Here is a 115,343-nt window from a genome sequence, read left to right as displayed (position 1 = left end):
TTCCATACGCGTGCGGCAAATGGAACATAGTTGCCGGGCAGGTGCGCCAGCCTGTTAAAGGTTTGCCAGCCCACGGGCAGGAGGAAGAGCAGGGTGAAGCAAAGCGCTCCTGTGAGGGCGAAGATGCCTATATTCTTCCATTTCCTATCCAGGAGCAAATACAACGTGTAGGCAGGTATCCAGCCTACGAGGCTATAGCGGCTAAGCATGCACAGCGAGGCCGTAATGCCAATCCACCAGGGATTGCCGGAGACCAGCGATAGCACTAACAGCACATAGTAAGCGATCACCACGCCTTCTTCAGACACGCTGATGATACCGGGTGTATTATCCGCCAGGATCCACCAGAACAAAAGGAAAGCAAGCACTCCCGTAATGAAGGAAAGGTAACGATGGACCTCTGGTCTATAAAGAAAAAGGAAGACGGCAAAAGAGAACAGCAGTCCTGCCATGGTGATCCAGCGAATGTCCAATCCTATTGCAATGGCGGGCACATAGGGCAACCACATGGCTGGCAGATAAATAGGCTGTATGCCATTCCAGATCCACGGGATGGTGTCGTATACATTTTTATGGTGCCCTGCGACGAAGCGTTCTCCCATCACTTTGATGATGGGCAACATATCGGCATTGTTGATATCGATGGGAATCTCTTCGAACCAATACCGGCACCAGGAATACATGGCAAGTGCGATCAGACCGATGAGGATGAGCCGATAGTGCGTGGTATGGGCGAGAAGGTGCCTCTTGGGAGGGTGGGGAATCTTTACAACGGGAAAGGACAGCAGCAGCAGGGGGATGGCTATCCCGGCCAGGAAATACAGGATGGAAAGAAAAGGAACCCAACCGGTGAATTTGAGCAGCCAGGTGGAGGACAGGGTTTCGACCGTAAAGGCGATCAGGATTATAAGCAGTAAGTATTTGCGTGGGGCCATTGGTTGCAAAATAAATATTTTATATTTACGCCATGAAGAAACTATTGGAAGGAAAAATTGCCATTGTCACCGGCGCCAGCCGGGGTATCGGAGAAGCTATCGCCGTCAAGTTAGCCGAAGAAGGTGCGCAGGTGGCTTTTACCTTTTTAAGCAGCGAGGAGAAAGCGAAGGGCCTGGAAGATAAGCTGAAGGGTTTAGGCGTAAAGGCAAAGGCTTACAAAAGCAATGCAGGCGTATTTGCGGAATGCGAGTCCCTGGTGAATGACGTCATAAAGGAATTCGGGGCGGTGGATATCTGCGTAAACAACGCGGGGATCTCAAAAGACAACTTATTACTGCGTCTGAGTCCTGAGCAATGGGACGATGTGATGGATATCAACCTGAAAAGCGTATTCAATATGACCAAGCAGGTGATCCGGCCCATGATGAAGGCACGAAAGGGGTCCATCATCAACATGAGCTCTATCGTAGGCATAAGAGGAAATGCGGGTCAAAGCAGCTATGCGGCTTCCAAGGCGGGAATTATCGGCTTTACCAAGTCGGTGGCCCTTGAACTGGGCAGCCGCAATATCCGCTGTAACGCCATTGCCCCCGGCTTTGTGGAGACTGACATGACGCATTATCTGAAAGAAGGGGAAGGCGCAAAAGCTTTTCTGGAGAAGATCCCGCTGGGCCGATTTGGCAGTGCGGAAGAGATCGCCAATACAACTTTGTTCCTTGCCAGCGATATGAGCTCTTATATCACGGGGCAGGTCATCAGCGCTTGCGGGGGGCTGAATATTTAGCACTCTCGTATGGGCCATCAGGCTCATATTCTCCATTTGATCAATTTGTTAAAACCTGTCGCGGCCTATGAGGTTACGTCGATAACTTGTATATTTGTCGGGCTTGATTACGAAAAAGATCATATCGGTATTTTTGCTATTGGTACTGAGCATACAGCTGTTACCATTAAAGCAAACCATTGCCTGGCTCTTAGGGGGCCAGGCTACGGAAGAACTTGTCCATGCAGACGCTGACGGCAAGGTCAGTCGTGCCGGAGATGACCTGAATAAAGATTTTTTGCCCGTTTATCATCCTACCCTCATTCAATCCATATTAATCAGCGGACACAAGCCTGTCCCTCACCAGTGCGAAGGCCTGGAAGGCAGACATGCAGATGATATTCTTACCCCCCCTCCCAATTGCTAAGCTGTCCGATCTCCTTTTAATCCTTCGTTTTATATTTTTCCATCCGGCCTGCTAATAATGGCAGGTAAACATTTGGTGTCATTGCTTGCCCGGAAGTAACTTCCGTGTAAGGAGCTTTTGTCTGCCCATATGAAGGAGAAAATTATTATTGACTCATCCTTCAAATGAAAAAACATGAATCAAAACAAAAACCTCTTTCAAAATGCAGCTTCGGATATTCCGGCTGCTGTAGTAGTATTTCTTGTGGCCCTGCCTTTGTGCTTGGGCATTGCCCTGGGTTCCGGCGCCCCTTTATTTTCCGGCGTCATTGCCGGGATCGTAGGCGGGCTTGTCATTGGTGCGCTGAGCGGCTCTTCTCTCAGTGTCAGTGGTCCCGCGGCCGGGTTGACCGCGGTAGTGGCCGTTGCCATCGGAAAAATGCCGGTATTTGAGGCCTTTCTGCTGTCCGTGGTGATCGCCGGCATTATACAAGTGATCTTTGGCTTTATACGGGCCGGGGTGATCGGGGACTATGTTCCCAACTCCGTTATCCGGGGGATGCTGGCCGCTATCGGCATTATCCTTATTCTGAAACAGGTGCCGCACCTGACGGGATTCGACAAGAACTTTAACGGGGACGAGGCCTTTATACAGATCGACAGGAGAAATACGTTTTCCGAAGTGATCTATTCCCTGAACTATCTTTCTCCTGGTGCACTGATCATCGGGCTGGTGTCGTTGATCCTCATTTGGATATGGGATACGAAGTTCTTCAAGCGCCAGAAATTGTTCAAGTTCGTCCCTGGTCCGCTGGTGGTGGTGATCGTCGGCGTATTGTTGAATAGCTTTCTATCCAGGTTGGGCGGCACCTTTGCGCTGGAGGCAAATCATATGGTGAATCTCCCGGTGACAACGGGACTGACCTCTGCGAGTGAGCTGTTACGTTTTCCCCAATGGCAGCATCTTGGCAATAGCCAGGTGTGGGTCACCGGCGTTACTATCGCGTTGGTAGCCAGCCTGGAGACCCTTTTAAGCATCGAGGCGGTGGACAAGCTGGACCCCTACAACCGGCGCACGCCCGCTAACCGGGAGCTGAAGGCGCAGGGTGTCGGCAACATGGTTTCAGGGCTTCTGGGGGGCCTCCCTATCACCTCCGTGATCGTTCGCAGCTCGGCCAACGTCAATGCGGGAGGCAAGACCAGGCTTTCAACCATGCTCCATGGTTCGCTGCTGCTGCTAAGTGTGCTGTTCATTCCGGGTCTGCTGAACCTGATCCCACTGAGCGCGCTGGCTGCTATCCTGATCGCCACTGGTTACAAACTGGCGAAACCAGCCCTCTTCAGAGAGTTCCACCGGAAAGGGCTGGATCAACTGGTGCCTTTCGTCGTGACTATTATAGCTATCCTGCTGACCGACCTGCTGATCGGTATCCTCATCGGAATGGGCGTATCCCTCTTTTTCCTGGTAAGGAGCAACTTCCATTCGGCGGTGATGATCGTACATGACGAAAATAAATACCTGGTGCGATTCAGAAAGGACGTATCCTTCCTGAACAAACCCATCGTGAAAGAAAAGCTGGAGAAAGTGCCGGCAAATTCATTTGTCCTCATCGATATCACCCGGGCGGACTTTATTGACAAGGATATAATAGACACCATCAATGAGTTCATGCATCACGCCCACCTGAAGAATATCAAGGTAGAGATCAAAAAGAGCACTTTCAAGTCGCTGCATCAGCTGGTGATAGGAGGGGAAGAGCTGGATGAGCAGGCGGCCTGATTGTTCACAGGCGCTGGCCCCTTCCGGCAACGGACTTTTGGTCCGCTAAAAAGATTATTTTTACAATATGAACGAAAATTCACAAATAGACCATCATATGACACCGATAGAGAAATTATTACTTGAGAATAAAGCCTGGGCTTCGGAAGTAAAGGCGGACGATCCAGGATATTTTGAAAGATTGTCTCATTTACAAACGCCTCAGTTCCTATGGATCGGATGCAGCGACAGCAGGGTGCCGGCCGATAAGATCACAGGTACGCAGCCGGGAGAGATCTTCGTACATCGCAACATTGCCAATATGGTAGTTCATACGGATGTGAACCTGCTCAGCGTGCTGGACTATGCCGTAAACCATTTGAAAGTACAGCATGTCATCGTCTGCGGCCATTACGGATGCGGTGGAGTAAAAGCGGCTATGACCAAGACCGATTATCAGCATGTGCTCAATATGTGGCTCCGGAATATCAAGGATGTCTACAGGATAAATGCTGCGGAGCTGGATGCCATTGAGGACGAGGAGCGGCGGACGGACAGGCTGACGGAACTCAATGTTAAAGAGCAGGTAAACCACCTCGCGGAGACCTCGATCATCCAGCGCGCCTGGAAGAAAGAACAGCGGCCTCAGCTGCATGGATGGGTGTATGGGCTGAAGGATGGGATCATCAAGCCTGTCTTCGAGATGAATGCGAAATCGCATATTGACCCGATCTATCAGTATGACGGACTATAGTCATGTCTATTTCTTTTTGAATTGTCGGATAGCGTTCATGGTGAATGGGCTGAGCACGAGGCGTCCGCTGATGGCGGCTCTTTCGGGCAGCAGGCGGTCCCAGTGTTCAGTACCTTTCCAGAACATTTCTTTCATCATGGTCATTGCCTCGGGGTTGGAATGGAGGAGGTTGTTGGAGATACGGTGGATCGCCTCGTCCATCTCTGCTATGCCGGCATGAAGTTCGGCATAAAGCCCTTTTCTGCGGGCCCATTCGGCGCTACGCCACATGGTAGCATCGATAGAGAGACTGCTGAAGCCGGCCAGCCCTATTTTTCTTTCCACGGCCGGGCCAACGACAAAAGGTCCGATGCCGACGGCCAGCTCGCTGAGCTTTACGTCGGCGCCTTCGACGGCAATGGCATAGTCGGCGGCGGCCGCCACACCGACGGCCCCCCCGACGCATTTACCCTGGATGCGGGCAATGATGAATTTCGGGCATTTGCGCATGGCATTGATCAGGTTGGCAAACCCGTTGAAGAACTGGAAGCCTTGTTCGGCATTTTCAATTGCTACCAGCTCGTCGAAAGAGGCGCCGGCGCAAAATGCCTTTTCTCCGCCGGAACGTAGGATAATGACGCGGGTGTCCTTGTCATTGCCGGCTCCATGAACGGCATGGGTCAGCTCTTCCAGTAAGCGCCCCGGCAGGGAATTGCTTTGAGGATGGAAGAATTCAATAGTAGTCAGGCCCTGGTGGTGCTCTGTCTTTACGTAACCTTGTTGAATATTATACGTTGTCATGATGATTTCTTTTGAACCATAGTAAGAATAGTGGCGATTGCAACGCTGTCACCTGTCTGGTCATAGACATCCACGTACCATTTAACGATGCCCCGCGGCAGATCAGTCTCTTCTCTTTTCTCCTGTTCGATCTTCTCCTTACAGGTGAGGCGCACGCCAATTGTCGTGCCGGCATAAACGGGCTTAAGGAAGCGGCATTCTTCCAGGCCATAATTCAGCATAACCGGTCCCTTGCCTGCATCCACGAAAAGACCTGCGGCAGCGCTGAGCACAAAATAGCCGTGCGCTACGGGCTTTTCGAATAATGTGCCTTCCAGGGAAGTGTGGTCGGTATGGGCATAGAAATGGTCCCAACTGAGGTTGGCAAAGTTCGTAATATCCGCCTCGGTGACGGTGCGTTTGTGCGTTATCACAGTATCACCTATTTGCAGCTCTTCGAAATATTTCCGGAAAGGATGTTTGTCTTCCGTATGCTGGCGGGCATGAGGCTGCCAGGAATGTGTAAGGCTGGTGATCATGGACGGTGATCCCTGGACGGCTACCCTTTGCATATAATGTTTCACCCCGCGAAGGCCTCCCATCTCTTCTCCGCCGCCCGCGCGACCGGGGCCTCCGTGTACCAGTAAGGGAAGGGGACTTCCATGCCCGGTGCTTTCCTTTGCGCATTCGTTGTTCAGGATAAGTATTCTCCCGTGATGGGTGGCGGCGCCCAGCACATATTCCCGGGCTTGTCGCGGGTCGGCCGTGACGATGGTGCTGCAAAGCGAGCCTTTCCCTTTTTTGGATAATTCGATGGCTTCGTTCGCGCCATTGTAGGGCATAATGGTGCTTACGGGACCAAATGCTTCGATGGTATGGGGTTCTTCGCTGGTGAAAGGTTTTTCGTTCAGCAGCAATAATGGACTGAGGAAGGCGCCTTTCACGCTGTCGGCATCGATAACGGATACGTTGTCCAATGAGCCATACAAGATCTGTGAGGAAGCCAGTAGTCTCTTTACCTGTCCCCGGACCTCCTCGCGCTGCACATTGCCTGCCAGGGCACCCATACGAACTTTTTCATTTTCCGGGTTGCCGATGGTGGTTTGGGTAAGGGCTTTTGCCAGGGCCTTCCAGGCATCTTCCATTTTAGCAGCAGGGACAAAGATCCTTCGGACGGCAGTGCATTTTTGACCGGCCTTTACCGTCATTTCTTTTCTTAATTCCTTAATGAAAATGTCCCACTCCGGCATGGAAGGGTCAACGTCCTCTCCCAGGATCAGGCAATTCAGGGAGTCCGCCTCCATATTGAAAGGAGTATTCTCCCGCAGGATGGCAGGGTGGGCTTTGAGCTGCTGTCCGGTGGATGCCGACCCGGTGAAGGTCACCACGTCCTGGTCCGTCACGTGATCCAACAGGTCTCCGGCGCTGCCGCAGATGAGCTGTAATGCGCCGGGGGGAAGAATGCCGGAAGCGACGATCTCCCGGACCACGGCTTCTGTCAGATAAGAGGTAACGGAGGCGGGTTTAACAACGGCAGGAATGCCTGCCAAAAGGTTGACCGCTATTTTTTCCAGCATACCCCAGACGGGGAAGTTGAATGCGTTGATATGGATGGCCACACCTTCTTTGGGGACCAGGATGTGTTGGCCCATAAAGGTATTTGCTTTTCCCAGGCTCATCCCATCCCCGTCGAGACAGAAAGATTCGTTGGGAAACTTGCGCCGGAGCGAGGCATACGAGAAAAGGTTGCCAATGCCGCCTTCAAGGTCAATCCAGCTGTCGGCGCGGGTGGCGCCAGTGAGATAGCTGATCCTGTAAAGGGGCTCGACTCTTTCTTTAAGGTAGAGGGCAAGGGCCCTGAGCATGCGGCCTCTTTCAGGGAAGGTCATTTTGCGTAGCGCAGGGTTACCAGCGTACCGGGCATAGGCAAGTATGGCCTTGAAGTCGAGACCTTTGGTACTGGCATGTGCTATCGTTTCGCCGGTGACCGCGTTATACAGGGCCTGTCCCTCTCCGTCGCCGGTGATCCATTCTCCAGTTATGTAATTTCCAAGCTTTGGCATGCTAACGATCGTTTGTATGCCTGCAAATGTATAGAAACTTTTGTGACAGACTGGCACCTGAAAAGATTGGTGCGCCATTTGGAACAGACTTTCCATGGAAAATAATTATTCTTTCATCGATCATGCGGGTCCAACGGATCATGATCTGTTGGATGTCTATTCCAAAACGATCACCGGCGTAGTAGGTCAGGTAGCGGAGGCTGTCGTGCATATCCAGGTACAGAAACCCGTCAGAGACCGGAGGGGAGGGCAGCAGAAACTGGCACCCGGCTCGGGTTCGGGATTTGTCATTTCTTCGGATGGCTTCATCGTCACCAATCATCACGTGATAGAGGACGCCCGTGAAATAAAGGTTGCGCTCGCGGATGGCAGGACGGTGAATGCCGAGCTGAAGGGGACCGATCCTTCGACAGATATAGCGGTGTTGAAGATCTATGAGACGGGCCTGAAGGCATTGAGCTTTGCCAATTCCGAGGCCTTACAGCCCGGGCAGATCGCCATTGCCATCGGTAATCCGCTGGGGCTGCAGCATACGGTAACGGCGGGGGTGGTTAGCGCCCTGGGACGAACCTTGCGGGCCAATAATGGACGTTTGATCGACGACATTATACAAACCGACGCTTCCCTTAACCCGGGTAATTCAGGAGGTCCGTTGGTGAATTCTTTAGGTCAGGTGATCGGGGTGAACACGGCGACGATCATCTCGGCTCAGGGGCTTTGTTTTGCCGTGTCTTCCAACCTGGCTGCTTTTGTGGCAGGGAAGCTGATCATGACCGGCAAGGTAAAGCGTGCCTATCTGGGAATAGCAGGCCAGGTAGTCAATCTCACCGGAAGGATGATTGCGGCTAACCGGCTGGAAAAGAAGACCGGGGTTTATATTTCCGAGGTAGTCCCGGACCAGCCTACGTATAACAACGAGCTGCGGGCGGGGGATATCATAGTGGTTTTCAATGGCAAGGCGGTCGGGACAGTGGACGAGCTGCACAAAGAACTAGGAGAAGGCGTGATCGGGCGGTCTACCCGTATGGAAGTGCTGCGCAATGGCCATAAGGCGCTGGTGAACGTGATCCCTGGCGAGATGAAATAAACCGAAAGCGATGCAATGGGCTATTTAGGCCCTCCTGCGTTGATCAATGGCGTCCGAGAGGGAATCGAATATTTCATCGATGTTTCCTTCTCCTTTGATATAGACCACTTTATCATATTTTTTATAGTGGTCTGCCACGGCAGCCGTCTTTTTCTCGTATTCGGCAAGACGGGCCAGAATAACGTCTTCCTTGGTGTCGTCCGAGCGACCGGAAGTAAGTCCGCGGTTGAGCAGGCGCTTTACCAGCTCTGATTCGCTTACCTGGAGAGCCAGAACGACGGCGATGGAAGTGCCTTTCTGGGTCAGCAGTTTGTCCAGCGCTTCCGCCTGGGCAGTGGTGCGGGGGAAGCCATCGAACAGGAAGCCATTGGCCTGGGGATTATTGTCAAGGGCAGAGCTGATCATTTCGATGACCACCTCGTCGGGAACGAGCTGTCCCTTGTCCATGAAGCTCTTAGCTGCCAGTCCCAGCGGCGTGAGGCCTGCGATTTCGCTACGCAGGAGGTCGCCCGTGCTGAGGTGCTTCAGTCCATATTTGGAAATAAGCCGTTCTGACTGGGTGCCTTTTCCGCTACCGGGCGGTCCGAATAGAATTAAATTGAACATATGTACTACTTACCCTTGTGAGTGGACAAATATAAGGCAGGAATCCAAGAAAATGAAATGTTAAGAGCTGTCCGGCTGTCTATTTGCCGACAATCTGCCCGAACATAGGCTTCGTAGATTTGTTGTATAAAAATAAAGCATGAAATACCTGATAAGAAATATCACCTTTATAGTGCTGGCCCTGCTGCTGCAGCAATGCACTTATTCCCAGTCTTCCACTCCAGCGAAATTGAATACTATGGATACTTCGAAAAAAACAACCAACCCGGCTTATTCACGCACTGACAAGACGCCTGTAAATGTTACGGACGAGCAGTGGAAGAAGATCTTACCGGCAGATGTCTATGAGGTGGCAAGGAAAAAGGGTACTGAACGGGCCTGGACCAGCCCGTTGGAGAATCTCCATGACGTAGGCACTTATTACTGCGCCGTCTGTGGTAATGCTCTTTTCCAAAGCGATACGAAATTCGACAGTGGCTGTGGATGGCCGAGCTTTTACCAGCCCATCAGCAAGAGCAGCATCATCTATGCGTCGGACCATTCTTACGGCATGGACCGCACGGAAGTGATGTGCGGAAGGTGCAAGTCGCATTTAGGGCATGTGTTCAACGATGGCCCTCCCCCCACCCATCTGCGCTACTGCATCAACGGAGTAGTATTGGATTTTGAAAAAGCAAAGGAGGCGGAGAAAAAATACAACGCAGACAAGCAATAAGGACCTGCGACAACCATTCCCATCATCCATTCCTAACTTTATCCAAAAATCGGAAATAATGGCAACGCAACGCATAGGCTGGATCGGATTGGGGAACATGGGCATTCCCATGGTACGCAATCTCCTGAAAGCAGGATTTCCCGTATCTGTATATAATCGCACGATTTCCAAGGCTGACCCGCTGGTGGCGGAAGGGGCCTCCCTGGCTTCCAGTCCCCGGGAGCTTTGGGGTAAGGCGGATGTCCTTATCACTATGGTGGCGGATGATGCGGCGCTCCAGGCTGTATATAAAAATGACGGGGGATTGCTGGAGAACGCGCCCGCCGGAAAGATCGTTATCGATATGAGCACCGTCTCTCCAGCCACGACAAGAGAATTGGCAGGTCAGTTGGCGGAAAAAGGGGTGGAATACCTGGATGCTCCTGTTTCGGGTAGTGTAAAACCGGCAGAGCAGGGACAACTGGTATTCATGGTAGGCGGTAAGCGAACAGTGTATGAATCAGTGTTGCCTGTCTTTGAAAAGCTGGGTAAGAAATCATTTCTACTGGGTGAACAAGGGGCAGGCCATAGCGCCAAGCTGGCAATTAACCTGCTATTGGCTTTTAATGTGCAAGGCCTGGCGGAATCGGTGCTTTTTGCCCGTGAAAATGGCATTGCCCCCAAAGATATGCTGGCCGTGATCAACGAAAGTGCGCTTAGCAATGTCCTGATCCGCCTGAAAACCGCCAATATTGAGAATAATCATTACGAAGCAGCTTTTGCCCTTAAACTTATGGCCAAGGACCTGCGGCTGGCCCGGGAGCAAGGACTTCATACACCAGGCGGGCTGGCCCTGGAAGACAGCTTCAGGGAAGCTACACATGAATGGGGAGAACAGGACATGATGGCTATTCTCCCTTTTTTGAGCGCTTCAGACGAGGAGCAACCCGTGTTCTAGGTCTTTGCTTTTACTTTTAATAATACCACCCCATGTGCCGGAATACGTGGCGTAAAGGCTTTTTGAATGGAAGTAAGGTCTTGCTGGCGCCAAAGGTCCCGCACCTTTAATTGGGCGGGTAGGCCCAGGCTGGAATAGGGGATCGTGGGTTTGGCGGGTTGGGCCCCCTGATTAAAGATGCCCACTGCCTTGCTGCCGTCTTTCAGTTCCTTTACCCAGACCTGGATGTTGTCTTTATCCCAGACTTTTTTAGCGGGTCTTGCCAGGGCGTCCTGGTCTACGGCCAGAACTTCGTCGTTGGTGAGCAGTCCCAGGGTGAAGTTATCCAGACGGCTCATGTCGCAGCCGATAAGCAGTGGCGCTGACAGGAGGGACCAGAGACTGATATGGGTGTATTGTTCGTCAGGGGTCAGGCGTGCGTTATGGAGGCTTGGTCCCCAGCCTACCCTGCCGACCACCAGCATGTCCGGGTCGTTGAAGTTTCCCGGAGCTGTATATGGAGCTGCCTTCTCCTGGCTGAAGCCGATGCCAGCCATGCTGCCCCAGGTGTCAGTGATGTCGCCGGTGGTACGCCATGAGTTAGCTCCTATTTCGCCTCCCCATTTCCAAACATCTCCCATCCCGTATTGACAGAGGCTGTAAAGAATGTCCCTCCCCGTTTTGTCGAGGGCCTTGCGCATGATGATATAGGGTTTTTTCATTTCATCGAGAGAGGGAGCTTGGGGGGCTATTTCCCCATACGAGCACCAATCGTATTTAAGGTAATCGATCCCCCAACGGGCATAAGTAGCCGCATCCTGGTCTTCATGCTGATAGCTACCCAGGTAGCCTCCGCAGGTCCTGGGGCCGGGGGAGGAATAAATGCCGATCTTTAGTCCGAGACCATGGACATGATCGCAAAGCGCTTTCATGTCCTGGAATTTGTTATTGGTAAGGATCTCACCCTTGTCATCTCTCTTTTCTTCCCACCCGTCGTCTATATTAATATAGGACCAGCCATGGTCGGCCAGTTTTTCCGACATGGCAGCGGCGGAGGCTTTTACTTTCTCATCGCTGACGCTGAGACCCCAGCAATTCCAGCTATTCCAGCCAAGGGCAGGGGTGAGCCCAATCTTGTCGCCGCAAATAATGGTAAACCGGCGGGTGGCCGTTCCGGCATGATTCTTCACTGTCAGCTGGACGGGGTAGCTGCCTTTTTTTGCTATCGAGCCTGTAATGATGCCGGAGCTTTTATCAAGGGAGAGCGTGGATGGGAGGCCGGTGGCCGAGTAGGCTGCGGGCTTTTCTCCTGTAGCGGGGATCTTATAAAGGAAGGGGGCGTCTGGCCGTACCCCGTATATTTCCGGGCCATTGATCCGGGGTGCTGCGCCTGGTGAAGGCGTAAGGATATAAGGAACTTCTTCGGCGGCCGTCACGATCTTTTTGCTCCTGCCTTCTTCAAAGCTGTATTCCACGCGATAAGGACCTTGTTGGGGTAAGGAGGTTTTGACGGTATACTCAAAGGGGCGGTCCTGGGCGAAGTCCGTACCAATGGTTTGTTTGTAGACAGCCGTTCCCGAAAATGGATCGACTACGCGGATATTCAGGCGGCCTGTGAAGTCAAATTTTTCGCTGGAGGACCGCAAGACGATCTTTTTACTGAATTGTCTGGCGTCGGCGGCGGAGAAGTGGAATTCATCGGTGCTCATATCCAGTGATATATAGTCTGTGACGTCCATGACGCTGATGCCATATTTCCCGTCGTACATGCCCCCATCGCCATCATGATCCCAAACACGGATGGCGATGACATTGTCCTTGTCCCAATGGATCCGCCCATCTGTAAGCGGGATGGTATAGGAACGTTGCTGCTGCCAGTCGCCGGACTGGATGGTTCCACCTTTTCCCGCATTTCTGCCTATAAGGAACCCGTTGAGGTAAAATTCGTCCCCATCGTCGATCTTGCCCAGGTCGAAGCGTATTTTTTCCTTTAAGAAGGCTTTATCTTTTATCGAGGATGGGATAACAATATGCAGCCTGTACCATGCGAACCCGTCATAACCTTTATATCCCTGATTTTCCCAGGATGCGCCTGTATGGATGGTGGACCAGGCGGAATCATTGAGGCCAGGGACAGCCCAGCCGGGTTGATCGCCTGTTTTGAACTTCCAGGGGCCATTGATAGAAAGGTCCTGGGCGGAAAGGGAAGAGAATATGGAAAGGGTCAAGAAAAAAGCTACTAATTTCAACATATTGCAGGTTTAAGCCTTGAAATTACAAAAGAGCCTGTAAATTTGCAGTCCCTGCAAGGGAATTAGCCAACTTAGCTCAGCTGGTAGAGCATTTCATTCGTAATGAAAGGGTCGTCGGTTCGATTCCGATAGTTGGCTCATCGTTTTTTGTCATGCGTAATGCCTCTTTCGGTAGTTTTCTCATAGCAGCGCTGCTGGCCTGCTACCTGATCAACTGCTTTTCCCCCCTGAGGCTGGAATACGATAGTATCCATTATTTTGCCTTAAAGGATTGCCTGGAGCACTCCTGTCCTCCCGGTTTCCAGGCCGCTGACGATCCACGTCCTTACGGTTATCCTGCGTTATTGTGGCTCTTGTCCCGGATGTGTTTGTTGTACCCTTTTACCATTGCATTGGTCAACCTGGTTTATCTGGCAGGTGCGCTGTATTTCACGGGCAAATTGTTTCAGCACGAAAAGGGACCAGCTACCAGTCGTAAGCTGGAAACAGGCGTGGTGGTGCTGCTGCTGGGATATCCCTTTATTAAATACTTCGCTTATCCATTGTCGGAAATGCAATATCTGTTCTTTGCCTGCGGAAGTCTGTTTTTTTTTCGATTGTATACGGACCGGGGAATGCGGGCGGGTTCATTGGTCGTTGCATTCCTGTTTGCAGGTGCGGCCATCTTTACCCGGGCAGTGGGGATTGCGCTTGTTCCGGCGTTGCTGGCGGGGCTTGGATGGCATCATAGGGAAGTGCTGGTAAGGCATTGGAAGGTTGCTGGTCTATTGGGGTTGGTGACGTTAGCAGGCTTATTTGCCGGGTTGAGAGATCTGAATGGCATGCTTTATTTAAATAGTGTGCGGCGTACGGGCCCAGGATGGAAAGTCTTGTTGGGAAAGCATTTGGCGGAGTGGGGAGAGCTGTTGCTGAATGTCCCCGCCGGCAAATTCGCGACTATCGGGCGATGGATATTTATTGCGGCGGGATTGCTCTTAATGGCTGTAGTGTTCTATTGTCTTATGCGCCGGAAAAAGAAAGTGCCTGTGACCGTGAGCGTGTACATGGTGCTTTATAGCGTGTTGATATTTAGCTGGCCATTTTTTGACGTTCGTTTCTGGATACCGGTGGCGCCGCTGGTCGTCATGATATTGCTGCAGGGGCTACCGGTCAGGACGCTGTTGATCCGAGCGATGGTAGCACTGTATGTTGTCGCAGGGCTTGGGGCTCTAGTGTATTCCACTTACACGGCCTTCGATAAACGGGCGCTGGCGCGTAACCAGGCAGGAGGAAGATACCGGAACGAATATGAAACCCATTTTTTTGGCAAACCTTTGCAGGATACCGTCGTTCCTGTGGACCCGTACGTATTGCATGTATTGGAGACCTGTAAATGATTATGATTATCTTTACGCGCCGGAATTCACAAAATAACAAGTCATGCAGCTATCACATTTAGCCGAAACGCTTATTGGTTCTGAAATTGTCAAGCTGGGCGGAGACATCCGCGAGAAGATCAGACAGGGGGAGAAGATCTATAATTTTACGGTAGGAGATTTTGATCCAGCCATCTTCCCGATCCCTAAGGGTTTGGAGGATGGCATTATTGACGCTTACCGCCACCATTTTACCAATTATCCTTTAGCGGAGGGTAACCTGGACCTTCGTCAGTCCATTGCTGCTTTTTTGAAAGAGAGGGAGGGGCTGACCTATGGATTGGACGAGATCCTTGTTGCAAGCGGAGGGCGCCCGCTGATCTATGCGTTATTCCGGACGCTGATAGACGAAGGCGACAAGGTGGTCTACGCTGTACCGTCCTGGAATAATAATCATTATACGCATCTTAACTGGGGGGAGCATGTGGTGATCGAGGCGCATGCTGAAAATAATTTCATGCCTACGGCGGAAGCGATCCGGCCGCATGTCAAAGATGCCACGCTTATCTGTCTTTGCTCGCCACAGAATCCGACGGGGACCACCATTTCCCGTAAGGATCTTTCGGCCATCTGCGAGCTGGTGATGGAAGAGAATACCCGCCGCAAGGAGGGGGAAAAGAAGTTATTCCTTTTGTATGACCAGATGTATTGGCAGCTGACATATGGAGAGATCCGTCATTATGATCCGGTCTCACTTTATCCGGCTATGCGGCAGTATACGATCTATATCGATGCTATCAGTAAGGTCTTTGCAGCGACAGGGGTGCGTGTCGGCTGGTCTTTCGGTCCTGCGGAGATCATCGGTAAAATGAAAGCCATTCTCACGCATATCGGTGCATGGGCGCCTATGGCGGAGCAAAAGGCTACGGCAGCCTTCCTGCTGGAAAAAAATAAGATCGATGAATATCTGCAAACATTTCGTTCAGCTGTATCCGATAGGTTGCAACGCATTCATGCCGGTCTTCAGCAATTAAAGAAGGAGGGATTCCGCGTGGATGTGCTGGCGCCGGAGGCGGCTATTTATCTGACCATCAAGATGGATCTGGCCGGTCTGCATACAAAGAATGGAAAAACGTTGAAGGAGCAAACAGATGTTACTTCTTATCTGTTGAATGAAGCCAAGCTGGCGGTTGTACCATTCTCCGCATTCGGAGCTTCCAAAAGCTCTCCCTGGTACCGGCTGAGTGTAGGAACCTGTCGTGTGGAGGAAATAGGAGAAATGATCGACAAATTACGTGAGGCTATGAAGCAACTGTCATCTGACCTTTAAGCGTAAATTTTCGTCATTAGTTCTTATTACAAATGAAGATGAAGGGTTTTAATTCCTTTTCACGGATGATCTTTTGCATGGCGTCCCGCTTATACAATGTCTTGTGCTTGTTGATATCGAATACTTCATGGGCAACGCAAAAGCTATCGATGGTTTCAAAGTGGAATAAAAGTTCATTGAGCTGTTCCAGTTCCTGCTCCATGGACTGTTCGTTCATTTGTTCATCTTTCACCAAAACAAGCAAATCTCTGTTACAAGTTTTCATTACTTTATTAGATTTTAATAACCAGACGTACCTTATTTATAACCAGCCATACCACTCGTCACGCCACAACCGCATTTCTTACTGCTTCCACCGATTCCTCTTCCTGCGTTGCAGCTAATTATTACAATGCTACTAAATAATAATAAGAGAATCAATATCGGCCTCGAAGTTTTGCTTGATTTCATGGCTTTAGTCTTACTAATTTAACTATTTTGTTAAGAAAAAAGTATCCCGTTTGGCAACTCTCTTAAAAATTAACAATCCTATTGCACGAAAACCCAGGATACTTGTTGCCCCCCTCGACTGGGGTTTAGGGCACGCAACCAGATGTATACCAATCATTAAAGAATTAATAAATTTCAAATGTGAGGTGTGGATCGCGGCTATGGGCGACCAAAAAGAGCTCTTAAAAAAAGAATTTCCCTTCCTATCGTTTGTAGAACTGCCTGGCTATCACATAAGATATGGCAAAAACCGTGCCTTTACGTTCCTTCGGCTGATAGGTTCCATACCTAAAATATTGACCCGGGTCAAGGAGGAAGGTCGCTGGCTGCGGCAATTCAGGGATCAAACGGAATTAGATGCAGTGATCTCTGATAATCGATATGGTTTATGGGGAAAAGGGATCTATTCCGTGTTTATTACGCATCAGCTGGGCCTCAGAACCTCCCTTGGCTCATGGGTGGACCGGTGGGCACAAAGACTGCATTACCGGCTTATAGAGCGGTTTTCCATCTGCTGGGTTCCTGACTGGGAGCGGGGGTCGGGGTTAGCCGGAAAGCTTTCGCATCCCCCTCGGATGCCGGCGGTTCCGGCCCGGTATATTGGAATATTGACACGGATGGAGGGGCTTGCTCAGGCAGAAGGAAGTTGGGTAGACCTGTTGGTCCTTCTTTCGGGTCCGGAACCGCAGCGTACCATCCTTGAAAAGAAGGTTCTGGGTCAATTGGGTGCTTTTTCGGGCAAGGTGGTGCTGGTACGCGGTCTACCGGGGGGAGGCGGGCCATTGGAGGTTGATTTACGGGAGGTGGAGGTACATGACCACCTGCCTGCGCGGGCGTTGAATGAAATCTTGCTGCGCACGAAGCTGGTGGTGGCCAGGGCTGGTTATAGCACGGTGATGGACCTGGTGCGTTTGGGGAAGAAAGCGATCCTTATACCCACGCCGGGGCAAACGGAGCAGGAATACCTGGGCAAATATTTGTCGGATAAAAAGATTGCTTTTTGCACGAAGCAAGCGGAGTTCTCACTTGCGAATGCACTGGTGGAAGTGGAGAAATTTCCATTTGTCCCGGTGGAGGAAGAAAGGAATTCATTACAGGGCGCCATAGCAGCATTGCTGGAAAAGATCAATCCTTCTCCCCTATCGATTTAGGATAATCGAAGAACCAAAATGTCGGACCGCTGCTGAGGAATCCTTTCCAGCTCTCTGCCGGGCTGGTGACTGCGAATATGCTGCAAGTGGGCATATTATCCAGGCGAACGGAACTTAGAATATTTGCAAAGGCAGTGATCCCGGGGTTATGTGAAAAGAGGGCTATGGAATCATACCGGTCGTCGATGCTGGCCACTACTTCTTTGAAATCCTGTACCTGGGCATGATATAATTGCTGGATAATGACGAGCTCTTTTTCTTTTCTTCCGAATTCATGCATAAAGATCCCGGCGGTTTGGCGGGCTCTTTTGGCGGGACTGGAAACAAAAAGATCTGTTTTAACGCCAGCTTTGATCAATCTTCCCGCCATTACGGGGGCATCACGCTTGCCCCGATCGTTCAGAGGTCGATCGATATCATTCAGGTCGGCATTATCCCAGCTGCTTTTTGCGTGTCGTATGATCAATAGGGTTTTCATGGCGGAAGTTTGGCTATATAAATCTACTCATTTTAGCCCGGACTTCATAGCCATATTTTTCCGCCCCTACCTGTAGCACACTGAAAGTCAACTAGATATCAAAAGCCTGGGAGTTGATAAAGTTAATAAGGGAGACTGTATTCTTCAGCTTCAGCTTCTTGAGAATATTGTGCCGGTGGACCTCCACTGTTTTCAGCGAGATGTTCAGATCGGATGCTATTTCCTTGGATGACAGTCCTTCTTTCAGGGCTCGGACGATCTGCATTTCCCTATCGGAAAGATTATTGATATCCGGGTTCACCTGATCTCCATTGAGCATCTGTTCGGAGAGGATATTCTTCACTTCCTGGCAGATGTAAACCTGGTTATTGCTGACTTCAGAGATGGCTTCCAGCATTTCCTGCCGAGGGGAATTTTTGGTGACGTACCCTTTTGCCCCCAGTCGAAGCATTTTTTTTGCATAGGCAGGTTGGCTGTGCATGGAAACTCCGATGATTTTAGAGCCGGGGGAATATTTCCGGATCATTTTCAGCACGTCGAAGCCGCTCATAGGCGCCATATTAATATCCAGCAAGACCACATCGGGTCTTTTGTCCCTGGCTAATTCTATGGCGCGTTCTCCGTCTCCGCATTCCGCCACTACATCAAAATTTTCATTTTTTCCTAACAAAAAACTCCATGTCTCCCTGATGAGAGTGTGATCGTCTACGATCATGATAGAAACTTTCTTCATAACGCCTGCGTTTTTCAGAAGTAGAAATAACAAAGAGCACTAATTAGAGCATAAACCAGGCGAGAGGTTGTTAAGTGGGAAGGGGGGTACTATAAAACCAGTATGTAATTATAAGTATTTTATCCGATATCGTCAATTTTTTTATGGGGCACCTTAATAGCCCCGGACGTTCTTGCCTTCCATGTAGTTCATGAATGCCTTATTAACCACTCTATTACCGCCTGCTGTGGGGTAATTGCCCGTGAAATACCAATCACCGGTGTTCGTGGGGCAGGACTTATGCAGGGATTCGATCGTCTGATAGATGACCTGTATGGGAGTGTTGATCTCGGGTGGCGTTATGAGCTGTGCTATTTTGTTGGAGATCTCTTCCGTAGTGAAAGGTTTGTACACCTGCTGAACAATGTTCTCCAGGTGCAACTGTCCTGTCCGTTGTAATTCCTTGCATTTCTCGTAGAGTTCCTGCAGGCAGCTTTCTTTCCCTTTTTCCTTCATCAGCTCCACTGCTGCGCGGAATGCAATGAAGTCGCCCAATTTGCTCATGTCGATGCCGTAGCAGTCGGGGTAACGGATCTGCGGGGCGGAGGATACAATGATGATCTTTTTGGGTTCCAGCCGAGTGAGCATTCGTACAATGCTTTCCTTCAGTGTGGTACCGCGCACGATAGAGTCATCTATCACCACGAGGGTGTCTTCGTTCTTGCGGACTGTGCCATAAGTAACATCATATACGTGCTGAACCATTTCGTTCCGGCTGACGTCTTCCGTGATAAAGGTGCGCATTTTCACATCCTTTATCGCCACTTTCTCCACGCGTATCTTTCGGCTGAGCATTTCCACCAGCTTATCTTCATTGATGTCTTTTCCCCAGGAAAGTATCCGTTGGATCTTTACGCCTTCAAGATAATCGTCCATTCCTTTCCACAGACCGTAGAAAGCCACTTCTGCCGTATTTGGAATGAAAGAGAAGATCGTATTTTTCAGGTCGTGGTTGATGGCATTCAGGATCTGTTCGCTAAGGTTATAGCCCAGGGCGATCCTTTCGCGGTAGATCTTTTCATCGCTGCCCCTGGAGAAGTAGATGCGTTCGAAACTGCAGGCCCTGCGTTCTTTAGGTTCCAATATGGTCTCTACTGATACCTTACCGTCTGCTTTTACGATGAGGCCTTTCCCCGGCATCAGCTCCATTACCTCATTTTCGCCGACATTGAATACGGTGCGTATTGCGGCCCTTTCCGAAGCGGCAACTACTACGTCCTCGCTGACGTAATAATAGGCCGGCCTGATGCCGTTGGCATCCCGGAAGACAAAGCTATCTCCGTTGCCTATGAGACCACCCACGGTGAATCCTCCGTCGAAAAGTGATACCGCCTTGCGCAGAAGGCCGGCAACGTCCAGGTTTTCAGTAGATGTTTCGTCGGCCTTGACCTGGAAATGATGGATCACTTCCATCATAGCGGCCAGGTCGCTTTGTTTTTGGAAATCACCGGGATCAACGCCAATGAGCGCAAAAAGTTCATCGGTATTTACGAGGTTGAAGTTGCCGGCAAGGGCGAGGTTTCTGGCAGGAATAGTATTTCGTTTGATAAACGGGTGGCAGAAGTCGGTGCTGTTCTTGCCCTGCGTACCGTAGCGCAGGTGGCCCAGGAGCACTTCTCCCAGGAAGGAGATGTGACCTTTCATGAGACCGGGGTGTTTTTTGATATCGGGCTGGTACTGTTCCAGCTCTTTTACTTCCCCCATTATTTTCGAAAAGATGTCTGCGATCGGCTGGTTATTACTACTTCTGATCCTGTGAAGGAAAGGGTATCCGGGTTCAGTGTTAAGCTTGACAGCGGCTACTCCTGCTCCGTCCTGACCTCTATTGTGTTGTTTTTCCATCAGGAGGTACAGCTTGTTAAGGCCGTACAGAACTGTGCCGTATTGCTGCAGGTAATAGGAGAACGGCTTTCGTAATCGGATGAATGCCAACCCGCATTCATGTTTTATTTCATCACTCATGGGTCCGCTGAAAATAAGTCGCAAAGGTACCGAAATTCAGCGAAATGCGACCTAAATATAGGTCGCATTCGTGTTAATAAAGTTTACCAGGGACGCTGAGTTCTTGAGTTTCAACTTTTTAAGAATATTATGCCGGTGAACTTCCACTGTTTTCAGGGAAATATTGAGGCTGGTGGCTATCTCTTTAGAGGAAAGGCCTTCTTTGATGAAGTTGATGATCTGCATTTCCCTTTCCGTCAGTGCATTGATATTGGGTGAGTCTTCTTTTTCATCCAGCAGCTGTTCCGAAATAATGTTCTTTATTTCGTCGCAAATGTATTTATTGCCATGGTTGACTTCCAATATGGCCTTGATCATTTCTTCCTTGGAGGAGTTCTTGGTGACATATCCGCGTGCGCCCATCTGCAGCATTTTCTTGGCATATGCCGGTTGGGAGTGCATGGATACGCCAATGACCTTGGAGCCGGGAGAGATCTTGCGGATCCGTTGGGTAGCCTCAAGGCCGGAGAAAGGGGTCATGTTTATATCCATCAGCACGACATGAGGGCGTTTTGCTTTTGCCAATTCCACGGCTTCCTGTGCATCCCCACATTCGGCGATCACCTGGAATCGGGAATCACTGTTCAGGATATAGCTCCAGGTCTCTCTTATCAGTTTGTGGTCATCGGCAATTAAGATATTGATCTTGCTCATATAGGATTGTTTTAAAAGTTAATTACAGGCACTTGAACTCTCAGTTTACAACCTTCACCCGGTGCGGACATAATCGTTACCATACCCCCGAAAAGATCGGCCCTGCTCATGATATTGGAAAGGCCGAGCCCTTTTTTTCCTTTTACTTTTTTCGGATCAAATCCTTTTCCATCATCTGTTATATTGAGTTCAATCCTGTTCTCTGTCTCTTCCAGCAGCAGTTCGATGATCAGGTTCTTTGCGCCGGAATGTTTCAATACATTATTCACCTGTTCCTGGATGATGCGGAACAGCATGAGCTTCTCTTTATCACTGATCTTCTCATCAAATTTACCTACTGGGTAGAACTCTACGTGTATAGCACGGGTAGTGCGGACACTTTCGACCAGATCCGAGATTGAATCAATGAGTCCCAGATCTCCGATGCTGGCGGGCACCAGGGACCTGGAGATATTCCGGATCTCGTGGATGGCCTCGTGAATGTTGTCAGCGCTGCGACTGATGAGACTCAGTCTTTCCTTATGGTCGTTCTTAGCCAGCTCCAGGTATAGCTTCGTTGTAGAAAGGATCTGGTTTATGTTGTCATGCAGTTCTTTTCCTATTTCGGCCCTTTCTTTTTCCTGGGCATCCACCATGGCCTGGGCAATTATCTTTTGTTTATTCAGCTCCTGCTTTAACAATCTTTTTTCCATCTCTCTTTTGCCTGTGATGTCCTGCATGGACCCTACCATGCGGATGACCCTACCGTCTTTTCCGAAGACCAGGAAGCCTTTGTCGGAGATCAGGGCATAGCGGTCGTCTGCCTTTCTAAAACGGTATTCTTCCAGCCAAAGGCCTTTGTCCTTTCGGCGAATGAAGCGGTCGATGTTCTTTATAACCTTGCTGCGGTCGTCCGGGTGAACGTGCATTTCCCAAAATTTCTTCGTGCGGACCTTAGGCCCGGGCTTGTGACCAAAAAGATGGTAAAATCCTTCTCCCCAGAAATATAGTCCGGTGTGCAGGTCGCGGTCCCAGATGGCGTCATTGGAAGCTTTTGTCGCCAGCATATATCTTTCATTGCTGATGCTGAGCTCTTCCTCTGCCCGTTTGCTCTCGATAATGGTCGTCACCAGATTTGCGGCTCTTTCCACGAGGTCCAGCTCCAGTGTGGTGGGAGATTTGGCCGTGGTGTAATATACGGCGAATGCGGCCATTACGTCACCCATGACGTTGAGGACGGGAAAGGACCAGCAGGCGCGGAGGCCGAATTTCAAGGCGAGCTCGCGTGCTGCAGTCCAGAGCGGATCCCGCTCGATGTCGGAAACGATGACCTTTTCTTTCCGGAACATTGCTGTGCCGCAGCTACCGGCTTCGGGTCCGATGGGCAAGCCGTCTATGGCATGTGCATAAATGGCCGGAAGGCCCGGGGCCGAGAGGTGTCTGACACGCATGCCGTCCTCGTCGAGGGTCAGCACGGAGCAATACATGCCCGGGAATATTTTTTCGATGCCTTTGAGAAAATTATTGAGGATGGTGCGGAGGGGCGCTTTTTTATTGGAGTTCTGTTCCAGCACTTTTCTTTCCAGCGCCAGCATCGTCTCTTGTTTTTTACGGACCGTAACATCTTTGAAATAGGCGAACAGCCCCTGTTCGGAGGGGTAAACGCTCATTTCCAGCCAGCGATCGGAGCGATCATTGTATTGTTCCAATGTCACCGTCATTTTCTTTTTGAAGGCCTTTTGAAAAGATTGATAAGTATCCGCGTCCACCAGCTCGGGTAATTTTTCCCGGATAGGCTGCCCTACCATTTCCGCTGCTGAGAGGCGGGTGATCCTTTCGGCCTCATGATTCCAGAGAGTCACTCTAAAGTTTCTGTCCAGTACAAAAAATCCGTCAGTAATACTGTCGAGGATATTGGTTATCTGTTCCGAGTACTCTCGTAGCTGTGCTTCTGCCAGCTGTCTTTCCTGCTGCGCCAGCTTATTTTCTGTAATGTCCTTGCTGACCACCATTATCCCGGTGGCCCTTCCTTCCTCATCCCTTATATACCGAATAGAGCTAATAAGATACGATTTTTTTCCGGTTGCAGAAATATTGATCGTTTCTCCGTCCCAAAAACCTCTTGCCCGGAAGCTTTTTTCGACATCGTCCTCCGTAATATGCGAATATTCATAATGGATCAGCGAGCGAAATGATTGACCTACAGCCTGCTGCGCAGGAATGCCATAGAACTTCTCGGCGGCTTTGTTCCAATAAATGATCTTTTCCGTGAGGTCGGTGGCAACTATGATGTCGGAAACATATTTGGCCAAACTGTCCTGAAGATCTATCTGTCTGGCGGACGGCAGAGGTTCCGTGGCATGCTCCATTGTGTCACCGGGTAATTGGGACCCGTATGTATCGTTTTGAGGAGTGTTCATGGCGTGGAAATATGGAAGGCCGGCGACGGCTCGGGTATGGACAAGCACGAAGCCCTCGATAAAGGGTTTTTCGATAAAATAAGGTTGTAAGAATTGCTCTCTCGTAGGCACGGAATTCTTAGCACTACTTAGCATGGTAATTTAAATATTGTCGATGTCACAGCTCTAAGGTTCTAGTATAATAGTCAAATTACTAAAGATGCATGTATAGAATGCTCTGGCAGACGCTATTTCCCTTGTTACTAAGGGTTAATACCTAAGTTAATTACCTGTTGTTGACGCGGTTCCCAGCCATTTGGATAAGTTGCTGCAACTTCTGTACTCTTCATCGATCATTATGTAAAGGGAGGGAAGGTTGAAAGCGAACCATTTTTCCAGGGCTACAGACCTTTTTTGTTCCAATGCTCTTTCGGCGATCTTTTGGTAGTCGTCTTTCAGGTTTTCGATGTGTGGTTTCGACCTGGAGACTATCAGGATGATGCGAGCACCTTTTTTCCCACTGTCATCTGTGAAGACGGCAGGTTGGGAATATTCGCCAGGTTTGAGGTTGGACTTTTTGAACTGGTCAATTGTGGATTGCGATACCGTCTTTTCTACGCCGTATTGGGCGGCAGCCTCGCGAAAACTGATCGTCCCTGCTATCAGCAGTTGGCGGACCGAATCCAGGAGGGTGGTGGTGCTGGCAATCGCTGCGTCGGTGACCGGGAGCGTCTTGGGGTAGATGGCCAACTGCCGAAGCTCTACGTTCGCCTCATAAAAACGAGGGTTTGACGCATAGGTTCTCTCAAAATAGCCCTTTACTTCGGCGGGTGAAACGGTGATACCCTCTATGATACCGTTATACATTGCCTGGGCCAGACGCTGCTGGCGGACAGGCTGGAAGAAATCTTGTTTCAGTTGTTGGATGGTGGTTGGGGGAAGCCCTTTGAAGGCTTTAAGCCGCTGGTCGATCTCGGCCTCCACCTCCTCATCTCTTATGGGCAGAGAATCCCTTTCCGCCTGCAGAACCAGTACTTTCTGGAAGAGCATATTATCCAGGATCGAGCATTTATCCACTTCTTTTACTTCCTGGCCATTATTGTTTCGGATTATGTCCTGGGCGGCAATGTCAAGTTCTGATCTTAGGATAACCTTATCGCCCACTATGCCGATGATCTTTTCGGCTATCATTTTTTGCTGGGCGGAACATACAGATGCAGCTCCCAGCAGCATGCTGGAAAGGAGAAGGGATGAACCTGTCATATAAATAGGAGTTTTGGGCCGTGTCAGTTACCAGCGGTCGCCCCTGTCTGCCATTTGGATAAATTGCTACAGGTCTTGTAGTCCCCATCGATCATTATATAAAAGGTGGGAATTTTTGTGCCGAACCATTTTTCCAATGCGGCTGATTTTTTTTCGTCCAAAGCTCTTTGAGCGACCCTGTTGTAGTCATCTTTCAGATTTTCGGTGTGAGGCTCCGATTTGGATACCATCAGCACGATGCGAACGCCTTTTTTCCCTCTTTCATCTGTGAAGGAAGTGGGTTTAGAATATTCGCCTGGCTTAAGATTGGAGTTTTTAAGCAAGAGGACCATATCTTTATCCATTTCTGAAATAGTAAGGAAGGTAGAACCATCTTTGCCCATGACCTGACCTGCCGTAGATTTGGAAATGTCGTCCGTGCTCCATTTGGGATTGTCGGCACTGAACCTGGCAATTGCTTCTCCGAATCCCATCGTGCCTGCCACAAGGAGATTGCGTACTGAATCCAGCATGGTGGAGACTTCAGCGATCTCGGGTTCCGTGATTGGTGGAATTTTTAAAATATGCCTTACGATGGCGTCGTCACCACTACGGCTTACCATTTGGATTATGTGATACCCAAATTTGCTTTTGATGACAGGCGACACCTGGCCTTCTTTAAGCCTAAAGGCGGTAGCGAAGAACACGGGGTCCCACATCTTGCTGTCTGAGCGGCTCAGTGCGATCTCTCCACCTTTTTCCTTACTGCCTGGATCATCGGAATACAGTCGTGCAAGAACATCGAATTTTTTCTGACCACTTTCCACCTGCCGTTTGTATTCATTCAACTCGTCGATGGAGAGTCTCTCGATGTCTCTGCTGGCCTTGGGATAGAGCACCAACTGGCTTAACTGCATTTCAGACTCGTAGAACCGCAGGTTGTTCTTCTTCATCTTCTCAAAATATTCTTTTACTTCCTGTGGGGTGATCTTGATGTCTTCGACGATCTTGTTACGCATAGCTGTGGCCAGGCGCTGCTCCCGGATGGGGATGAGGAAGTCTTGCTTAGCCTGGTAAACGGTGCGCTGAGCAATTTGCTCGAAAGCTTCCTTTCCTCCATACATGTTGATAAAATAGCGGATACGCTGTTCGACCTCGGCTTCTACTTCCTCTTCGCTGACCGGAAGAGAGTCTTTTTCTGCCTGGAGCACCAAAGCTTTCTGGATGAGCATATTATCCAGGATCGAGCATTCGTCCACCCCTTTTACTTCCTGACCGTTGTTATTACGTATCATGTCCTGGATAGCGATGCCGAGCTCTGATTTTAGGATGATCTTATCTCCCACTATACCAACGATCTTATCTGCTACCACTTTTTGCTGAGCAAAAGCGCCTGCTGCGGTTAAAAAAAAGAGCGCGGGTAAGAGAAGGGATTTCTTAATCATACAAATATTATAAAAGGGTGCATATTAAGATGCGACCTTAAAATTAACAGGTTAATAAGGTTAAATACCCCCTGACGGGGGTATTTAACAAATAATTAGAGTGTTCTTTTAACTTCTTCCTCTTCGTAAGCTTCTACGATATCTCCGACGCGGACATCACTGTAGTTCTTGATGGTCAAGCCGCATTCCATGCTGGAAGCCACTTCTTTAACGTCGTCCTTGAAGCGTTTGAGGGAGGCCAGTTCGGCTGTTGCGCCTTCGCCTGTGGGGTAGATGACGATGCCGTCCCTGACCAGCCGGACCTTTGCATTCCGGTATATTTTGCCTTCCAGAACATAGCAACCTGCAACGGTGGCTTTATCGAATTTGAAGACATTGCGGACTTCCACGTTGGCCACCACTTTCTCCTGGATCTTGGGTTCCAGCATCCCTTCCATTGCGCTCTTCACTTCTTCGATGGCATTGTAGATGATGGAGTAGGTCTTGATTTCCACGCCTTCGTTCTCTGCCAGGCGGGAAGCCTGTGAGGAAGGACGAACGTTGAAGCCTACGATAACGGCGTCGGAAGCTGTCGCCAGCAATACGTCGCTCTCCGTGATGGCGCCTACGGCCTTGTGAACGACGCGTACCGCGATCTCCTCGGTAGAAAGTTTCTGCAAAGAGTCGCTCAGGGCTTCCACGGAACCATCCACGTCACCTTTTATGATGAGGTTCAGCTCCTTGAAATTACCCAGGGCCAGACGGCGACCAATTTCGTCCAGGGTGATATGTTTCTTGGTACGGATACCTTGTTCGCGCAGGATCTGGGCGCGTTTGTTCGCCACTTCCTTAGCTTCGCTCTCGTCTGCATATACCTTGAATTTTTCGCCGGCCTGGGGCGCTCCATTGAGGCCCAGCAGCAGTACGGGTGTAGTCGGCGGAGCGTCTTCCACCCGTTTGTTACGTTCGTTGAACATTGCTTTTACGCGGCCAAAGTATTGTCCGGAGACCACCAGATCGCCGTTGCGCAATGTGCCATTCTGCACAAGCACAGTAGCCACGTAGCCACGTCCTTTGTCGAGGGAGGCTTCGATAACGCTACCCATGGCTTCACGGTCAGGGTTGGCTTTCAAATCCAGCAATTCGGCCTCCAGGCCTATTTTTTCCAGCAGGAGGTCTACATTCAGTCCTTTCTTTGCCGATATTTCCTGGGACTGGAATTTTCCACCCCAATCTTCTACGAGGATATTCATGCCGGCCAGCTGTTCCTTGATCTTTTCGGGATTGGCGCCGTCCTTATCTATTTTATTGATAGCGAATATCATAGGAAGTCCTGCTGCCTGGGCGTGTGAGATGGCCTCTTTCGTTTGCGGCATGACGGCGTCGTCAGCTGCCACCACGATTACGGCGACATCAGCGGCTTTGGCACCACGAGCGCGCATGGCGGTAAAGGCTTCGTGACCGGGTGTATCCAGGAAAGTTATCTTTTTCCCGGTGGCGGTCGTCACCTGATAGGCGCCGATGTGCTGGGTGATACCCCCGGCTTCGCCGGCAACGACATTGGCACTGCGTATATAGTCCAGCAATGAGGTCTTACCATGGTCGACGTGACCCATGATGGTGACGACGGGTGAGCGGGGCAGCATACTTTCCGGATCGTCCTCTTCTTCCTCCTCTTCCATTTCCGCTGCGTCGTCTATACCGATGAATTCTACCGTATAACCAAATTCTCCGGCTACCAGCTCGATCACATCGGCTTCCAGACGCTGGTTGATGGATACCATCATGCCCAGGCTCATACATTTCCCGATCACTTCGGCATAACTGACATCCATGAGATTAGCCAGCTCGCTGACACTGATGAATTCTGTCACCTGGAGCCTGCTATCCATCATTTCGTCGCCGCCGGCCTGTTCGGCCATTTCATCACGTTTGGCGCGCCGATATTTAGCTTTGAGGCTTTTCCCCCGACCGCCGGCTCCTGCGAGCTTGGCCTGGGTCTGCCGTATCTTCTCCTGAATCTCTTTTTTATCGATCTCCTTTACTTCACGGGGGGTGTGACGAGGATCGGGCCGGCGATTGCCGCCGCCACCCTGGCTGCCTCCGCGGCCACCGCCCGGATTGCGCTGGATCGGAATGCGTGCCTGTCCGGGAGGGCGTTGGTTGCCGCCTCCGCCTTGCTGGGGTGGTCTTCCGCCTCCGCCACCCTGGTTTCCTCCGCCATGGGGAGGTCTTCCGCCGCCACCGCCACTATCCTTTTTCTCGATGGGAATTCGCTTCCTCTTCCTCTTTTCTTCAGAGGGGGGCTTGGGCCGGGTGTCACTATTCACAGGGAGATCTATTTTTCCCAATATTTTGGGGCCTTCCAGCTTTTCAGCCTTGATATTTTCGATGACGGGAGGGACATCCGGCTCTTCCGATGCTGTCGCCTGAGCGGGGGTCGCTTCGGGGGCCTGTACGATTTCTACAGGGGCCTTTTCGACCATTTCGGGCGTTTCGTGAGGGGCTTCCTCCGGGCTTGTTTCCACTATCTCTTTTTCCTTTGGCGCTTCCTTTTCCACGATGACAGCAGCAGGAGGTGTTACCTCCTCTATTTCTTCGCGGGAGGACTCGACGCCATTTTCCCCACCTGTCTTCTTTGCAGGCTTTTTGGGGCGGGTGGAGGAGTCGATATTTGAAAGGTCGATCTTGTCCACCACCTTGGGGCCTTCCAGCCTGGGAGCTTCGATCTCAACGATCTCAGCCTCAGGGGTTGCGACGGGTTTTTGCCGGACTGGCTCTTCCTGTTTTTCTTCCACGACGGGAGGCACAACCACAACGGGTTCTGCCAGGACAGGAGTCTCCTCCTTTGCGGGCTTTTTGACGATCTCTTTCTTAAAAAGCACCGTCTCTTCTTCTTTCTTCTTTTTAGCTTCCAGGCTCCCTTTGGGCAGGTCGATCTGATCGCTCTTGATCTTAGCGACTTTATCCGATTGGAATTCCTGCTGTAGGCTGCGATACATGTCCTCGGTCAGTTTTGACGTTGGTTTCAGATCGTCCCTGCTAAACCCTTTACCCGCCAGAAATTCTACCAGGGTGTCTTTCCCGATGTTGAATTCCTTGGCGGCGGCCATTAAGCGTAATGTCGGTGTCTCTGCCATATTTATCTCCCTGAAACCCTTCTAGATCCGGAGCTTCAGGTTGTCCCAATTTTTAATTATTCAATAATTTGTGGACTTAAGCCCGCAAATGTTCTGCAAAATATACAATATACTAATAACGCCGCTGTTTTTCACTGCTTTTAGATGCCGGGTCAGGGAGAGGGGGCTGCCAAGGGGTTGATTGCCGTAAGCAATTAGCCCTTTTCGAATTCTTCCTTCAGCACCTTTCTTACATCATCTATGGTCTGTTTTTCCAGGTCTGTCCTTCTTTCCAGCTCTTCAGCGGTCAGGTCGAGCACACTGCGGGCGGTGTCACAGCCGATGCGTTTCAGCTCATCGATCACCCAGGTCTCGATCTCATCGCTGAATTCTTCCAGGTCGATGTCAAATTCCTCCGGTTCTCCTTCATTATCACGGAATACGTCGATGGTATATCCGGTCAATTCCTGAGCCAGCTTGATATTGACCCCTTTCCGGCCGATGGCCAGGGAAACCTGGTCAGGTTTAAGATAGACATTTGCGTGCGACTTTTCGCTGTCCAGCTCCATATTGGTAATTTTGGACGGCGTCAGTGAACGCTGGATCAGCAGCTGGACGTTTGCAGTCCAGTTGATGACGTCGATATTCTCATTTTTCAGCTCGCGTACGATTCCATGAATACGACTGCCTTTCATACCTACACAGGCGCCTACGGGATCGATACGGTCGTCATAAGACTCCACCGCCACTTTGGCTCTTTCTCCGGGTTCACGGACGATCTTTTTGATGACGATCAGTCCGTCGAAGATCTCAGGAACTTCAATTTCCAATAATTTGGACAGGAACAGGGGACTGGTCCTGGACAGGATGATCACCGGGGAGTTGTTTTTCAGCTCGACCTTTTTCACTACGGCCCGGATGTTCTCTCCTTTTTTGAAGTAATCCTGCGGTATTTGTTCCGACTTGGGGAGGATCAGCTCGCTGCCTTCCTCATCCAGCAGTAATATTTCCTTTTTCCAGACCTGGTAAACTTCTGCACTGACAATCTCTCCCACCCTTTCGTTGTATTTCTTTACCAGCACATTCTTCTTCAGGTCGCCTATGCGGCTGGCCAGGGTTTGCTTGGCGGCCAGGATAGCGCGACGGCCGAAATCCAGGATCTCCACTTCTTCATACAGCTCTTCCCCTACTTCATAGTCGGGTTCGATCTTAGTGGCCTCGGAGTATGCGATCTCTGCCAACGGGTCGTTGACCTCGCCGTCGTCCACGATGGTACGTCGGCGCATGATCTCCAGATCGCCTTTTTCCGCGTTCACGATCACGTCAAAATTTTCGTCGCTGCCGTATTTTTTGCGCAACAAAGTTTTGAACACGTCTTCTACCACCTTCATCATGGTGGGCCTGTCTATGTTTTCGGCTTCTTTGAAGTCCTGGAAGGCTTCGATCAAATTGATGCTGGCCATAACGCTTGATTTTTTTGTATCACGGGTATCCTGTTCTTGCAGATGGGGTCTGCTGGACAGGGCCCGTTAAAAGACTACTTGAATTTTTGTTGTTTTTATGTTATCGAATAAAAAAGTATGGTTGATCACCTCTTTCTTTTTATTTTTTCCCTTTATTTCTTCCACGATGACGCCGTCTTCGCTGACCTCCAGCAGGCGGCCTTCTTTTTTTGATCCGTCCTGGAGCACCAGCTCTACCTGCCGGCCGACATTCTTTTTATACTGGCGGAGGAGCTTCAGCGGTTCGTCCAGTCCCGGGGAGGATACTTCCAGTGAGAAGTCGCCATCGGGAAAGAGACCGGACTCTTCCAGCTTTTTATAAAGGGCACGGTTATAACGAACGCAGGTCTCAATGGAAATCCCTTTGTCTCCGTCAAGGTATACCTTTACGTTATTTGTGGGTTTGATCCTGATATCTACCAGGAAATATTCCGGCTGGTCGGCCAACAGGGCCTGCACCATGCTTTCCACCGCCTTGATCGTTTCGTTCGCCATAATGTCAATCGATCCGCTGTTGTATAAATTGAAGAAGGGAACGCTTCCGTTCCCTTCTGATGCTTCGTTTAACTATGCAAATGTACGATTAAATACAATTCTACCAAAACGTGCAAGGAAAGGTTAAAGAAAAAATTATAAGGCTGGGGCGGAGAATGCGGCGAGAAGTATGGTAGGCAGAGAGCTGTGGATGCAATATGATCAGGGCGTTCGTCTTACAGTCTGTATTTTTATAGTACTTTTAAAAAAAAGAACAAGCATGAGCCAGAACCAGCCGGATAATTTAGGTTCGTTTATTTCAGAGAACAAGGCGGTGCTGAAAGAGTACCTGGAAACGCGGATGGAGATCTACCGGCTCCAGAGCCTTCGGATCTTTTCCAAGTCGGCGGGCTATTTTGCATGGATCATGGTGTCGGCATTACTGGCTTTCCTGATCCTGGTTTTCGGCGGATTGATGCTGGGATACTGGTTTTCCAGCTTACTGGGGAGCTTTGTGAAAGGATTCGGGCTCGTGACGCTGCTGCTGTTGGTGGTGTTCGTCCTGCTGGCGTTGCTGCGGAAATCGTTGTTCGTAGATCCTGTCGTTCAAAGTATTATTCAGCGGTCGAGAGAAGAGGTGGAGGATGAGGAGGAGGGGTGATCATTGGGAGCTGCAAGCTGCGAGCTACGAGCTACGAGCTGCAAGGGGAGTTTGACGAAGCGGGGAAAGGATTAAACATGAATAAAATAGTTAATATGCCATCAAAAACATCCCGCACATTGGACACATTGGAAGCGGACATCCGGAAGCTAAGAAAAAAGGCCCGTCAGCTGGAAGGGAAACTGGACGATAATTTCACATATTTCCAACAACATTCCGGAACATTATTTGTGCGTTCTCTGTTACCAAGAAGAATGGAGGGGGAAAGTGTCACGGGAAATCCGATCATTGATCCTTTCCTTCAGAACGAGCGCCTGCAAAAAGTGCTGGCCAGGTTAGCCGATATGCTGGCTGAAAAGCTGGGAGACGGTCTTAACTGGGTGATTAACAGGGTGTTTAAAAAATAGTTTATGAATTCTTTACCGGAAATATTCTTTTTTGCGATTGTAATCTATATACTGTACCGATTTGTGTTCAATTTCGTCGTGCCCATCGCCCGGACAACGCGGCAGGTGAAGCAGCAATTCAGGAATATGCACGAGATGCATCAGCAGCAACAGGAGCATTTTCAGGATGCTTATGGGCCGTATACCGGGCAAAGCGGATCGTTCAACGGGCAGACAGGCGGGGGACAGGGTCCTGCTTCCACCACGCGGCCCGGGCACACCAGTACCCATAAAGGGGGGGAGTACATTGATTTTGAGGAGATCAAGTAGACGGGTGAAGAGACCGGGGTTTGAAGATTAAATGGTTGAGGAATAGATACAAATAAGCCATGACCAGGAAAACCGGGAAATAATATACTGGCTGCCAACTATATAGATGAGACAAGGTCACGGGCACCGTCAATCAATCGGATGTGGCCAATACTGTGTCTACCATTGGAAGTCCATGATCGATATCCCGGGCCTTAAGAAGAGCCCTTTCAATCCTGCTTTTTCGGCTCCTTCCACATTGATAAGCGCATCATCCACAAAGAGGGTTTCCTCGCCTTTCAGTTCATTTTCCCTGAGTATATATTGAAAAGATTCCACTTCGGGCTTGCGAAGGCGCAATATATGGGAGTAATAGGTCCGCTCGAAATGGTCGTCCAGCTCACCGGCGCCCGGAAACGTATTCCTATAGATCTTTTGCAGGTGGTCCAGATGCATCGCATTCGTATTACTAAAAAGAAAGATGCGATATCTCTTTCGTAATTCTTTCAGGAGCTGGATCCGCTCCGGCGGGAAATCCAGCAGCAGGGCATTCCAGGCCCCGACGATGGCTTCATCGGTTGCCGTTATGCCTGTCTGGCTTCTAATATTGTCGATAAATTGCTGATCGCTGATGGCGCCCACTTCGTAATCCTTAAAAAAGGAGGCGGCATGCCCGTGGCCGAAATATTCTTTGATCGGCCTGGTGCCCAGGGCTATGAAAGCGTCTTCGGTGAGCTGGTTGTCCAGGTTGATGATGACACCACCCAGGTCGAAAATAATGTTCTTTATACCTATCATGAGAAGAAATGGCACGGGGAATGGCCCCGTGCCGGGCTAAGTTACTACTTTGTCCAATTTACGCTTACAGATTTTGTGTCGCGCGAATTTCCGCCCACCATAATGTCGAACTCCCCCGATTCCCAATCATATTTCAAATCGCTGTTATAGAATTTCAGGTCATCCGTGGAGATCGTGAAAGTAACGGTCTTCGTCTCGCCGGCTTTCAGGGAGATCTTTTGAAATCCCTTCAGCTCTTTTACGGGCCGGGTGATGCTGCCTACCAGGTCGTGGATGTAGAGCTGGACCACTTCTTTTCCGTCTACGGAGCCGTCATTGGTCACGTTGACGCTGGCCTTCAACTGCTGGGCTCCTTTTAAATTCTTACTGCTCAGCGTCAGGTCGCCATACGTGAAATGCGTATAGCTGAGGCCATAACCAAAGGGGTATACGGGATCATTGGATACGTCGAGGTAATTGGAACGGAATTTCTGGAACCAGGCGCCCTGTGCCAGGGGGCGGCCTGTGTTCTTATGATTATAATACAGGGGCACCTGTCCGACGGACTGGGGCCAGGTGGTGCTTAGCTTGCCGGAAGGGTTTACGTCACCGAACAGGACGTCGGCGATGGCATGGCCCGCTTCGCTGCCGCCGAACCAGACGTTGAGGATGGCGGGGGTATTGTCATTTTCCCATTTGATCGCCAGAGGGCGACCGGTGAACAGGACCAGCACAACGGGTTTGCCTGTTTTGAGCAAGGCGTCCAGCAGGCGTTTTTGGGCTCCGGGAATCTCTATATTGCTGCGGCTGCTGGATTCGCCGGACATTTCCGCGGATTCGCCCAGCGCGGCTACGATCACATCGGCCTGACCGGCGGCCTGCACAGCTTCCTGTATGCTCTCCGCCGCGGGGCGCGGATCCCGGTGGAGCGCTTTGCCGAACATGCCGGCCCTTACTTCGAATGCGCTGTCCTCATCCAGATTGGACCCCTGGGCATAGATGATCTTTGCCTGGCTGCCGGCGGCTTCCTTCAAACCCTGTAATAAAGAGATGGCCTTGGTAAAGTCTGCCGCCACGCTCCAGGTGCCGGGCATATTCTCTTTATTATCCGCCAGGGGGCCTACCAGCGCGATGGTGCCGCCTTTTTTCAGGGGCAGTATATTCCCCTGGTTCTTCAGCAGCACGAAACAGTCGGCCGCGATCCGGCGGGAGGCCTGCCTGTTGGCATCGGTGAAGATCTCATGCGCGGCCCTTTGCTCATCACAGTACTTGTATGGGTCTTTGAACAGGCCCAGCTTGTATTTTGCCTCCAGGATCCTTCTGCAGGCCGTGTTGATCTGCGCCAGGGTGACCTTTCCTTCGGAGAGGGATTTTTTGAGCGTCGTCAGAAAGCCTTCGCTTACCATGTCCATATCGATGCCGGCCTTGAGCGCCAGGGCGGAGACGGTCTGCAGATCGCCCAGGCCATGCTCGATCATTTCCGGGATGCCCGTGTAGTCTGTTACGTCGAAGCCTCTAAAGCCCCATCGTCCCCGCAGCACATCTGTCTGGAGGAATTTATTGGCCGTGGCGGGGACCCCATCCACTTCATTGAAAGAGGCCATGATACTGCCTACGCCGGCATCCACGGCGGCTTTGTAGGGGGGCAGGTATTCATTGAACATCCGCACGCGGCTCATGTCGGTGGTGTTGTAATCGCGGCCGGCTTCCGCGGCGCCATATAATGCGTAGTGTTTTACACAGGCCATGATGTCCGTCCGGCCGGAGAGATCGCGCTGGTAGCCTTGCACCATTGCTTTTGCGATCATGGAGCCGAGATAGGGGTCTTCTCCATTGCCTTCGGCGATCCGTCCCCAGCGTGGGTCGCGTGCGATGTCCACCATGGGTGAGAAGGTCCAGCAAATGCCATCGGCGCTGGCTTCTGTCGCGGCGATCCTGGCGCTTTTTTCAACGGCATCCATGTCCCAGCTGCAGCTGAGGCCCAGCGGGATGGGAAATACTGTTTCGTAGCCGTGGATAACGTCCATTCCGAAGAGAAGGGGTATTTTCAGGCGGCTTTGCTCTACCGCAATCTTTTGCACGTCTTTGATCTTTGCGACACTCTTGATGTTGAAAAGGCCGCCGACTTTTCCTTCCTTGATCTTGCCGGCGATGTTGGAGTTGCCCGCCTGGCCTGTCGTGATGTCGCCGGCGCCGGGGAGGTTGAGCTGGCCCAGTTTTTCGTCGAGGGTCATTTTAGACATGAGGGTGGTGACGAATGCGTTCATCGCGGGGTCGGTGGGGCGCTGGGTTGGGGGGTGGAGGGTGTCGATGGAGGAAGGTCGGGTGATGTGTGCTGCTGTCGTCGCGGATCGGGCTGGTGCTGGTATCCGGGCAGCGAACAGGAAAAACGAAGGCGTGGCCAAGATCAGGATGATCATTCTTACAGTATGCATATGCGCGGTATTAGATCTGTTAAAAGTATTCATTAATATTTCTTTTAGTCGGCTTTGATCACGTGGGTTCGGGCGGATACGCCATTCTCGTTCACCGCCTCGATGGAAAAATAATACGCCTTATCCTTATCCATCAACTTATCATAGTATTCATTGGCGTCCTGCACCATGATACAATTGTATAGTTTGTCGGGCGCAGTGCCCGTGTAGATATTGTATGCATATGCATTGTCCACGGGCGACCATTTTATCCATGCGCTGCGCTTGTCCTTCTCCGTGCGCAGGACGATGAGCTGTTTCACCGTATCAGGGGGAGCGCCGGCGCCTTTGCCGAAGACGCGAAGGCCGCTGATGGCAAATTTGCCGGTTGGCATATGGATGTTCTCCAGCCGGATGTAGCGGGTGGTCACGGGCGTCTGCAGCGCTACATACTCATGGGGAATATCGCTATGGTTCCCGCCTTTGTCTATGAGCAGGGTCCATTTGTTTCCATCGGCGCTGTGATACAGCCTGTATTGATGATAGATATTCGTTTGTTTGCCCAGGAACTCCGCGTCCTGATCGGCGTAGTTGATCTGTACGGCATGGACAGTAGAGGGACCTCCCAGGTCTGTCTGGATCCACTCTCCCTTATTCCCCGTCGCTGCGCTCCAGTAGGTCTTTATGTCTTCGTCGACGGCATCGTTGGCGGGATGTCCGGCGGCGAGGGTAGAGGATACCAGCACGGGTTTCTTATAATTCAGCAGCATCCAGCCAGTGAACGCGCCGGAGGGGAGATAATGGGGATAGTCGCCGAAAGCGGCATCCATATACATCACGCCGTCCTTATCGAAGCCCGCAGGCCAGAGTCCCAGTCTTCTTTCGAAGCTGTTCTTCACCGCGATGGTGATGGTGGAGATATGCCAGTACCGGTGATCATTATCCATGAAGGTGCTGCCGTGTCCCGCCCCGCGTGCGAAACCGCCGGGATGGAACGAGAAGGGGTCGGACTGGGGCTGATCGAAGGGCCCCAGAGGGCTATCGCCCACCACTACGCCATCCGCATAGCCAGAGAATTCGGTGCCGGGCGCTCCATATTGCAGATAATATTTTCCCCCATGCTTAGTCATCCAGGAGCCTTCGATGAAGGGGTCGAGAAAGGTATTGTCATAATATTCGCCGAAGCGCTGCCATCCGAAGCGGTCGGGATGCAGCAGGGTCGTCTCCTTTCGGGTGCCGATGGGCTGGAAGGTCTTGCGGTCGAGCTCGATGCCATAAAGGGGATACGCATTGCTGCTGCCGTTGTACATGTACAGTTTGCCGTCGTCATCCGTGAAGAAGGCGGGATCCCAGCCGCCGATGTCGAAGGAGTCTACCAATGGCTTCCACTGGTCGGCTTTGGGGTCGGTGGACATCCAGATGGTGAAGTTCCGTGTATAGGTGGATCCGAAAACGATCATGGTATCTCCGATGACGCCTATGGCAGGAGCGCATAATTCGTCGTAGCCTTGATTCCAGGGGCGGAGGAATTTGCGGGGGATGAATTTCCAGTCCGCCAGATCGCTGCTCCACCAGTAGCCCCATTGGTTGGTACTGAAGAGATAGTAGTCGCCTTTATAATTGACGATGACGGGGTCGGCTGTCGCACGATGGCGCCCCCATTCGCTGAAGTTGGGAATGGGCGTAAAGCCGTAGTCGATGTTGATGGGGTTGCAGTAAGTGGACTGCTGGGGCGAGGATGTATATTGGCGGGGTGGAGATATGTATTGGCTGAGTGGAGATGTGTATTGGCGGGGTGAGGATGGGGATTGGCGGGGTGAGGATGGGGATTGGCGGAGTGAGCCGTGGTGTTGTTGGGACCAAGCTTGGGGTCCCTGGAGGAGCCCAATGAATAACCAGGCGAGGATGAGCATGGGCCATTTGAATGTCGACGGTAAGGAGAACTTTTTGCCTCCCCTGTCATATTTTATATCACAGAGACTTACTATCTCCGGGAGCGGAGGGGCCTTCAGGTGCGGTATGTAGCGGTGGCTCACACTATCGCAACCTATGGTCTCAATTTTGAGACGACGGTCCGGCGTCTGCGCAGCCAGGCCTTCCAAAGAGGACAGCATCCATGCGGCGCCGGCCATGGCGGTGGTTTGCAGGAATTGCTGGCGGGAGATGTCTTGCATGGCTATTGTTTTATGTAAGGGCTTTGGAAGCCTAATTTCTTCAACCCGTTCTGTATGTCCGGAATATGCATGAACAGGCGCCAGATCAGGCCGCTGCGATAGTTCTCGATCATCACGACGATGGGTCCCTGGTCTATGGCGAGATGGGTCTTTGCATACCAATCCTTCGACTGGCTGAAACCATCGGCAAAACCATAAGGCCCCCAGATCCTGTCGCCGAGGTCCTCATAAAAATGCTTCAGGGCCTGCATACTGTATTCGGGCGTAAAAGGAAAGGAGGAAAGGGCTGCCGTCGGCTGTATGACTCCCATATCCTCTTGCGGGCAATGGGCAACGTAGCCTTTATAGCTATCGCCTGCAGTCAGTCCCCAGCAATTGGCCCCATAGCCTTTGTATTTTTTCGGATTATCGATGCAATAGGCGCGATTGATCAGGGTGTGATTCCTGGTCTGTTCCGCATAGTCGATGCCTTTATCGTCCCGCAGGCCATTGGGATCGATGCCCATGAAAGTATACTGTTCGAAGAACAGGGGGCCGCCGCCTTCGAAATTACCCAGGGGGAGCTTGATACCGTAATAAGATTTCCCATTGGCCCAGGACTGACTCTCTACCCAGCAATGCTCATATAGCTCTTTGGAAATGGGATGTGTTGGCGAGGAAGCCGAAACGATGTAAGTGATCAGGGCTTCGTCCCATCCATATACGGGGAAATTCATGTCGAAGCCGTTAGCGGGGCTCCAGTGCCAGTAGAGTAATTTATCCTCGCCCTTGCTATGCCAGTTCCAGTTGGCGGCGGTCCACATCTGTGTCACCCTGTTGCGGAAATATTTTTCCAGGGGCGTATTGCCGTTGAAATATTCTTTTGCGCAGAGGAAGCCCATGAGGAGGTAGGAGGTCTCTACGATGTCTGCGCCGTCATCCAGCCGTCCAAAGGGAATGGTCCTGCCGGTGGCGCCATTCATGAAATGGGGATAGATGCCGTGGTAGCAGTCGGCTTTGATGAGAAAGTCGGCGATCTTTACCAGGCGGCGGAGAGCCGTGTCCCGTCCTATCCATTTTCTTTGTACGGCTACGATAGTGGAAAGAATGCCGAAGCCGGTGCCACCGATGGCGCAGGCTTCCTCTCCGAAAGTATGTCGGCTGAAGTTCGGCTCGTCATAGGCTTCGTTGATATAGTCCCAGTAGTATTCTGCTTTTACGGTGTTGTCTCTTTCTCTTGCCAGGCCGCTGACAGGATGGGCGTAGTGCCAGAAATAGCGGAAGGTCTGGCGTTGGATCACGTCCAGCAGGGCGGAGTCGGAGAGCCCTTTTATAACGCCGACGGGGGGGATGCCGTTGGGGCCGCGGCGAGTCGTGGGCTGCGAGCGGTGAGCTGCTAGCGACGAGCTGTGAGATACCAGCTGCGAGCTGTGAGCTGCGAGCTGCGAGCTTTGAGCCGTGAGCGGGAAGCTTTGAGCGGTGAGCGGGAAGCTTGCTGATAGCAGGAGAATGAAAGATATTGAGTGACGCATGGTATAATTATTTTAACCAGGGGCTTTGAAATCCCAATCTGCGAAGGCCTGTCTGGATCTCGGGGCAGCTCATAAAGAGGCGCCACAGGAGACCGGAACGGTAGTTCTCGATCATGACGATCTCCGGGCCCTGGTCGATGGCGAGGTATTCTGTGGCATACCAGTTTTTTTCTTCGCTGAAGGCGTCGGTGAACCCGTACTGGCCCCAGACTTTGTCCCCTACCTTGTTGTAGAAATATTTTAGTGCCTGCATGGAATATTCCGGTGTATAGGGGAAGGAGGACAGCGCTGCGGAAGGGGTGATCACGGCCAGGTCGTTATCGGGTGAATGGGCATCATACCCCTCGTAGTTGTCACTGGCCGTCAGTCCCCAGCAGTCGGGGCCATAGCCTTTAAAATGATTGGGATTACGAACACAGTGTTCCCGGTTGATCAACGTGTGATTCTTATTTTGCTCCCAGTAGTCGGCATATTGATCTTTCAGTCCCCTTGGATCGAGGCCCAGGAAAGAATAGTGCGCGAAGAATAAGGGGCCGCCATAAGGGAAGCCTAAGGGAAGGGTGATGCCGTAATACGAGCGTCCATTATAGAAGTGGTTGCTTTCCGCCCAGCAGTGATGGTATACTTTCGGGTCGATGGCGTACCGGGGGGAAGATGCTGCCAGGATGTAGGTGATGAGGGTCTCGTTCCAGCCGCGCAGCTCGAAGTTCATGCTCCATCCGTTGTTGGGACTCCAGTGCCAGTAGAGCAAATCCATACCGCCGCGCGTATGCCAGCTGAATTCGGCTTCGTTCCAGAGCCAGTTGATCTTGTTGCGCAGTTCGGTCTCTTTGCTGTTGGAACCATTGAAATATTGTCTTGCGCAAAGCAGGCCTTCCAGCAGATAGGAGGTCTCCACCAGATCTGCGCCATCGTCCTTGCGACTGAAGGGGATGGTCTTACCGGTTTCGCCGTTGAGCCAATGAGGGAAGATGCCATGGTAGCTGTCCGCTTTCACGAGAAAGCGCAGGATCTTCGACAGGCGATCGACGGCCTGGTCGCGGGTGATGAACTTCCGCTCTGCCCCTACGATGATGGCCATGATGCCGAAGCCGGAGCCCCCTGTGGTGACCACTTCGGGGCCATAGTCGAAAGTAGAATTGCTCCGCTCACGGGCCAGGCCGCTGATGGGATGGGCAAAATCCCAGAAGTATTTGAAGGTTTGTTTCTCTGTCAGCTCCAGCAAGGCGGAGTCGGAGAGGACGGGCAAAGAGCTGTGAGCCGTGAGCTGTGAGCTGTGAGCCTGGGACCGGGGCGCGGCGGACTGCTGGGCGCGTGAAGGCGAGCAGGGCATCGCCATTAAACCAAGGGTCAGCGTCAGGAGGAGCAGCGGATGTTTTTTTTTCATGCCTGGTATCATATAGCGTCGGTGCGTTATTGGTGTTTGTGTTGTGCCAGATATTTTTTTGTTTCTTCAGGATAGACGGTGATATAATGCGTGCGCATGGAGGCCGGCGCCGGCATACTCGCGCCCTGCAGCAGGACTGTAATTGCCTTTGAATTCAATTCGGGCATATGGCAGTCGATACAGTCGGCCGTGATATTATATTTTTCCTGGTGTTTTAGTTTGCAGAAGCTTTGATGTTCGGTGTTGTGACAATTCATGCATTTTGCGGAAAATTCTGCCAGCATCCCTTCTTCGTTCCTGTGGGGGTTATGGCAGGTGACACAGGTCATTTGGCTGCCCCGAAAACATTTGCTGGAAGCGAGCAATCCGTATTGGTTACCATGTACGTCTATGCCATTCGGGTCCGGGTAGTCGGGGGGAATGACGAAGAACCCGGATAAGGAGTCCCCTGCCCTGAAGGTGAAGGAGGGCCGGATCTTTACCAGCTTTCCCCCGTGGCATAGTCTGCACAGGTCCAGGTTTTGCTGTCTCGTCAATTTATTGGTGTTGATGATAAAGCGGGCCTGTTTTTCGGCGGGGTTATCCTTATGGAACGCTATGTGGCGGACACCGGGCCCGTGGCATTTCTCACAATCCACTCCATAGATGATGTTGGTCTTGGAGAATTCGTCGTTCCCGGCCTGATCATCCGGGGCCTTCTGAAACCAGGTGCTATGGCATTCCAGGCAACGGGTGGTGATGGGCCGGTTGAACACGACCTTGTTGGCGTAGCCAGGGCTATTCGTCCATTGATCCAATGACGTGAAATAAGAGATGGGCAGCTGAAACAGTTTGTTCTCTTCCCAGTACAGATAGGTCTGTCCTCTCTTGCCCGAGCCGGTGGTAATATCCATGGGCTGCGCCCCATCTTCTTTTCCATTGACATAGTCCACCTGGTAAAGGCGTCCATTACGCCGTTCCATGGCTACATATTCATGGTCGCTGAATTGAAAAGTATTTTTCCCTTTTTCGAAGCTGCCTTTCACGTTGCGCTCATTGGCCTGTTCGGAAGTATGAAAATGGGCGGTGCGGATATGCGTGTCATAGATGTTTTTGTGACAGGCGGCACAGGCCTGCGACCCGGCATATTCGCTGTATTGTGCCTGGGAACGGGGCATGGCAGCGCGGCCTGTCTGCAAGTTGGTGCATTCAATGCATACGAGCGCCCCTATGATGATGGCTGAGATAACCCATAAAGATCTATGACGGCATACTCTTTTCAACATAATGACGATTCAAAGTTCTTACAATCGGCTTAGAGTCCCGGGCCCTGAAAGCCCAGCTTCTTCAGTCCTGTCTGCACTTCGGGGCAGCTCATGAAAAGGTGCCACAGGAGGCCGGACCTATAGTTCTCTATCATCACCATTTCAGGTCCCTGATCGATGGCCAGGCAGTCTGTGTCGAACCAGGGGTTGACCAGGTTAAAGGCATCGACAAAGCCATACTGTCCCCAGGCTTTGTCTCCCAAGGTATAATAAAAGAAGCGTAAGGCGTTGAGGGACTCGGTGGGTGTAAAGGGCAGGGAGGAAATCGCGGCGGTTGGTGCGATGATCCCCAGGTCATTGGTCGGCGAGTGGGCGGCGTATCCGCTGATGTTGTCATCGCTGGCAGTGAGTCCCCAGCATTGGGCGCTGTAGCCATAAAAGCCCTGGGGGTTGGCCACACAATAATTATAGTTGATACGGGCATGGGCGGTGTCCTGTGTCCAGTAGTTGGCGTAGGCGTCGGAGAGGCCGTGAGGGTCGATGCCTAAAAAGGAATAGTGGGCAAAGAACAGGGGGCCGCCGAAACCGGGACCCAATGGAAGGACGGTGCCATAATAGGTGCTCCCGTTGCGGATGGCTCCGTTGGCTGCCCAGCCACTGTCGTATGTTGTTTTTGGGATGGCGTAGTTGGCGGAGGAAGCTGCCAGGACATAGGTGATGAGGGCTTCGTTCCAGCCTTTCACCGGCGTGTTGATGGCCCAGTTATAATCCGGGCTCCAGTTCCAGTAGAGGATATTGCGACCATCTTTCCTGTACCATGTCCAGTCGACGGCATTCCAGATGTCGTTGATCCTGCCGCGGAGGCTGATCTCTTTCGCGTCTGTCGTGCTGTTGAAATATTGCCGGGCGCAGAGCAGGCCTTGCAGCATGTAAGCAGTTTCCACGATGTCGCCGCCATTGTCCTGTGTGCCGAAGGGGATGGTGGCGCCGGTGGCGCCGTTGATCCAGTGGGAGAAGGCGCCGTGATAGCGGGTGGTCTTATCGGTGAGGAAGGTGACGATGGTGTCTATGCGGTTCAGGGCTTGTGTGCGGGTGATAAAATTGCGTTGGGCGGCTGCCAGCATGGCCATGATGCCGAAGCCGCTGCCGCCGGAGGTCACGAGGTCCCCGGAGCTGGTGCGTTCGCGGGCCAGGCCGCTGACGGGATGACCGAAGTCATAGAAATATTTAAGGGTTTGGGCCTGGACCTTGTCCAGCAGGGCGTCGTCGGAGATGCGGGGGAATTTATCGGCGGAATCGATGGCGGTGGTGAGGCTGACGGTGATGGGCGACTGCAGCGAGCCTTTGGACTTTGATTGCAGCGCCGTGGTGACGCCTAATACATATTTGGTGATCGCCTGCAGCGGCGAGGCGGGCTGGATAATGATGGTGCTGTCACTGTTGGCGTAGGAGGTGGTGTAGGTGACACCCACGCCGGCGCTGGTCTTTAGGGTAACGGCGGTATTCACACTGGCGTGATCGATGGGCGCCAGGAAGGAGAGCTGGAGGACGGGAGAGGGATTGACGCCGTAGTAGGTAAGGCCTTTGTAGGCGCCGTTGACTTTCAGGCTATTGAAGCTGAAGGAAGCCGGAGGCTCGGTGGGTGGGGGCGTCGTCGTCGCGTTGCCGCTTTTTTTGCAGGCGGCCAGCAGAAGGAAAATGGTGACAGTGAAAAATAAGCCAGGTTGCTTCATAACAAATATGGAAAAAAGAGGAGCTGCCTTTCGGTGAGGCGGGCAGCTCCTCCGTGAGATCAATTTATTTACCCAGGTTCTCCAGGTTGTAGAGGGCTTTTACGTCGTCTGCGCTGAGGGCTTTTTTATAGATCCTCAGCTCATCCATGACGCCCAGCAGGAAGCTTGCCCAGGATTGGGGATCGGCGCCAGTGGTGAGGTTAGGGTCTGTCATGAACTGTACCGTGCCAAAGACGATGACCGGGACGTTAGCGAAGTTGGGCGTACCGAAGCCTGTCTTTGTGGCTGATCCTACCAATGCGCCATTGACATAGAAGGCTACTTTTTCGGAGGCGAGGTCATAGGTGAAAGTTATATGGAGCCATTTATCCCAGGGATTGGCGATGGACCATTGATCGAACCAGCCGTCCTGTTCTGCCGTGTTGAACAAGTGCATCTTAAGTTTGGAAGTAGCATCCGACTGTCCGTCAAAGTAAATGTCCATATTGCTCCAGAACTTGGCAGGATTGACGAAACAGACGGGTTCCTGGATGCCGGTGGTATTGATGGGCGTATTGACCCAAAAGGAGATGGTAAAACTTTGAAGGTTTTTAATAGCATCCGTGGGTGTAAATAGGGTGTAGTTATTCAGGCCTACCAGCAAACCCTGGCCTTTGATACCTGTGCCATTGGAAGTGCCGTGGTTGGTAGCGGCGGTATTGCTTACGCTGTCTACCAAGTTGCCTTCAAAGGCGAAATGCGCTACCAGGTCCGAGGCTGCGACCTCGTTGGAAGTGGCATAACCCCCGAAAGTTTCTTTAGGCGCATAGCTTTTCGGGTCGAATTTTTTCTGGCAGGAAACCATGGCCAGGGTGAAGGCGGCAAGCAAACACATCGCCGGCTTTATGGTTAAATTATTGTTGTACATGTTTAATCAGTTTGATGATGGTAAGAGTTCTTTTAGGCAGTGTTAGTAGCCTTTGTTCTGTACGAGCACGCCACCGCTGTTGTCGATCTCAGCCTGTGGGATCGGCCATACCTCGTTCTTATTTGCCTTCCAGCCCAGGGTTCCAAAGACGGCGGCGGCGCGTCCCTGGCGGATGACGTCGAAGTAGCGGTCGTTCTCCATGCCCAGCTCTACCCTTCTTTCATGATAGATCGCCGTACGCAGGGCGGCCTTATCGGTGGTGGTCACTTCAGGGAGGTCCGTGGCGGGGTTGGTGCTCTTGGCACGGGCGCGGGCACGCACTTTTTCCAGGGAAACGAGGGCGGCTGCACTGTTGCCTGTCTCGTTATTGGCTTCCGCATTCATCAGGAGCACTTCGGCATACCGGATCACGCGGACATTCTGGCCGCAGCCCTGGTTGCCGCTGAGCCCGGCTATGGCGAAAGGCACATAGGATTTCATATTGTATTTGTCCGGAGCGCCTGCTGCGGGCATGGGAACGTTGTCACCACTGGGCGTGGTGGTTCCGGCCATCATAACGGTGCCTACCAGCCGGGGGTCACCGGCTTCGAATTCGTCGATCAGGCTTTGTGTGGGAACGTTGAATCCCCATCCGGCGGAGGGACTCGCATCGCGATTGCCTTGTACCTGCGAGTATTGGCTGCTGTTGATGTCGTCATTTCCCGGCACATAGTCACACTGGATCTCGAAGATGGATTCGACGCTATTTTCGTTGGCGTAGCGGAATTCCTGGTAATAATCGGGGAAGAGATCGTACACGTGCAGGGCTATCACCTGGTCGGTGAAGTTGAGCACGTCCGTCCATTTTGCCTGGTTTGTCTGGGTCTGGTACATGGCGACTTTGGCATGCAGGGCCAGGGCGGCGCCTTTGGTGGCGCGTCCGATGTCCGAGGGCCCGTAGGAGACGGGCAATACGTTGGCGGCATCGGTGAGGTCCTGTTCGATGGCCGCATAAACCTGTTCCGGTGTGCTTTGTTTTGGATTGAGAGATGCGGCGCTATCGGGGAGGTGCAATACCAGGGGTATGTTGCCGAATGCCCTTACCAGTCTGAAATAAGAGTAGGCCCTTACGAATTTGGCTTCGGCCAGGTAGCGATTTTTCAAGGCGCCGTCCATGCTGATCTTAGGGACATTGTCCAACACCTGGTTGCAGAAGTTGATGTTCTGGTATTGTCCTGTCCAGAATCCGTCCAGCTGGCCTTCCGAGGGGTCGACCGTGAAATTATCATACTGGTTGAAAAAGGTGGCGTCATTGGAAGTGCTGCCTTTTACCGCGTCGTCGGATGCGGTGTTCTCGATGGCGATGGCTGCAAAGGCCGTGTTATTCCAGGTGCGCAGGTTGCCGTACATGGAGTTGACCCCTCTTGTAGCATCATCTGCTGTTTTCCAGAAAGAGGTGGCTGGCGGCTGTCCCACCAATGCCCCTTTCGCATCGGTGAAGCTTTTTGAACAGGAAGCCAGCAGCAGACAGCCTGCGGCGATATAGAGCGTAAGTCCTTTGAGGGAACTTACCGGGTATGTTTTATTTTTCGTTGACATATAATAAAGATTTTATTGTTAGAAGGTAACGTTCACGCCAAAGTTGTAGATCGCGGAGATCGGATAGACATTGTTGTCGATGCCGATGGTCCCAGGTGCTCCGCCGCCATTCTCCACACTGCCTCCCACTTCAGGGCTGAATCCTTTGTATTTGGTGAAGATCACCGGATTCTGTGCATTGACGTATACCCTCAATTTCTGGATACCCAGCTTTGAGATATACTGGTTGGGCAAGGTCCAGCCCAACTGTACGTTGCGCAGACGGAAGTAGCTGCCGCTCTCCACATACCAGGAATTGATGTAGTAGTTCTGTCCGCCGCCCAGGTTAACTGAGGGATAGGAGTTGGAAGTGCCTGCTCCGTGCCAGCGTTTGTCATAGAAATCCTTCGTGAAATTCTCGTTGCCGTACCGCAGGCCTTTGTTGGCATTGTAGAGGTCTACCCCTGCGACGCCATTGAAGTCAAGGGAGAGGTCGAAAGCTTTGTATGCCCAATTGGTATTGATCCCATAGAAATATTTGGGATTGGGATTGCCGATGTTGACCCTGTCATCGGCCTTGATGAAGCCAACGCCATCATTGGAGGTCTTGGCGTATTTAAAGTCGCCGGGTTGTGCGTTGGGCTGATAGGGGTCGCCATTCTTATCCTTGTAGTTATTTACGTCATCCATCGACTGGAAGATACCAATGACCTTATAACCGTAGAAAATGCCTACCGGCTGTCCCTGTGTTGTGACGGTGGCCAGCTGGCCGCCCGTGGAACCGGCGCCGCCGCTGTAGATCTTCTGGTTATTGCCGATGGTATTGCGGACGAACTTATTCGTGTTGTAAGAGAGATTGCCGCCCACGCTATAGCTGAAATCGCTGTTGACCTTGTCGTGCCAGTTCAGGGAGAGCTCGACGCCACGGTTGCGCAGCTTGCCAACATTGATCGGCAGCTGTGCGGTGGTATAGCCATTCGAGGCCACGAACGTCAGCGGGAAGATGAAGTTGAGCGTATTCTTATTATAGAAGTCCGCTTCGATGTCCAGGCGGTTGCCCAGTACAGTGGCCTCCATGCCTATATCGGTACCCTCGCCTTTTTCCCAGTTCAGGACGGGAGGGTTAGGAGTGGTAATGCTTTGTCCCGCACCGATGACGCCTGAACCATTCCATATGATGGGGTTGCCTGTAAAGGTGGTCTGGGTGGCCACATAAGCAGGTATGCCGCTGTTGCCTACCCGTCCCCAGCTGCCTTTCAGCTTGAGGGAGTTAAAGACCTTCTGATCCTTCATAAACGCTTCGTTGGAAATGATCCAGGCTGCGCCGATGGAGGGCAAGGTAGCCCGGCCATAGGCGCTGGTGAATTTGGAGCTGGCATCGGAACGAAGGGTTCCAGTGAGAGTGTACCTGTCTTTGTAAGCGTACGTCACGCGGCCGAAATAGGAGAATACTTTTTCAAGTAACGGATAAGACTGAAAGCCATCTGCACTTTTGGATAAATCCAATGTCGTGCCACCGCCATTGCCCAGTCCCAGGTACCAGGTGGCAGGGTCGGAGCTGAGGGAGCCGTCCTGCGCGGTGGAATGGACCTCATTGTAATAATTTCTATATGCTGTCATACCTGCCAGGGCTGTCACACGATGGTCGCCGAAGGTATTGGAATACGTCAGCGTGTTTTCGATGATCCAGTTACGGGTGGAGAAATCGGTGACCGAAAGGCTATTATGCGTGCTGGTTTGCGTAGCGGTGGCTTTGTAGACAGGGGTGAAATTCTTGAACTGGTCCTGGTCATAGACGCCGCCTACGCTGCCCCGCAGGGTGAAATGATCCAGGAATTTTATTTCCAGGTAGGCATTGGTGTTCAAGTGGTAATTCTGCCTGGTGGCGTTGTTATAGTCCAGGGTCACCTGGGGGTTGCTGACGTTTTGTCCCAACCCATAATAACCGGGATCGCCATAGCTGCCGTCTGCGAATTTCACGGGTACGACGGGCGCTGCCGTATAGAGACCGCGCCAGATGCCGCCGGGTGCATCATTGGACTTGCTATAAGTGCCGATGACCGTATAGCCGGCCTTTATAGCACGGGAGATCTGGACATCATTGCTGAAGTTGCCCGTGTAGCGGGAGTATTTATTGGTCTTCAGGATACCTTGTTGAGAGAGATATCCCAGGGAGAGATTGTAGGTAGATTTCTCGCTGCCGCCATTGACGGAGACCTGGTGGTTGGTGATGATGGCGTTACGGAGAGAATTGTTGAACCAATTGGTGCCTGCCCCGAACTGGGAGGAATCCAGGAAAGCGGTGCCCCCTGAGGCGCGGGTGAGCTCGTTAAACAGGATGGCATACTCATGGGCGTTGGCCATCTTGGGTATGTTATTGGCCACCTGCCAGCCGACGGTGCCATTGTAGCTGACCGTGGTTTTTCCTTTTCCTTTCTTCGTGGTGATCAGCACGACGCCATTGGCGCCCCGTACACCATAGATGGCTTCGCTGCTGGCGTCCTTGAGGATGCTGACGTTGTCGATGTCGGCGGAGTTGAGGAAGTTGACATCCGTTACCCAGACGCCGTCCACGACGTAGAGGGGATCAGGATTGGAGGTATAGGTTCCAACACCCCTGATCCGGATCTCCGGGGAAGTACCGGGAGTGCCGGCATTGGTGATCTGCACGCCGGCAACCTTGCCTTGTAGCCCGCTGATGGGGTTGACGGAAGCCTGCTTGGAGATCTCGGCTCCTTTCACTTGTCCGACGGAGCCCGTAACGTCCAGCTTCCTTTGGGTGCCGTAACCTACGACGACGACCTGGTCGAGCTGGATGTTGGAGCGGGCCAGCTTAACGTTGATGACAGGTTGGCCGCTGACGGATAATTCCTGGGTGACATACCCGATATTGGAAACTACCAGGATGCCATCTTCGGGCGCGAGGAGGGTGAAAGTGCCGGTGTTGTCGGTGGTGGTGCCACGGGTGGTACCTTTTACGGAAACGGAGACATTGGCGAGCGGCTCTCCGCCATCGCCGGTGACCTTGCCTGTCACTTTGATATCCTGTCTGGCGAGGTTGGCCGCCAGGACGACAATGAGATTATTCTCCAGCACCTTGTATTTGAGCTCGGTACCGACAAATAGTTTGTTCAGGACATCGTTGATCTCCGAGTTGGAGACGTCGATGCTTATCTTATGGCTGATCGCATTGAGCCGGCTGTTGTACAAAAAGCGGTAAGTTCCCTGCTTTTCAATGGAGTTAAGGGCTTTCGAGATTTCTACCTGATCCAGTTTGAGAGAGACCCTACCCTGTCCGTTGACATTGGCTGATACCTGGAGCGTTGCCACGAAAATCAGTAGGAAGGCGAGTTTCATAACCAAAAGAGCTTTTTTTACGGCATGAGGACTCACGCCCCCAATCGTTAGCATTTTTTTCATATTTTTAAACTTGTGGGTTATTAAAATGACGAAACCGGTGCTGCTGTCCCAATTGCATTGCTGGTTTCCGATGTTAACCTGGCGGGGAATGCGCCAACATTTCCCGCTTTTGTTTTTTTAGCGTTATGTGCTGTTGTTGTTCATTTTACGTTTTAGCGTTTGATGATGGTTTAATCATATCAGTCATGAATGGTTACTTGTGTGCCGTCGATGCTGTAATTAAAATTTCCCGTTAGCTTCAGGGCGTCCAATGCCTGCTGGATCGTTTCTTTCTCGAAGGTGCCCGTGAACCGCAGGTCTTCCTTCCCTGAGCCATCGAAGCGGATGGTGATACCATACCAGCGTTCCATTTGCCGGGCCAGTTCGCTGAATGCTTCGTCCTGGAAAATGAGCTTGTTATCGATCCAGGAGGTTTCTATGATGGCGCCTGAATTATGTTCGTAGGTGGGTTTGCCGATCACCACCATGGATTCGTCCACTTTATTATGGCGATGTGTTTGGCTCTCTTTTGCCAGGAGGGCGCTGTCTTCGTTGTTGACGATGAGCTTCTCATTTGGCCGGAGGACGATCCTGTCACTGGCGCGGTTGCGGATGGATACTTCGATGCTTCCCCGGATAAGCGTGGCTTCCGTGGTCTTGTCGCTGGGGTAGGATTTGACATTGAAGCTGGTGCCCAGGACGCGGATATCGATATGGGCCGTATGGATGACGAAGGGTTTGGCGGCGTTGGGCGCCACGTCGAAAAAGGCTTCTCCCGTGAGCGTGACGGCCCGGAGTTTGGCATCAAAGTTCTTTTCATAGGTGATGCGGCTGCCGGCATTGAGCCAGACGATGGTGCCATCGGGCAGGGTCACGTGAGTACGGGAGCCATTGCCTGTAAAGATCTCGTTGCCTGTGAGGGTGGGCGCCATGGCTGTGGTGGGTATCACCGTTGCGGCGTTCCTGTGCCGGAACAGCAGGATACCTCCTATCACCAGGACAACGAGGGTGCTGGCGGCAGCGAGCATGGCCATCCTGTAATTCTTTCGGGGACTTTGTCCCGGCTCGCCGGTGGTGATGGCCAGGCCCAGGCTGGCGGTGTTGGTTGCTGGGGTGTAGTCGATGTTCAGGTCGTGCATGCGGTCCAGGTGCCGGGAAAAGGCCTGTTCGGCGACTTGCTGGTCGCGCCGGCTGGCGGGGTTCCACAGATCGGAGATCGTCTGCATGGGGTAATGCAGCTCTGGGTTATTGCGCAGCAATTCCTCCAGTTCCAGCAGCTCTTCGGCTGTCGCTTCTCCCGTCAGCTTTTTAGCTATAAGGTTCCAGGTATATTGTTTATGTTCTTGTCCCATTAGGCGTAGTAGGTACCTTGTAGGACAGAGAAATGGAGAAATACCCCCAAAAAAATTTTAAATTTTTTAACAATTTCTAACGGAGCCGACGTAAGGTATTGATAATTAGCTGTTTGATATTTTAAAACTTACCGGGGATGGCGGACGGAGGAGGAGATGGTCTTCTGGATGTCGAAGCTGACGGCGCTGCCGATCTTTTGGACGGCGATGGCTAACTGGTTTTCAACGGTCTTGACGGAGATATTGAGGATCTCCGCCACTTCCCTGTATTTTAGTCCATCTTCTTTTGCCAGCCGGAAGATCATCTTACATTTTGGCGGCAGCTGGTCGATGGCTTTTTGGATACGGGAGAGCATATCGGCGGTGATCAGCAGCTGTTCGGGATCAAAATAGACGCTGGTGAATTCTGCCTGTACATTGTCGAGTGCGTTCGTGGCGCTGCGTTTTTGCTTATCGAGGTAGTTATAGGACAGGTTGCGGGTGGAGACGTAGAGGTAGAGCTTGAGGTTCTCAATTTTTTCCAGGTCTTTCCGCTTTTCCCAGACCTTGATGAAAACGTCGGAAATGATCTCTTCGGCGGGCTCTTTTGCTTTGACGAGGGATTTGGCGAACTGGAAAAGGTAGGAATACAGGGAGGTGAACAGTTCTTTGTAAGCCTGCTGATCGTCGAATCGGGCGATCCTCACTTGCAAATCTTTGATTGTAATAGCGGTGATCATTGGCAATGCAAATAAGCCTATCCCTGCTGCTCAATATTTAGCAATATTAAGAAGAATTTCCAGACTATCTATTTGGACAGTTTGATTTGAAGGTATGCTGCATCATGAGAATGAATAGTATCCGGGCATGGAACGCTGGAGAAATTGGATTTATTTTCGGGGTTCTGCCGAATTTTAATACTTTTGCAGCCGCCGGTTACAGGCAGGATCCTTAGCTCAGCCGGTTAGAGCATCTGACTCATAATCAGAGGGTCGCTGGTTCGAGCCCAGCAGGATCCACAGAGATTTAACCCCCTGCGAACTTCATTCGCAGGGGGTTTTTTGTTACTTGTTGCTGAACCGGATGTTGTAGCTCGCTCCGATCCCGACGCTGCCAAGGTTTCCGCCCTTGTCGTCGCTGCGGAAGATGTTGTCGTAGTAACCAAAGACATTCCAGTCATAGTTGTGATAGCCCAGCTGGGGCTTTAAATAAAAACCGCCTTTGGCATTGTTATACCCTGTCACCACGCTGTAGCCCAGGTCTGTTCCGAAGAAAAACCCTTTGCTTTGCGGATAGACACGAATAAAGGCGCCCAGCGGTATGGTGCCGAAACCGCTGTATCCATTTTTGCCAAAGTAATGGTTGTAACCGGCGGTAAGTCCTATCCCCAGATAGTTTGTTTCCAGGAACTGTCCTTTTAATTCAAGACCGGCGACAAAGCTGCTGTAGTTGGAAAGGTTACCAACGGGTACGCCTACGTTGGCGCCCAGCTTTAACCAGGAATTCCGGGGAGTAACCTCGGTGGATTGGGCTTTCACCTGCACCGTGGCAAAAAGCATCGCTGCTGCGGAAAACATTACAATCTTGTTCATGGGTTAACTTTCCCCCATGTATTTCAAACCACATGCCACCATAATTTATCCTATGTATTAAGCTAATACACATACGCTTATTGCGAAATCAGGGGGATTATTTTCCTCAAACGGGGGTTTGGGCGACGGCGTATATCTTAACCTGATCCAGGTCTATGTGCAGGGTGACGTGACCGTTGCCGGCCTTGCTGATCCGCACGGGTCTTTTCGTGTCTTTTAGTTCGGGGCTTTGCAGCGTTAGTTCATCCAGGCGGAGGTGTTCTGTATTTACTTCGTATACGCAATCATTGTCTTTGATGTCGGAATCGATATCTTTCATCAGGGGCGTGCCCCAGAGGTCTTTCAGCTCATCGGGCAGTGCCACGAGCCCGGTGTTCATGAAATGGATGACGGGTTTGCCGTCATACAGCCTGATCCTGGCGGTCCAGCGGGGGTCCCCTTTCAGCTGTTTGATGATGGGCTTGAACTTCTTTGCTGCGATGAGCTTCTCCAGGGGGTTGGAGGAGACGGCCGAGTCAATGATGTGCAGATTTTTGTTCCTGGCTTTTAGTAATTCCTGCGACAGCGGCTGCTGGCGAGGGAATCCTTTTTCGTCGTGGGTTCCGAAGGGAAGGGCGATCCAGGCGATGTTGCCGGCGGCAAGATAGGTTTTGATCGCGGCGAATTGTTTGTCCGAGACGCAGCCTATCCCATCCAGGACCAGCGGTGTCTTTTCTTTTGTCAGGGCAACGGGATCGGCCAGCTCGGCGGCGCGGACGAAGCGATAGCCCACCTTGTTCTTCACCAGCTGGGCGCTCCATCCTTTTACCCTGTCCCAATGTTCGTGCCCTTCTGCATCCCGCCAGCCATTCTCTTTACAATAGCTGTTAAAGACCACTCTTACTTCGGGCAGATCCCTACCCTGCATGTAGTCGAGGTCGCTGTATTGTTTTTCCCAGTTGTTGGGGACGCTGATCACGTCCTCCATTTCCATGGCATGGGGCGGATCTTCTTCCAGCCGGCCATTCAAGGTGCTGCTCCAGTTGCCGACGCCCCAGAAGCGGGCCAGCGCCCAGCCGAGGTAGGCGCCTTTTTCGGTCAGCTCGTAGCTGAGGGCCATGGCGGGCGCCTGTCCTCTTTTTTCGGCGATGTCCTTTTGTACGAGGGCTTCGGCGTCCATTTCCACCCACTCCACATTCTTTACATTCGTCCCTACGTTCTCCAGCATAAAAAGATCGAGGTAAGGGGCCATTTTTTCCAGGTCGAGCGCGACGGCGCTGAGCACGATGGGCCCGGTGTTGGAGCAGCAGGTCATCAACGGCTTGTCGCCGAGGGTTTTTTTGATCATCATGATGTGATCCCTGACGGAGTCGGATTTCATCCTTAGCCAGTCTCTATAGGCGGGATTGTCATAATTACCCCATTGCAGCATTTCTTTCGTCGTGTCGCCAAAAAAGGATTTGTCTGAAAAATCGGGGATCTCGTGACCGTAATCTTTTCTGAAACGGTCCCTGCAGTATTTGCATCCGCAAGTAGTATTGCCGGGGTAGCTGCACATATCATCGACCTCGATGCCGTCGAATGGGACTTCCTTCATCAATTTCTCCAGGTATTTTTTATGCATGTCGTGATGCCCGGGATTGTTGTGGCAGAAGGCTTCGAACTGGTATTGTTTGGCGTAGCCGCGGCTGCCGTCACGCAGGTCCACTTCACAGAGATCCTGGAAGAGATGGCCTTCGTACTGGGCGAATTTTGCGGCGGTGGGATCGGGGAACAGCAGGACGGCATGGCGTTCGTACTTATTGATATACCGGAAGTCGCCTTCGTCCCTTGGCCGGCAGATGTGATTGCAGGAGTAATGGTCCATGAAGCGGATGTTGCGCTGGTGCAGCTCTTCGCATACGTTGGCATAATATCCATGGAGGCGATCGAAATAATTCGAAAAGTCAAACCTGTTGTGGAAGCCGAAATTGATCGCGGTGTCGATCTGCGCTTTTGCGAAGCCGTCAGCTCTTCTTTTTATTTTATCGATGACGGGCTTTTGGGGCCAGAGCAGGTCATCCAATGAACACCACCAGCTGGCTGCGCGACGGGGTATGAAAGCATTTCCCGCGGGGGCTTTGGGCTGAGGAGCGAGGCTGGCGGCATGCGTAAAAGTGAAGCTGTTTGCGAGGCTGAGGCTGGCGCCGGAGAGCGCGGCCAGTTGGATAAATCGTCTCCTGTTAGTTTTGGAAGGCATCTATACGCAGTTTTGTCAAATTTACCTTGTCGTACAGATCGCGCTGTCCATTAATCACGCGAAGATGTATACTTTTTTAACTATGGGGCATTGTCTTATGGCGTTTGAAATCGGCGTCCCAGTCTTTGATGGCTTCGGAGAGTGTCGACCCGCAGCCGAAGATCCCGTCACGGGGGTCGTTGCCCAGGAGGCAGCAGATAAGGTTTCCTTCCCTGAAAAGTATGGGCTTGTACTTTTTCGCGGAGGGTGGCAGATCGGCGGCGTTGTAGTCGATCCGAATAATCGCATTTTGATCAACTTTCATCGTTCACATGATTATAAGGTTCACCTATAGCAGCTTAAAAAATCATGCCATGAAAGGTGAAGGCGTGACAGTCAAGGCGCTGAGGTCATTATTTCACGGAGTGGGGGGCTTGGATTATCTTGTACACACATCCTTAAGGCAAAATGAAAGATCCCCAGGAATATGGCAAGGCGAGCGACTGCTGGCGTTTATCGAAATTTCTTCATGACAGAGACCCTATTTTAAGGCAAAAGGCCGCCGATGCCATTATCCAGCTATTCCAGCGGATGAAGTCGCGCGAGGAGCTGACCAGGGCGCTGCGGTATATGGATATCTCCCTGGGCAACCTGGATGATCTCAGGAGGTTCCCGCCGGAAACTTATTTTCAGCTGATGGTCATTGCCAGCTTTAACGAAAATGGCCGGGTGCGCGAAAGGGCTGTTCATTTGCTGAAGGAGACCCACCGTCCCGGGGCGATCCGGTATTATTTGCTCAGGGCGGCTGACTGGGTGGAGCAGGTGAGGGATGCTGCCCGGGAAGCGCTCGGGGCTTTTCTGAAACCGGCGTTCAGGAGCGAATTCATCTACCTGCTGCCGGAAGTGGAATGGTTGCTGGCCGTCAGGCGAACGGACCTTTCGGAGCTGTTTGTGAAGATCATCGACCTTATAACCAGTGAGCGGCTTACGCGGGAAACCATTCAGCTCCTGAGCGCTTACGAGCAGTCGAGGTTATTATTATTCCGGCACTATTTGAAAAGAGAGGGTTTGACGGATCCGCTGCTTTCGTTGATCCTGCAGGACAAAAGTTTTTTGATCAGGGGCGAAGTGTTCCGTTATATGCAGGCATTGCCCGGGGATCGGCAACGGGCGATCCTGTCAGGGCTGATACGCGACCGTTCGGCTAAGATCAGGCTCCACGCCTTGTATGCTTTGAAGCCTTACAGGGAAAGTTTCAGGGACGAGATCGTTGCCTTGTTATCGGATACGTCGCCATCCGTCAGGGAGTGGGCCAGGCTTTATCTCCGGCAGGAGCACTTTCCATCCGCCGCGTATTACAGGGATAAGGTCGGGGTAGAAGATCCTTCCTCCGGCGATATCATGGGCCTTGCAGAAACGGGATCGGCGGAGGATGTTGGTGTCTTTGAAAAATTTATTCGCCGTCCCGCTTCGCAGCTGGCGTGCCTGATCGCCATCAGCCGGCTGAACCCTTCGCTGGCAGTGGGCTATGCATTGGACCTGCTGACGCATTTCTCCAGTAAAACCAGTCGCAAATGTGTGGAGATCCTTGCGAAAAGCCCTGACCCGGCGACGCTGGACCGGGTCAGGGAAATGTATCGCAGGGGCACTGCAAGGGATAAGCGATTGATACTGGGATTGTATAACCGGATCGGCGGCTGGGTGATCATCGCCGATATTATGCTTGCCTTGATGGACCCGGATCTCCGTGCGATGGCCTGGGGCTATCTTCATAAATGGAGGCAGGCGGCTGTCCATCGATTTACAGTTCCTTCCTCCAAAGAGGTGGCCAGGGCGCAGGAAGCCTACGAATGGGTGAGCAATGCGCAGCTTGCCATGAGCTATGAGCAGGAAAAACTTTGGAAAGAGCTGCCTTTTTTCCTGCGGAGCTGACGTTATTGGAGCAGCCAACGCTCGTTGTCGCCATAGCTTTCCGGCCATATCACGCACTTACTGCCATTGGCGGGATTGTTGCCTTGCACATTCATGCAGCTGACGGGGGCGCATTTAGGCTTTAGCTTGTAATAGCCATCGTAATCATATACCAGCTTCCAGTACTGTGCTGTCGTCGTATTGGACGTCCAGATATCGATGAGCGTATTATCCGTATTGCTGGCGCCAGGGACGTCTACAGATTTGCCAGTGGCATTGGCCGGGATCAACCTGTAGTAACCACGGCCCAGGGGGGCGACCTGGAACTTTTGGTTAGCGCCTCCATTCCATCCATAGATCTCCACACCTGTACCGTCGGCCGTGAGTCCGCCGTGTACATCCAATGCGCTGCCGCTGTTGATCTTGGGGGTGAGGCGGTAAGTGGCACCATCCGTGAAGCCAGGTTGTGTGACAGGGGTCACCTGCTGCATGACCACGGCGCCCACGCATTCGACGGCTGTCGTCACATTATCTGCCGGAGAGGATGTTGTCCATTGATTCCAGGCGATGTTCCAGTCTGTCCGGCGGATGTTCCAGGCGGCGTCGGCATTCTGTTTCATCCAGCTCCAGTAGGTGCTCCAGAGGTTATTGTCGCGAACGAACTCGCCGAGCCCGCGGGCAAATTCAGATTGCCAGGTGCCCTGACGCTGGCCGTTTGAAAGGATCCCATTTACCGTCTTATTGTTACGGACATAATCGACCGTCCTTTTGGCATCATCGTATAAGGATTCGCGTCCGGTGAGGCGGTGCAGGTGACTCGCCGCACCTATGAATGCACCGGCATTATACACATTGTCGGCCATGTCCACGGTGCCGTCGGGACGCATATTCTCATATACGGCGCCGGTGGTGTGGTTGTAAATACTATTCCAGATCCAGTCATAGATGGCCGAGGCTTTATTGAGCCAGGAGACGTCCCTGGTAAACTCATAGAGATAGCAGCCCAGCATGACGGCGGTGTTGTTGCTGAGACCGGATTTGCTGGTGTGGGCTACGTCCCACCAGATGCCGCCGCCCAGGCTGGTATCCCAGCCTCGGTTATACGCCAGGTTAAAGGCGTATGTCGCCTGGTTGAGGAAAGTGGAATTGTGCGTGACCTGGTAGCCTCTTGCAAAGGCGAGACCAGCCCAAAGGAGGTCGTCATTGTACTGGTTCCAGGTCCAGTCCTGCTGATTGCCGGATGTGCTGGCGTTCTGTACCAGGAACGTGTTCAGCAAATTCGTGATGAGGGTGCTGTGGGCTGTGCTCTTTGTACGGCGGTATACGTCTTCCGCCATTTGTATGTCAAGGGCCTGCCGCCAGAAATAATCCTTCGTGTTGTCATTGAGAGCCGTCTTGTAATATTGCTGGGTGCCGTTGGTAATTAAGAAAGCGCTGTTGTACCCATTGATAGCGGCATCGGCATTGGGATTAGGGTCTACCGCCCGTGCAGTGGCCTCCATACCATTTGTGGATGTGAATGTGGAAGATTTATTACAGCCGGAGATAATGATCCCGGTAAGGCATAGCATTCCTGCCACGCCTGTGAGCATGTTTTTTTTCATATAGCATTTGGTTTATTGATGACTATGGGATCAGCCGGAGCTCATAGCTGAATTTTGCCGGCCCCGAATGGATGGTACAGGATTCCAGGGGGCGGGGGCCGCAGGAATTCGAACCTACGCCCAGCGTTCTCTGGCTGATGCACAGCACGGTGGCGCTGCTCTCCGGCAGGTCGATCTTATATTCTGTCCTTTCCATCTCTTCGTCGCTGTAAGGAAGGGCCGAGACCTGTAATAAGTCCTTGTCCTGGCTGACCGACAGGGCACCATTGGCTGCCGAGTTGAGCCTGGCCCAGCGGATGCCCTCGTGATTGCCGCATTCCATCGGCTTCTCATAAGGCGTCAACTGCTGTGCGACCGTGCTGGCATAGAGGCCTACATCGGCACCGGCCTTCCTGTCGGCATAGTTCTCCATGGGGCCGCGCCCGAAGTAGCTGAAATTGCTCATGTCCTTTGCCAGGAAGAGGCGGACACCCAGGCGGGCCAGCACTACCGAAGTGTTGCTAAAGGAAATGTTATTGTCGCACCTGATCCGTCCATCGCGGCGGATGAAATAGGAGGAGGTATCGACGAGGGTGAAATTGTTCTTTCCTGTCGCTGTGAGGTAAAAAGTGACGCCCATGCTGCCGTCACTGGTGCTACTGGTTGCCATGCGCTGGCATTCCCATTGTAAATTCTTTAACCCGTATTTCTCCCAGCCCTCATTGGCCCACATGTCGTCATTGCGATGGGGTGCGCGCCACAGGTGAAGCCGGGGACCACCCTGGTCCTGCAGGATATTGGCGCCCTTTGTCACCAGCCGGGAAAGGGCACCCTTGTGCTTGTCGAACTGTACTTCGAAATCTTTCCCTGTGATATTGATGAAGTTGGAGTCTTCGCTCTGCTGCAGCGGCGGTAGATCAACGATGGTGGCGGTGGCCGGTCTGCCGGAGACGGGCCATGCAAGCTGGGTGGAAGATACTGCATAACCGGCCGGAGCCCATAGGGCATCGCTCTTTGTCCTGAAGGAGACATTCAGAAAATATTCCGCGCCAGGCATGCCGTGAATTTTCCCCGTGGGGACCGTGATGTCTTTTGTCTCCCCGGGCTTGAGGCCTCCGGGATCGATGGCGCCGGAGTCGATGGGGCTGCCATTCTCCGTGATGGTCCATTTGCCCGTGAATGAGCTCAGATCGATGAACTGGTAGGTATTTTGCAAAGTGACGACCCCATTTTCCAGGTCTTTGGGCTTTACCCTGATCCATTGGTAGGCGCGTTTAAGTTCGGGATAATGAGGTTTCAGCGAGCGGTCGGAGAACACCACGCCTTTGTGAATAAAATAATGGTCGTTGGGATATTCGCCGAAGCCACCACCGAACGCGGTGATCGGATGGCCGGGGTTGCGGCGATTATATAATCCCTGGTCCTGCCATTCCCAGATGCAGCCGCCCAGGAGAGAGGGGTACTGATCGAAGAGATCGTTGTACTCGTCCACAGAACCCATTGAATTGAACATAGCGTGGGCGTATTCGCAGAGGTAGAAGGGCTTTGTCAGTTTGTCGCTGAGGGCATTGTTCTTCAGCTCGTGCAGGCCTGTGTACATACGGCTATCCAGGTCGGCCGGGTTCTTTTCGCCAATGCCGAAACCTTCGTAATGGGTGGGTCTTGTCGGGTCGAGGTCTTTGATGGTCTGCAGGGCTGCCCTGAAGTTGGAGCCGCCGCTGCCGCATTCATTGCCCAGGGACCAGATGATGACGGAAGGATGGTTCCTGAAGTTCTCTACGTTGGCTACGTTGCGATCGATGATGGCGTCTTTCATCCTTGGCTCTTCGTTGAACTCGTCCCAGGCGCCATGGCATTCCAGGTTGGCTTCCGCCAGGACATAGAGGCCATAAAGATCACACAGCTCATACCAGCGGGGATCATCAGCGTAATGGCAGGTGCGGACGTGGTTGCAGTTGGCCTGTTTGATCAGCTCGATATCGCGGATCATATTCGCCTCTGTGACGGCGTGGCCTACTTCAGGCCAGTGTTCGTGGCGATTGACGCCTTTCAGCTTGATGGGGACGCCGTTGACGGTGAATTGCCGGCCTTTTATTTCAATCTTGCGGAAGCCTGTGAGGTTGGAGAGGGTTTCGGTGACGCCTTGCTGGTCTTTCAATGTGAGGACGGTCGTGTAGAGGTAGGGCGTTTCGGCCGTCCATTTCCGGGGGTTCTGCACGGGAATACGGACCTGCACTTTTGTTTCTTCTCCGGGCTGCAGTGCGGGAATGACGGCGGCGCCTGTACTGCCCGGAATAGCATTTTCGCCTTTGTATAGCTGGATGGATACCGACTTCGCTTTGGTTGGAACTTTCGAAAAATTCTTTATCCAGGCGGAAGCATACAAAGTAGCGTCCTTGTATTGGGCATCCAGTTCCGTGGTGATATAAAAATCCCGGATATGTTCCTGCGGGGTGCTCCATAATGTAACATTCCGGAAGATGCCGCTGAGGCGCCACATGTCCTGGTCTTCCAGGTAGCTGCCGGTGGTAAAGCGATAGACCTCTACGGCGAGGACATTTTTCCCTGGGTGTACGAAGTCCGTGAGATCGAAGTCGGCGGCATTGCGGCTGTTGACGCTGTAGCCAACTTTCCTCCCGTTGACCCAGATGAAGAAGCCGGCGTCCACACCATCGAATGTGATAAAGATCCGGCGGCCTTTCCAGCCGGCGGGCAGGATGAACTCGCGGCGATAGCTGCCTACCGGGTTCCTTTCTTTAAAGGCCGTATATTTTTCAGGCGGGGTGCTCATTACGTGGGGGAAGTCCTTTTGGAAGATATACGTGAAGTTGCTGTAGTAGGGAGTGCCGTATCCTTCCACCTGCCAGTTGGAAGGGACGTTGATCTCTTTCCAGGCGCTGACATTGTAGGAGGGTTTGTAGAAATCGACGGGGCGTTGCTGTGGCCAGGCGACATAATTAAATTTCCAGGCGCCATTCAGGGATTGGCAGAAAGAAGAATGATGGCGGTCCGCAGCCAGTGCCTCTTTTAATGTGGCGTAGGGCATGAGGGTGGCGTGGTAGGGTTGTTTGTTGATGCCCTGGCAGCGGGGATCTTCGATCTCCGGGGGTATGGAGGCCGTGTCGGCGGATGCAATGGGCGGGTGGATACCGGGTGCGGCCTTGGTTTTCACCGTGAGGGCCAGGAAAAAACAGATTGCTGCCAGGATGTTCTTTGTCTTCATAATTGCAAGATAGTGAGATTTAAAAAGCGTTCAGCTCAGCCAGATGAGTATAGGTGGCATTATAGCTGGATAAGATATTTACTTTAAAATACCGCGCTTCTTTGAAGCCGGACAAAAATTGCTGCTGCAGGACTTTTGTATTCTGGAGGTTGAAGGACCCTGCCGGCTCCCAGGTGATATTATCCTTGCTGGTCTCCACGGTGACGGCATTGGGCTTGCCGGCGTTGTCGTTTTGTCTGTCGAGGAAAGCGAGTCCATGGATGATCCTGGTCTCTCCCATGTCGATGGTGATGTAGTGCGGAGGGCCGGGCTGGCCGCCTTGCCATTGGGTGTGCCAGAAGGTATTGGGGTCGCCGTCGAGCGCGAAGATCGCCCTGCCATTAGTAGGCCCTTCCCCGTTGGCTTCCTGGGAAGAGAACCCGATGACCGTCCAATTCGTCCTGTCGAAGTTGGGATAATCCTTCAGGTCGGGCTGCGCCCTGATCGTATAGAACGTGGTCTGCAGGCTTTCGTTGACCTTGGCGGAGGGGGTGGAAAGGGTGACAGGCAACAGATAGTTCTTCAATGCTTCGATGGAGCCGGCGCCATTGGTGCGGATGGTGAGCTCCAGCGGACCTGTGGTCAGCTGGCCCCTGGGTATCACGGACGATGCTTTAGCGAGGATGTAGGCTCCGTCGGGCACAATGGCATAGCTGGTGTTATTGGCTGTGTTAAAGCTATCCACCAGGGCGTTGTTGACGGAGAAGGTTACGGGTATGTCCTGTGCCGGGTAATCCTGGCCGCCGTAGTTGGCGCCGTATACAATGGACTGCAGGCTGTCGGTGATCTTCAGCGTATAGTTAACAGGGTTATTAACGGCCTCGGGCATATAGACCTTCGTGTAGTTGGACAAGGGCTGGGAAGGCAGGTCATATTTGTCCTTGCAGGCAGCCAGCAGGAGGGTGAAGGTGGCTAAGAGTTGTATGATGCGTGGCATAGGTTTGTTGTTATTGTTTAGGAAATCTGATCACCATCCGGGGTTTTGTACGATGAGCCGGGCGCGGTCCATCTCATACTGGCTGATGGGGAACCAATAGGAGGCGGGGTTTCGAAAGAGATGGCTGACGGCGACGACGCGTTGATAGAAGTCGTCCCCATCCTTGTTGATATTCATCCCGTGCAGCGTTCCCATTACCTGGGGCGCAATTTTCCACCTGCGGATATCGAACCAGCGGTGGTTTTCGAAAGCCAGCTCCACCCTTCTTTCTGCCCAGATCTTTTTGCGTACCTCGTCCTTGCCGATGGGTATGGGTAAGGGGTCTGTGCCATCGCCATATTGGGAGATGCCTGCCCGTTGCCGGATGAGGTTGAGGTATTTGAGGATATCACTATTGCCGGGATCGTATTCGTTGAGCGCTTCTGCGTAGTCGAGGTACATTTCTCCCAGCCGGAACAGGACGAGGGGTCTGTTCTGCTGGGCGCCTGTGCCGCCGGAGCCGGCGTTGGTCTGGGGTGCGACATTCTTCCGTACGAGATAACCTGTTTTCGACCAGTCGGTGGGATGGCCGTTCTTTCCATTGGGGCCGGAAACGTAAAAGGTGATGGGAGCGGCGGCGCTCATGTTGCCGCCCTGGAAGATGCTGTTGTTATAGGTGACGGAGGCATAAAAGCGGGGTTCGCGATTGATATACATGTTGTATACCTGTGCGCCATTCACTGTCGTGAAACCCGTCTCCGTGTAGAGGCTGGATTCGCCAATGGGCAAGCCATCCTTCATAAAGTAAGCGTCCACCTGCTCCTGGGTAGGGGCGATGCCGTCCCATCCGCCGGCCTGCCTGGGCATGCAATGCACGTCCAGGGTTCCCAGGCCGTTGCTTTTGCGGTCGAAGATCTGCTCATTGTTCCAGGCTACGGAGAAGATGCCTTGCGTCGACTTCACCGGATCGCCGCCGGGGTCGGTGTAGAGGGAGTATTGCCCCAGGTCGATGACGGCCTTTGCGGCGTCGGCTGCTTTTTTCCATTTTTCGGGATCGAATGTCTGCGAGATGAGGGCGTTGCCTTTCTGATCCTTGAAACCGGACTGATCGGTGTTGCCATTGTACAGGGGGCTGGCTGCGTAGAGCAGGAGCCTTGCCTTGACGGCCATAGCCATGCCCTTTGTCGCCCTGCCATAGTTCATATCGCTGGTCTGGCCGTTGAGCACGGGTGTCAGCGGCAACACGGAGGCGGCTTTGTCCAGTTCATCGGCGGCATAGGCGACGCACTCGTCGAAGGGGCTGCGGGGCAGCTGCATGCTGGCGGCTGAAGCATCTGGCGCCGCCAATGTATCGCCTACCAGCACGACGGGTCCATATTGCCGCATGAGGAGGAAATAATAATAGGCGCGGAGGAATCTTGCTTCGGCCTTGTATTGATCGATGAGCGTCTGTCCGTTGAGCGCCTTTATTTCGACATTCTCATCGATGTGCAGGATGAAATAGCTGGCGGATCGGATGGCATCGTAGTAGTAGCCCCATTTGTCGAAGAGGGCGTTGCCGGCACTGATATTGCCTATGTTGAGATCGTAAATGGGGTATTTCGACCAGGTGACGTCGCCTTCGTCGCAATTGCCGAACCAGGGCCATTGATTCCATTGCTCGGATGGGTCGTCCACGTAGCTGTAAATGTTGGCGAGGTATTGTTCGGACGTCGCTTTTTTCTTAAACACTTCGTCGATGGTGATGCGATCGTTGGGTACCTGGTCCAGGTATTTTTTACAGGAACCGCCGAGCACGAGCATGAAGCATGCGATGAGTATCAGGTAGTGCTTTTGCATGATAGTAGGTTTTGAAGGCGTCGGAATTATTTGAAAGTGGTTTTGATGCCCAGGTTGTAGGTTTTGACCAGCGGGTACTGCGAGCCGCGGCCATCGCCCAGCTCTACATCCCAGAGCTTAAAGCCACTGAGGGTAAGCAGGTTGTACCCGATGAAATAGATGTTGAGATTGGACAGGCCTGCGAGTGACAGCCATTTCCTGTTGGAGAAATTGTAGCTGAGCTGGGCGGTTTGCAAGCGCATGAAGGCGCCGTTCTTCACCCACCAGGAGCTGCCGGCGTAGTTCATATTATCGTTGCCGTAGGTGAGGCGGGGGTAGAATGGATGCGGGTTGGTGTTGCCGGGGGTCCATCTATCTACGATCTGGGTGAGGAGGTTGCCCCGTTCGCCGCCCTGGCTGAAGGGCTGCAGTCCGTCGCCGTTGAGCTGAATGTCGACATTGCTGATGCCTTTGAACCATCCTGCCAGTGACCAGCCTTTCCAGCTGATAGTGGGGCCGAAGCCATATACGATCTCCGGGATACTGCCGTAGCCGATGGGTCCCTGGTCGTACGTATTGAGGCGGCCATCGCCGTTGAGGTCCTTGTATTTGATATCTCCTGGGTGATTGGCCCCTGTCTGGTAGGGGCTGTTGGCTACTTCCTGCTCGCTTTGGTACAGGCCCAGGGCCGTGTATCCGAAACGCTGACCCAGCTTGCGCCCGATGCGCTGCTGCCAGGGATAGGGCCAGGGAGCGTTGGCGTCGTTGATGATCATGGCCCTGTTCCAGGTGAAATTGCCACGGAAGATCAGGGTGAGATCTTTCCCGATCCGTTTGTTTATTTCGAGCGTGGCGTCTACGCCCCTGTTGCGGATCTCTCCCAGGTTGGCATAGGGCAGGGCGCGAATTCCTTCGTAGTTGGGGACGTCGCCGCGTTGACGGAAAATGCCCGATCGATTTTCATTGAACAGGTCTACCGTGAGGGAGAGGGCGTTCTGCAGCGTTTTGATCTCCACGCCGAGGTTGGCCTTTTTTGCCTTTTCCCAAGTGACGGATACGGCATAGTCGCCGATGTCGAGACCGGAGATGTCGTTGTTGACACCATTCTGGCCATAGGAATAGTTGCCATTGCCGCCTCCTACCGTTGCTATGTAAGCGAAGCGTCGGCCACCTATGTTACTATTGCCCACCAGGCCGTAGGAGAACCTGAATTTCAGGAATTGTACGGCACTCGCCAGGGGTTTGAAGAAGCGCTCTTCGGAAGCGACCCAACCTGCGCCGAAGGAGGGAAAGAAACCGAAACGATGGTCCGGCGCGAAGGTCTCCGAGCCGTTGTATCCAAAATTGGCCTCGGCGAGGTATTTGTTGTCATAGGCATAGGTGGTCCTGCCTGCCAGGCCGAGGTACCTGTAAGGTATGGAGCTGATGAAATCATTGGCGAAAGCATCTTCTTTATCGGATTGGTTATACAGGACCATGCCTGTGACGGCATGCTTTCCGAAGGTACGATTGTAGTTGATAGCGGCCTCTGTATAGAATTGCCGGGTACCGCCATTGGTGCGGGAGTAACCGAGATAGTTGGTACCTACGGAGGTGCGGTCGACAAGCAGATTGCCTGCGGAATCCCTGCCTTTTGCCAGGTAGCCATCCACGGATTTGGTACGGCTGATGATATGCGCGTTGTAATTGTCGAAAGAGAACATGCCTGTCATGGAGAGGCCTTTGAGCCAGAAGCCCAGGTCCTGCGTCACGCGGATATTGCTCCATAGCTGGCTTTTGAATTCCGTGACATAGCCGCTCTGGGTTAGAAGGTTATAGGGGTTATTGATATCGCCCGTCCGGATCTGGGAATGGAGGCCATTGGAATAGACGGCGGGGATGACGATGGGCGGCAGCAGGTAAGCGGAGCCCCAGATGGCGTCGACCGAATTGCCGGGGAAGTTGCCGTCACTGATCCAGCCTGCGGCGCCGAAGCCAACCTTTGTTGTCTTTGTCAGCTGCAGGTCCAGGTTGGCCGTGAAATTATAGCGGGTGAACTTGATGGCTGAGTTGTAGTTGGCCAGCTGGTCTGTTTTGTACATCCCTTTCTCATCGTAATAGCCGACGGACAAATAGTACTGTGCGTTCTCGGAGCCGCCATTGGCATTTACCCTGGCGCGCCTGTTCTGTCCGAACTTATTGAACAGGATGTTGAACCAGTCTACATTGGGATAGAGGTCCGGGTCGGCCTTGCTAAGGGTCTTGTCTATCCTGTCCTGCGAATATTTGGGCAGCGGGTCATTGGGATTGCTGTTATGATAGGCTTCGTTGGCCATCTTCATATAGGTGACGCCATCGGCGAATTGGGGGATCTTTGTGAACTGGGTGAGGCCCTGGTCATACTGGGCGTTGATCATCGGCTTGCCTACCCTGCCCTTCTTGGTCTGTATGAGGATGACGCCGTTGGCGCCCCTTACGCCATAGACGGCTGTCGCCGAAGCATCCTTCAGAATGCTGAAGCTGGCTATATCTTCCGGGTCTACGTTGGCGAAGTCGCGTTCGATGCCATCTACCAGCACCAGAGGCGAGCTGTTGGTGAACGTGGAGATGCCGCGGATATAGATCTCCGCATTGTCATAACCGGGCTGGCCGCTGCGCTGCACGCCGATGACGCCGGCCACACGACCTGCGATCACGTCGGTGAGGTTGGCGACGGGCTGACGGAGGTCTTCCGCCTTGATGGTGCTTTGCGCCCCGATGGTGGTGATCTTTTTCTGCTGTCCAAAACCCACGACAACAATTTCGTTGAGGCCACTGATCTTTTCTTCCAGGATCATGTTGATCTCTTTACGGCCCTGAACGGGCATCTGCTGTGTGCCGTAGCCTACAAAGGTGAAGACCAGGGTGTCGTTGCCATCGGGGAGACGGAGGGAGTACTGCCCGGTGGCGAGTGACTCGGTGCTGACGCCCGCAGCTTTCGCATGGACCGTTACGCCTGCGAGGGGCTGGCCTTTTGTGTCGGTGATCTTACCGCTGACTACGATGGCCTGCACCGGAGGGGGTGAGATGCGTTTCCTGATGACCACGGAGTTTTTCAGGATGGTGTAGCTGACGGGCTGGCGGTCGAAGCATTCGTCCAGGACCTGTTTCAGCGGCCGGTTGAATGCGTAGATGCTGACAGGTGTGGTCGTCTTCAATACGTCCTCGTCATACAGGAAGTCCATGCCCGTCTGTTGTCTTAGTTTGAAAAAGACGTCCTTGAGCGATGCGTTGGTCACTTTAATGCTGATGTTCTGGGCGGAAGCAAAGCTGCTGGCAAAAAAGGTCATGGTCAATAACAGAGCGAGCGCGGTGCGTCTCAGGGGCTGATATGCCCAATGGGTGCAAGGAAGGTACATGCAGTAGTTGTTTATATGGCTGTAGAAATTAGCAATCAAATATTCAGCAAATGTTCTTATGGCATTACGATGATCTTCTTCTTATTTATTGAAAAGTGCACGGAACCTGTCAGTTCGAGGACCTGCAGTACATCTTCCGCATTCTGATATCTTGAAAGCGTGCCTCCGAGTTTGCTTTCTATCGAATGGCTGCTGAACTCCACATCGACGTTGTACCATCTGGACATATCTTTCATGATGCCGTATATGTCCTCGTTCTCAAAGGCGAAGTATCCATTTCTCCATGCGACGGCGTTATTGACATTCACTTCCCTGATCGTGAAACGACGTTGGTTCGGTCGCAGGGTAGCCTGTTGACCGGGTTTGAGGAGGGATTCTCCGGCTGTTGCCGCCGACAGCTTGACGGCGCCGTCCAGCAGGGTGGTCCTGATGGTTGTATCGTCCTGGTAAGCCTTGATATTGAAGCGGGTGCCGAGCACCTGTACGTCCATTCCGTTGAGCCGGACCTTGAAAGGTTTTGACAGGTCGGCAGCTATCTCGAAGTAGGCTTCTCCTGTAAGCTCTACCTGTCTTGTCGTGCCGGCGAAGGCGGTAGGATATTTCAAAGAAGAAGCTGCGTTCAGCCAGATCTTTGACCCATCCGCCAGGGTCACTGCGTATTGTCCGCCTCTTGGCGTGGTGATCGTGTTGTAGAGGGTCTCCGTTGTTGTTGCAGCGTTTTTATACATCAGCTGACCATCGGACTTTTCGATGTTGGTTTTCCCCTGGAGGGCCAGATGTCCGTTGCGGGCGCTGTCCAGCACGATGGCGCTGCCGTCGGCCAGGGTCAGGATGGCTTTGTTGCCGCCGGGCGGCAGGATGGGTTTGGGTTTGTGTGTGATAGTCGCCTGGTTGTTCGGCGGTCTGTTGAAGTAAAGCACGCTGACGGCTCCGATGACCAGGAGCATGGCGGCTACAGCGCTCCAGCGGAGGATGGTGTCCATTCTTCTTACCCTGGATGGAACGGCCAGGCCGAGCTGTCCGAAGATGGTTTTTACGGCGCCGGCTGTGTCGTAATTTTTCAGCCGCCTCAACTCGTCTGTGATGGCTTTGCTGTTTTGGAGAAAGGTGTCGTCCCCGTTTGCAGCCTGCCAGGCCGCTATCGCTTCCTGCTCGTCCGGGGCAAGCGGATCTCCTTCATGCAGGCGATGCAGCAGGGTGGCGATATAGATGGCGTGGTCGATATTTTTCCCGTTGGGTTCCATGTCGTGTATATATTAGAACACCGCCCGATGTAAAAGGACTTCTTACATTGCGCGGTTTTTTTAGGTAAGGTTTTAGGTGAGGTTTTTTATGCGAGGGTTTAGCAGTTTAGCGCATGAGGAAGGTGAGAAGAACGAGCAAGGGCTCGCCGCTGTCTTTGAGCTTGCTGCGCAGGGCCACGAGGGCCTTGTATTTTTGGTTCTTTACTGCCTTGACATCCATTTGTAATTGTTCTGCGATGGCACGTACCGTCATGCCTTCTTCGTAGCTGAGGTAAAACACTTCCTGCATTTTGGGGGACAATGTCTGCACGACCTGGTATATGCGGGCGATGTATTCGGACCGAACGATCTCTGTCAGGACGGAGCCTGTTTCCAGCGGGTGACCGGCAGCGGCCATCATGTGTTTGTTCTCCTGTCTTTCCCGGCTGCGGATGAGGTTGAGACATCCATTCCTGGTGAGGGTGAAGAGATAGCCTTTCAGGCTCATGATGTTCTCAAAGCTGGGGCGATTGTTCCATACTTTGATGAAGGTCTCCTGAACGATGTCTTTTGCGAGGGAAGAGTCGGGGAGAAATTTTTCAGCGAAGCGGCAAAGTATGGGGAAATAGGCTTCGACAAGCAGTTGTAAGGCTGCAGGGTCTCCTTCAGAGAGCCTTGTTAACATCTCCTCATCCACGATAGTCATCACTCCTTTAGAAAAAAATTAGAATTGGTTTCGTGCACAAGATAGGATATTATTTTGTGCGGAGCGGGAGGTGCTGCGGGCGAGGATCGTTTGGTTAGCCGGGGTTAGCCGAAGAGCCTGATCACTCTGATCTCAAGGACTTCACGGGGTTGGCCACAGCGGCCCTGATGGCCTGATAGCTTACCGTCAGCAGCGACACGATGATGGACAGGGCGCCGGCCAACAAAAACACCCACCATTTTATATCGATGCGGTAGGCGTAGCCCAGCAACCAGCGATGCATGGCATACCAGGCAATGGGTGAGGCGATGAGGATGGACAGCGTGACCAGCGCCAGAAAATCTTTTGTCAGCAGGGCCGTGATCCGGAAGACGGAGGCGCCCAAAACTTTCCGTACGCCAATCTCTTTTGTCCGATGGGTGGTCATATAGGCGGCCAGTCCAAAGAGGCCGAGGCAGGAGATAAAGATGGTGAGCGCGCTGAACAGGGCTGTGAGGGTAGCGATACGTTGGGTGCCATCGAATTTGCGGGCGTAGTCGTTGTCGGCAAAATGATATTCGAAGGGATAGCTGGGGTTGTATTGCCGGAAGAGCCGTTCCATGAAATGGAGGTTCTTTTCCATGTTGCCGCCGGCGGCAAAGCGGATATTGATGACATTAAAGCCCTCGCCATTGATCCCTTCCACGATCAGGGGACGGATGTGATCATAGGGCGAGCCCAATACAAAATCCTTCACTACTCCTACCACATGATATGCCTTCCCATTGTCCTCCCTGACCAGCTGGCCGAGCGGCTCTTTGAACCCCATTGCTTTTACAGCTGTCTCATTCAGCAATATAGCTGTCGAGTCCGTGGGATAATTAGCCAGGTCCATGTCGCGACCCTGCGTCAATCGCAGACCTGCCGTCTTTACGAGGGATTCGTCCTGCGCCAGTACATCAAAGTCGATCTTATCGCCGGGGGTCTTTCCCTGCCAGCTGAATCCCCAGCTGTCGTTGCCCCTTTCCGTCAGCATCAGGTTCGACCGGGTAACGGACGTGGCCATGCCTGAGGAGAGCAATGCCTGTTTGATGGGTTTGAAGTGCTTGTCCAGGTCGCCCGTGATCCAATGGTAGACGAGCTGGCTATGTTCGTAGCCTGCCTGGCGTTGCTGGGCGTATCGGATCTGCTGGACGACGATGAAAGTGGAGATGATGAGTATGATGGCAAAGCTGAACTGTATTACCACGAGGATCTTCCGGGGGTTGATGCGTGCATGGGCTTTTTTGAATGCCCCTTTCAAAACTTTAACGGGCTGGAAGGAGGACAGGAAGAAAGCGGGATAGCTGCCGGCGATGATGCCTGTCAGCAGGATAAAGGCAAGGGCGGCGATCCAAAACCAGGGACTCGTGTACGGTATGGCCAATTCTTTGTTGACGAGGCTATCGAAGGCTGGCAGCGTCCATTTCACCAGGGGAAAGGCAAGGGCGGCGGCGAAGAAGGCGATGAGCACCGACTCACCCAGGAACTGCAGGATGAGGAGGTTTCTGCCGGCGCCGGCCACTTTCCGGATACCTACCTCTTTAGCCCGGCGTTCGCTGCGGGCGGTGCTCAGGTTCATGAAATTAATGCAGGCGATCAGCAGGATGAAGGCGGCAATGATGCCGAATAAGCGTACGATCTCGATGCGTCCGCCGACGATCTTTCCATTCTCGAAGCTGGAATACAGGTGCCATTTACTGACGGGATGTAGGAACAGCTCTTCCTGCTCTTCGCCGTTGCTATGTTTTTTGGTGATGTCCCTGATCTTGTTGTTGACGGAGGCTGCCGTAGCGCCGGGTTTCAGCAACACATAATTGTTCACGGCGTTATTGCCCCATTGCTCATCGTCCTGGTTGGTCCTTTTCATGTAGGACCAGGGAAGGAGATATTCAAAGTCGAAAGTGCTGTTGGTGGGCAGATCTGCCAGAATGCCAGTGACCTTGAGATCATTCTTATCGATGCGGATGGTCTTGTTCATGGGGTCTTCGCTGCCGAACATTTTTTTGGCCATCTTTTCCGTGATGACGATGGACGAGACATCATTCAGCGCTGTAGCCGGATCGCCTTTCAGCAGCGGGAAGGTGAACATGGTTAAAAAGGCGGGGTCGACCGTGAAGGCTTTTGACGAGAACCGTTTTTCGCCCACGGCGGTGACATACCAGCGGATATGGACGCGGGTTTCGTCCGCGATTTCCGGGACCTCCTGCTTCAAGGCGGGACCAAGGATCTTGGGGGTTGTATTCCAGCATTGGAGCTTGCCGTCAAAGGTCCCGCGGTTCCAGACCTCATACAGCCGGGCTTTGTTGGCGTGGAAGCTGTCGTAGCTGACTTCGTTGTGGATCCACAATAATATAAGGACGGCGCTGGCCATGCCGATGGCCAATCCAATGATGTTGATGAGGGAAAATCCTTTACTCCGCCAGAGGTTTCTTAAGGCGATCCTGATATAGTTGGTGAGCATGGGTGCGTGTTGTGGTTATTTAGGCGCTAAGAGGGTGCCAAAATAGTAGTTGGTTGTTTTTTAGTGGTTTATCTGGTGTTTGTGCTTTTGTTATTGCCCGTTTTTGGTACAGCCGCTGTACTATTTTGTAAGATGGTTTGTTTGCAATCTGCCAGGCAAAGAACGTGCACCAGCACAGAGCATCTGCCAGGGTCAGCCCAGCCTCGGAGACGCCTTAAATTCGGGTTAGGGCATTCAGGCACCACAGCCCAATAGCACTTCCTGTTGATGGATGAGTAGACGTCCAGAGGTGCCGAATTTACAGCGACGGAGAGGTTTGGGCTGCCCGGCGAAAAGAAAAGGGAAGATGCACAGGATCAAAGAAAGCTATTGGGCGTAGAAAATCCTGCGCGAGTGATTGCAGTGAAAAGCCCGCAGCGCTAGCGAGGACTTGGAACGAAAAGCACGACCCAAAGGGGCACGCCATGAAAAAGTTCGAAATTCACCTGTATGCTATTTTAGGACGCATCAGATCACCGGCGGGATTTTTGTAGGTTTGGAAGGTATTAAACCAGGTTTATGCCTACCATTCATTTGCTGATCAAAGGTAAAGTACAAGGCGTGTATTACCGGGGTAGCGCCAAGGAGGTGGCGGACCGGTTGCGTGTTACCGGCTGGATAAAGAATACCCGGGAAGGGCATGTGGAGGTCCTGGCCAGTGGCAGCGAGGACGACTTGCGCCGGTTTGCCACCTGGTGCAAGCGCGGTCCTGAGCGGGCTGACGTGTCGGAAGTGATCGAGCTGGGCGCGGGAGATGGGCGCATGGATGCGGGGAACCCGGCTCCGGATCGGGAGGCGCAGGTGCAGGGGGGATCGGGCCAGGTGCAGGCGGAAGGGTTTCTGATCCTGCGGTGACGGGACGCCCGATCGGGGAGGTACGTGCTCCCGCTGGCCCGGAATCCTTCCTCAATAACCGGGTGTCTGCCTGAAGCCGGGGTTGTTGAAGCTTCTGGCGAGATCGATCTCCGGCTGCGGCACGGGCCATAAAGTGTCGCGCAGGGGGAAGGTCCTGAAGTTGCCATTGGGATCTTTTGTCGCCGGCAGGATAGTCCTGTCCAGACGCCACCGTTTCAGATCGAAATACCGCTGGCCCTCCAACGCCAGTTCTATCCTTCTCTCCTGCCGGATGCGTATGCGCATGGAGTCCTGGGAGATGCCGGCCGGCAATAAAGGCATGTTGACGCCGGGGCGGGCGCGAACGGAATCCACTGCGGCGTGGACCGTGGGGTCAGGTCCGCCCACTTCATTCTGTGCCTCTGCATACATCAGCAGCACTTCTGCGTAGCGCAGGTACGGCCAGTCCTGGTCACTCTGGGTGCCTATGACGGTGGCGCGGGTGGAGTCGACGCCTTTTTTGTTGAGGAAGCCGGCCGTCGCACCGATGTCGGAAGGCTTAAAAGGTATGCCGCCTTTGTACAATACGCCGGGCACGAGCACGGTGGCCAGGAGCCGGGGATCCCTGTTCGCATAAGGATCAGCGGAGTTATACAAGGGAGAAACGGTGATGGGTAGTCCATCTGTGCATTCGTAGGCGTTCACCAGGTAATTGATGGGCTGAAAGCTGGAGCTATACGTGTACAGGTAATCCGCGGGGCTATAGGCGTTGGGTACCTGGTATTTGCCGGAGAACATGATCTCGGGGTTGGCGTTCTGTCCGGGCTTCAGGAACAGTCCGCGATAGCCCCCTTTGTACAGGCTGAACTTCCCTTCCGTCATGATGGTCTGTGCGGTGGCGGCAGCCTGCTGCCATTGACCGGTGGTCAGGTAGTATTTCGCCAGGTAGCCCAGGGCGGTGCCCCGCACGACATGGCCGCTGTAGCCTGTATTGGGCAGGATGCTGGCTGCAAAGCTGAGATCGCTGCGAACCGAATCCAGGACTTCGGCCCTGGGAGACCGTGTGAGCTTGTAGCTGGCGGAATCTTTGCCCAGGGGGCGGAAGGAGAGGACCACATCGCCATACAGCTGGGCCAGCAAAAAATAATAGTAGCCGCGGATGAAGCGTGCTTCTCCCAGGTATTTCTTCATCGATGCCGTGTCCATGGGTATCCTGCCTATATTGGCCAAAAAGATGTTACAGGCTTCGATCGCCTTGTAAGGCGTGTAGTAAGCATCATACTGGATGGCGCCGGTGGTGGATTCGATGGCGCCGATGGCCACATTGCCAAAGGCTCCGCTGTAGGCGTTGTCGGCGAGGCTTTCCCAGTAGGGCGTGCCGGCCCCCCACCCCTGCCCTGTGTTGTTGGCGTTGGTATAATTATATCCCTGGACGAGATAGCTATAGATGCCGGCGAGCGCCAGGTCCGCGTCGGACGTCGTTTTCCAGAAGTTGCCGGCGGAGAACTGGTCAGGTGGATTCTTATCCAGGAAGTCCTTGTTACAGCCGCAGAGGCTAATGATCGTGCAGATCGCGAAGAGTGGAAGTTTTATATGTTTGGTAAACATTGTAGGCGGATTTAATCGAATTAAAAGACTGCTTTTACACCGAAAGAGAACACCTGGTTCTGCGGATGGACGACGAAGCGGGTGTTGCTGGCGACCCGTTCGGGATCCAGGCCCGGAAATTTGGTAAAAGTGAGCAGGTTGTCACCGGCAAAGTATACCCGCAGGCTGCTCATCGCCAGTCTTTTGGCCACGGCTACCGGCACGGTGTATCCCAGCTGGATATTCTTGATCCTCAGGAAGGACGCGCCCCTGAGGTACCAGGTGGAAGGGGTGCTGGCATTCGCGCTGGCAGGGCCCTGTCCGGTGATATAGATCAGGGGCATCGTATTGCTGTGATTTTCGGGCGTCCAGGCATTGAGCCAGTCGGAAGTGGGCGGCGACCCCTGGTTAAAGGGCTGGATACCCCAGCCATTCACAAATTGTTTCTGTCCATAAGAGCCATAAACGAACACGGTGATATCGAAGTTCCTGTAGGATGCGCTGGCATTGAAGGAATAATCGAATTTCGGGAACACGCCCGGAACGATGACCCTGTCATTGGCGTCGACCGTGTCATTGCCCGTCACGTCTTTGAACTTCATATAACCGGGCTTGGGGGTATTTTGCTGGACAGGGGACTTGGCGACGTCGTCGGCGGATTGGTAAATGCCTGCGAACTGATAGAGGTAGAAGCTGCCGTAAGGCTGGCCTTCCTGGTAAATGGTATTATTGGCAGTGGTCTGCGGCGGACCGAATTTCACCAGCCTGTTCTTGTTGGCCTGGATATTAGCGCCCAGGGTGTAGCGCACGGCGCCTATATGATCGGCATACTGCGCGGAGAGCTCCACTCCTGTATTGCGCATCCTGCCGTTGTTGATGGTAGGCGGTGTGAGGCCGATGTAGCCGGGAATGGCGAATGATGCGAGAATGTCATAGGTGAGCTTGTTGTACCAATCGAAGGTCAGGCTGAGCTTGTTGAACAGGGTGAGGTCCGTACCGATGTCAAACATTCTGGTTGTTTCCCAGCGGATGTTGGGGTTGGGCAGGACGTTCTGCGCGACGCCTGTACTGAGGGCGCTGCCCGTGAAAGGATAGCTATATGAGGTATTATTGTTGTAGGAGTTACGGTAGGTGTAAAGATCCTGGTAAGGATAGTTGGTGATGTTCTGGTTACCCAGCTTGCCCCAGGATGCCCGCAGCTTCAGGTTGCTGAGCCAGGAGACATCCACCAGGAATTTTTCCTTGCTGGCCACCCAGCCCGCTGAAACGGAAGGAAAGAATCCCCACTTATTGCCCGGTGGAAAACGGGAGGAAGCATCATAGCGGGCATTGGCCTCCAGCAGAAATCTTTCCTCGTAATCATAATTGAGGCGGCCATAATACGAGCGCAGGGACCATTCGGCGGAAGTGCCGGAGTTGATCTGCGAGCCAGCGGGACCGGCATTCAGCTCCTGCAGGATATTGGAAGGAAACGGGGTATTGCGATTGCCCACCAGCAGCTGCCCTTTGTTATACTCTACCTGTGTGCCGGCCAGCAGTTTGAGATCATGGGCCCCAAAGCTACGGGTATAGGTCAGCTGGGTATAGCCGACGGGGTAGATATTGCTGGTGTCCGTGACGACCATGCCCTGCCCGTTGACATCGAGGGGCCGTTCGGGTGCATCGGTGGGGCCGGCAAACCAGTTGTATTGGTAGATCACGGGCTTGAAGTCGCTTCTTTTCTCGTATTCGAAGTTGAAGCCTCCGCTGGTCCTCCACTCCAAACCTTTCAGCACTTTCACGTTCACGAACAGGCTGCTTTGAATGTAGTAATCATCGTCTGTTACCCGGGCGTTCTCGGCAATGGCGACGGGGTTCTTGTTCGGTGTCTGCACGCTGGGAAAGACGGAGTTGACATAGCGGCCACTGCCGTCCGGGAGTTTCGGGCCGTACAGCGGCGTCTGGGAAAGCGTGGAGAGGAACTGATCCTGGCTGCCCCTGGACGTATATAACCTTCTGCTGTAATTGAAGGTGAGGCTCGACCCAAAGGTGACGTTGTCATTGACCTTCGAGTTGAGGTTGAACTGCAGGTTGTATTTCCTGAACGAAAAGCCGATCATGATATCGGGCTGATCGACATAGCCAAGCCCTACGTTATAGGTCGTTCCATTGCGGCCGCCTGTGATGCCAATGTGGTGCGTCTGCATGACGACGGTGCGCATGACGGCGTCGAGCCAATTGTAATCGGGATATAGTTTCTTATTGCGGCCCGGATCGGAATACAGGTCGATCTGCGCCTGCGTGAATTTATTCGGGTAGCCTGAATGGGTGGCTGCCGTGTCCCAGAGCTTCATGTACTGCGCGGAGTTGTAAATAAGATTGTCCGGCAGTGCAGTAGGTCTGGTAATGCCCAGGTTGTAGTCGTAGCTCAGCTGCATTTTACCGGCGGTACCCGACCGGGTGGTGACGAGGATCACGCCATTGGCTGCCCGGGTGCCATAGATGGCCGCCGATGCGGCGTCTTTCAGCAGGGTGATCGATTCGATGTTCTGCGGATCGAGGTTGGTGAGGCTGCCGGGCAGGCCGTCCACGATGACCAGCGGATTGCTGCCGGCGGAGCTGTTGGTGCCCAGGCCCCGCACCCGCAGGACGAGCCCTTCGTTACCCGCTTCGCCGGAACCCTGGACCAGGGAGAGACCGGGCAGCTTGCCTTGCAATAGTTGGGTGGGATCGGTGGCGACCCTTTTATTGAGATCCCCTCCCGAGACGGTGGCGATGGCGCCCGTGAGGTCGGCTTTTTTCTGTGTGCCATAGCCCACCACGACTACATTGTTCAGCTCGGTGGCTCTTTCCCGCAGGCTGATGTTGATGATGGACCTTCCCCCGATTTTTTCTTCCACGCTGCCGTAGCCGACGGCCGAGATGACCAGGGTGCTGCCGGGCGGGGCTTTGATGGAATACTTGCCGATGGAGTCCGTCACGGTGGCGGTGGTAGCACCTTTTACCGCGATGGTTACCCCCGCCAGGGGTGCGCCTTTATCGTCGGAGATCGTGCCGCTGACAGTAGCCTGCTGTGCCTGGACCAGCTGTTGCCCGAAGAGCAGGATGGCGGTGGCCAGGATAAGGAATTGGTAGGTTTTAATCATATGGCTAGGTTAGTTGGAAAGTTTCATCCGCAAGTAAGGTCGAATTGGATACCCTGCATTCAGCGGGATTGTCTTATTAGTCCCTCTTTTTGACAGGGCCATGTGTGTGAGCGGTGCTGCTGTTGAGGGGGCGCGGGGAAGAGGGCTGCCAGGCTGGGGTCCTGGGTCTGTCTGGCAGTAAGTTGAGAGGGAGGGCTGCCAAGCAATTTTAAGCGGATAACCTAAAAAGTAATATCTTGCGGTCCATTGAAAAAGGGGTTATTGCCGGTCCATAGTTGTCTATGGGCTTTTTTGGTGCCTGACTGAGGGGGCTTCTTTAACCTTTTATTAACCCGAAGGAGAATACATTTGTGATCCGGGATGGGCCCGTGCTCTGAACCGAACTATATTACTTTAAGTGAAAATATGAAGAAGCATTTTGTAACTGCAATAGCTTTTCTGGCCATTACTACTGCTGCACTCGCTCAACAAAAAGATTCCGTCGCAAAACCTATCGTCAAGCCGGCCACCCCGGCGCCGACAACGACAAGCTCCGGTAAAAAAGACTGGAGCAAAGTGAATTTGGGCAAGCGCGCCGCCGACCATTTCATGGTCCAGCTGGGGTATGACAACTGGGCGCAGGCGGCGGATAGTATGCATATCCAGGGGTTCAACCGGAGCGGCAACTTCTACTTCATGTTTGACTTCCCTTTCAAGACCGACCCCCGATTTAGCGTGGGAGCGGGTCTGGGTATCGGGTCCAGCAATATCTTCTTCAACAAACAGTATGTGCGGATAGCGGCCAATAATCCGACGCTGGCCTTTTCGGACGAATCACAGACGGACCACTGGAAGAAATTCAAGCTGGTGACGACGTACCTGGAAGCGCCCATCGAGCTTCGGTTCGCCATGGACCCGGAGAATATGAACAGCAGCTGGAAGTTCGCCGTCGGCGCCAAGATCGGGCTGATGCTGAGCGCACATACCAAGGGCAAGACCCGTCAGAACAGCTTTGGGCAGACCATCGGCAACTATACGGAAAAGGAAGCTTCCAAGCAGTATTTCAACAGCACCAAGCTGGCGGCTACCGCCCGGATCAGCAAGGGCGTGTTTGGGATCTTCGGCCAGTACCAGATCAACACCCTGATAAAGGCCAATGCCGGCCCTTCGGTATTCCCCTATTCTTTCGGGATCATGCTGAGCGGATTGTAATTAAGGTTTTTATAAGATATTTTTGGACGCCCCTACCGGGGCGTTTTTTATTACCTTTGCCGTCCAAATCATGTATTTTGATAGATAAGAAGAACAGTATTCAGAAGGCGGAACGGGCGGTGCTGGTGGGCTTGATCCATAAGACCCAGACGGAGGAGCAGTCGAAGGAATACCTGGACGAACTGGCCTTTCTGGCGGAGACGGCCGGGGCGATGACGCTGAAACGTTTTACCCAGAAATTAGAACACCCTGACAGCAAGACCTTTGTAGGCAAAGGCAAGCTAGAGGAGATCAAGACCTATATCCAGCTGAAAGACATCCAGGTGGTGATCTTCGACGACGAACTTTCCGGATCGCAGATCTCGGCCATTGAAAAGGTCCTGGATACCAAGACGATCGACCGGAGCGACCTGATCCTGGATATTTTCGCCAGCCGGGCCAAGACGGCCCAGGCGAAGCTTCAGGTGGAACTTGCTCAATATCAATATCTTCTTCCTCGCCTCCGGGGCATGTGGAAGCACCTGGAACGGTTGGGAGGCGGCATCGGCACCCGGGGTCCCGGTGAAACGGAAATAGAAACGGACCGGCGGATCGTCAAGGATAAGATCTCCTTGCTGCGGCGGCGGCTGAAAGAGATTGATAAACAGGCATTTACCCAGCGCAAAGACCGTGGTGAATTCATCCGGGTCGCCCTGGTGGGGTACACCAACGTGGGTAAATCCACGCTGATGAACCTGCTGAGCAAGAGCGAGGTTTTTGCGGAGAACAAGCTTTTTGCCACCCTGGATACGACTACGCGAAAAGTGGTTTTTGAGACGACGCCCTTTTTGCTGTCCGACACGGTGGGTTTTATCCGGAAATTGCCCCATCACCTGGTGGAGAGCTTTAAAAGCACCCTGGATGAGGTGCGGGAAGCGGATATCCTGCTGCATGTGGTGGACGTCTCGCATCCGGGATATGAAGAGCAGCTGGGCGTGGTGAATAAGACGTTGCAGGAGCTGGAGGCTTTTGATAAGCCGATGCTGGTGGTCTTCAACAAGATCGATGAATATGAGAAGAAGGTTTTCGATCCCTGGCTGGAAGAGGGGGTGAAACAGGAGATCATGTCGGAGCTGCGGGAGCGGTGGGAGCGGGAAACCAATGGCAATGCGGTCTTTGTTTCGGCCACGGAAAAGCGGAATATCGATGAGCTGCGGCGGACGATGCTGGACAAGGTGAGGGAAATGTACAAGGCGAGGTATCCTTATAAAACTTTAGATTTTTTAAATGGGCTCTAAGAAGTATACATGGCATAAGGTGGCGGAAGCTGCCGAGGATTTACAATGGTCACCCGGGGAGATTGCGGAGGTTTTGGCAGGGGATGTGAAGGTTTGCCTGGCGCGGTTTAAGGAGGTATGGTTTGGTTTTGCCCATACGTGTCCGCATGCGGGGGCGCCGATGACGGATGGGTACCTGGTGGGGGCCTGCCAGGTGGTGTGCCCGGTGCATCAGCTGAAATTCAACCTGCAGAACGGGGGGAAGGACGTGAATGGGGAGGGGTATCGGTTGAAGACCTACCCGGTGGAGGTGAGGGAAGATGGGATCTATGTGGGGTTTGAGGAGGGGGGTGGATTTTTTAAGAAATGGTTCTAAGTTTTTTTAGGTGAGGGGGTTTTGAAAGGGTAAAATTCCTTATTTTTGCGTCCCCTTTTGGAGAGGTTTGTGCGGGTGGTTTGTTTATGTCCGGGAGGGGTGAGAAAGATATAATCCTCCTTAGCTCAGTTGGTTAGAGCATCTGACTGTTAATCAGAGGGTCGCTGGTTCAAGTCCAGCAGGGGGAGCTGATAATTAGGCACTTGTGACTGTATAGGTTATAGGTGCCTTTTCATTTGATACATATTTTGATACACCTTTAATGTGGAAAAATTATGGTTAGATGGAAGTATATCGCATTACAATTAGCGCAAACTTATTCCGCTCTGCCTTTAGGTGGGCGGTATACTCCGGAGCATCTGGCTAGGTCTTGGGCTTCTATATTTGATGAGCCAGTGGGTAATTATTATGATCCCAAGATGATGAGCGGTGGACTGGCCGTCATGTATAATTTTTTCATGACAATTGCGAACAGGGAAGATCTCTCGGATTCAGAAAAAGTTGGGTATATTCTCCATTTGCTGAAAATCATCACCAGTGGCTTCAACACTGAAAAGGTCGATAAAATCCTAAAGGACGGTGGTTATGTGGAAAAAGTGACTTATGATTATTCTGATAAAGAGCTTGCCCAAATACTGAATTTTCACCCGGAGATTATCAATCATTGTTCTTCCCTATTTAAACGTGGTCATTATTCCAATGCCGTTAACGAAGCTTGTAAAGCATATAATCAGGCGGTAAAAAATATGTCCGGGTGTGAAAAGGACGGAAGGCCTCTAATGTTGTGGGTTTTTAGTGAAAAAGGTAACCTTCGAGTAAATTCTTACACTACCACTACTGAAAAAGACGAGCAGGACGGGATTATGTTCTTGTCAGCTGGCTTAATGGCAGGGTTCCGTAACCCAACATCACATGAGACAGCAAAGGAATGGAATATTTCAAAAGAAAAATGCATTGAAATTTTGGCATTGGCATCGTTATTATTCAAGGTGCTGGATGATACGTCGGTCATTAAGATATAGCACTCTGAACGAGATCATAATGCTTTAGGTAGGCGACTTATATCCGGGAATTCCTTATCGTCCACTTTCCTCATTTGAATTCTTTCCGCTGCAAGGATTGAAATAAATCTGTCAAACTCAGCAATGGATTTTAAGAATAAAGAATGCGTCTGCAAGTATATGATATCATAATAGCTGAACTTTGTATGCTTAAACCATATAGGATTAACATATAATCGGGGTGAGAAAATAAGCGTAAGTGTAAGTTTGGCTGATTTCAAAACAAACCGATTACAAATATATCCCAGTATCGTATCTGTGTTATATTCAATATTGGTAGTATAGAGAGAGTCTTGGGATGCGAGTAGTCGGTCCCCCGGCTCATAAAAAAGCGTATCCAGATCTTTGTACTTTGAATATACCTTGTTGTCAACTTGTTTGAAATAATAGTACTCGAGAGTCCCGGCGTCCGGCCTATTAATAAAGCTACCTCTCTTATATATACAAATTGTCTTAGCTGCTCCAGCTGCCCTCAAATTGTAATCATCAAAGGAACTGTCCTTTTTTATGGTTTCAAGTCCATAAACGATTTCACCTTCAAATTCTTTTTGCGAATAGCTACACTTGGACAAGCTCAAGGTTAACAATACAAAATATAATGGTCTCATTTTATAAATTGAGCAAGTAAATACTATAATGGTTTCTCTGGCCAGAATTCTCGGGGAGAACATTTGAAAACTTTGGCCAGCGCGTTCAAATGATTAATATTATACTTGGCCCGCCGGCTAGGTGTTTCAACATGGGAAACGAAACTGTCACTCATTCCCAGTTTTTGGGACAATTCGATTTGTGAAAGCCCTACTTCTTTTCTTTTTTCCCGGACCTGATCTATTATATATTGTTCGATCTTAGTCATTTCCCTCCACTTTATAGGGCAAGTGAAGATATTATTCGAAAATTTACAATGGTACCTGTACCATTATTTAATTTTTTCTTCTTATATTCGTATAAGCATAGCAATCCAATATTCTTTTCAACTAACGTTAGTTGTATTTACATATATAGAGTTAAGCGCTTCTACGAGTCTCGCCCGACGAACCTGACAATTCAACAAACGCGAGAGTAAGTTAAGCGCCCAATCCCTATATTGCAATGGGGTTGGGCTTACTTATGTCTTTGTGTTTGGCCATCGCAAGATGGTGGGTCTTGTCAGGACCTGTCGGACAAAAGGCTGGGTGAGTCCCAACCCTATTTATTTTGCTAGGGTTAATCGGACATGCATCGGCTTTTTAAATTGAATTCCGTACCCATATTTTTAAAATATTAAACCGATTAATCCTCATGTCACATTATTTAGAACATCTTCAATTCTATAACCAGCCTGTTCGGCTATCACAGGAATTTAAGAAGGCCCCAATAACTTTCCTGCATAGATTTTTCTGCGATTATCATCTGGCTGATCTTCGGCAGCTACAGAAGGACATTCTCGAAACTTGCCTGACAACGGATACGCCTCCATTTTGTTATCCAGAAAAACGAGCAGACCTTCTTTTGTTCCTTAAGAACGTTGAATTACTTTTCGAAGCTGCTTTTTTACTCCTGAAAAATAGCGAAGCGGAACAGCGTAAGTAGCAACAATATTCGATCCCAGAACCCGTAAGCGCGTTCATGTATCAAAGGCTATAGGAAACTTTGTTGTATTAGCAAATAATTGAAATAATCCGAACAGGCGCACGGATATTCTGGATAAATTAAAAGCTCTTTTATGAACAATGGAAATATTCTCTTGCTGAAAGAGAAACTTAGATACCTGGGGTTTGGGGAAGCGATTGCTTCCAGTGACCGATTGGACATAGAGATTCAAAATGGTACGGCAGCGTTTCAATTACAGACAGCCGCCTGTTTTGATGAATGGAGCACAATACAGGCCACCCTATTCTTTCGGAAGTCCGACAACTTCGACATGTATTTCTTCATCAAATTCGATGCGTTGCTAATTTGTGATACTGCCCCCATGATTACCAGAAGGCAAACGTTCCACATTAAGAATGGAAGCGGAGTTACATTTAAGGAAGCCTTTAATCTTTTGCAGGGAAGGTCGGTCATTACGACTCTTTGGGATTCCGATGATGCAAAATACTCCACCTGGATACAATTATCTTTTTCTCAAAGGACACGCGATAATACCAACTACAAGGTTCGCCAGTACGGAGAGAATTATGGGTATGATCTGGAAAAAGCCCTAAGTACCTATCCGATCCGGGAGCTGCAGGATGAAAAACTAAAGATGAACCTACTATGCAGCCTCCAAAAGGGGAATGTTCACCCGGTAACCATTGTTAAGGCCAATAAAATGGAGAGGATGTTTGTGGAAGCCTGTCCAGCCATTCCTTCAGATTGTTTTCGATGGTAGGAGTCTTTGTGCCGGAAAAAATATCCATTCTATTCTATTGTCTTGGGCTTTTAATCTGGCCTCCGATACCGGTAAAAGCCCAGCGTAATCTTCTTTAGCCCGGATTAGAAGATCACTTTTCTTGATTTATGGGGTCTTGAACTGGATTCTTGATAGACTAACTTCAGGTGTTTTCACGGTAATTTTTCTTGATTTTTAAAGTTATATTGCCTACCTACGATTTGCTAAAACCCCATTATGTTCCTACAAGCCTTTGTAATAAAAAACTTTCGTTCCATCGAATCTGTAGCCCTAAATTTCCAGAAGGGCGTAAATGTCTTGATCGGAGAAAACAACGCTGGAAAATCTGCCATTATTGATGCATTGCGAATTTGTCTTTCGTATGGAAGCAGTTGGCGAGATATCAGTATTGACTTCTCTGATTTCTATGTTGATAGAGGGACGTGTGATCCACCGCCCTGCGAGATTGGCTTTGACCTATACTTTACAATCACTGATCCCGATGAGAAAGGCTGGTTCCATGACTTATATGCGATCACCGAGGAAGGTTATGAAGACCTTCAACTGCACTTTAGGTTTCATGTAGAGGAGCTAAATGGTAACAGTAAAATTCGCCGGCGGTATTGGGGAGGCGCAACTGAAGGGCAACGGCCAGACCCGGAAGTCCTTGATCTCTTCTATTATGTTTACTTAGAACCGCTCCGCGATGCGGTCCAACACCTCAAGCCAATCAGAGGAAGTAAAATTGGTCAGTTGTTTTTAAACATTGTTACAAATCCCGACAAGCGAAAATCCCTTTCTGGAAAGGTAAGATCAGCCTTAAATGACGATGAGGAGTGGAAGACGGTTGTCGACGACGGTAAAGGTAAGATTAACACACACCTGTTGGAAACCACCATAAGAGGCAAAGAACAGGATGTCGATTTAGATTTTTTACCTTTTGAATTTAAACGAATCGTTGAAAACCTGCAGGTCAGGATGCCAGTCTTCTCCAACGAGGTCCTAGCGGGAGACCAGACAAAACAGAAATATTTTGATCTTTACCAAAACGGATTGGGTTATAATAACCTAATCTATACGGCGACAATATTAGGTCATCTCAAACAAAAAGCTGAAGTGGATCCCACCTCCTATATGGCCTTGCTTATTGAAGAGCCAGAGGCCCATTTGCATCCGCAGCTGCAAAACATTCTCTTTAATTATCTCCATACTTTGAATCAGGAACACTTCCAGGTATTTATTTCTTCTCATTCACCCACAATTACGGCTAAAGCCGACTTGGATTCCCTGATTGTCTTACAACATCAAGGAGGTAAGGTGACAGCACTACCGGTGTTGCGCTCCCCCTTAAGCCCTGACAATAAACGATATCTACACAAGTTTCTGGATGTTACAAAATCTCAATTGTTCTTTGCCAACGGGGTGCTTCTGGTGGAAGGTATATCGGAGGCATTGTTACTACCCATCTTTTCTCGAATGATGGGATCTGAATATGATTTGGACAAAGCAGGGGTGGAAATCGTCAATGTAAATGGAGTAGCATTCGAGCATTTTGGGAAGCTTTTTAACGACCCTGACCAAGCTCGTAGACTGGCAGCGCGATGCGCCATTATTACTGATGATGATCGCGGGGAGCCGACGGATGATGAGAGCCCAAGAGCGGCAAATGCAGTGGCACTTGAGAATGGTTCACTTAAAGTGTTTTTAGGTACGGTCACCTTTGAGTATGAGCTATTCCTTCAAGGTAACAACAAGGACATCTTGCTTGGTATTTTTGAGAATCTTAAACCAAAAGCAAAGCGTAATATTGTTGCCGGACCTACACTCGAAACTCACGGCCGAGCCTTTGTACAAAAGGTAGCAGACAATAAGGCCAAAAGCGAACTGGCCCATCAGCTGGCTGTGGAGTTGGAACTGACTGAGGCTACACGTGAAGGGTTTGTTATTCCAGAATATATTAAAAGTGCCATCCGCTGGGTGGTTAAAGGCGAATAAATGGTAGCAACACTATCAGCAATTCAAAAAAAGATTGCCTACGACGCTACGGGCAAGGTGGTAGTCAGGGCGTGCCCTGGTAGCGGTAAAACTTTCTCAGTTGCCGCCCGCATCGCTCATCGAGTAAGCCACTGGGCACATCCTAATCAAGGCTTGGCTGCAATTTCCTTTACCAACATCGCATGGCAGGAGATCGATCAAAAGCTAACTACCATCTTCGGCCTTCCCCATTATTTGGAGTATCCTCATTTTTTGGGCACTATCGATAGCTTTATCAATAAATATATTTTTCTGCCACATGGCCATCTGATAATGGGCTGCAAGGGTAGACCAGTGCTTGTGGGTGACCCGCATAGCAATTGGAATATAAGGAGATATGACAAGGATTATGACCAATATTTCGCCAAAGTTAGCCTCGGCGTTAACGATGAATTGATTTATCCAGAAATTCAAGGTGTATTTTTCTTTGGATTTAATAAAATGTATAATAATGACGGCAATGAGAGCGGGCATGCCAGATCGATAAGGGAGAGCAAACTTAAATATTGGAAACAAGGCTACGCATGTCAGCATGATGCCAATTATTTCGCGATGAAAATCCTGGAAAAGTATCCCCAGGTGGCGCGGTCTTTGGTAAGCCGCTTTCCGGAAATCATTTTGGATGAAGCTCAGGATACTAGCGAGGTGCAAATGCGAATACTGGATTTGCTTTGTGACCAGGGGCTTTCCCAGGTGATGTTAGTAGGAGACCCGGATCAGGCCATCTTTGAATGGAATAAAGCCCGTCCGCAGCTCTTTAACGATAAGTTCGAGGCATGGAAGGATAACTCTATTATATTGAACGATAACCGTCGAAGCTCCCAGTCCATTTGCGACGCGACATTTCACCTCTCTACCTTGGGTAATGTATCTACATCTGTCACACCGGAGGTGATGGGCTTTGGTCTGCAACCTCAGTTTACGATATATACGGAGGGTACCATTGGTCAAACCATCGAGCAGTTTTTGCAAAAATGCCGGGAATTGGCCATCGAGATCCATCCCCGAAATGTAGCGGTCATCTGCCGCAGCAAAGGCCTAGTAGGTCATATTCTGGGAGATCCTGATCTCCATGACTGGACACAGGACTATCTGGTTACCTATCCAATTATTCATGCCTGTTTTCTTTTCACCAAGGGGTTATTGAAAAAAGCCTTTCAGGTTGCAGAAAAAGTGATTTTTCACCTGGTGGAGAAAAAAGACGTTGTGGATAATAAATCAGTAGAGAATTTCCGCGCTAGTCAGAACTTTACGGAGTTTCGAAAGCTGATACTTGGTTTTCTAAAAATGTTTCCACCGGCTACCGGTAAGTTAGGGGCTTGGATTGATCAAGCGAATCGCTTGTATAATAATGTTTTGACTGTTTCTGATCAGGCTCGTGACCTGGAGATCGAAGATTTGTTTTCTTACCTTGAAAAAGACGATCTGCCATCTGATTACACTGTTGGTAGCGTGCATGCAGTGAAAGGAGAGACATTTGAGGCTGTGCTGCTCTTTTTAAAACAAAAGGGCGTTGGCAGCTATTACACCACCATGATCGACAAAGGCATCCGAACAGATCAGGAGGAAGAATTACGGATCGTATACGTTGGAATTACCCGTCCCAGAAAGTTATTGGTCGTTGCTACTCCGAATGATAAGAACTTGGTTGCTTGGAAAGCTAAGCTCGGTTGCCAGTAAAATTGTTTAATAATCCCTAAAAGAAGCAGCTGTGACGTCTGTCTTTAGTACTCCAATGATAAATCGTAATGTATGAGCATCAAAAACATCAGCAAATTAAAATTTGAGGCGATGATCTTCATCCGTGAACCGGCTGCCGAATTCCAATTTGAAGAAGTGGAATGGTTTGAAGCATACGGTAAACTTATCGCCATGATTGCTAAGAGTAGAATTGATGAGGATTTCAATTATATAATTTTTGCGCGTGATGAAAGGCGCGTGTTCCGATTCCATGATATTGGTATGCCTTTTTTGGAGACACAGGAAGAGGTTCGCGCAGCGCTCATGGAAAAATTGGCTCCTTATGCCGAAGATGGTAAAACGTTTTATGAGGCATCTCCCATAAAAAAAAGAATCACCGATCTTTTTGTACCAGCTTCCCGCGTAAGCTCTCCTAATCCCTTGTTTACCATGCTAAGGGAAAAACCCTATTATGAAGCCGCCCGCAACCTTATTGAAATAGCAGCCTACACTTATTTTGATAACGATGGAAATTTCATTAGAGATTTCCAGACCTCGGAGTTCAATAATCGCCTGTGGGAGCTTTTTTTGCACATATACTTTACAAAACGATATTTAAAACGGGATTACAATCAAACCATCCCAGATTTCTGCTTAAAAATTTTTGATTATGACTTGGCTGTGGAAGCAGTGACTGTTAATCCGAACCCTAGCTTTGACGAGGAGAACCCGGTTGGTGTTGAACAGTTGCATGCTTTTACGCAGGATTATATGCCAATTAAATATCATCGGACTCTTTCTAGAAAGTTGGAGAAAAAGTACCATGAGCTGGCCCACGTGGCAGGTAAGCCATTGCTCTTTGCTGTCCATGATTATCATATACAGGGTAGTGGTCAGGCACTAGGATCCATGGTTTGGACCCGGCAAGCCCTTCAAGAATATCTTTATGGCTATCGGCGTGTATGCAAGATAGTAGGCGAAGATCTGATATGTGCTGGTGAAGACGTACCATTTGAAAAAATTGACGGTCATCATTGGAAGGGTGCGTCAGCGCCATCCGGTTTTTTTGATTTGCCTGGTTCAGAGCATGTTAGCGCAGTACTGTTTGCCAGTAATGCAACAATTCCTACATTTAATCGAATGGGGAAGCTAGCAGAATTGGGCTCTGTAGATTTAAAAATCACTAGGTGGTATCAGCAATATAATCCCAAGACAGAGACATTTGAAAGTAAAAAGTCTGATGTGGACGATCCCACTTATGAGGAAGACTGGGGCGACTCGGTGGCTATATATCATAATCCGCGAGCGCTCGTTCCTCTTGATGGAGCGGTTTTCTATGATGCAAGCCATTTTTATTTTGATCCAGCTAGGACGGGGGTTGTGGCATTCTATGGCCCCAGATACACACCTGCGGCACATAGTAAAAGTGAGGTTCCTAAATTATAGCCCCTGTCTATTGGACAATAACGATGAGACCTCTGCGTACAGGATTCGTGTACGATGAAATTTTTGTAATAAAGCATCACGGAAGGAAACCCATTTTCCCATTTCGTCCCCTAATTAGAAAGCCATAAAGGCCCCAATAATATCCACTTCACCTAAAATTTATACAATGAGCTTTGCTAAACAGTTTTTTAACAAGACCATTTCGGACCTTAGTTATCAAGACATTGTCGATTTTTTCGCGGACGCAAAAGATGAAACGGATAGGATCGAATTCAAATCCAATTCACCAAAGAATCCCAATGAAGCAGATTTTCAGCCTATCAACAAGGCCGTATGTGCATTCCTGAATTCCGAAGGCGGTTTAGTTATCTGGGGGGCGCCTGTTGGGCAAACTGTAACTGGCAAAAAGGAAAAGGTTTTTCAAGGAGCCTTAACACCCACAACAAAATCATTCGAAAAGGATCAATTCATTAATAAAATATCTTCGGCTATTACTCCTGTCCCCCGTGGTATATTGTTTAATCGTCTGGAGCATGCTGGTGCATATATTTACGTAATCGAAATTGAACCAAGCGAATATAGTCCACACCAGACCGATAATACTTATTATATGCGCCTTGATGGCCAATCTAGGCCTGCGCCGCACCATTACATAGAGGCGCTTTTTAAAAGAATAAAGTTTCCTAAGATCGACGGATATATTGTCCTCAGTGATTATAGATTAGATGGAGGTAATTTCTTTATTACTGCCACTTTTATGGTTTTTAATCAGTCAAGATATTTAAATGCAGATAATGTCCACTTACGAGCAATTATTACAAAAGGAGTAAGATTTGTCGGCACAGGTGCTTCTGATGATTATTATGGAATGAGTAATCATGAATGGAATCGTGTGGACAGCAAGGTTTTATATAATAATGCACCTCACCGGTTCTCACAACAAATCCAAATTAATCCTCGTGAATTATCGAGTATTGGTAGTGAGTTTGAGATATGGTTCTATTTCGCGGCCAATAACTCTCCGTTGCGAATTAGCCGATACAAAATCCGATTAAATTTAACTACAACGCAAGTGACAGATTATAATGGTCTTTTTACCGAAATAAACGAAAACAAATATTGGTATGAGCACGCTGATGGCCTCGGGAAGACTGAACAGGATCGCCTGAAGGAAATCTTAGGACGGGATCCAGTAGACAGGCCATAGAGAGTCCCAAGCTCAGAATTTCGTTTATGCTTAGAAATACGAAAATGCCGCGGGAAAACTGCCCAATGCGGGGCCCTTATATTAGTATAAGCAATACTTACACTATGCCAAGCAAAATCTTAAAAGCTAAGATCAAAGCCTGGGTCTTCAGAGAGCTGACTCGGTAAGATGCGTGAGTGACTATCAAATCTATATGCAATAAGGCGGAGCTGATGAATTTGCACCGGACGGTTCAGTGGAGTTAAAGGAGGATGCCCTTGACTATATCACGATTGTGCTACTGAATACTAACGAGATTAGCTTTTCCTATTGATTGCTGCCGGATCTACTGACAGCACTTTTATCCGGCTACAAGGTTCCGGAAGGCTGCTTTGTAAAGGTATATCTTATAGCCATGGGCGGCATCGCTATAGTTAGCGAACAGGTGGCGGAGCTTTTTAAATTCCTTCCCATTACGGATGCCTCTGTTGGCTGTGGTGGCAGGAGAATATAGGACGGTATAGGCAATTGAGCGCCCTAAGATATCAGATGGCAGCATCCCCGTTTTATTTTTTGCCACAGCGCCGGGCAGGTATTTGTATCCGAGCACTCCTGTATAGAAGGTACGCAGGGCGTTGTTTTTACCGATGCCGCTGGTAAAAAATACCTGTTCAATCTGGCTGTCCCGCAATTGGCTGACAAGGGCTGTATTGTAAAGACGGGGGATGAGGTCTTTATCCAGAGCGGTATTGTTTTTTCGATTGCAAGTGCGGATGGTATCACTCATGGTGATGTGGTGATCGGCTAAGAACTGCGATACAGCCTCGCGAGAGGTGGGTCTGGTCATGTGATCTGGGAAAATCTCTGCAAAGATGTTCCAAAGGCTACACTGGCTGCCATAGAAAAAGTCCATCACAAATTTTGTATGATCATGAGGATGGATTGTGCCGATGATGATGGCCTTTGCCGTGGGATCCACGGGATAGAGATCGAGGTATCGGTGGTGCGTGGTCATAGACTACAAAGGTAATGGGTTCGCTGTCGTACTGCCTCAAATGCGTGGTATCCGCCGGATGTAAGATACGCTGTGAACTTGCCTCGTCGCCAGCTGAAGTGATTAGGGACGGCGGGGGACTTATAAGGCTGTATTTTGACAAAAGAAAGGCGGATTGGTAGCTACCTGTCATGGCTAGCCGTCGTGGATTTCGACGGAAAGTGCAATGGAAAATGGCTCGGAAGCTAATTTCACGCTGCTAGCACTTTTTCTTACACTTACTAATTAAGTGATTGATTATTAAATATATTACTTCCCCAGCAGGGGGAGCTTGGGTATCAACAAGTTTAAAAGTCGCTTCGGCGACTTTTTTCGTTTTTGCCAGCAATTTGCCAGCAGATTTTGGGGGAAGTGTTTGAAAGAACTAATTAAACATAAAGGCAAGGCTTTAGATCGCACCGGTAATTGTTTGTATACCTGCGGATCGCTTGGTTATATGGATTTGCTATGGCTTTTTTTTCTTCTTATAATTTTTCCTTCTTTCCTGGAAAGTTGCAAGAACACGATACCTATGATCGATATAAAAAGTATAGAAAGAACTGAATCTTCAATGCCGAAACGACTGCCGATAAGTAATTCCGGGCCTTCATAGCTGGCTTTAATTATTGTACCGATATCTTCTATACCAGACAAATTTGAGCCATAAAAAGGTTGAGCAAAATTCCAACCCAGATGAAAAGCGAACGGAAGCCATAACCGTTTTGTGTAGAGGTACATTGTCCCATGAGCAAACCCAAAACTCAAAATCAAGAAAATAGATAATACTGAAATATTGTCATTTGCTAAATGCTCTATCATAAATAGTATTGACATAAGCAATAATGCCCAATAGGTTCCCATCCAGTCTTCAAGAATTCTATAAATAATTAACCTGTCAAAAATTTCCTCGATCAATGCCGCAACTACTAACAACGAAAATGGAGCCAATAGATAAGAAAAGTTCGAAATGCTTATTATTGAATAGTACCCCAATACATACAGAATCAACATCACTACCGACAATACTGAAAAGCCAAAAATAAACCCCCCGAACAGTTCTGCCGGTAATTTTTTGGTTGAAAGCTCCTTGATTTCCCTTTTTTCATAAACCCTGAACACATAGAAATAGCTTACCAAAAGAACAGCTACAGAAACATAATTTACCATTGTGTCTGCAATATATTTTGCAGGTATGATAGCGTAAAAAACAGGTTTGGAAATAAAGTTCTGGACTCCTACCAGCATTGCAAAACAGATTGCTGTACTCAAAATAATTTTTGTTACCGGGAAATAGAGGAGTTTCTTAAATGGCTTGTTCATATTCATTTCTGCAAACAAAAGAATATAATATCTTTATAGCAAGTACATACCTATTTGTATCCTACACACCAATACTATACTAATGCTGATTATCAATCAATAAAATTTTATGAAAGTGAAGAAAAAAACCAGACTACCACATTGTGCTGTTGACTATGCATTTCAACGAATAGGGGGAAAGTATAAAGGCAGAATTTTATGGGTCCTTAAAGATGGCTTTTTGCGATATGGAGAATTAAAAAGAGCTGTAGTGGGAATCTCGCCAAAAATGCTTACTCAAACATTAAAAGAGTTGGAAGTTGATGAACTTATTGCAAGAAAGGTTTATTTGGAAGTACCGCCAAGAGTTGAATATACACTTACCACTACAGGAAAAGAATTAATCCCCTTCATCAGGCAAATGCGAGCCTGGGGTGAGAAGCAAATGGCATTGAGTCGCATTGAAGCGTGAGATCACTTGTAACGTGGATATTTTGATCTTTAAACTGAGGAAGAGATTAAGCGCTGATCCGTCTGTTAAGATGGTGAATGTGCATGGCAAAGGATACAAAATAATTGTGTAAAAAAGACCGGCATGGACGTCATTAACCTGAAATACCGTTAAAAGCCTGTAAATCTGCTAATGTAAGCTCCCCTTATTTCCGAGCCACCAAGGATTGGAGCTTTACCTAAAAATTCAAAAAATCCATATAATTCTGTCGGTTTACTGTTCCTGTTATACTTCCAGGGTAGGCTTCAAGAAACGAAGCCGGGATTTTCACTTTCGCCTTTTCGTTCCATTTAAACTCCCACGCATACAATTTACCTCCCGTTTCTTCGATCATATCAATCTCTTGTTGTTGATGCGTACGCCAAAAATAACTGTTCACATAATGATTGGCATAATGGTTGGCTTTTTTTCTTTCACTTACCAAAAAGTTTTCCCACAATGCACCTATATCCTGCCGCAGGGATAACGGAGAAAAATTTTTTATGATCGCATTTCTTATCCCGTTGTCGTAGAAATATATCTTTTTGCCTTTTTTGATTTCGTTGCGAAGATTGCGGCTGAATCCTCCCAATTGAAAAACCACAAAGCATTTTTCCAGCAGTTCGACATACCGGTCAATTGTCTTATTGTCTGTACCTATGGTTTGGCCAATTTCGGTATAGGAGATCTCATTTCCTATTTGTAAAGCAAGTACGACCAGCAACCTTTCTAATAAAGCCGGTTTTCTCACATCTTGTAATGAAAGAACATCTTTATACAGATAGTTATTGCCAAGATCCAGCAGGTTCGCCTGGGCTTCTGCCGGTGAATTAACGATGTCAGGATAAAAGCCATATATCATACGCTGTTCCAGTAGCCTCGTTTCCTGTAAGACGGAAGTATTTGCCGTCATTTCTGCTGTAGAGAACGGGTATAGATGATATTCGCGTTTTCGTCCGGTTAAAGGCTCGTTTATTTCATTTGCCAGTTCCAGGGCGGATGAGCCCGTGGCTATTATTTGTATTTCTTTGAAGTTATCAACCAGAAGCTTTAATGTGAGCCCAATATTTTTAACTCTTTGGGCTTCATCTATTAATATTAAGGCGTTATCTCCGATCAAGGCTTTCAAAGAAGTAGAGCTGGCATTTTCCAACATTGGCCGGATATCGGGTTCATCACAATTTAAGTAAAGCACCTTACTTTTTGATTCCTTCATGATAGCTTGCAGAAGGGTGGTTTTACCAACCTGCCTGGGCCCTGTTATTATGATAGCCTTACCTTTGAACAGGTTTTTTATAATTTGTTCATATATAGCTCTTTTAACCAAAAGATGTTGATTTATAGCCAAATTTAATTAAAATCAGGATATAAAAACCTTAAATTGTAGTAAATTTAGGGCTTATAAACCTTGAATTATGATAAAATCCAGGTTTAGCCTTGTCGACCATTCTGAGCAGAAACATCTGTTGGCTTGAGTTTCAGGCAGATCATTATGCAGGTAATTGACTAAACGCGAGCAAATCCTCGACTAATTGGTTAGATATCTGTCCAATTAGGGCGCAAGCTTAAGGCCGGCAGAAATGCCGGCTTTTTTATTTGCGTCCGATCCAGTTTACCTGAAGCTGATTCAGCCTACGAGCCTGTAGCTCGTATTTGTTCCAGCTTCATCTCAATTTCCTTTATTCTACCGTACCAAAAATTCATTGCATCCTCAGTATTAACAGCTTTGTTTTGAAGGCGTAATTCGCCAGGGATTTTACTGATGAAATTCCAATACTTGCTTTTTTCACGGTCAATCTCCTTTTCATTAGTCGGCACAATCCTTTGTCGCAAAAATTTTAGATTCGCGTGATAGTTTTTTATATCTCCTCAAAGTATTGAATGGTCGGTTATTTAGCTTTGTATAAACAAATTCATAGTGTATGCGAAAACTGATCCTGGAGGAATGGATGTCACTTGACGGCTATATAGCCGACAAAAATGGTGGCTTGGATTTTTTTACTCATTTAACACCCGAGCAAAATACTTATTCGGACAACGACCAGCTGAAATTCCTGGAAACAGCTGACAATATCCTATTAGGTCGCAAAACCTATGAGTTGTTTGTAGCTTTTTGGCCGGATGCAACCACAGACAAGGAGGTGATTGCGGACAAGTTGAATGAAATCCCGAAACTCGTCGTGTCTAACACGATAACCAGGGCTCCATGGGGTAGGTGGCCGGATGCCGAAGTAATCAACGGCAACGTTATCGAGGCGATTAAAAAGCTCAAGGCGCAACCAGGGAAGAACATCGTCCTCTGGGGAAGTATCTCCCTGGCGCAAACGCTGATGAGAGAAAATTTGATTGATGAATACCATATCCAGCTGTGCCCTGTCCGGTTAGGTGGCGGAAAAAAGCTTTTTCCTGAGGAATTGGATAGTGCTGACCTTGAACTTGCTGAGGTAAGGAAGTATAACACCGGAACTGTTTTTTTAAATTACCGGCTAAAATAATACTAAGAGAACACCATGTGAATGCTTTAAAATTGCGACAATGGCAATTCGCTAAATGCCACAAAATCAGCGATAACCTGGTTAGACAATGGTAAAGGAGGGGGAGCGAGAAATCAATAAGGAAACTATTCTGTGTTCAATCGCTTTGCCATTAATAAAATATTCCACAAGGATAAAAGATCTGAGCCGCTGTCAGCATAAAAGGTATGTGAAAGATCGCTCCGGTCGATTATCGTAATTTCGTTCCACTCCTTCTTCGGTTTTATAGATTTGAGATCTACGGATTGGTGCTTGAGAACTGGATCAATTTCTGCCGAAAAGATTTGTTTGATATCCTTAAAATTAAGTTTGATAATTCCCTTTTTGTCCCTGCCAATTACCTGGCGAGTACAAATCAATGTCCATTCCTCGGTTCGTCTCGTGAAAAGTAATACTGGTTTCCCAGAAGTCAATATGTCGATTTGGGCAAGAAAGGGCACCTGGATATCATTGGAAAGGTCGTTAAAATAAAAGGCAAATTCAGTCGGCAGGCTATATTGCTTTGCCTTCCAGATCAATTTGCTTTCTATGAACTCGTCGGTCTTTTTCATCAAGTTGTAAGGGTCCTCGAATATATTTATTGTAGCATTCCACACAAAGCCAGTCACCCCCATCCCGGTAGCCTTCTTGTTGATCAACAGGATTCTCCGAGATCTCTTGCCAGCACAGGCTGCAATGTTCATGGTCCCAAGCATTCGCGTCCAAGGTTGCTCCATCCGAAATAGTCTCGCCAGGTTCTAGCTTTCGGAGTGCCCGGCCCTCATGGGTATCCAGACTCCGGGGGCTGTTACAAATCTCGCTTTTATCCAATACCTGGTGATATCTTCAATAAGTTCTATTTGATCCGGAGTCCACCAATCCTCACGGATTGGGCGCGCATTTTCGTCCATATTGAAAATTTACAGGAGAATTTGTTATACCTCCTTTCATAGGAGCAATTCTGCGTTATCTGCTATTTTGTTCATCAATGGAGCAAAATATTGCAGGTTGGCTTCGCTCACAAACATTGGAGTTAGAAAATCCCCCAACCGGCAAGTGATATGAAGCTTGTCGAAGCCAGGGCGCGGGCCGTATATCTTCGCTTCCGCTACCCAGGAATCTGCAACGCCATTTAATTCAACGTCGCTAAAATAGTACTCACCGTTTTCGACAATATCAAGTGCGAGATTCATAGTAATGGCATTTACTCAAATTTACCATCCTTAAATGCATGGTTTAATATTGACTTAATTCGGCCGGAAAAGCCTTTAGTTGCGTTTTATATAAGTATGTGTGTTTTTTAACTTAAAGCGATTTCCCCGGTTATATTTGATAGATATTGATCAATAAAAGCATGATTGTATTCATTGTGGTTATCAAGTAAATTAATTATACCTTGGTCAGCCAAAGGTATTAGCTGGCAAACATAGACCTCAGCACTATGTTTGAAAATAACTTTTGCTTAAACCTCTTGGGATAGATATAATTCTTACTTCTAACGGTAATTTACAGAATTATAATGAAATGGGAAAGGGCCGCAGGACGGGTGACCCTTTAATAATGAGGACAGCATTCATTTCTAAAAAGAATTGTATATTGGTGAAATTGAAATCGCTGAACGATAGTGATGCTTCAAAAATTCAGTTCTAAAATAACACCTAATTGGAGAAAAAGGTTGATCATAATGCCATTAGTGTCTGCGACGAATGCGGAAGCGAATATTATAGTCAAACTTCGATAATGGCGAACCTATGCCCGGAATGTTCTCATCTCTTATACGGCTATAAGAATTGCAAACATCATTTTGAAAATGGGAGATGCACAGAATACTTTTGGAACGGAAATACATCAGAGCATCTGAATAAGTAAAAAAACAAATAATTCAACTGTAAATTTGGGTTATATAATAATATGAGTTTTTCTATTAACAGGTATAATGATGATCAGGACGCCTTATAAATGGAGTTATATGGGATTAGAAATAGTGGCTGATGCCTTCAGGGAAATGGAAAAATCAGAAATTACATACTACCTCTCAAAACTTGACTAAATGGGCTTTTTTTCGTTTCTCAGGCGCCAATTGTCTACCCGAGTTCCCACACCCGAGAATGATCCAAGCGAATATGTTCCGTCATTTTGGGAGGACGACTATTGCCAAATTGAAATTGTACCATTAGAGAATATAGAATTCATCAAAAAGCAAGTCGGGCAGATCGAAGATTTGTCAGCAAAGTCAAGGAATGGCGATGGCTTCACAGACATTTTCGTAAGGGGCCAACTACCCACCCCAACAATTTCAAAGGAAATAAGAGTTGACTATTTGGAATGGAGACTTTCAAGTTGTCAATTATCAAAAGCAAAATCTATTCGGTTTGACGGAAGGAAAATAATGGATTGCCAAACGGGCAATACAAAGGCGTTTGGATTTCCAAACTTTACGATCTTTTTTGACACAGAAGGCGAGTTTGTAAAAAATATTTGGATACACATCGGCAATATAGTTTCTGCGCCACAGTTTGACACTATTCAAGCTGCGTTGCACGCTTTGGGTGAAGAGTGCGAGGTTATTCTTATTGATTGGAACAGTTCAGAGTTATTTGACCTAGCTGACAAAACCAGAATTGGGAAATATTTAATGGACTATTGGAAATAGCTGATGCCTTCAGATAAATTATTTATATACCGTGACCGAGAAATACCAGCCAAACCAGTAAATTGAAATTGACTCGAAACTATCAGATGTCAAACAGAAAACTATCTTTCATAATTGCATTTATATATGTGTGCCTGGGTACAATTTACGCCGTTATACATATAAATAATCTCAGTTGGGGGGAAGGACTTGAAGACTTGATAAATACCATATTTATGCCTGTTTCATTTTTTATGGAACTAATTATGTTTGTTGAGAGGGACGCATTTATATATATATTGATGAGTCAAACTATCATTTTTTTTATAATGTGGGGGATTCTATATTTTGCCATATCTCTGTTTCGAAAGGATCCCATAGGCGTGACTAAATAGCACTTCATTCGTTGCAGCAAATCACTAAATGCAATCAATCTCGACCAGTTGGTTGGATATCTGTCCAATTAGGGAGCTGAGGTACAAGCATTTAAAAGGCCGCTCCCGCGGCCTTTATCATTTTTGCCAGTAAAGCCTCCGACGTGGTTAATTTCCCGCACGTCGGTAACATGGGTGGCAAATGCAATGACTAAACCACCCAGTAAAATAATCCAAATAAAATGTCCGGACACATCAACTCCAAACGTCTTAGTCATGCAGCGTGAAGGATTCACCTGTAATTTCTCAAAGTTAAAAAGAAAAATAATGAATGAATTGAAAGACAAAATCGCAGTGATCTATGGGGCAGGCGGCGAGATCGGCGGCGCTGTCGCCCATGCTTTCGCACGCGAAGGAGCCAGGCTTTTTCTAACCGGCCCTCGCTTAGCGTCTGTGGAAGCGGTTGCCAGGGACATCGTGTCTGCTGGTGGCGATGCAGAGGCAGCGGAGGTCGATGCCCTTGATGAGCAGGCGATAGATAAGCATCTGCAGGCCGTAGTGGCTAGGGCGGGCCGTATCGATATTTCGTTCAATGCGATGGGGAACTCGCCCACCAAGTGGCTGGGGGCATCGCTGGTCGATATGGATCTTAAACAATTCTCCATGCCCCTCACGAGCTATATCACCTCCTACTTTCTGACTGCGCGTTTAGCGGCCAGACGCATGCTCCCGAATAAATCCGGAGTGATCATGACGGTTACTGCACCTCCCGCCAGAATAGGCACGCCCAACGGAGGTTATGGTCCGTCACAAGCTGCCAAAGAAGCGCTTACCCGATACCTGTCGCGTGAACTTGCGCCTCAGGGCATCCGCGTGGTCGGTCTGCAGCCCCACGGCATGCCGGAAACAGAGACAATAAGGGAAATATTTGAAATCAGGGCGAAGGCAGCGGGCGTAACCTGGGAACAGTTTTCGGGCTATCTTGCAGACATGAACCATCCCAAACGGTTCCTGACACTCGAAGAGTTGGCCAATGTAGCGGCCTTTCTGGCTTCCGATAAGGCAAGCGGGATGATGGGAACGACCGTCAATGTGACCATGGGAGCCCTGGACGACTAGTATCTGCTGACAAAGACCAATTAATATCAACATAAAGAAAACTACTATGACTGAATTTGTATACCTCTATCGAGGTTATGAACCACCTGCATCTCCTGAGGAAATGCAGAAGAAAACGGCCAAATGGATGACCTGGCTTAAGGAGCTTAGTGACAAAGGCCATGTGAAATCACTCGGAGATCCTTTGCAACCTGGTGGCAAGGTAGTCAAAGGCAAAAAAAAGCAGGTGATTGACGGCCCCTATGCCGAAGCTAAAGACGTGGTCGGAGGTTATAGTATCATTGTGGCCAAGGACATCGAACAGGCTGTGGGGTTTTCCCTGGGATGCCCTATTTTCGAGGATGGCGGTTCTGTAGAGGTACGTCCAATCGGACAGCCAACATTAGGCGATGGATATTGAGGAACATTTTTTCCGGCATGAATTCGGAAGAATCGTTGCCACGCTTACCCGGCTCTTCGGAGTCCGTAACCTGGCATTGGCAGAAGACGTCACTCAGGACGCCTTCTGCCGTGCTATGGAGACGTGGAAACTACGCGGTCTGCCGAAAAATCCTTCCGCATGGCTGATGGCCGTTGCCAAGAACCGTGCCTTGGACATCTTGCGCCGGGAGCGCACGGCCAGAGTGTCTGAGCCAGCGCTAACGCGGTTTCTTGAATCGGAATGGACGCTGGTTCCTACGGTAGAGGAGGCGTTTAGTGTATACGCTGTGAAAGATTCCCAGCTACGTATGATGTTTTCCTGCTGCCATCCCGACCTCTCTGAAGAGGCTCAAATTGCACTTATTTTGCACATATTATGCGGATTCAGTGTAAAAGAGATCGCCCAGGCCTTCGTGAGCAGTCATGCCGCTGTTGAAAAACGCATTACCCGGGCCAAGAAAATATTGGCGGAATCCACCCAACTTTTTGATCTCGCCGATACGGATTTTCCCTCCAGACTTTCCTCCGTTCTGCAAGCATTGTATTTGCTATTCAACGAAGGGTATCATGGATCCTCACCTGAGGCGGCTGTGCGCATGGAACTTTGCCAGGAAGCCATGCTGCTTATGAATTTAATCATCGAACAACCTGCTTTAGTAACCCCCCAATCCTATGCGCTTGCCGCGCTGATGTACCTCAACGCGGCCCGTCTGCCAACTCGTTTAGATGGTTCGGGTAATCTTGTTTCGTTCTTTGAGCAGGATCGGTCTTTATGGAATCATACCCTCGTAGCAGAGGGACAAGCGCTTCTTGACCTGTCTGCGGCTGGCACAGAACTGACAAAATATCATATTGAAGCGGCGATTGCCTCCATGCATATTAGTGCCGCCAGAGTCGAAGATACCGATTGGCAACAGATAGTATCGCTTTATGATATGCTTATGGCTATTCATCCTTCTCCGGTGATTGCACTTAACCGTGCGATTGCCATCGCGCAGCTGGATGGCCCGGAACGGGGATTGCAGGAGATACGCCTCATCCATGACCTTCATCGCCTTTCTTCTTACCCGTTTTACCCGGCTACGCTTGGTGAACTTGAACTCCGTCGGGGAAATTACCCGGTTGCAAAAGCGCACTTCTCTACAGCGCTTTCGTTGGCACGTAATCCCATGGAACGTAATTTCCTGCAACGGCGTATAGATACATGCAAAGAAAGCTAAACAGGGAGAAACACAATTCTATATGATCGGGACGGGCCAATGATCTATTACGCCGCCGCTGAAATAAGCATTGCCCAATAAAAGCTCATGGAGGTAACCCTGGCGCTGATGCCACGGCGAATGAGTTGGCGGGTGCATGCAACGATCCTTTCAGTTTGATTGTTATCTCAGGAAATCGTAAACCTCCCCCTTCGTATGAAGAACGGATATTTTTTCCCTGCCCTTGTTGCCTTTTCTTTTGTAATGAACGCCTGTTCCAAAAAAGACAGCGCGTCCGGGATGCTGCCACCTCGTGATTTCGGCAGGGCCAATACCATTGCATTTTACCTGTTTGATGAAAATGGGACCAACCTGGTTGAAAAGTACGGTAAGACTATCGCTCTAAGCTACCCCCAGGACACAGCCAACAGCGACTTTTCACGTGATATCGAAAAGGTGATCGATGACAAGGGCAGGTCTTACCTGCACATTTTCTTCCGTGGATTTAAAAACAGTCTTTCCAGTCGCTTCACGTTAACCATACCCGAACACAGCACAGATCAGGTGTCCATCAGGTACAAATTGATAACGGACGGCGTATTGGGCGGTCCCTTTGCTGCGGACATCGAATCGCTTCTGTACAACGAAGTGAAAGTGTATTCTGATACTGATGGGAGACCCTGGTCTGGGCGGGTAGTAGTTACCAAAAGGACCAATAAAACCACTGTGGCTACCAATTTCTAATTACGAGGTTGACGGGGCTGTAACTTTTCGGCTAGTAAGATCATTATGGAACTAGCACCAATATCAAAAAGGGCAAATAAAATGGGGGAATTTGACAGGGTATAGCCAATATTTTTCCGGTTCTTTATCGGTATAAATAAAGGCACAGCATGAAATTTGTTTTTAATATAACAGCGATCTTATGCATCTTATCTGCGGTGCTACCCACAACAGGTGTTTTTGCACAGCAGGGGGCCGGCAAACTGGTGACCGTTGCAGGCCGGATCATTCATAGCGGTGATTCCACTCCCAAGGTAGTAAAAGTAAACTTTTTCCACCCGCTGAAGAGTTACAACAAAAGCGCCCGGCTGGATGAGAACAGTGCTTTCCGTGTCCAGGAAGAAATGATCTTTAGCCAGAACATGACGGTGCAGTTCGGCGACTTTTTTATTTACCTCTATGTCCAGCCGGGCGATTCCGTTCACCTTACCATCGACGCTTCTAAACTCACTAAAGGTAATTTCGATTGGCTTATCATTACAGGGGACCAGGCAGCGTTCAGCAGCCAGCTCAACAACTGTGTTAACTATCTGTATAAATTACCGCATCCGAAATATGACTTTACTGCTTCGTCTGAAAATATGTTGCAGCAGGTGAAGAAAAGTTACTCCTCGTACATGGAAGCGCTGGAAAAATATGCCCATCTCAACGCCCTTGACCCGGCGGTAACTGAATGGGCGCGGTGCGATATCCGGTACCTTATATCGAATCAGATAAATGATTATGTGGACATAAACAAGATATCGTTCCCCAGCCAGCAGGAACGCATACGACTATTTACGCATGCGTTTTTTGATACGCACAATACGGCCAATTTCCGAAGCGCAATGTTCTCTTATCATCTTGCCAACTATGCATATATGATCACCCGGTCCGATACAGCTGTTGCACGCTCGCTGAAAGAAAGCCGGCTGAGAGATGCCTTTAAACAGGGTGTGTCAATTTTGCTAAAAGAACCGGCTACCCCATGCCGTGATCTCATGATCTACCGGTTTATCTCTTCTCTGACCGATAAGGAACCTGCCTTGCTGGACTCGCTGGGTAATCTTGACAGTATTTTTACGAAGTCGTTTTATACTGCTTATTTAAAAGACGAGGTGACCAGGAAGCAGTATCCTGTTTTTCCGAATACGCCTCTTCCGGGTGTAAGCTATTTAACCTCCCGGGGGGAGACGGAACCGCTGCCAGCACAGGATCTCTTCAGCTACCTGACCGGGAAATACCCGGGCAAGGTGATCTATATAGACGTGTATGCCACCTGGTGTGGTCCATGCCGGGCGGAGTTCAGGCAAACCCCTGCTTTGCACAGCGCATTCGAGAAAAAGGAAGTGGTTTTTGTAAACCTGTGCCTGGAGTCTGATAGTGCCGCCTGGAATAAAATGATAAAAGAGCAAAACCTGGATGGTGAAAACTATTTTTTAGATGGGGATGCCGGCCACCTATTCATGGGTACTTACGGCTTGCCGGGATATCCCAGCTATATTCTGGTGAACAAAGATGGAAAGATCGTAACTATCCGGGCCCCCCGGCCTTCCGAGGGCGGACGGACTGTTAGTGCGATAGCGTCGTTGATGAAGGATGGGAAGAAATAGGATTTGCCCCTTACAGAGCCGCCAGCACCCGAATAATTCGGAAATACAAAGGCAAAATATTACATTTATAAATGCAACTGGCTGATCTGATCGCTGGAATAAGGGATACATTCCTTGTATTTTATCTGACCAAGCTAGGCTTGCATTTTTATCTTGACCTGAGCCGCGAAGAATACGATATAATGGTAGTCACTCGATTTGATAGCCGGAAATCGCAATTATTACATTACTACAAACAGAAAGAATCAGGAGCAAGAAATATAATGAAAGGGATATGCAACGTATGTTTTTCAATCTCGCTCTTTTTGCTTGTATTGTGGATGTTTTTTGGGCTTGGCGACATGATAAATGCACTTAACGCCCCAGTGAAAGTCTCTCAATAAAAAAGCTGCTTCAGGTATAAGGGCATCCATATTACATCATTGCTAATTCGAATGCAGCTGACATTTGTTCCTGCTCCTGGCGCGGAATCTGATATTTATTGGCCAGTTGCCGCCATTTGCTTACAGTTTTCTTGGTCCGAATGATAATATCTTTGGCTTGTGAGCTCGTAACCCGAAAGTACCCCGCCACAGAGAGTGCCAGATCAAAGTCAAGAGAATTGTCATCACTGGAAATATTCAGCGACAGTCCTGTGCCAAAATATATTGGATTGATATCATATGCCGGTGAAAGTTGCCAACCCGATTCAGTAAGCAAAAATCCGTGGTTTCGAAGGTGGTCGTCAGTACTTTTGATGGCAATCGAAAATACAATGCGGCGCCACAGTTGCTCCAAATCTGCATTGGGAGCGGCGCCTTTTTCCATTATAAATTGAACCAGGTCCAGATAGGAAACGCCCGTCAGAGCATCCGCACCATCTGTTTTGCTCAATAGGGTCATTGCAGAAGCGAAATGGAGACGTCTTCCCTCCTTTGTTCGGTCAAACCGTTTAGAAAGAAATGTGTCGTATTTGCTATTGAACCGCTTAATTATACCATGGGCAGTATTAATTTTGCTTTCTGCAGCAAGTTCTGCTACGAGCATTTCCCAGGCACCCACGTTTGCTGTGTCCTTTACACTTGGGAACTTAGCGATCCATAGGTGACCTTTTTCATCTGTTACACTGGCCTTGGGTCTGGCCCCCCCCAGAGACGCGCCGGGAGCAATTAGCATGTTGATCCAATGCAGTGCTTGTTGGTCTTGTAGCATATCGTTCTCAAACTCCTGACTGGCATGTTCCAATTCCCGAAGGGATGTCCAGGGCGGAGCAGCTAAACATTGGTCTTCCTGTTGAAAATTGTCATTACCAGATATTTTAAAGCGTAACCCTCCCATACGATGCAAGTCGTAAACTCCCAACAAATAATCTTCCTCAAATAAGGTCCTGGCTTTACGCTCCTGTTGGCGTGCAAGTATTGCCTCCCTTCTGCGCATTAGCTCTTTACCCCATCTATCGGGGGAAGAATCCATAAAGACGCCAAAGTTGGGTTTATCCTTTGCTAAATATTGAGGGCCCGCATAAAATTGCAGGTCCGGATCCAGGTCTTGGGCTTTGCCATTCTTTATCCATTCTTTATTATATTCAAAAGAAAATACCCCGTGCCCTTTAGTCCGGGCCACGTGTAACGTCCCGATCATCGTGGGACCACTCAATCCTTTCCAGTCTGCATATACGAATATGTCCATTCTTATTTCTTTTTAGGAGCACGTTTTTTTACTATTAATTCAGCATCCTGTAAGCGACGTCCCAGCTCGTCATCAGAAGCCACCTTTAATAAATCCTCGGCAAGTCCCAGTACAAACAATACCTGACAATATGCCCCAATCGTAACCGTTGGCATGCCTCTTTCAATATTCCAGAGTGTGGTACGATTGATACCCGCCCTTTCAGCTACCTGTTCCGTCGAGAGCTTACGGCGAAGTCGAGCGAATTTGATGTTCTCACCAAATTGACCAAGAATTTTTTGGGCCTTGGGTAATAAGGCAATGGATCTATTATTCATAATGTTGCTTATTGTCAACAAATATAGGAAATTTGTTGGTTATAATCAACGTTATGTCGCGTATTCAAAGAACTTGATAAAATTACCGAGCTAAATGAAGATTGAATTTGTTGATAATCAATAGATGTGTCTCCCAGCAGGGATGAAATTGTCCATCTTTTGAGCGGAGGCTTTGGAGGACTTTTGTTTCTTGTGAACGATCATTAGTAGGAGGCTATCATCTTCCAGAGAACATATTCCATTATCTTAGTTCCCAGTATGAAAAAATTATTCTTTGGCTTTTTTGGACTGCTCATTTTTTCCGCATGTAACGACAGCGGCACTTCGCGTTCCCTCTATACGGACATCGGCACCTCGTCACCTTCCCTGAAAATAGATCCACAGAACTGGGGTGGTGATTTTACGATCAATATCTGGAAGACTCAGCATATTTCACACGAAAAGATTTTGTATACTTTACTTTCCTGGTATGGAGATAAGCCTGTCGGATTTTACCTTATTCTCAGGAAGCCCGAAGGGAAAAGTATATTCGTAAATCACGGCGCCACGTTTAAACCAATGGGAGATACAAGCAACCATTTTCTGGCGGTGCTGGCGAAGATTTATGGGATCAGGCGTTCGAATTTGGGCTTCGCCGACAGCGTAGTCGCCACTTACGCGAACTTAAGCGATATGGCTGACACTCAAACGCCCGGCAACTGGGCTGCGGCACAGACAAAGCTGTTTTTTGGAGATGGTTCTGTGGAGTTATATATGAATATTGACCAAAGGGCAGGGACGATTTCTTTTCCCGAAAAGGACAGCGCTAACCGGGCCGGCCTTATTGACGCATTTTCACGGGATATAAAAAGATAAGTACCTAGCCTGATATTCTTACGGCACGTTTAGTGGCCCCCGCTGCGAATGATAAAGGAGTGCCGGCTTTTGAAAGATCGCCGCCGTCAATTTTTATATTGCTGCAGGCTGCGCCTTCCACACGCATAAAAACGGCTGCGGGGCTAAGTACGCGCGTTGCGGTTAGCAAAACATCCTGCGCATCGATCATCCGCAGCACCGACTCGGCATCCTTGTTGCCCTGTGCGCTCAGGCCATTTATGGCCGCATCTGTCACCTGGTCAAAGACAATGGCGGGTCGGAGCTCGGGTGAGGCTACTTCCAACCGTACATTATTCAGCGTGAGACCTTTGACATTGCGGGCATATAAGCCATAGGCCGGGAAAACGCCATCGGCATAATATTCACCTGCATTCTTGGGCACATTCCGTACAGCCGCCTCTTCTGCCGTGCCCCCTCCGGCGAAGGTGATATGGACATCGTTAAAGCTGATGTTCTCGAGCAAAAATCCTTCGGCGCCATTTACGGCTATGCATGATTTGATCTCACCCGGGTTGTATTTGCTTGGAAACTCGGCATCGGCCAGCGGGACCGGAACAACCACGTTGGCATGAATGCCATTGAATGAGATATTGCGGGCTGTACCCGGATTGTCTACCGAACCCATGCCGATTGATATCGGACCAGTGACCCTGTGCATCACCAGGTTGGAGAACGAAATATTTTCCATCCGCGAGTGGCGTTCGCAACGCATTTTTATGGGACAGCCATAGGCTTCGAAAATGATACAATTGGAGATGGTGATATTTTCAGCCACGCCGCCGCCAAAGCGGAAAACCGACCAGCGGGTGCTGAACGTGCAATTGGTGATGGTGATGAATTTGCAGCTGCCAAACAGTGCGCAGGCATCGTCCTGGGATTGTACATCGCAGTTAATGACATGCACATATTGGCAACTGATGAAATGAAAACCATCGTTATTGTGGATCACACGGCCATGGATATGGATCCCGTCGAGCTTCACATAGCTGCTTTGAATAATGCGTACGGAATGGTAAGCACAGTCCTTCAGGAATATATCATTCACGATGAGGTTCTGACACTGGTAAAAAAGCAGATGATAGGGGCGGTGGTTACCGGTGATGCCTGCCGGCGACGGCGCGCCCTTCGTGGGGCTGCGGAACTGCGCGCCTTGTCCGTCAATGGTACCTGGTCCTTCGATGCGGATGTTCTCGGCCTTTACGGCAAACAACAAGCCTACATTGCCATCGTTCAATGTCGTATCGCCGGAAAGCGGGATGGCTTCGGCTGCGTAATATTGCCTGCCATCGGCACTGCCTAATAATTTACCCTGCGGGGCTATATGCAGGGTGACATTGCTTTTCAGCTCGACTGTGCCAATGACAAATACCCCGGCGGGGACCAGCACCGTCCCACCCTGGTCTTTATTGCAGGCATCGATAGCGTCCTGCAAGGCTTTGGTGGCAAGTGTCACCCCATCCCCTTTGGCGCCGTAGTCGAGGATATTGTAAATGCGGGCACCCAACAGGGGGTCGGCCTTTGGGTTGTTTGCAGTTTGTGCATGTAACAATGCAGGTGTCGAGGCCGCGATGCCTGTGCCTACGGAAGCCCTGGTAATCGTTTTTAGCCAGTTGCGCCTGGAGAAATGGTCGTCTTGCGTTTGCATGTTTTGTTAGGTAAAATCAAATGTAGGCTTGTTTGGACAGGGGTATTAGCCGTTTTTTGGCTAAACATTAATCACGATTGGCATTTAGGGCATAAAATATACGGAATCGCTCTATGCTTTAGGCCTTCCAAAAAATAAGACATAGCCGTCTGCATCTGTTACTTCAAACCCACGCAGTCCATCGTCGTCGTCCCGGATGGGTTGGCGGAACGTTACACCTGCGGCCCGGTATTCCTCAAACAACGTGTCCGGCTCCGCCGTAGAAATATATGCATCCCAGCGGGCCCATCCGTACCGGGTATGATTGGGGGCCGGCTTGATCTCATCAGCATTTCCCTTCAGCATAATGGATATCTGATCACGGCCTACAATAGCAAAAAAAGGATCGTCATCCGGACCGATGTAACGGACTTCAAATCCGAGCTTCTCTACGTAGAATGCGACCGAGGCTTTTAAGCTTGTCACAATAAAGAAAGGCGAAATGTAGGTAAGGTTTGACATTGTTCAGGCATTTATGATGCGTAAAGCAACCATGCTATACAGCTTGCCTAAAATTAAGAAAAAGAGACAGCCTGGGCAATTATGATACGATGGTTTGTTAATCAGATGTTACCAGCGCTGGCTGGCAGGCAACCATAGGGTGATAAACCTCGTGACAGGAGAAAAATCATGCTATGAAGGTATCTATTTACAAAAAGCCAGTTACTATCTTTCTTGTGGTCTGTTCTCTCGCGCTGACAGGGAAGGCGCAGGTGCAACTGGGCGTCAAGGGTGGCCTTAATATTTCTGAAATGTTGACGAGCGGCAATCCCATTACCCTTGTCGAAGGAAATGCTCAAAACATGCGCTATTTTCCCAATACGACTGTCCATGGTGGAGTATTCTTATCCCTTCCACTGGGTAAAAAATGGGTCTTCCAGCCGGAGCTGGTGTATTCCAGCCAGGGGGCTACGGCAAGGCCCGAAAAAGATTACCTGGTCTCCGCCACGGAGGATTACAGATTGGGCTATCTCAATCTCCCCCTCCTGATAAAATATAAGTTGCCTGTGGGGTTTTTTGTCGAGACGGGGCCCCAGGTGGGATTTTTGCTGAGCGCAAAGACCAATGAAACGATGGTAGGAGATGTCAATACTGTCCGTTATAATATAAAGAATCAGCTAAAATCGACCGATCTCAGCTGGACACTTGGCGCGGGCTATTGCAGCCCCTTCAATGTGGGTTTTGATGTACGATATAATCTCGGATTGAGCAATATCAACCAGGCGACGGCTGAGGGCCTAGCCAATGCTCCTATTCCGAATGGCACCATAAAGAATAGCGTGGTGCAGATCGGGGTGTTTTACATCTTCGGGAAAAGGACATTCAATCCGCCGGGGGTGGAGGAATGAGATGGCAGTGGGTAATAATATGGTTTTCTTGCTTTTCAATATTTTGACGGATATTTCGGTCAAAGGTGGGCAAAAATGACTGAAATATCAGTCATATTATTATTTTACCTAGATGTAGGAGGGCTCAGCTCTGCCCAGGCAAGTCCCTCAGGCAGGCTGGAATTACTGAACTCAATATGTATGACCCTTCTCCTGTTACCGCTGGTTGTACGATTGGATGCGTGCTGTAATAGCGGTCGCATGATCATGATGCCGCCGCTGTTTACCGTGCAAATTTCTTCCACGCCTGGGCCTTTTGATCTTTGCACCCCATGGCGATGTGACCCTGGAATTACCCTTAGGGCACCGTTATTCTCATCCGTATCGTCGAGATGGATGCGAATCGTAAAAATATTCTCCAATATATCCAGAGGCGGTTGAACGGCGTATTGACCTTGCTTTATTGTCCACGGGCCGAACCCCGGCAGGTCAAGTTTCCTATCAACTGAAATAGTCAGGTCCTGGTGCCAGGCCACAAACCAATTCGACTGCTGGGGCTTGTCGAAGTAGATTGATTTAACGACGAAATACTTCGGTCCAAAATATTGGGCTATGATGGCATTCAAGCCAGCATTAAAAATCAGGGGCTGGATCTGTGGTACTTCTTTCAGAAATTGCCGGATCGCATATAAATCAGCTGTTTTTCTGAAGGTGAGCTTTGCCGCATTTGCCTGGCTTATCTGTCCGGCAATTATTTCCACTTCTTTGGGTGTGAAGACGTCATTGATTACAGTATATCCCTTTGCATGCAGGTTCGCTACGCTCATTTGTAAAGATTTCAAACAAAGAAAAAGGAAATCTCTTATTGAAGAGCAGCTGCTTGATTCAAATCGATCTTGCCTATTTGATACCTAATTGTTTTTTCATGTCTAAGGTAAACCAGTATTGCTCTTCTACAGGGACAGCTTTCCGGGAAACCTTATTAATATCTTTCCCTTCTTTTGTCCATAAAAAAGGGAAAAAGTTGAATGTCTTTTCTCCTGGAAGAGATGCCACTTCTTTTCTCCACCCATTCCAGCGATGTCCTTCATAATATTTCTCAAGGTCGCCAGAAAAACAAAACAGCAAGAATTCCGTATACGTCTCTTCCATCGGCTCCCATTCCAGGTTATCTGGAGACAGATAGTACATTTTTCCCGGATCACTGCCAAGTGCGCCGCCGTTGATGGCAAAAAATCCACCTATCGCATCGTCGGCCACCAGGTAAAAAAGCGGCTTTTGTCCATACTCAGAAAATGTTTTTCCGTTGTTCCATTCAGGTAAACTGCGCGGGAGCCGAATGCTTCCGGATCCTAGTATCCTAATCCACCCGTCATCCACCAATATGCCTCCTGTCGAATAAATAACTGCGCCCATCGGCGAACGAGTGGTTACCTGGGTTTTGTATAGGGCATCCTTCGCTTTTACCGAATCACGGGCAAGCACTTCTACTTTGTTCTTCGCCTGATCTATCCATTCCTGAACAAGTATCCAACCGGCCTCTTTATTATTGATCAGGTCTTCTATTGGCCGCATAGTCTGGGAATAAGAAAAAATGTATAACAGTATGAAACTGACCGTAAATAAAGGTTTTTGCATTAAGTGGAGTTTGGGCTACAATTCCAGCATTGGTCGAAAATAACAAAAATTACTTTACGAAATATTTGAACTATCCAGGGAAAAGCGCTAGTTTGCGTCAAATTAACGCAAACAAACGAGTGCTTTTCAGGTAAATTGAAATGCTCATGCAAATAGAAGTCATCAAAGGGGACATCACCAAAATCGCAACTGACGCCATTGTAAATGCGGCCAACAGCTCGCTCTTAGGTGGAGGAGGCGTAGATGGCGCTATTCATAGAAAAGGTGGAAAGGCAATCCTGGAGGAATGTATAAAAATAAGGGATAGGCAAGGCGGTTGTCAGACGGGCCAGGCTGTTATCACGACCGGCGGGAACCTGCCCTGCCGCAAGGTCATACACACCGTGGGTCCTGTGTGGAACGGAGGGACCAACAATGAAGCGGAATTGCTCCGGAGCTGTTATACCAGTTCGCTGCAAATTGCTTTGGCAAACAACCTTACTACCATTGCATTTCCCAATATCAGCACGGGCATATACCACTTCCCGAAAGACCGGGCTGCCCGGATAGCTATCGAGGCTGTCCGAAGTTTCCCTGGGGTAGGCGCTTTTGATAAAATAGTATTTGTCTGCTTTGACGATGAGAATTATACCCTATATAATGAGCTATTAAAATAACCTTAAACAATAACTTAAACCTGTAGCGCTATGTTTGGATTCAAATACATCAAATTCGACTCGATGACCTATGTCATCAAATTTAAAAATGGAAAGGTGTTGAAAGAAGGGCGTGGGCTTTCCTTTTTCTACTTCGCCCCGACCACGTCGATCGCCGCGGTCCCGATTGGAAGTAACGATCTGCCATTCATTTTCAGTGAGACTACCAAAGATTATCAGACGGTGAGCATACAGGGCCAAATAACCTATAAGATTGGCAACCAGAAGCAATTGGCTGAGCTGCTCGATTTCACCGTGAATGAAAAAGGCGTCTATAAAAAAGATGATACTGAAAAACTGAACCAAAGAATTATCAGCGAGGCGCAAACCGCCACCTCTTCCTTCATCCATGGGCTCGGGCTGAAAGAGTCCATCCGCTCCGCCAAATCCATAGAAACGAAGATCTCGGAAGGCGTGATGACTTCGCAGGCCATTTCAATGCTTGGCATCGAGATCCTGGGGGTAAATGTGCTTGCCATTAAAGCAAGCCCTGAAATGGAAAGAGCGCTGGAAACCGAAACAAGGGAAAAATTGCAGCAGGAAGCAGATCAGGCCATTTATGAAAGAAGAAACTTTGCGGTCGAGCAGGAAAGGAAGATCAAGGAAAGTGAATTAAACACCGAGATCGCGGTGGAGGAAAAGAAAAAGCAGATCTCTGAAAAAAAGATGGAAGCCGAAGTACAACAGGCTGAAAATGACAGGAAGCTCAGGGAAATGAAAGTGCAGGCCGACATTTCCGTAGAGAACCAACGTAAGGGTCTCATTGAACAGAAAACGGCCAATGAAAGGAAGGAAGCTGATGCACAGGGCTATGTGCTGGAGACTACGTTGAAACCCTACAAAGAGATGGATTGGAAAACCTTAATGGCTTTGACCAATAAAGGTGATGCCAAATTCAATATTGCCCTGGCCTTCAGGCAGCTGGCCGAAAATGCGGATAAGATCGGCAACCTGAATATCAGCCCCGACCTCCTGGATACACTTTTAACCGACAAGAAAGAGAGTAAAAGATGAGCATCGATTACGCCATTATCATCAAGAACAAAACAAGGCTGGAAACACTGATCGAGCGTTTCAACACCAAACAGCAGGCCAGGTTCTATATCGAGCATTCAGGCGGTGAATTTGAAGATTACGAAATAGAGCACGAACATTTCATTCACTCGCTTTCCCTTGTTCAGCGGCAGCTGTCCACGGTGGTAAAAAATAAGATCGTTGAACGCGCATTCGTTCCCTCATTCTTATTTAACGAAAAGCAGCTGGCGATCGTGATCGGACAGGACGGGCTGGTGGCAAATGCCGCCAAATACGTAAATGGCATTCCCATCATTGCGGTGAATCCTGATACAGAAAGATATGATGGGGTCCTGCTCCCTTTTACGCCTGACAACTTTATACCTGTGGTTGAAAATGTGATCAGAAATAAATTTCAGTCACGCGCTGCTTCCTTTGCGGAAGCAAGGTTGAATGACGGGCAGCGGCTGCTGGCATTTAACGACCTGTTCATTGGCGCATCGTCTCATGTATCTGCCCGGTACAGGATCTCCTACCAGGACAAAAGGGAGGAGCATTCTTCTTCGGGTATTATCGTGTCAACCCCGGCAGGCGCCACAGGATGGCTGAGCTCTATTTTCAATATGTCCTTTGGGATACATCAGTTTATTGAAAAAGACAACTCAAAAAAGAAATACCCCCGTCTAAAAGGCAACGAGCTTTTGTTTGCGGTGCGGGAACCCTTTGCCAGTAAAAGAACCCAAACCGGCATTCAGGCGGGGATCGTAACGGGTCAATCGAATCTTATCGTCGAATCGCTGATGCCCAACAACGGAGTGATCTTTTCAGACGGCGTTGAAGCTGATTTTTTGAAGTTCAACGCAGGCAATATCGCTACGATCGGTATTGCCAGGGAAAAAGCAAACCTGGTGGTGGGGTAGCATCCCTTCATCGCCTGCCCTGGCAATACCGACTAGTGCAATATCCGCTGAACGGGTGCCAGGTTATGGATTATACCAGAAAGAGACTTCGCTCATATGGCTGGCTGTATTATCATCCAGGGTGTGCAGGACCCTGATGCGAATAAATCGCACCGGTGGCGGCGAATCGATGAGATTGACCTGGACCTCTCCGATGCCATCATCGGTTCTTTTGACCTCGGTGAGCAGGGTCCAACCTTTGGCAATGGACTCGGCCTTCCAGCCGGGGTCGTCTCCCGGAAGCGTTGTGACGGCGCCGGCGGTATCGGCAATGCCCCATACTTCAAAGTCATCCGGGTTATGAAAGGAGCCATCCTGCCGTCCCCACTCTGCAAATTTAGTCAGCTTTGCGTAAGTCTGCCCCAGGTCGAAAGTGAAATGGTGTGGTATCGCCGCGCCATCCGTATGATAGATGCCGGGATAACCGTCCGGCTGGCCATTCCAGATATTACTCAGGTCTGTGCCGTAAGCGTTTGTAACGGCGTCATTCGGAAGATCGACCTCCTTCCAGGCATTTTTTGGAACAGGAAGGTTTTCGATCTTTGCGGAATCCAGGTGTGTCACTTCGAATGAATCGATCGCAATGGACACGGGCTTGTAGGCAGACTTGTAGTAGACCCTGGAGCCCATGCTCCATGGAAATTGCGTGGTATCCTTCGTTGGTCCCAGTGTGATCTTATTTGCCACCCCCAATGTATCGGTATACCAGATGTTCGTCGAGGTGTTGACCGTGTCCGGCGTTTTCCATATAATGGTCAGCATTTTTGTACCGGGTTCATAAGCGATGGCATCAATGGTACGGTTTAACAACGTGCCTGCATACTTCGGTCCATATACGCCAATGGCGGGCATTTCTGTCGGAACAGACCGGTGACCCTGGTCATCGACGGTGTAGATAATGAAAGAATAAGTCGATTCTGCCAAATGGTCAATAAAATATTTTACGGTGTCTCCCGTCTTTGAAGACACTTCAAATACCGTGGAGTCGGCGCCGTTGGCCCAGGTAACCACATACTTCTTTACTTTGGTATCAATTCCCTGGACCCAGGTGAGCAATACCCTGCCATTGCCGGGAAGGATGGTTACGCCGGATGCAGCGCCCGGATATACTATTTCGCCTGAAGCGGTATATTTCTTATAGTCATCCCATTTTTTACAGGCTCCGAAAAAGAGTGTGACGGCCAAGATACCTGATATGCAGACTTTTCTATTTTTAAACATGGACTGTCATTTAATGTTATTGGGGATTGCCCCAGAAAGTAATTTCGATCGCATGGAAAAAATCGGTGCCGCTCCAGTTC

Annotated in this window: 93 protein-coding genes and 3 tRNA genes (2 of these 96 running past the window's edge); 41 read left to right on the top strand and 55 right to left on the bottom strand. The window is 50.1% G+C overall.

What is annotated here, in order from left to right; translation table 11 throughout:
• Nucleotides 1–935: the 5' portion of a hypothetical protein gene (locus Q4E93_RS23355; protein ID WP_303589434.1), read on the bottom strand. Its footprint begins 325 nt before the window's first position; 935 of the gene's 1,260 nt are visible here — the first part of the coding sequence; the start codon lies at nucleotides 933–935; its stop codon lies beyond the left edge, outside the window.
• A 32-nt stretch (nucleotides 936–967) separates the two neighbouring features.
• Between Q4E93_RS23355 and fabG the strand changes: the two genes are divergently transcribed.
• The 4 genes from fabG to Q4E93_RS23335 all read left to right on the top strand — a co-directional run bounded on the left by fabG (nucleotide 968) and on the right by Q4E93_RS23335 (nucleotide 4,617).
• Nucleotides 968–1,720 carry a 3-oxoacyl-[acyl-carrier-protein] reductase gene (fabG, locus tag Q4E93_RS23350; RefSeq protein WP_303589433.1) on the top strand — a complete coding sequence of 251 codons (753 nt, stop codon included), beginning with the start codon at nucleotides 968–970 and terminating at the stop codon, nucleotides 1,718–1,720.
• Nucleotides 1,721–1,823: 103 nt separating this feature from the next.
• Nucleotides 1,824–2,126, top strand: coding sequence for a hypothetical protein (locus Q4E93_RS23345; RefSeq protein ID WP_303589432.1), 303 nt, complete (start codon nucleotides 1,824–1,826; stop codon nucleotides 2,124–2,126).
• 174 nt (nucleotides 2,127–2,300) lie between these two features.
• A complete protein-coding gene (locus tag Q4E93_RS23340) occupies nucleotides 2,301–3,884 on the top strand; it encodes a SulP family inorganic anion transporter (protein ID WP_303589431.1) in 1,584 nt (527 codons plus the stop codon).
• 97 nt (nucleotides 3,885–3,981) lie between these two features.
• Nucleotides 3,982–4,617: a carbonic anhydrase gene (locus tag Q4E93_RS23335; RefSeq protein ID WP_303589430.1), complete on the top strand. Its 636-nt coding sequence runs from the start codon at nucleotides 3,982–3,984 to the stop codon at nucleotides 4,615–4,617.
• 6 nt (nucleotides 4,618–4,623) lie between these two features.
• Here Q4E93_RS23335 and Q4E93_RS23330 read toward each other — a convergent pair whose 3' ends face one another.
• Nucleotides 4,624–5,397: an enoyl-CoA hydratase/isomerase family protein gene (locus tag Q4E93_RS23330; protein ID WP_303589428.1), complete on the bottom strand. Its 774-nt coding sequence runs from the start codon at nucleotides 5,395–5,397 to the stop codon at nucleotides 4,624–4,626.
• On the bottom strand, nucleotides 5,394–7,439 hold the full coding sequence (gene paaZ, locus Q4E93_RS23325) for a phenylacetic acid degradation bifunctional protein PaaZ (RefSeq protein ID WP_303589426.1): 2,046 nt from the start codon (nucleotides 7,437–7,439) through the stop codon (nucleotides 5,394–5,396). Before paaZ ends, Q4E93_RS23330 begins: the two co-directional genes overlap by 4 nt.
• Before the next feature lie 94 nt (nucleotides 7,440–7,533).
• Between paaZ and Q4E93_RS23320 the strand changes: the two genes are divergently transcribed.
• Nucleotides 7,534–8,526, top strand: a complete 993-nt coding sequence (locus Q4E93_RS23320; RefSeq protein ID WP_303589424.1) for a S1C family serine protease — start codon at nucleotides 7,534–7,536, stop codon at nucleotides 8,524–8,526.
• Between the two features lie 24 nt (nucleotides 8,527–8,550).
• Here the strand turns inward: Q4E93_RS23320 and Q4E93_RS23315 are convergent, their stop codons facing one another.
• Nucleotides 8,551–9,132: an adenylate kinase gene (locus Q4E93_RS23315; protein ID WP_303589422.1), complete on the bottom strand. Its 582-nt coding sequence runs from the start codon at nucleotides 9,130–9,132 to the stop codon at nucleotides 8,551–8,553.
• A 139-nt stretch (nucleotides 9,133–9,271) separates the two neighbouring features.
• Here Q4E93_RS23315 and msrB point away from each other — a divergent pair, with 139 nt between their 5' ends.
• Complete coding sequence (msrB, locus tag Q4E93_RS23310) at nucleotides 9,272–9,847, top strand: peptide-methionine (R)-S-oxide reductase MsrB (RefSeq protein ID WP_303589420.1); 576 nt, start codon at nucleotides 9,272–9,274, stop codon at nucleotides 9,845–9,847.
• Nucleotides 9,848–9,905: 58 nt separating this feature from the next.
• The gene (locus Q4E93_RS23305) at nucleotides 9,906–10,784 is read left to right on the top strand and encodes an NAD(P)-dependent oxidoreductase (protein WP_303589418.1); all 879 of its coding nucleotides are present in this window, start codon (nucleotides 9,906–9,908) and stop codon (nucleotides 10,782–10,784) included.
• On the opposite strand, the gene Q4E93_RS23300 is transcribed toward Q4E93_RS23305, so the two are convergent.
• On the bottom strand, nucleotides 10,781–13,015 hold the full coding sequence (locus Q4E93_RS23300; protein ID WP_303589416.1) for a putative Ig domain-containing protein: 2,235 nt from the start codon (nucleotides 13,013–13,015) through the stop codon (nucleotides 10,781–10,783). The two genes, Q4E93_RS23305 and Q4E93_RS23300, sit on opposite strands and share 4 nt — an antisense overlap.
• A 65-nt stretch (nucleotides 13,016–13,080) precedes the next feature.
• On the opposite strand from Q4E93_RS23300, the gene Q4E93_RS23295 reads away from it, so the two are divergent.
• The 3 genes from Q4E93_RS23295 (at nucleotide 13,081) to Q4E93_RS23285 (ending at nucleotide 15,700) form a co-directional block, all read left to right on the top strand.
• A tRNA-Thr gene (locus Q4E93_RS23295) sits at nucleotides 13,081–13,153 on the top strand.
• A 14-nt stretch (nucleotides 13,154–13,167) separates the two neighbouring features.
• Nucleotides 13,168–14,391, top strand: a complete 1,224-nt coding sequence (locus Q4E93_RS23290; RefSeq protein WP_303589414.1) for a hypothetical protein — start codon at nucleotides 13,168–13,170, stop codon at nucleotides 14,389–14,391.
• A 43-nt stretch (nucleotides 14,392–14,434) separates the two neighbouring features.
• Nucleotides 14,435–15,700 carry a pyridoxal phosphate-dependent aminotransferase gene (locus Q4E93_RS23285; protein WP_303589412.1) on the top strand — a complete coding sequence of 422 codons (1,266 nt, stop codon included), beginning with the start codon at nucleotides 14,435–14,437 and terminating at the stop codon, nucleotides 15,698–15,700.
• A gap of 16 nt (nucleotides 15,701–15,716) precedes the next feature.
• Here the strand turns inward: Q4E93_RS23285 and Q4E93_RS23280 are convergent, their stop codons facing one another.
• Nucleotides 15,717–15,965 (bottom strand): hypothetical protein, encoded by a 249-nt coding sequence (locus tag Q4E93_RS23280; protein ID WP_303589411.1) that lies wholly within the window; start codon nucleotides 15,963–15,965, stop codon nucleotides 15,717–15,719.
• Between the two features lie 370 nt (nucleotides 15,966–16,335).
• On the opposite strand from Q4E93_RS23280, the gene Q4E93_RS23275 reads away from it, so the two are divergent.
• The gene (locus Q4E93_RS23275) at nucleotides 16,336–17,340 is read left to right on the top strand and encodes a glycosyltransferase (protein WP_303589409.1); all 1,005 of its coding nucleotides are present in this window, start codon (nucleotides 16,336–16,338) and stop codon (nucleotides 17,338–17,340) included.
• Here Q4E93_RS23275 and Q4E93_RS23270 read toward each other — a convergent pair.
• The 10 genes from Q4E93_RS23270 to rimP form a co-directional block, all read right to left on the bottom strand.
• Nucleotides 17,315–17,818 (bottom strand): SixA phosphatase family protein, encoded by a 504-nt coding sequence (locus Q4E93_RS23270; RefSeq protein WP_303589407.1) that lies wholly within the window; start codon nucleotides 17,816–17,818, stop codon nucleotides 17,315–17,317. The two genes, Q4E93_RS23275 and Q4E93_RS23270, sit on opposite strands and share 26 nt — an antisense overlap.
• 91 nt (nucleotides 17,819–17,909) lie before the next feature.
• Nucleotides 17,910–18,551, bottom strand: a complete 642-nt coding sequence (locus Q4E93_RS23265; protein ID WP_303589405.1) for a response regulator — start codon at nucleotides 18,549–18,551, stop codon at nucleotides 17,910–17,912.
• A 153-nt stretch (nucleotides 18,552–18,704) separates the two neighbouring features.
• Nucleotides 18,705–20,552, bottom strand: coding sequence for an amidophosphoribosyltransferase (locus Q4E93_RS23260; protein ID WP_303589403.1), 1,848 nt, complete (start codon nucleotides 20,550–20,552; stop codon nucleotides 18,705–18,707).
• 51 nt (nucleotides 20,553–20,603) lie between these two features.
• Entirely contained in the window at nucleotides 20,604–21,245 is a 642-nt protein-coding gene (locus tag Q4E93_RS23255) for a response regulator (protein ID WP_303589400.1), read from the bottom strand.
• 11 nt (nucleotides 21,246–21,256) lie between these two features.
• The gene (locus Q4E93_RS23250; protein WP_303589398.1) at nucleotides 21,257–23,644 is read right to left on the bottom strand and encodes a PAS domain S-box protein; all 2,388 of its coding nucleotides are present in this window, start codon (nucleotides 23,642–23,644) and stop codon (nucleotides 21,257–21,259) included.
• Nucleotides 23,645–23,905: 261 nt separating this feature from the next.
• Nucleotides 23,906–24,886 carry a hypothetical protein gene (locus tag Q4E93_RS23245; RefSeq protein ID WP_303589396.1) on the bottom strand — a complete coding sequence of 327 codons (981 nt, stop codon included), beginning with the start codon at nucleotides 24,884–24,886 and terminating at the stop codon, nucleotides 23,906–23,908.
• A 23-nt stretch (nucleotides 24,887–24,909) separates the two neighbouring features.
• Nucleotides 24,910–26,310 carry a peptidylprolyl isomerase gene (locus tag Q4E93_RS23240; protein WP_303589395.1) on the bottom strand — a complete coding sequence of 467 codons (1,401 nt, stop codon included), beginning with the start codon at nucleotides 26,308–26,310 and terminating at the stop codon, nucleotides 24,910–24,912.
• Nucleotides 26,311–26,405: 95 nt separating this feature from the next.
• Nucleotides 26,406–29,429 carry a translation initiation factor IF-2 gene (gene infB, locus Q4E93_RS23235; protein WP_303589393.1) on the bottom strand — a complete coding sequence of 1,008 codons (3,024 nt, stop codon included), beginning with the start codon at nucleotides 29,427–29,429 and terminating at the stop codon, nucleotides 26,406–26,408.
• A 194-nt stretch (nucleotides 29,430–29,623) separates the two neighbouring features.
• The gene (gene nusA, locus Q4E93_RS23230; protein WP_303589391.1) at nucleotides 29,624–30,871 is read right to left on the bottom strand and encodes a transcription termination factor NusA; all 1,248 of its coding nucleotides are present in this window, start codon (nucleotides 30,869–30,871) and stop codon (nucleotides 29,624–29,626) included.
• Nucleotides 30,872–30,937: 66 nt separating this feature from the next.
• A complete protein-coding gene (gene rimP / locus Q4E93_RS23225) occupies nucleotides 30,938–31,405 on the bottom strand; it encodes a ribosome maturation factor RimP (protein WP_303589389.1) in 468 nt (155 codons plus the stop codon).
• Between the two features lie 259 nt (nucleotides 31,406–31,664).
• Between rimP and Q4E93_RS23220 the strand changes: the two genes are divergently transcribed.
• From Q4E93_RS23220 to Q4E93_RS23210, 3 genes are all read left to right on the top strand, one after another.
• A complete protein-coding gene (locus Q4E93_RS23220) occupies nucleotides 31,665–32,045 on the top strand; it encodes a hypothetical protein (protein ID WP_303589387.1) in 381 nt (126 codons plus the stop codon).
• 95 nt (nucleotides 32,046–32,140) lie between these two features.
• Nucleotides 32,141–32,452 carry a hypothetical protein gene (locus Q4E93_RS23215; RefSeq protein ID WP_303589385.1) on the top strand — a complete coding sequence of 104 codons (312 nt, stop codon included), beginning with the start codon at nucleotides 32,141–32,143 and terminating at the stop codon, nucleotides 32,450–32,452.
• 3 nt (nucleotides 32,453–32,455) lie between these two features.
• A complete protein-coding gene (locus tag Q4E93_RS23210; protein WP_303589384.1) occupies nucleotides 32,456–32,761 on the top strand; it encodes a DUF4834 family protein in 306 nt (101 codons plus the stop codon).
• A gap of 159 nt (nucleotides 32,762–32,920) precedes the next feature.
• Here Q4E93_RS23210 and Q4E93_RS23205 read toward each other — a convergent pair whose 3' ends face one another.
• The 12 genes from Q4E93_RS23205 to Q4E93_RS23150 all read right to left on the bottom strand — a co-directional run bounded on the left by Q4E93_RS23205 (nucleotide 32,921) and on the right by Q4E93_RS23150 (nucleotide 51,914).
• A complete protein-coding gene (locus tag Q4E93_RS23205) occupies nucleotides 32,921–33,538 on the bottom strand; it encodes an HAD family hydrolase (protein ID WP_303589383.1) in 618 nt (205 codons plus the stop codon).
• A gap of 44 nt (nucleotides 33,539–33,582) precedes the next feature.
• Nucleotides 33,583–35,952 carry a beta-glucosidase BglX gene (bglX, locus tag Q4E93_RS23200; RefSeq protein ID WP_303589382.1) on the bottom strand — a complete coding sequence of 790 codons (2,370 nt, stop codon included), beginning with the start codon at nucleotides 35,950–35,952 and terminating at the stop codon, nucleotides 33,583–33,585.
• A 44-nt stretch (nucleotides 35,953–35,996) separates the two neighbouring features.
• Nucleotides 35,997–38,105 carry a family 43 glycosylhydrolase gene (locus Q4E93_RS23195; protein WP_303589380.1) on the bottom strand — a complete coding sequence of 703 codons (2,109 nt, stop codon included), beginning with the start codon at nucleotides 38,103–38,105 and terminating at the stop codon, nucleotides 35,997–35,999.
• Nucleotides 38,106–38,107: 2 nt separating this feature from the next.
• Nucleotides 38,108–39,616, bottom strand: coding sequence for a glucoamylase family protein (locus tag Q4E93_RS23190; protein WP_303589378.1), 1,509 nt, complete (start codon nucleotides 39,614–39,616; stop codon nucleotides 38,108–38,110).
• 7 nt (nucleotides 39,617–39,623) lie between these two features.
• Nucleotides 39,624–41,003 carry a glucoamylase family protein gene (locus Q4E93_RS23185; RefSeq protein WP_303589376.1) on the bottom strand — a complete coding sequence of 460 codons (1,380 nt, stop codon included), beginning with the start codon at nucleotides 41,001–41,003 and terminating at the stop codon, nucleotides 39,624–39,626.
• A gap of 26 nt (nucleotides 41,004–41,029) precedes the next feature.
• Nucleotides 41,030–42,268 (bottom strand): multiheme c-type cytochrome, encoded by a 1,239-nt coding sequence (locus Q4E93_RS23180; RefSeq protein ID WP_303589374.1) that lies wholly within the window; start codon nucleotides 42,266–42,268, stop codon nucleotides 41,030–41,032.
• Nucleotides 42,269–42,297: 29 nt separating this feature from the next.
• Nucleotides 42,298–43,980: a glucoamylase family protein gene (locus tag Q4E93_RS23175; protein ID WP_303589373.1), complete on the bottom strand. Its 1,683-nt coding sequence runs from the start codon at nucleotides 43,978–43,980 to the stop codon at nucleotides 42,298–42,300.
• Nucleotides 43,981–44,044: 64 nt separating this feature from the next.
• On the bottom strand, nucleotides 44,045–44,887 hold the full coding sequence (locus Q4E93_RS23170) for a LamG domain-containing protein (protein WP_303589371.1): 843 nt from the start codon (nucleotides 44,885–44,887) through the stop codon (nucleotides 44,045–44,047).
• Nucleotides 44,888–44,929: 42 nt separating this feature from the next.
• Complete coding sequence (locus tag Q4E93_RS23165) at nucleotides 44,930–46,465, bottom strand: RagB/SusD family nutrient uptake outer membrane protein (protein ID WP_303589369.1); 1,536 nt, start codon at nucleotides 46,463–46,465, stop codon at nucleotides 44,930–44,932.
• A gap of 18 nt (nucleotides 46,466–46,483) precedes the next feature.
• On the bottom strand, nucleotides 46,484–49,801 hold the full coding sequence (locus tag Q4E93_RS23160; RefSeq protein ID WP_303589367.1) for a TonB-dependent receptor: 3,318 nt from the start codon (nucleotides 49,799–49,801) through the stop codon (nucleotides 46,484–46,486).
• A 242-nt stretch (nucleotides 49,802–50,043) separates the two neighbouring features.
• Nucleotides 50,044–51,195, bottom strand: coding sequence for a FecR family protein (locus tag Q4E93_RS23155; RefSeq protein ID WP_303589366.1), 1,152 nt, complete (start codon nucleotides 51,193–51,195; stop codon nucleotides 50,044–50,046).
• A 128-nt stretch (nucleotides 51,196–51,323) separates the two neighbouring features.
• On the bottom strand, nucleotides 51,324–51,914 hold the full coding sequence (locus Q4E93_RS23150; RefSeq protein ID WP_303589364.1) for an RNA polymerase sigma-70 factor: 591 nt from the start codon (nucleotides 51,912–51,914) through the stop codon (nucleotides 51,324–51,326).
• Nucleotides 51,915–52,119: 205 nt separating this feature from the next.
• Here Q4E93_RS23150 and Q4E93_RS23145 point away from each other — a divergent pair.
• A tRNA-Ile gene (locus Q4E93_RS23145) sits at nucleotides 52,120–52,193 on the top strand.
• Nucleotides 52,194–52,238: 45 nt separating this feature from the next.
• Here Q4E93_RS23145 and Q4E93_RS23140 read toward each other — a convergent pair.
• The 3 genes from Q4E93_RS23140 to Q4E93_RS23130 form a co-directional block, all read right to left on the bottom strand.
• Nucleotides 52,239–52,766, bottom strand: a complete 528-nt coding sequence (locus tag Q4E93_RS23140) for a hypothetical protein (RefSeq protein WP_303589362.1) — start codon at nucleotides 52,764–52,766, stop codon at nucleotides 52,239–52,241.
• Between the two features lie 106 nt (nucleotides 52,767–52,872).
• Nucleotides 52,873–54,984, bottom strand: coding sequence for a hypothetical protein (locus Q4E93_RS23135; protein ID WP_303589359.1), 2,112 nt, complete (start codon nucleotides 54,982–54,984; stop codon nucleotides 52,873–52,875).
• Nucleotides 54,985–55,060: 76 nt separating this feature from the next.
• Nucleotides 55,061–55,288, bottom strand: coding sequence for a hypothetical protein (locus tag Q4E93_RS23130; protein WP_303589357.1), 228 nt, complete (start codon nucleotides 55,286–55,288; stop codon nucleotides 55,061–55,063).
• A 143-nt stretch (nucleotides 55,289–55,431) separates the two neighbouring features.
• Between Q4E93_RS23130 and Q4E93_RS23125 the strand changes: the two genes are divergently transcribed.
• The gene (locus Q4E93_RS23125) at nucleotides 55,432–56,895 is read left to right on the top strand and encodes a HEAT repeat domain-containing protein (protein ID WP_303589355.1); all 1,464 of its coding nucleotides are present in this window, start codon (nucleotides 55,432–55,434) and stop codon (nucleotides 56,893–56,895) included.
• Nucleotides 56,896–56,897: 2 nt separating this feature from the next.
• On the opposite strand, the gene Q4E93_RS23120 is transcribed toward Q4E93_RS23125, so the two are convergent.
• The 8 genes from Q4E93_RS23120 to Q4E93_RS23085 form a co-directional block, all read right to left on the bottom strand.
• Nucleotides 56,898–58,478: an RICIN domain-containing protein gene (locus tag Q4E93_RS23120; protein WP_303589353.1), complete on the bottom strand. Its 1,581-nt coding sequence runs from the start codon at nucleotides 58,476–58,478 to the stop codon at nucleotides 56,898–56,900.
• 22 nt (nucleotides 58,479–58,500) lie between these two features.
• Complete coding sequence (locus Q4E93_RS23115; RefSeq protein WP_303589351.1) at nucleotides 58,501–61,680, bottom strand: glycoside hydrolase family 2 TIM barrel-domain containing protein; 3,180 nt, start codon at nucleotides 61,678–61,680, stop codon at nucleotides 58,501–58,503.
• Between the two features lie 19 nt (nucleotides 61,681–61,699).
• A complete protein-coding gene (locus Q4E93_RS23110; RefSeq protein ID WP_303589349.1) occupies nucleotides 61,700–62,656 on the bottom strand; it encodes a discoidin domain-containing protein in 957 nt (318 codons plus the stop codon).
• A 30-nt stretch (nucleotides 62,657–62,686) separates the two neighbouring features.
• Nucleotides 62,687–64,474, bottom strand: coding sequence for a RagB/SusD family nutrient uptake outer membrane protein (locus Q4E93_RS23105; RefSeq protein WP_303589347.1), 1,788 nt, complete (start codon nucleotides 64,472–64,474; stop codon nucleotides 62,687–62,689).
• A gap of 26 nt (nucleotides 64,475–64,500) precedes the next feature.
• A complete protein-coding gene (locus Q4E93_RS23100; RefSeq protein WP_303589344.1) occupies nucleotides 64,501–67,830 on the bottom strand; it encodes a SusC/RagA family TonB-linked outer membrane protein in 3,330 nt (1,109 codons plus the stop codon).
• Between the two features lie 56 nt (nucleotides 67,831–67,886).
• Nucleotides 67,887–69,074 (bottom strand): FecR family protein, encoded by a 1,188-nt coding sequence (locus tag Q4E93_RS23095; RefSeq protein WP_303589343.1) that lies wholly within the window; start codon nucleotides 69,072–69,074, stop codon nucleotides 67,887–67,889.
• Between the two features lie 106 nt (nucleotides 69,075–69,180).
• A complete protein-coding gene (locus tag Q4E93_RS23090; protein ID WP_303590088.1) occupies nucleotides 69,181–69,759 on the bottom strand; it encodes an RNA polymerase sigma factor in 579 nt (192 codons plus the stop codon).
• A 121-nt stretch (nucleotides 69,760–69,880) separates the two neighbouring features.
• Nucleotides 69,881–72,241, bottom strand: a complete 2,361-nt coding sequence (locus Q4E93_RS23085) for an ABC transporter permease (protein WP_303589342.1) — start codon at nucleotides 72,239–72,241, stop codon at nucleotides 69,881–69,883.
• A gap of 558 nt (nucleotides 72,242–72,799) precedes the next feature.
• On the opposite strand from Q4E93_RS23085, the gene Q4E93_RS23080 reads away from it, so the two are divergent.
• A complete protein-coding gene (locus tag Q4E93_RS23080; protein WP_303589341.1) occupies nucleotides 72,800–73,135 on the top strand; it encodes an acylphosphatase in 336 nt (111 codons plus the stop codon).
• Nucleotides 73,136–73,186: 51 nt separating this feature from the next.
• Here the strand turns inward: Q4E93_RS23080 and Q4E93_RS23075 are convergent, their stop codons facing one another.
• Together Q4E93_RS23075 and Q4E93_RS23070 are read right to left on the bottom strand one after the other, a co-directional pair.
• Entirely contained in the window at nucleotides 73,187–74,722 is a 1,536-nt protein-coding gene (locus tag Q4E93_RS23075; protein ID WP_303589339.1) for a RagB/SusD family nutrient uptake outer membrane protein, read from the bottom strand.
• Between the two features lie 20 nt (nucleotides 74,723–74,742).
• Nucleotides 74,743–77,826, bottom strand: coding sequence for a SusC/RagA family TonB-linked outer membrane protein (locus tag Q4E93_RS23070; protein WP_303589338.1), 3,084 nt, complete (start codon nucleotides 77,824–77,826; stop codon nucleotides 74,743–74,745).
• A gap of 405 nt (nucleotides 77,827–78,231) precedes the next feature.
• Between Q4E93_RS23070 and Q4E93_RS23065 the strand changes: the two genes are divergently transcribed.
• From Q4E93_RS23065 to Q4E93_RS23045, 5 genes are all read left to right on the top strand, one after another.
• The gene (locus Q4E93_RS23065) at nucleotides 78,232–79,017 is read left to right on the top strand and encodes an outer membrane beta-barrel protein (protein WP_303589336.1); all 786 of its coding nucleotides are present in this window, start codon (nucleotides 78,232–78,234) and stop codon (nucleotides 79,015–79,017) included.
• A 77-nt stretch (nucleotides 79,018–79,094) separates the two neighbouring features.
• Complete coding sequence (gene hflX, locus Q4E93_RS23060) at nucleotides 79,095–80,294, top strand: GTPase HflX (RefSeq protein ID WP_303589334.1); 1,200 nt, start codon at nucleotides 79,095–79,097, stop codon at nucleotides 80,292–80,294.
• On the top strand, nucleotides 80,284–80,649 hold the full coding sequence (locus tag Q4E93_RS23055; RefSeq protein ID WP_303589332.1) for a Rieske (2Fe-2S) protein: 366 nt from the start codon (nucleotides 80,284–80,286) through the stop codon (nucleotides 80,647–80,649). The genes hflX and Q4E93_RS23055 overlap by 11 nt, the downstream gene beginning before the upstream one ends.
• Nucleotides 80,650–80,763: 114 nt before the next feature.
• Nucleotides 80,764–80,837, top strand: a tRNA-Asn gene (locus tag Q4E93_RS23050).
• Between the two features lie 87 nt (nucleotides 80,838–80,924).
• On the top strand, nucleotides 80,925–81,671 hold the full coding sequence (locus Q4E93_RS23045; protein WP_303589331.1) for a TIGR02391 family protein: 747 nt from the start codon (nucleotides 80,925–80,927) through the stop codon (nucleotides 81,669–81,671).
• Between the two features lie 670 nt (nucleotides 81,672–82,341).
• On the opposite strand, the gene Q4E93_RS23040 is transcribed toward Q4E93_RS23045, so the two are convergent.
• The gene (locus Q4E93_RS23040; protein ID WP_303589329.1) at nucleotides 82,342–82,566 is read right to left on the bottom strand and encodes a helix-turn-helix domain-containing protein; all 225 of its coding nucleotides are present in this window, start codon (nucleotides 82,564–82,566) and stop codon (nucleotides 82,342–82,344) included.
• Between the two features lie 849 nt (nucleotides 82,567–83,415).
• Between Q4E93_RS23040 and Q4E93_RS23035 the strand changes: the two genes are divergently transcribed.
• The 5 genes from Q4E93_RS23035 to Q4E93_RS23015 all read left to right on the top strand — a co-directional run bounded on the left by Q4E93_RS23035 (nucleotide 83,416) and on the right by Q4E93_RS23015 (nucleotide 90,430).
• Nucleotides 83,416–84,063: a hypothetical protein gene (locus Q4E93_RS23035; RefSeq protein ID WP_303589327.1), complete on the top strand. Its 648-nt coding sequence runs from the start codon at nucleotides 83,416–83,418 to the stop codon at nucleotides 84,061–84,063.
• Nucleotides 84,064–84,300: 237 nt separating this feature from the next.
• On the top strand, nucleotides 84,301–86,058 hold the full coding sequence (locus Q4E93_RS23030) for an ATP-dependent nuclease (protein ID WP_303589326.1): 1,758 nt from the start codon (nucleotides 84,301–84,303) through the stop codon (nucleotides 86,056–86,058).
• On the top strand, nucleotides 86,059–87,777 hold the full coding sequence (locus Q4E93_RS23025) for an ATP-dependent helicase (RefSeq protein ID WP_303589325.1): 1,719 nt from the start codon (nucleotides 86,059–86,061) through the stop codon (nucleotides 87,775–87,777).
• 72 nt (nucleotides 87,778–87,849) lie between these two features.
• Nucleotides 87,850–89,223 carry a hypothetical protein gene (locus tag Q4E93_RS23020; RefSeq protein WP_303589323.1) on the top strand — a complete coding sequence of 458 codons (1,374 nt, stop codon included), beginning with the start codon at nucleotides 87,850–87,852 and terminating at the stop codon, nucleotides 89,221–89,223.
• A 166-nt stretch (nucleotides 89,224–89,389) separates the two neighbouring features.
• Nucleotides 89,390–90,430 (top strand): AlbA family DNA-binding domain-containing protein, encoded by a 1,041-nt coding sequence (locus Q4E93_RS23015; RefSeq protein WP_303589321.1) that lies wholly within the window; start codon nucleotides 89,390–89,392, stop codon nucleotides 90,428–90,430.
• A gap of 340 nt (nucleotides 90,431–90,770) precedes the next feature.
• Here Q4E93_RS23015 and Q4E93_RS23010 read toward each other — a convergent pair whose 3' ends face one another.
• Nucleotides 90,771–91,424, bottom strand: a complete 654-nt coding sequence (locus Q4E93_RS23010) for a uracil-DNA glycosylase family protein (protein WP_303589318.1) — start codon at nucleotides 91,422–91,424, stop codon at nucleotides 90,771–90,773.
• Nucleotides 91,425–91,895: 471 nt separating this feature from the next.
• Nucleotides 91,896–92,762, bottom strand: coding sequence for a CPBP family intramembrane glutamic endopeptidase (locus tag Q4E93_RS23005; protein ID WP_303589316.1), 867 nt, complete (start codon nucleotides 92,760–92,762; stop codon nucleotides 91,896–91,898).
• Nucleotides 92,763–92,871: 109 nt separating this feature from the next.
• On the opposite strand from Q4E93_RS23005, the gene Q4E93_RS23000 reads away from it, so the two are divergent.
• Nucleotides 92,872–93,213, top strand: coding sequence for a winged helix-turn-helix transcriptional regulator (locus tag Q4E93_RS23000; RefSeq protein WP_303589314.1), 342 nt, complete (start codon nucleotides 92,872–92,874; stop codon nucleotides 93,211–93,213).
• 217 nt (nucleotides 93,214–93,430) lie between these two features.
• Here the strand turns inward: Q4E93_RS23000 and Q4E93_RS22995 are convergent, their stop codons facing one another.
• Nucleotides 93,431–94,558 carry an ATP-binding protein gene (locus Q4E93_RS22995; RefSeq protein ID WP_303589312.1) on the bottom strand — a complete coding sequence of 376 codons (1,128 nt, stop codon included), beginning with the start codon at nucleotides 94,556–94,558 and terminating at the stop codon, nucleotides 93,431–93,433.
• Between the two features lie 595 nt (nucleotides 94,559–95,153).
• On the opposite strand from Q4E93_RS22995, the gene Q4E93_RS22990 reads away from it, so the two are divergent.
• Nucleotides 95,154–95,726 carry a dihydrofolate reductase family protein gene (locus Q4E93_RS22990; RefSeq protein WP_303589310.1) on the top strand — a complete coding sequence of 191 codons (573 nt, stop codon included), beginning with the start codon at nucleotides 95,154–95,156 and terminating at the stop codon, nucleotides 95,724–95,726.
• A gap of 125 nt (nucleotides 95,727–95,851) precedes the next feature.
• Here the strand turns inward: Q4E93_RS22990 and Q4E93_RS22985 are convergent, their stop codons facing one another.
• Both Q4E93_RS22985 and Q4E93_RS22980 read right to left on the bottom strand, forming a co-directional pair.
• Nucleotides 95,852–96,448: a hypothetical protein gene (locus Q4E93_RS22985; RefSeq protein WP_303589308.1), complete on the bottom strand. Its 597-nt coding sequence runs from the start codon at nucleotides 96,446–96,448 to the stop codon at nucleotides 95,852–95,854.
• Nucleotides 96,449–96,691: 243 nt separating this feature from the next.
• On the bottom strand, nucleotides 96,692–96,937 hold the full coding sequence (locus tag Q4E93_RS22980) for a hypothetical protein (protein WP_303589306.1): 246 nt from the start codon (nucleotides 96,935–96,937) through the stop codon (nucleotides 96,692–96,694).
• Between the two features lie 857 nt (nucleotides 96,938–97,794).
• Here Q4E93_RS22980 and Q4E93_RS22975 point away from each other — a divergent pair.
• The 7 genes from Q4E93_RS22975 (at nucleotide 97,795) to Q4E93_RS22945 (ending at nucleotide 104,246) form a co-directional block, all read left to right on the top strand.
• Nucleotides 97,795–98,397, top strand: a complete 603-nt coding sequence (locus tag Q4E93_RS22975) for a hypothetical protein (RefSeq protein ID WP_303589304.1) — start codon at nucleotides 97,795–97,797, stop codon at nucleotides 98,395–98,397.
• Between the two features lie 629 nt (nucleotides 98,398–99,026).
• Entirely contained in the window at nucleotides 99,027–99,869 is an 843-nt protein-coding gene (locus Q4E93_RS22970; RefSeq protein ID WP_303589302.1) for an SDR family NAD(P)-dependent oxidoreductase, read from the top strand.
• Nucleotides 99,870–99,915: 46 nt separating this feature from the next.
• Complete coding sequence (locus tag Q4E93_RS22965) at nucleotides 99,916–100,269, top strand: YciI family protein (RefSeq protein ID WP_303589300.1); 354 nt, start codon at nucleotides 99,916–99,918, stop codon at nucleotides 100,267–100,269.
• The gene (locus Q4E93_RS22960) at nucleotides 100,259–101,509 is read left to right on the top strand and encodes an RNA polymerase sigma factor (protein ID WP_303589298.1); all 1,251 of its coding nucleotides are present in this window, start codon (nucleotides 100,259–100,261) and stop codon (nucleotides 101,507–101,509) included. The genes Q4E93_RS22965 and Q4E93_RS22960 overlap by 11 nt, the downstream gene beginning before the upstream one ends.
• Before the next feature lie 195 nt (nucleotides 101,510–101,704).
• Nucleotides 101,705–102,232, top strand: coding sequence for a hypothetical protein (locus Q4E93_RS22955; RefSeq protein ID WP_303589296.1), 528 nt, complete (start codon nucleotides 101,705–101,707; stop codon nucleotides 102,230–102,232).
• Nucleotides 102,233–102,381: 149 nt separating this feature from the next.
• Complete coding sequence (locus Q4E93_RS22950; protein ID WP_303589294.1) at nucleotides 102,382–103,863, top strand: TlpA family protein disulfide reductase; 1,482 nt, start codon at nucleotides 102,382–102,384, stop codon at nucleotides 103,861–103,863.
• 71 nt (nucleotides 103,864–103,934) lie between these two features.
• A complete protein-coding gene (locus Q4E93_RS22945; protein ID WP_303589292.1) occupies nucleotides 103,935–104,246 on the top strand; it encodes a hypothetical protein in 312 nt (103 codons plus the stop codon).
• Between the two features lie 31 nt (nucleotides 104,247–104,277).
• Here the strand turns inward: Q4E93_RS22945 and Q4E93_RS22940 are convergent, their stop codons facing one another.
• Both Q4E93_RS22940 and Q4E93_RS22935 read right to left on the bottom strand, forming a co-directional pair.
• Entirely contained in the window at nucleotides 104,278–105,531 is a 1,254-nt protein-coding gene (locus Q4E93_RS22940) for a type II toxin-antitoxin system HipA family toxin (RefSeq protein ID WP_303589290.1), read from the bottom strand.
• A 2-nt stretch (nucleotides 105,532–105,533) separates the two neighbouring features.
• Nucleotides 105,534–105,848 carry a helix-turn-helix domain-containing protein gene (locus tag Q4E93_RS22935; protein ID WP_303589288.1) on the bottom strand — a complete coding sequence of 105 codons (315 nt, stop codon included), beginning with the start codon at nucleotides 105,846–105,848 and terminating at the stop codon, nucleotides 105,534–105,536.
• Between the two features lie 258 nt (nucleotides 105,849–106,106).
• On the opposite strand from Q4E93_RS22935, the gene Q4E93_RS22930 reads away from it, so the two are divergent.
• Nucleotides 106,107–106,703 carry a hypothetical protein gene (locus tag Q4E93_RS22930; protein ID WP_303589286.1) on the top strand — a complete coding sequence of 199 codons (597 nt, stop codon included), beginning with the start codon at nucleotides 106,107–106,109 and terminating at the stop codon, nucleotides 106,701–106,703.
• Nucleotides 106,704–106,707: 4 nt separating this feature from the next.
• Here the strand turns inward: Q4E93_RS22930 and Q4E93_RS22925 are convergent, their stop codons facing one another.
• Together Q4E93_RS22925 and Q4E93_RS22920 are read right to left on the bottom strand one after the other, a co-directional pair.
• Nucleotides 106,708–108,369, bottom strand: a complete 1,662-nt coding sequence (locus Q4E93_RS22925) for a glycoside hydrolase family 28 protein (RefSeq protein ID WP_303589285.1) — start codon at nucleotides 108,367–108,369, stop codon at nucleotides 106,708–106,710.
• A 111-nt stretch (nucleotides 108,370–108,480) separates the two neighbouring features.
• On the bottom strand, nucleotides 108,481–108,870 hold the full coding sequence (locus tag Q4E93_RS22920; protein WP_303589283.1) for a VOC family protein: 390 nt from the start codon (nucleotides 108,868–108,870) through the stop codon (nucleotides 108,481–108,483).
• A 173-nt stretch (nucleotides 108,871–109,043) separates the two neighbouring features.
• Between Q4E93_RS22920 and Q4E93_RS22915 the strand changes: the two genes are divergently transcribed.
• Nucleotides 109,044–109,757 carry a porin family protein gene (locus Q4E93_RS22915; RefSeq protein WP_303589281.1) on the top strand — a complete coding sequence of 238 codons (714 nt, stop codon included), beginning with the start codon at nucleotides 109,044–109,046 and terminating at the stop codon, nucleotides 109,755–109,757.
• Between the two features lie 104 nt (nucleotides 109,758–109,861).
• Here Q4E93_RS22915 and Q4E93_RS22910 read toward each other — a convergent pair whose 3' ends face one another.
• Entirely contained in the window at nucleotides 109,862–110,563 is a 702-nt protein-coding gene (locus tag Q4E93_RS22910) for a phytanoyl-CoA dioxygenase family protein (RefSeq protein ID WP_303589279.1), read from the bottom strand.
• A gap of 73 nt (nucleotides 110,564–110,636) precedes the next feature.
• Nucleotides 110,637–111,374 carry a DUF2625 domain-containing protein gene (locus tag Q4E93_RS22905; RefSeq protein WP_303589277.1) on the bottom strand — a complete coding sequence of 246 codons (738 nt, stop codon included), beginning with the start codon at nucleotides 111,372–111,374 and terminating at the stop codon, nucleotides 110,637–110,639.
• Nucleotides 111,375–111,520: 146 nt separating this feature from the next.
• Here Q4E93_RS22905 and Q4E93_RS22900 point away from each other — a divergent pair, with 146 nt between their 5' ends.
• Genes Q4E93_RS22900 through Q4E93_RS22890 form a run of 3 tightly spaced genes read left to right on the top strand, consistent with a single transcriptional unit; the run spans nucleotide 111,521 to nucleotide 114,003 of the window.
• Nucleotides 111,521–112,030 carry an O-acetyl-ADP-ribose deacetylase gene (locus Q4E93_RS22900; protein ID WP_303589275.1) on the top strand — a complete coding sequence of 170 codons (510 nt, stop codon included), beginning with the start codon at nucleotides 111,521–111,523 and terminating at the stop codon, nucleotides 112,028–112,030.
• Between the two features lie 30 nt (nucleotides 112,031–112,060).
• Nucleotides 112,061–113,083 (top strand): SPFH domain-containing protein, encoded by a 1,023-nt coding sequence (locus Q4E93_RS22895; RefSeq protein ID WP_303589273.1) that lies wholly within the window; start codon nucleotides 112,061–112,063, stop codon nucleotides 113,081–113,083.
• Nucleotides 113,080–114,003, top strand: coding sequence for an NAD(+)/NADH kinase (locus Q4E93_RS22890; protein WP_303589271.1), 924 nt, complete (start codon nucleotides 113,080–113,082; stop codon nucleotides 114,001–114,003). The genes Q4E93_RS22895 and Q4E93_RS22890 overlap by 4 nt, the downstream gene beginning before the upstream one ends.
• 63 nt (nucleotides 114,004–114,066) lie before the next feature.
• Here the strand turns inward: Q4E93_RS22890 and Q4E93_RS22885 are convergent, their stop codons facing one another.
• Nucleotides 114,067–115,263, bottom strand: a complete 1,197-nt coding sequence (locus Q4E93_RS22885; RefSeq protein WP_303589269.1) for a DUF4998 domain-containing protein — start codon at nucleotides 115,261–115,263, stop codon at nucleotides 114,067–114,069.
• 16 nt (nucleotides 115,264–115,279) lie between these two features.
• Nucleotides 115,280–115,343 carry the 3' end of a DUF5000 domain-containing lipoprotein gene (locus Q4E93_RS22880; protein ID WP_303589267.1) on the bottom strand. It continues 1,139 nt past the right edge of the window, so 64 of the gene's 1,203 nt are visible here — the last part of the coding sequence; its start codon lies off the right edge, out of view — the gene reads right to left on this strand; its stop codon occupies nucleotides 115,280–115,282.

The organism is Flavitalea plasmicola (genome assembly GCF_030546645.1).
Lineage (GTDB): Bacteria > Bacteroidota > Bacteroidia > Chitinophagales > Chitinophagaceae > Puia.
The sequence above is the reverse complement of the archived record's forward strand: the minus strand, read 5'-3'. Positions and strand labels throughout refer to the sequence as shown.

Coding starts and splice junctions, on each gene's coding strand:
- Q4E93_RS23065 (WP_303589336.1), top strand. CDS start 78,232: ATGAAGAAGCATTTTGTAACTGCAATAGCTTTTCTGGCCATTACTACT.
- Q4E93_RS23150 (WP_303589364.1), bottom strand. CDS start 51,914: ATGATCACCGCTATTACAATCAAAGATTTGCAAGTGAGGATCGCCCGA.
- Q4E93_RS23260 (WP_303589403.1), bottom strand. CDS start 20,552: ATGAGTGATGAAATAAAACATGAATGCGGGTTGGCATTCATCCGATTA.
- Q4E93_RS23085 (WP_303589342.1), bottom strand. CDS start 72,241: ATGCTCACCAACTATATCAGGATCGCCTTAAGAAACCTCTGGCGGAGT.
- Q4E93_RS23300 (WP_303589416.1), bottom strand. CDS start 13,015: ATGTTGAAATTAGTAGCTTTTTTCTTGACCCTTTCCATATTCTCTTCC.
- Q4E93_RS23040 (WP_303589329.1), bottom strand. CDS start 82,566: ATGACTAAGATCGAACAATATATAATAGATCAGGTCCGGGAAAAAAGA.
- Q4E93_RS22895 (WP_303589273.1), top strand. CDS start 112,061: ATGTTTGGATTCAAATACATCAAATTCGACTCGATGACCTATGTCATC.
- Q4E93_RS23165 (WP_303589369.1), bottom strand. CDS start 46,465: ATGTCAACGAAAAATAAAACATACCCGGTAAGTTCCCTCAAAGGACTT.
- Q4E93_RS23095 (WP_303589343.1), bottom strand. CDS start 69,074: ATGGAACCCAACGGGAAAAATATCGACCACGCCATCTATATCGCCACC.
- Q4E93_RS23135 (WP_303589359.1), bottom strand. CDS start 54,984: ATGCCTTCCAAAACTAACAGGAGACGATTTATCCAACTGGCCGCGCTC.
- Q4E93_RS22980 (WP_303589306.1), bottom strand. CDS start 96,937: ATGAATCTCGCACTTGATATTGTCGAAAACGGTGAGTACTATTTTAGC.
- Q4E93_RS23270 (WP_303589407.1), bottom strand. CDS start 17,818: ATGAAAACCCTATTGATCATACGACACGCAAAAAGCAGCTGGGATAAT.
- Q4E93_RS22890 (WP_303589271.1), top strand. CDS start 113,080: ATGAGCATCGATTACGCCATTATCATCAAGAACAAAACAAGGCTGGAA.
- Q4E93_RS23245 (WP_303589396.1), bottom strand. CDS start 24,886: ATGACAGGTTCATCCCTTCTCCTTTCCAGCATGCTGCTGGGAGCTGCA.
- Q4E93_RS23100 (WP_303589344.1), bottom strand. CDS start 67,830: ATGTACCTTCCTTGCACCCATTGGGCATATCAGCCCCTGAGACGCACC.
- Q4E93_RS23010 (WP_303589318.1), bottom strand. CDS start 91,424: ATGACCACGCACCACCGATACCTCGATCTCTATCCCGTGGATCCCACG.
- Q4E93_RS23250 (WP_303589398.1), bottom strand. CDS start 23,644: ATGAACACTCCTCAAAACGATACATACGGGTCCCAATTACCCGGTGAC.
- Q4E93_RS22975 (WP_303589304.1), top strand. CDS start 97,795: ATGGGCTTTTTTTCGTTTCTCAGGCGCCAATTGTCTACCCGAGTTCCC.
- Q4E93_RS23175 (WP_303589373.1), bottom strand. CDS start 43,980: ATGAAGCAACCTGGCTTATTTTTCACTGTCACCATTTTCCTTCTGCTG.
- Q4E93_RS22955 (WP_303589296.1), top strand. CDS start 101,705: ATGAAGAACGGATATTTTTTCCCTGCCCTTGTTGCCTTTTCTTTTGTA.
- Q4E93_RS23305 (WP_303589418.1), top strand. CDS start 9,906: ATGGCAACGCAACGCATAGGCTGGATCGGATTGGGGAACATGGGCATT.
- Q4E93_RS22925 (WP_303589285.1), bottom strand. CDS start 108,369: ATGCAAACGCAAGACGACCATTTCTCCAGGCGCAACTGGCTAAAAACG.
- Q4E93_RS22910 (WP_303589279.1), bottom strand. CDS start 110,563: ATGAGCGTAGCGAACCTGCATGCAAAGGGATATACTGTAATCAATGAC.
- Q4E93_RS23195 (WP_303589380.1), bottom strand. CDS start 38,105: ATGCAAGACATCTCCCGCCAGCAATTCCTGCAAACCACCGCCATGGCC.
- Q4E93_RS22935 (WP_303589288.1), bottom strand. CDS start 105,848: ATGAATAATAGATCCATTGCCTTATTACCCAAGGCCCAAAAAATTCTT.
- Q4E93_RS22905 (WP_303589277.1), bottom strand. CDS start 111,374: ATGCAAAAACCTTTATTTACGGTCAGTTTCATACTGTTATACATTTTT.
- bglX (WP_303589382.1), bottom strand. CDS start 35,952: ATGCATACTGTAAGAATGATCATCCTGATCTTGGCCACGCCTTCGTTT.
- Q4E93_RS23080 (WP_303589341.1), top strand. CDS start 72,800: ATGCCTACCATTCATTTGCTGATCAAAGGTAAAGTACAAGGCGTGTAT.
- Q4E93_RS23210 (WP_303589384.1), top strand. CDS start 32,456: ATGAATTCTTTACCGGAAATATTCTTTTTTGCGATTGTAATCTATATA.
- rimP (WP_303589389.1), bottom strand. CDS start 31,405: ATGGCGAACGAAACGATCAAGGCGGTGGAAAGCATGGTGCAGGCCCTG.
- Q4E93_RS23170 (WP_303589371.1), bottom strand. CDS start 44,887: ATGTACAACAATAATTTAACCATAAAGCCGGCGATGTGTTTGCTTGCC.
- Q4E93_RS23255 (WP_303589400.1), bottom strand. CDS start 21,245: ATGAGCAAGATCAATATCTTAATTGCCGATGACCACAAACTGATAAGA.
- Q4E93_RS22940 (WP_303589290.1), bottom strand. CDS start 105,531: ATGGACATATTCGTATATGCAGACTGGAAAGGATTGAGTGGTCCCACG.
- Q4E93_RS23070 (WP_303589338.1), bottom strand. CDS start 77,826: ATGATTAAAACCTACCAATTCCTTATCCTGGCCACCGCCATCCTGCTC.
- Q4E93_RS23115 (WP_303589351.1), bottom strand. CDS start 61,680: ATGAAGACAAAGAACATCCTGGCAGCAATCTGTTTTTTCCTGGCCCTC.
- Q4E93_RS23205 (WP_303589383.1), bottom strand. CDS start 33,538: ATGATAGGTATAAAGAACATTATTTTCGACCTGGGTGGTGTCATCATC.
- Q4E93_RS23155 (WP_303589366.1), bottom strand. CDS start 51,195: ATGGGACAAGAACATAAACAATATACCTGGAACCTTATAGCTAAAAAG.
- infB (WP_303589393.1), bottom strand. CDS start 29,429: ATGGCAGAGACACCGACATTACGCTTAATGGCCGCCGCCAAGGAATTC.
- paaZ (WP_303589426.1), bottom strand. CDS start 7,439: ATGCCAAAGCTTGGAAATTACATAACTGGAGAATGGATCACCGGCGAC.
- Q4E93_RS23110 (WP_303589349.1), bottom strand. CDS start 62,656: ATGCCACGCATCATACAACTCTTAGCCACCTTCACCCTCCTGCTGGCT.
- Q4E93_RS23340 (WP_303589431.1), top strand. CDS start 2,301: ATGAATCAAAACAAAAACCTCTTTCAAAATGCAGCTTCGGATATTCCG.
- Q4E93_RS22885 (WP_303589269.1), bottom strand. CDS start 115,263: ATGTTTAAAAATAGAAAAGTCTGCATATCAGGTATCTTGGCCGTCACA.
- Q4E93_RS22960 (WP_303589298.1), top strand. CDS start 100,259: ATGGATATTGAGGAACATTTTTTCCGGCATGAATTCGGAAGAATCGTT.
- Q4E93_RS23285 (WP_303589412.1), top strand. CDS start 14,435: ATGCAGCTATCACATTTAGCCGAAACGCTTATTGGTTCTGAAATTGTC.
- Q4E93_RS23125 (WP_303589355.1), top strand. CDS start 55,432: ATGAAAGATCCCCAGGAATATGGCAAGGCGAGCGACTGCTGGCGTTTA.
- Q4E93_RS22945 (WP_303589292.1), top strand. CDS start 103,935: ATGCAACTGGCTGATCTGATCGCTGGAATAAGGGATACATTCCTTGTA.
- Q4E93_RS22965 (WP_303589300.1), top strand. CDS start 99,916: ATGACTGAATTTGTATACCTCTATCGAGGTTATGAACCACCTGCATCT.
- Q4E93_RS23280 (WP_303589411.1), bottom strand. CDS start 15,965: ATGAAAACTTGTAACAGAGATTTGCTTGTTTTGGTGAAAGATGAACAA.
- Q4E93_RS23335 (WP_303589430.1), top strand. CDS start 3,982: ATGACACCGATAGAGAAATTATTACTTGAGAATAAAGCCTGGGCTTCG.
- Q4E93_RS22915 (WP_303589281.1), top strand. CDS start 109,044: ATGAAGGTATCTATTTACAAAAAGCCAGTTACTATCTTTCTTGTGGTC.
- Q4E93_RS23105 (WP_303589347.1), bottom strand. CDS start 64,474: ATGCAAAAGCACTACCTGATACTCATCGCATGCTTCATGCTCGTGCTC.
- Q4E93_RS23315 (WP_303589422.1), bottom strand. CDS start 9,132: ATGTTCAATTTAATTCTATTCGGACCGCCCGGTAGCGGAAAAGGCACC.
- Q4E93_RS23000 (WP_303589314.1), top strand. CDS start 92,872: ATGAAAGTGAAGAAAAAAACCAGACTACCACATTGTGCTGTTGACTAT.
- Q4E93_RS22985 (WP_303589308.1), bottom strand. CDS start 96,448: ATGAACATTGCAGCCTGTGCTGGCAAGAGATCTCGGAGAATCCTGTTG.
- Q4E93_RS23025 (WP_303589325.1), top strand. CDS start 86,059: ATGGTAGCAACACTATCAGCAATTCAAAAAAAGATTGCCTACGACGCT.
- Q4E93_RS22970 (WP_303589302.1), top strand. CDS start 99,027: ATGCAGCGTGAAGGATTCACCTGTAATTTCTCAAAGTTAAAAAGAAAA.
- Q4E93_RS22990 (WP_303589310.1), top strand. CDS start 95,154: ATGCGAAAACTGATCCTGGAGGAATGGATGTCACTTGACGGCTATATA.
- Q4E93_RS23030 (WP_303589326.1), top strand. CDS start 84,301: ATGTTCCTACAAGCCTTTGTAATAAAAAACTTTCGTTCCATCGAATCT.
- Q4E93_RS23185 (WP_303589376.1), bottom strand. CDS start 41,003: ATGAAAAAAAAACATCCGCTGCTCCTCCTGACGCTGACCCTTGGTTTA.
- Q4E93_RS23215 (WP_303589385.1), top strand. CDS start 32,141: ATGCCATCAAAAACATCCCGCACATTGGACACATTGGAAGCGGACATC.
- Q4E93_RS22930 (WP_303589286.1), top strand. CDS start 106,107: ATGAAAAAATTATTCTTTGGCTTTTTTGGACTGCTCATTTTTTCCGCA.
- Q4E93_RS23265 (WP_303589405.1), bottom strand. CDS start 18,551: ATGAAGAAAGTTTCTATCATGATCGTAGACGATCACACTCTCATCAGG.
- Q4E93_RS23320 (WP_303589424.1), top strand. CDS start 7,534: ATGGAAAATAATTATTCTTTCATCGATCATGCGGGTCCAACGGATCAT.
- nusA (WP_303589391.1), bottom strand. CDS start 30,871: ATGGCCAGCATCAATTTGATCGAAGCCTTCCAGGACTTCAAAGAAGCC.
- Q4E93_RS23015 (WP_303589321.1), top strand. CDS start 89,390: ATGAGCTTTGCTAAACAGTTTTTTAACAAGACCATTTCGGACCTTAGT.
- Q4E93_RS23075 (WP_303589339.1), bottom strand. CDS start 74,722: ATGTTTACCAAACATATAAAACTTCCACTCTTCGCGATCTGCACGATC.
- msrB (WP_303589420.1), top strand. CDS start 9,272: ATGAAATACCTGATAAGAAATATCACCTTTATAGTGCTGGCCCTGCTG.
- Q4E93_RS22900 (WP_303589275.1), top strand. CDS start 111,521: ATGCAAATAGAAGTCATCAAAGGGGACATCACCAAAATCGCAACTGAC.
- Q4E93_RS23130 (WP_303589357.1), bottom strand. CDS start 55,288: ATGAAAGTTGATCAAAATGCGATTATTCGGATCGACTACAACGCCGCC.
- Q4E93_RS23330 (WP_303589428.1), bottom strand. CDS start 5,397: ATGACAACGTATAATATTCAACAAGGTTACGTAAAGACAGAGCACCAC.
- Q4E93_RS23090 (WP_303590088.1), bottom strand. CDS start 69,759: ATGACTATCGTGGATGAGGAGATGTTAACAAGGCTCTCTGAAGGAGAC.
- Q4E93_RS23220 (WP_303589387.1), top strand. CDS start 31,665: ATGAGCCAGAACCAGCCGGATAATTTAGGTTCGTTTATTTCAGAGAAC.
- Q4E93_RS23045 (WP_303589331.1), top strand. CDS start 80,925: ATGGTTAGATGGAAGTATATCGCATTACAATTAGCGCAAACTTATTCC.
- fabG (WP_303589433.1), top strand. CDS start 968: ATGAAGAAACTATTGGAAGGAAAAATTGCCATTGTCACCGGCGCCAGC.
- Q4E93_RS23120 (WP_303589353.1), bottom strand. CDS start 58,478: ATGAAAAAAAACATGCTCACAGGCGTGGCAGGAATGCTATGCCTTACC.
- Q4E93_RS23035 (WP_303589327.1), top strand. CDS start 83,416: ATGAACAATGGAAATATTCTCTTGCTGAAAGAGAAACTTAGATACCTG.
- Q4E93_RS23290 (WP_303589414.1), top strand. CDS start 13,168: ATGCGTAATGCCTCTTTCGGTAGTTTTCTCATAGCAGCGCTGCTGGCC.
- Q4E93_RS23055 (WP_303589332.1), top strand. CDS start 80,284: ATGGGCTCTAAGAAGTATACATGGCATAAGGTGGCGGAAGCTGCCGAG.
- Q4E93_RS22950 (WP_303589294.1), top strand. CDS start 102,382: ATGAAATTTGTTTTTAATATAACAGCGATCTTATGCATCTTATCTGCG.
- Q4E93_RS23180 (WP_303589374.1), bottom strand. CDS start 42,268: ATGTTGAAAAGAGTATGCCGTCATAGATCTTTATGGGTTATCTCAGCC.
- Q4E93_RS23160 (WP_303589367.1), bottom strand. CDS start 49,801: ATGAAACTCGCCTTCCTACTGATTTTCGTGGCAACGCTCCAGGTATCA.
- Q4E93_RS23140 (WP_303589362.1), bottom strand. CDS start 52,766: ATGAACAAGATTGTAATGTTTTCCGCAGCAGCGATGCTTTTTGCCACG.
- Q4E93_RS23020 (WP_303589323.1), top strand. CDS start 87,850: ATGAGCATCAAAAACATCAGCAAATTAAAATTTGAGGCGATGATCTTC.
- Q4E93_RS22920 (WP_303589283.1), bottom strand. CDS start 108,870: ATGTCAAACCTTACCTACATTTCGCCTTTCTTTATTGTGACAAGCTTA.
- Q4E93_RS23240 (WP_303589395.1), bottom strand. CDS start 26,310: ATGATTAAGAAATCCCTTCTCTTACCCGCGCTCTTTTTTTTAACCGCA.
- Q4E93_RS23190 (WP_303589378.1), bottom strand. CDS start 39,616: ATGCGTCACTCAATATCTTTCATTCTCCTGCTATCAGCAAGCTTCCCG.
- Q4E93_RS23005 (WP_303589316.1), bottom strand. CDS start 92,762: ATGAACAAGCCATTTAAGAAACTCCTCTATTTCCCGGTAACAAAAATT.